General features: G+C 72.8%; 86 protein-coding genes, 3 tRNA genes and 2 pseudogenes. 46 read left to right on the plus strand and 45 right to left on the minus strand.

What is annotated here, in order from left to right; genetic code table 11:
• Positions 1 to 142 precede the first annotated feature (142 nt).
• The 6 genes from MRBLMG1_RS17370 to MRBLMG1_RS17395 all read right to left on the minus strand — a co-directional run bounded on the left by MRBLMG1_RS17370 (position 143) and on the right by MRBLMG1_RS17395 (position 7,293).
• Positions 143 to 904 carry an SDR family NAD(P)-dependent oxidoreductase gene (locus MRBLMG1_RS17370; RefSeq protein ID WP_367824928.1) on the minus strand — a complete coding sequence of 254 codons (762 nt, stop codon included), beginning with the start codon at positions 902 to 904 and terminating at the stop codon, positions 143 to 145.
• 23 nt (positions 905 to 927) lie between these two features.
• A complete protein-coding gene (locus tag MRBLMG1_RS17375; protein ID WP_367824929.1) occupies positions 928 to 2,427 on the minus strand; it encodes an MFS transporter in 1,500 nt (499 codons plus the stop codon).
• Positions 2,428 to 2,535: 108 nt separating this feature from the next.
• Positions 2,536 to 3,120 (minus strand): TetR/AcrR family transcriptional regulator, encoded by a 585-nt coding sequence (locus MRBLMG1_RS17380; protein ID WP_367824930.1) that lies wholly within the window; start codon positions 3,118 to 3,120, stop codon positions 2,536 to 2,538.
• Positions 3,121 to 3,180: 60 nt separating this feature from the next.
• Positions 3,181 to 3,543, minus strand: a complete 363-nt coding sequence (gene nirD, locus MRBLMG1_RS17385; protein ID WP_367824931.1) for a nitrite reductase small subunit NirD — start codon at positions 3,541 to 3,543, stop codon at positions 3,181 to 3,183.
• Entirely contained in the window at positions 3,543 to 6,101 is a 2,559-nt protein-coding gene (gene nirB, locus MRBLMG1_RS17390) for a nitrite reductase large subunit NirB (RefSeq protein WP_414721597.1), read from the minus strand. Before nirB ends, nirD begins: the two co-directional genes overlap by 1 nt.
• 1 nt (position 6,102) lies before the next feature.
• Complete coding sequence (locus tag MRBLMG1_RS17395) at positions 6,103 to 7,293, minus strand: NAD(P)/FAD-dependent oxidoreductase (protein WP_367824932.1); 1,191 nt, start codon at positions 7,291 to 7,293, stop codon at positions 6,103 to 6,105.
• Between the two features lie 196 nt (positions 7,294 to 7,489).
• On the opposite strand from MRBLMG1_RS17395, the gene MRBLMG1_RS17400 reads away from it, so the two are divergent.
• From MRBLMG1_RS17400 to MRBLMG1_RS17410, 3 genes are read left to right on the plus strand one after another with little or no spacing between them, the layout of a single operon-like run.
• Complete coding sequence (locus MRBLMG1_RS17400; RefSeq protein ID WP_414721598.1) at positions 7,490 to 8,971, plus strand: ferredoxin reductase family protein; 1,482 nt, start codon at positions 7,490 to 7,492, stop codon at positions 8,969 to 8,971.
• On the plus strand, positions 8,964 to 9,143 hold the full coding sequence (locus MRBLMG1_RS17405; RefSeq protein WP_367824934.1) for a hypothetical protein: 180 nt from the start codon (positions 8,964 to 8,966) through the stop codon (positions 9,141 to 9,143). Before MRBLMG1_RS17400 ends, MRBLMG1_RS17405 begins: the two co-directional genes overlap by 8 nt.
• A gap of 46 nt (positions 9,144 to 9,189) precedes the next feature.
• Positions 9,190 to 9,975, plus strand: coding sequence for a sulfite exporter TauE/SafE family protein (locus MRBLMG1_RS17410; RefSeq protein ID WP_367824935.1), 786 nt, complete (start codon positions 9,190 to 9,192; stop codon positions 9,973 to 9,975).
• A gap of 21 nt (positions 9,976 to 9,996) precedes the next feature.
• Here MRBLMG1_RS17410 and MRBLMG1_RS17415 read toward each other — a convergent pair whose 3' ends face one another.
• From MRBLMG1_RS17415 to MRBLMG1_RS17425, 3 genes are all read right to left on the minus strand, one after another.
• The gene (locus MRBLMG1_RS17415) at positions 9,997 to 10,614 is read right to left on the minus strand and encodes a class F sortase (protein ID WP_367824936.1); all 618 of its coding nucleotides are present in this window, start codon (positions 10,612 to 10,614) and stop codon (positions 9,997 to 9,999) included.
• Positions 10,615 to 10,701: 87 nt separating this feature from the next.
• On the minus strand, positions 10,702 to 11,214 hold the full coding sequence (locus MRBLMG1_RS17420) for a hypothetical protein (protein ID WP_367824937.1): 513 nt from the start codon (positions 11,212 to 11,214) through the stop codon (positions 10,702 to 10,704).
• Positions 11,215 to 11,401: 187 nt separating this feature from the next.
• Positions 11,402 to 12,220, minus strand: coding sequence for an aminotransferase class IV (locus MRBLMG1_RS17425; protein ID WP_367824938.1), 819 nt, complete (start codon positions 12,218 to 12,220; stop codon positions 11,402 to 11,404).
• A 204-nt stretch (positions 12,221 to 12,424) separates the two neighbouring features.
• Between MRBLMG1_RS17425 and MRBLMG1_RS17430 the strand changes: the two genes are divergently transcribed.
• From MRBLMG1_RS17430 to MRBLMG1_RS17440, 3 genes and pseudogenes are all read left to right on the plus strand, one after another.
• Positions 12,425 to 13,039, plus strand: a complete 615-nt coding sequence (locus tag MRBLMG1_RS17430) for an NADPH-dependent FMN reductase (RefSeq protein ID WP_367824939.1) — start codon at positions 12,425 to 12,427, stop codon at positions 13,037 to 13,039.
• A gap of 300 nt (positions 13,040 to 13,339) precedes the next feature.
• Positions 13,340 to 13,648, plus strand: a pseudogene (cutA, locus tag MRBLMG1_RS17435) (divalent-cation tolerance protein CutA); the annotation flags it as partial.
• Positions 13,649 to 13,708: 60 nt separating this feature from the next.
• Positions 13,709 to 14,065, plus strand: a pseudogene (locus tag MRBLMG1_RS17440) (gamma-glutamylcyclotransferase family protein); the annotation flags it as partial.
• A 103-nt stretch (positions 14,066 to 14,168) separates the two neighbouring features.
• On the opposite strand, the gene MRBLMG1_RS17445 reads toward MRBLMG1_RS17440, so the two are convergent.
• The 3 genes from MRBLMG1_RS17445 to MRBLMG1_RS17455 all read right to left on the minus strand — a co-directional run bounded on the left by MRBLMG1_RS17445 (position 14,169) and on the right by MRBLMG1_RS17455 (position 17,797).
• A complete protein-coding gene (locus tag MRBLMG1_RS17445; RefSeq protein ID WP_367824940.1) occupies positions 14,169 to 16,274 on the minus strand; it encodes a molybdopterin oxidoreductase family protein in 2,106 nt (701 codons plus the stop codon).
• A 72-nt stretch (positions 16,275 to 16,346) separates the two neighbouring features.
• Positions 16,347 to 17,036 carry a SanA/YdcF family protein gene (locus MRBLMG1_RS17450; RefSeq protein ID WP_367824941.1) on the minus strand — a complete coding sequence of 230 codons (690 nt, stop codon included), beginning with the start codon at positions 17,034 to 17,036 and terminating at the stop codon, positions 16,347 to 16,349.
• Between the two features lie 38 nt (positions 17,037 to 17,074).
• On the minus strand, positions 17,075 to 17,797 hold the full coding sequence (locus MRBLMG1_RS17455; protein ID WP_367824942.1) for an aquaporin: 723 nt from the start codon (positions 17,795 to 17,797) through the stop codon (positions 17,075 to 17,077).
• Positions 17,798 to 17,872: 75 nt separating this feature from the next.
• Here MRBLMG1_RS17455 and MRBLMG1_RS17460 point away from each other — a divergent pair, with 75 nt between their 5' ends.
• A complete protein-coding gene (locus MRBLMG1_RS17460) occupies positions 17,873 to 18,574 on the plus strand; it encodes a hypothetical protein (protein WP_367824944.1) in 702 nt (233 codons plus the stop codon).
• Between the two features lie 62 nt (positions 18,575 to 18,636).
• Here MRBLMG1_RS17460 and MRBLMG1_RS17465 read toward each other — a convergent pair whose 3' ends face one another.
• Positions 18,637 to 19,470, minus strand: a complete 834-nt coding sequence (locus MRBLMG1_RS17465) for a class II glutamine amidotransferase (protein WP_367824946.1) — start codon at positions 19,468 to 19,470, stop codon at positions 18,637 to 18,639.
• A gap of 204 nt (positions 19,471 to 19,674) precedes the next feature.
• Here MRBLMG1_RS17465 and MRBLMG1_RS17470 point away from each other — a divergent pair, with 204 nt between their 5' ends.
• The 6 genes from MRBLMG1_RS17470 (at position 19,675) to MRBLMG1_RS17495 (ending at position 26,420) form a co-directional block, all read left to right on the plus strand.
• Entirely contained in the window at positions 19,675 to 19,851 is a 177-nt protein-coding gene (locus MRBLMG1_RS17470) for a hypothetical protein (protein ID WP_367824947.1), read from the plus strand.
• On the plus strand, positions 19,848 to 20,651 hold the full coding sequence (locus MRBLMG1_RS17475) for a sirohydrochlorin chelatase (protein WP_367824949.1): 804 nt from the start codon (positions 19,848 to 19,850) through the stop codon (positions 20,649 to 20,651). The genes MRBLMG1_RS17470 and MRBLMG1_RS17475 overlap by 4 nt, the downstream gene beginning before the upstream one ends.
• Positions 20,652 to 20,686: 35 nt before the next feature.
• Positions 20,687 to 22,006, plus strand: a complete 1,320-nt coding sequence (locus MRBLMG1_RS17480; protein ID WP_367824950.1) for a deoxyguanosinetriphosphate triphosphohydrolase — start codon at positions 20,687 to 20,689, stop codon at positions 22,004 to 22,006.
• 117 nt (positions 22,007 to 22,123) lie between these two features.
• Positions 22,124 to 23,383, plus strand: a complete 1,260-nt coding sequence (locus MRBLMG1_RS17485; RefSeq protein ID WP_367824952.1) for an NAD(P)/FAD-dependent oxidoreductase — start codon at positions 22,124 to 22,126, stop codon at positions 23,381 to 23,383.
• A 29-nt stretch (positions 23,384 to 23,412) separates the two neighbouring features.
• Positions 23,413 to 25,302, plus strand: coding sequence for a DNA primase (gene dnaG, locus MRBLMG1_RS17490; RefSeq protein WP_367824954.1), 1,890 nt, complete (start codon positions 23,413 to 23,415; stop codon positions 25,300 to 25,302).
• Positions 25,303 to 25,415: 113 nt separating this feature from the next.
• Entirely contained in the window at positions 25,416 to 26,420 is a 1,005-nt protein-coding gene (locus tag MRBLMG1_RS17495) for an RNA polymerase sigma factor (protein ID WP_414721599.1), read from the plus strand.
• A gap of 116 nt (positions 26,421 to 26,536) precedes the next feature.
• Here MRBLMG1_RS17495 and MRBLMG1_RS17500 read toward each other — a convergent pair whose 3' ends face one another.
• The 4 genes from MRBLMG1_RS17500 to MRBLMG1_RS17515 all read right to left on the minus strand — a co-directional run bounded on the left by MRBLMG1_RS17500 (position 26,537) and on the right by MRBLMG1_RS17515 (position 32,145).
• A complete protein-coding gene (locus tag MRBLMG1_RS17500) occupies positions 26,537 to 28,462 on the minus strand; it encodes an ABC transporter ATP-binding protein (protein WP_367824956.1) in 1,926 nt (641 codons plus the stop codon).
• Positions 28,462 to 30,195, minus strand: coding sequence for an ABC transporter ATP-binding protein (locus MRBLMG1_RS17505; protein ID WP_367824957.1), 1,734 nt, complete (start codon positions 30,193 to 30,195; stop codon positions 28,462 to 28,464). Before MRBLMG1_RS17505 ends, MRBLMG1_RS17500 begins: the two co-directional genes overlap by 1 nt.
• A gap of 148 nt (positions 30,196 to 30,343) precedes the next feature.
• Positions 30,344 to 31,783, minus strand: coding sequence for an FGGY family carbohydrate kinase (locus tag MRBLMG1_RS17510; protein WP_367824958.1), 1,440 nt, complete (start codon positions 31,781 to 31,783; stop codon positions 30,344 to 30,346).
• A 50-nt stretch (positions 31,784 to 31,833) separates the two neighbouring features.
• A complete protein-coding gene (locus MRBLMG1_RS17515; RefSeq protein ID WP_367824959.1) occupies positions 31,834 to 32,145 on the minus strand; it encodes a YtxH domain-containing protein in 312 nt (103 codons plus the stop codon).
• A 136-nt stretch (positions 32,146 to 32,281) separates the two neighbouring features.
• Here MRBLMG1_RS17515 and MRBLMG1_RS17520 point away from each other — a divergent pair.
• From MRBLMG1_RS17520 to MRBLMG1_RS17530, 3 genes are all read left to right on the plus strand, one after another.
• Positions 32,282 to 32,354 (plus strand) — tRNA-Asn (locus MRBLMG1_RS17520).
• Positions 32,355 to 32,359: 5 nt separating this feature from the next.
• Positions 32,360 to 32,435 (plus strand) — tRNA-Asn (locus tag MRBLMG1_RS17525).
• A gap of 162 nt (positions 32,436 to 32,597) precedes the next feature.
• Positions 32,598 to 32,674, plus strand: a tRNA-Ile gene (locus MRBLMG1_RS17530).
• Positions 32,675 to 33,085: 411 nt separating this feature from the next.
• Here MRBLMG1_RS17530 and MRBLMG1_RS17535 read toward each other — a convergent pair.
• Positions 33,086 to 35,641: a GH32 C-terminal domain-containing protein gene (locus MRBLMG1_RS17535; protein ID WP_367824961.1), complete on the minus strand. Its 2,556-nt coding sequence runs from the start codon at positions 35,639 to 35,641 to the stop codon at positions 33,086 to 33,088.
• A 222-nt stretch (positions 35,642 to 35,863) separates the two neighbouring features.
• The gene (locus tag MRBLMG1_RS17540) at positions 35,864 to 36,859 is read right to left on the minus strand and encodes a carbohydrate kinase family protein (RefSeq protein WP_367824963.1); all 996 of its coding nucleotides are present in this window, start codon (positions 36,857 to 36,859) and stop codon (positions 35,864 to 35,866) included.
• A 243-nt stretch (positions 36,860 to 37,102) separates the two neighbouring features.
• On the opposite strand from MRBLMG1_RS17540, the gene MRBLMG1_RS17545 reads away from it, so the two are divergent.
• From MRBLMG1_RS17545 to MRBLMG1_RS17560, 4 genes are all read left to right on the plus strand, one after another.
• Complete coding sequence (locus MRBLMG1_RS17545; RefSeq protein WP_367824964.1) at positions 37,103 to 38,116, plus strand: sugar ABC transporter substrate-binding protein; 1,014 nt, start codon at positions 37,103 to 37,105, stop codon at positions 38,114 to 38,116.
• Between the two features lie 116 nt (positions 38,117 to 38,232).
• Positions 38,233 to 39,228, plus strand: a complete 996-nt coding sequence (locus MRBLMG1_RS17550) for an ABC transporter permease (protein ID WP_367824965.1) — start codon at positions 38,233 to 38,235, stop codon at positions 39,226 to 39,228.
• Positions 39,225 to 40,058 (plus strand): ATP-binding cassette domain-containing protein, encoded by an 834-nt coding sequence (locus tag MRBLMG1_RS17555; protein WP_367824966.1) that lies wholly within the window; start codon positions 39,225 to 39,227, stop codon positions 40,056 to 40,058. Before MRBLMG1_RS17550 ends, MRBLMG1_RS17555 begins: the two co-directional genes overlap by 4 nt.
• A gap of 110 nt (positions 40,059 to 40,168) precedes the next feature.
• On the plus strand, positions 40,169 to 41,212 hold the full coding sequence (locus MRBLMG1_RS17560; RefSeq protein ID WP_367824967.1) for a LacI family DNA-binding transcriptional regulator: 1,044 nt from the start codon (positions 40,169 to 40,171) through the stop codon (positions 41,210 to 41,212).
• Positions 41,213 to 41,556: 344 nt separating this feature from the next.
• On the opposite strand, the gene MRBLMG1_RS17565 is transcribed toward MRBLMG1_RS17560, so the two are convergent.
• Both MRBLMG1_RS17565 and MRBLMG1_RS17570 read right to left on the minus strand, forming a co-directional pair.
• On the minus strand, positions 41,557 to 42,072 hold the full coding sequence (locus tag MRBLMG1_RS17565; RefSeq protein ID WP_367824968.1) for a gamma carbonic anhydrase family protein: 516 nt from the start codon (positions 42,070 to 42,072) through the stop codon (positions 41,557 to 41,559).
• Between the two features lie 94 nt (positions 42,073 to 42,166).
• On the minus strand, positions 42,167 to 42,907 hold the full coding sequence (locus MRBLMG1_RS17570) for an SCO6745 family protein (RefSeq protein ID WP_367824970.1): 741 nt from the start codon (positions 42,905 to 42,907) through the stop codon (positions 42,167 to 42,169).
• Positions 42,908 to 42,986: 79 nt separating this feature from the next.
• Between MRBLMG1_RS17570 and MRBLMG1_RS17575 the strand changes: the two genes are divergently transcribed.
• The 11 genes from MRBLMG1_RS17575 to MRBLMG1_RS17625 all read left to right on the plus strand — a co-directional run bounded on the left by MRBLMG1_RS17575 (position 42,987) and on the right by MRBLMG1_RS17625 (position 54,915).
• Positions 42,987 to 43,916 (plus strand): LysR substrate-binding domain-containing protein, encoded by a 930-nt coding sequence (locus MRBLMG1_RS17575; RefSeq protein ID WP_367824971.1) that lies wholly within the window; start codon positions 42,987 to 42,989, stop codon positions 43,914 to 43,916.
• A gap of 412 nt (positions 43,917 to 44,328) precedes the next feature.
• Positions 44,329 to 44,772, plus strand: coding sequence for a hypothetical protein (locus tag MRBLMG1_RS17580; protein ID WP_367824973.1), 444 nt, complete (start codon positions 44,329 to 44,331; stop codon positions 44,770 to 44,772).
• 77 nt (positions 44,773 to 44,849) lie between these two features.
• On the plus strand, positions 44,850 to 45,761 hold the full coding sequence (locus MRBLMG1_RS17585) for a hypothetical protein (RefSeq protein WP_367824974.1): 912 nt from the start codon (positions 44,850 to 44,852) through the stop codon (positions 45,759 to 45,761).
• A 24-nt stretch (positions 45,762 to 45,785) separates the two neighbouring features.
• Positions 45,786 to 47,366: a peptidoglycan-binding protein gene (locus MRBLMG1_RS17590; RefSeq protein ID WP_367824975.1), complete on the plus strand. Its 1,581-nt coding sequence runs from the start codon at positions 45,786 to 45,788 to the stop codon at positions 47,364 to 47,366.
• The gene (locus MRBLMG1_RS17595; RefSeq protein WP_367824976.1) at positions 47,363 to 48,070 is read left to right on the plus strand and encodes an ABC transporter ATP-binding protein; all 708 of its coding nucleotides are present in this window, start codon (positions 47,363 to 47,365) and stop codon (positions 48,068 to 48,070) included. The genes MRBLMG1_RS17590 and MRBLMG1_RS17595 overlap by 4 nt, the downstream gene beginning before the upstream one ends.
• Entirely contained in the window at positions 48,064 to 49,329 is a 1,266-nt protein-coding gene (locus MRBLMG1_RS17600; RefSeq protein WP_367824977.1) for an ABC transporter permease, read from the plus strand. Before MRBLMG1_RS17595 ends, MRBLMG1_RS17600 begins: the two co-directional genes overlap by 7 nt.
• A gap of 113 nt (positions 49,330 to 49,442) precedes the next feature.
• Complete coding sequence (locus MRBLMG1_RS17605) at positions 49,443 to 49,598, plus strand: hypothetical protein (protein WP_367824978.1); 156 nt, start codon at positions 49,443 to 49,445, stop codon at positions 49,596 to 49,598.
• Between the two features lie 151 nt (positions 49,599 to 49,749).
• Positions 49,750 to 51,078 (plus strand): ATP-grasp domain-containing protein, encoded by a 1,329-nt coding sequence (locus tag MRBLMG1_RS17610; RefSeq protein WP_367824979.1) that lies wholly within the window; start codon positions 49,750 to 49,752, stop codon positions 51,076 to 51,078.
• Positions 51,075 to 52,202, plus strand: a complete 1,128-nt coding sequence (locus MRBLMG1_RS17615) for a GNAT family N-acetyltransferase (protein ID WP_367824980.1) — start codon at positions 51,075 to 51,077, stop codon at positions 52,200 to 52,202. The genes MRBLMG1_RS17610 and MRBLMG1_RS17615 overlap by 4 nt, the downstream gene beginning before the upstream one ends.
• Entirely contained in the window at positions 52,199 to 53,899 is a 1,701-nt protein-coding gene (locus MRBLMG1_RS17620) for an ABC transporter substrate-binding protein (RefSeq protein WP_367824981.1), read from the plus strand. The genes MRBLMG1_RS17615 and MRBLMG1_RS17620 overlap by 4 nt, the downstream gene beginning before the upstream one ends.
• Entirely contained in the window at positions 53,896 to 54,915 is a 1,020-nt protein-coding gene (locus tag MRBLMG1_RS17625) for a GNAT family N-acetyltransferase (protein ID WP_367824982.1), read from the plus strand. The genes MRBLMG1_RS17620 and MRBLMG1_RS17625 overlap by 4 nt, the downstream gene beginning before the upstream one ends.
• Here MRBLMG1_RS17625 and MRBLMG1_RS17630 read toward each other — a convergent pair.
• Genes MRBLMG1_RS17630 through MRBLMG1_RS17645 form a run of 4 tightly spaced genes read right to left on the minus strand, consistent with a single transcriptional unit; the run spans position 54,867 to position 58,597 of the window.
• Entirely contained in the window at positions 54,867 to 55,844 is a 978-nt protein-coding gene (locus MRBLMG1_RS17630) for an EamA family transporter (RefSeq protein WP_367824983.1), read from the minus strand. The two genes, MRBLMG1_RS17625 and MRBLMG1_RS17630, sit on opposite strands and share 49 nt — an antisense overlap.
• Complete coding sequence (locus MRBLMG1_RS17635) at positions 55,841 to 57,169, minus strand: serine hydrolase (RefSeq protein ID WP_367824984.1); 1,329 nt, start codon at positions 57,167 to 57,169, stop codon at positions 55,841 to 55,843. Before MRBLMG1_RS17635 ends, MRBLMG1_RS17630 begins: the two co-directional genes overlap by 4 nt.
• A gap of 58 nt (positions 57,170 to 57,227) precedes the next feature.
• Positions 57,228 to 57,443, minus strand: coding sequence for a ferredoxin (locus tag MRBLMG1_RS17640; RefSeq protein ID WP_414721600.1), 216 nt, complete (start codon positions 57,441 to 57,443; stop codon positions 57,228 to 57,230).
• The gene (locus MRBLMG1_RS17645) at positions 57,440 to 58,597 is read right to left on the minus strand and encodes a cytochrome P450 (RefSeq protein WP_367824985.1); all 1,158 of its coding nucleotides are present in this window, start codon (positions 58,595 to 58,597) and stop codon (positions 57,440 to 57,442) included. The genes MRBLMG1_RS17640 and MRBLMG1_RS17645 overlap by 4 nt, the downstream gene beginning before the upstream one ends.
• Positions 58,598 to 58,882: 285 nt before the next feature.
• On the opposite strand from MRBLMG1_RS17645, the gene MRBLMG1_RS17650 reads away from it, so the two are divergent.
• Positions 58,883 to 59,623: an SDR family NAD(P)-dependent oxidoreductase gene (locus tag MRBLMG1_RS17650; RefSeq protein ID WP_367824986.1), complete on the plus strand. Its 741-nt coding sequence runs from the start codon at positions 58,883 to 58,885 to the stop codon at positions 59,621 to 59,623.
• A gap of 145 nt (positions 59,624 to 59,768) precedes the next feature.
• Positions 59,769 to 61,190 carry a LysR family transcriptional regulator gene (locus MRBLMG1_RS17655; RefSeq protein WP_367824987.1) on the plus strand — a complete coding sequence of 474 codons (1,422 nt, stop codon included), beginning with the start codon at positions 59,769 to 59,771 and terminating at the stop codon, positions 61,188 to 61,190.
• 57 nt (positions 61,191 to 61,247) lie between these two features.
• Here MRBLMG1_RS17655 and MRBLMG1_RS17660 read toward each other — a convergent pair whose 3' ends face one another.
• From MRBLMG1_RS17660 to MRBLMG1_RS17685, 6 genes are all read right to left on the minus strand, one after another.
• Positions 61,248 to 62,924 carry an ABC transporter substrate-binding protein gene (locus MRBLMG1_RS17660; RefSeq protein WP_367824988.1) on the minus strand — a complete coding sequence of 559 codons (1,677 nt, stop codon included), beginning with the start codon at positions 62,922 to 62,924 and terminating at the stop codon, positions 61,248 to 61,250.
• Between the two features lie 211 nt (positions 62,925 to 63,135).
• Entirely contained in the window at positions 63,136 to 64,317 is a 1,182-nt protein-coding gene (argJ, locus tag MRBLMG1_RS17665; protein WP_367824989.1) for a bifunctional glutamate N-acetyltransferase/amino-acid acetyltransferase ArgJ, read from the minus strand.
• A 147-nt stretch (positions 64,318 to 64,464) separates the two neighbouring features.
• The gene (gene cs1, locus MRBLMG1_RS17670; protein WP_367824990.1) at positions 64,465 to 65,442 is read right to left on the minus strand and encodes a clavaminate synthase Cs1; all 978 of its coding nucleotides are present in this window, start codon (positions 65,440 to 65,442) and stop codon (positions 64,465 to 64,467) included.
• Positions 65,443 to 65,458: 16 nt separating this feature from the next.
• On the minus strand, positions 65,459 to 66,400 hold the full coding sequence (speB, locus tag MRBLMG1_RS17675) for an agmatinase (RefSeq protein WP_367824991.1): 942 nt from the start codon (positions 66,398 to 66,400) through the stop codon (positions 65,459 to 65,461).
• Positions 66,401 to 66,463: 63 nt separating this feature from the next.
• A complete protein-coding gene (locus MRBLMG1_RS17680; protein ID WP_367824992.1) occupies positions 66,464 to 67,996 on the minus strand; it encodes an asparagine synthase-related protein in 1,533 nt (510 codons plus the stop codon).
• A gap of 2 nt (positions 67,997 to 67,998) precedes the next feature.
• A complete protein-coding gene (locus tag MRBLMG1_RS17685; protein ID WP_367824993.1) occupies positions 67,999 to 69,720 on the minus strand; it encodes a thiamine pyrophosphate-binding protein in 1,722 nt (573 codons plus the stop codon).
• Between the two features lie 536 nt (positions 69,721 to 70,256).
• Between MRBLMG1_RS17685 and MRBLMG1_RS17690 the strand changes: the two genes are divergently transcribed.
• The 4 genes from MRBLMG1_RS17690 to MRBLMG1_RS17705 all read left to right on the plus strand — a co-directional run bounded on the left by MRBLMG1_RS17690 (position 70,257) and on the right by MRBLMG1_RS17705 (position 74,684).
• The gene (locus tag MRBLMG1_RS17690; RefSeq protein ID WP_367824995.1) at positions 70,257 to 71,828 is read left to right on the plus strand and encodes a penicillin-binding transpeptidase domain-containing protein; all 1,572 of its coding nucleotides are present in this window, start codon (positions 70,257 to 70,259) and stop codon (positions 71,826 to 71,828) included.
• 191 nt (positions 71,829 to 72,019) lie between these two features.
• Positions 72,020 to 72,811 carry an AfsR/SARP family transcriptional regulator gene (locus MRBLMG1_RS17695; protein ID WP_367824996.1) on the plus strand — a complete coding sequence of 264 codons (792 nt, stop codon included), beginning with the start codon at positions 72,020 to 72,022 and terminating at the stop codon, positions 72,809 to 72,811.
• A gap of 187 nt (positions 72,812 to 72,998) precedes the next feature.
• Complete coding sequence (locus tag MRBLMG1_RS17700) at positions 72,999 to 73,991, plus strand: MBL fold metallo-hydrolase (RefSeq protein WP_367824997.1); 993 nt, start codon at positions 72,999 to 73,001, stop codon at positions 73,989 to 73,991.
• A 96-nt stretch (positions 73,992 to 74,087) separates the two neighbouring features.
• Positions 74,088 to 74,684 (plus strand): BLIP family protein, encoded by a 597-nt coding sequence (locus MRBLMG1_RS17705; protein WP_367824998.1) that lies wholly within the window; start codon positions 74,088 to 74,090, stop codon positions 74,682 to 74,684.
• Positions 74,685 to 74,757: 73 nt separating this feature from the next.
• Here MRBLMG1_RS17705 and MRBLMG1_RS17710 read toward each other — a convergent pair whose 3' ends face one another.
• The 5 genes from MRBLMG1_RS17710 to MRBLMG1_RS17730 all read right to left on the minus strand — a co-directional run bounded on the left by MRBLMG1_RS17710 (position 74,758) and on the right by MRBLMG1_RS17730 (position 81,519).
• A complete protein-coding gene (locus MRBLMG1_RS17710; protein WP_367824999.1) occupies positions 74,758 to 76,812 on the minus strand; it encodes a phosphocholine-specific phospholipase C in 2,055 nt (684 codons plus the stop codon).
• Between the two features lie 261 nt (positions 76,813 to 77,073).
• On the minus strand, positions 77,074 to 78,897 hold the full coding sequence (locus tag MRBLMG1_RS17715) for an aKG-HExxH-type peptide beta-hydroxylase (RefSeq protein WP_367825000.1): 1,824 nt from the start codon (positions 78,895 to 78,897) through the stop codon (positions 77,074 to 77,076).
• A gap of 21 nt (positions 78,898 to 78,918) precedes the next feature.
• The gene (locus tag MRBLMG1_RS17720) at positions 78,919 to 79,107 is read right to left on the minus strand and encodes a hypothetical protein (RefSeq protein ID WP_367825001.1); all 189 of its coding nucleotides are present in this window, start codon (positions 79,105 to 79,107) and stop codon (positions 78,919 to 78,921) included.
• A gap of 100 nt (positions 79,108 to 79,207) precedes the next feature.
• A complete protein-coding gene (locus MRBLMG1_RS17725) occupies positions 79,208 to 80,296 on the minus strand; it encodes an effector-associated domain 2-containing protein (RefSeq protein WP_367825003.1) in 1,089 nt (362 codons plus the stop codon).
• Positions 80,293 to 81,519, minus strand: coding sequence for a hypothetical protein (locus MRBLMG1_RS17730; RefSeq protein ID WP_367825004.1), 1,227 nt, complete (start codon positions 81,517 to 81,519; stop codon positions 80,293 to 80,295). The genes MRBLMG1_RS17725 and MRBLMG1_RS17730 overlap by 4 nt, the downstream gene beginning before the upstream one ends.
• A gap of 124 nt (positions 81,520 to 81,643) precedes the next feature.
• Between MRBLMG1_RS17730 and MRBLMG1_RS17735 the strand changes: the two genes are divergently transcribed.
• Complete coding sequence (locus MRBLMG1_RS17735; RefSeq protein ID WP_367825005.1) at positions 81,644 to 82,987, plus strand: cation:proton antiporter; 1,344 nt, start codon at positions 81,644 to 81,646, stop codon at positions 82,985 to 82,987.
• Between the two features lie 86 nt (positions 82,988 to 83,073).
• On the opposite strand, the gene fxsT is transcribed toward MRBLMG1_RS17735, so the two are convergent.
• The 4 genes from fxsT to MRBLMG1_RS17755 all read right to left on the minus strand — a co-directional run bounded on the left by fxsT (position 83,074) and on the right by MRBLMG1_RS17755 (position 90,710).
• Positions 83,074 to 87,522 carry an FxSxx-COOH system tetratricopeptide repeat protein gene (gene fxsT, locus MRBLMG1_RS17740; RefSeq protein WP_367825006.1) on the minus strand — a complete coding sequence of 1,483 codons (4,449 nt, stop codon included), beginning with the start codon at positions 87,520 to 87,522 and terminating at the stop codon, positions 83,074 to 83,076.
• On the minus strand, positions 87,522 to 88,616 hold the full coding sequence (locus tag MRBLMG1_RS17745; RefSeq protein WP_367825007.1) for an AAA family ATPase: 1,095 nt from the start codon (positions 88,614 to 88,616) through the stop codon (positions 87,522 to 87,524). The genes fxsT and MRBLMG1_RS17745 overlap by 1 nt, the downstream gene beginning before the upstream one ends.
• The gene (locus tag MRBLMG1_RS17750; protein ID WP_367825023.1) at positions 88,613 to 90,070 is read right to left on the minus strand and encodes an effector-associated domain 2-containing protein; all 1,458 of its coding nucleotides are present in this window, start codon (positions 90,068 to 90,070) and stop codon (positions 88,613 to 88,615) included. Before MRBLMG1_RS17750 ends, MRBLMG1_RS17745 begins: the two co-directional genes overlap by 4 nt.
• Before the next feature lie 223 nt (positions 90,071 to 90,293).
• Positions 90,294 to 90,710 carry an organic hydroperoxide resistance protein gene (locus MRBLMG1_RS17755; RefSeq protein WP_367825009.1) on the minus strand — a complete coding sequence of 139 codons (417 nt, stop codon included), beginning with the start codon at positions 90,708 to 90,710 and terminating at the stop codon, positions 90,294 to 90,296.
• Positions 90,711 to 90,845: 135 nt separating this feature from the next.
• Between MRBLMG1_RS17755 and MRBLMG1_RS17760 the strand changes: the two genes are divergently transcribed.
• The 4 genes from MRBLMG1_RS17760 (at position 90,846) to MRBLMG1_RS17775 (ending at position 96,965) form a co-directional block, all read left to right on the plus strand.
• Positions 90,846 to 91,328: a MarR family winged helix-turn-helix transcriptional regulator gene (locus MRBLMG1_RS17760; protein ID WP_367825010.1), complete on the plus strand. Its 483-nt coding sequence runs from the start codon at positions 90,846 to 90,848 to the stop codon at positions 91,326 to 91,328.
• Between the two features lie 95 nt (positions 91,329 to 91,423).
• Positions 91,424 to 91,870 carry a GNAT family N-acetyltransferase gene (locus MRBLMG1_RS17765; RefSeq protein ID WP_367825011.1) on the plus strand — a complete coding sequence of 149 codons (447 nt, stop codon included), beginning with the start codon at positions 91,424 to 91,426 and terminating at the stop codon, positions 91,868 to 91,870.
• Positions 91,867 to 93,129 carry an MFS transporter gene (locus MRBLMG1_RS17770; protein ID WP_367825013.1) on the plus strand — a complete coding sequence of 421 codons (1,263 nt, stop codon included), beginning with the start codon at positions 91,867 to 91,869 and terminating at the stop codon, positions 93,127 to 93,129. Before MRBLMG1_RS17765 ends, MRBLMG1_RS17770 begins: the two co-directional genes overlap by 4 nt.
• A 152-nt stretch (positions 93,130 to 93,281) precedes the next feature.
• Positions 93,282 to 96,965 (plus strand): S8 family serine peptidase, encoded by a 3,684-nt coding sequence (locus MRBLMG1_RS17775; RefSeq protein ID WP_367825014.1) that lies wholly within the window; start codon positions 93,282 to 93,284, stop codon positions 96,963 to 96,965.
• Positions 96,966 to 97,101: 136 nt separating this feature from the next.
• Here MRBLMG1_RS17775 and MRBLMG1_RS17780 read toward each other — a convergent pair whose 3' ends face one another.
• The 4 genes from MRBLMG1_RS17780 to MRBLMG1_RS17795 all read right to left on the minus strand — a co-directional run bounded on the left by MRBLMG1_RS17780 (position 97,102) and on the right by MRBLMG1_RS17795 (position 103,577).
• Positions 97,102 to 98,622 (minus strand): acyl-CoA synthetase, encoded by a 1,521-nt coding sequence (locus tag MRBLMG1_RS17780; RefSeq protein WP_367825015.1) that lies wholly within the window; start codon positions 98,620 to 98,622, stop codon positions 97,102 to 97,104.
• Between the two features lie 723 nt (positions 98,623 to 99,345).
• Complete coding sequence (locus MRBLMG1_RS17785; protein WP_367825024.1) at positions 99,346 to 100,530, minus strand: nitrate/nitrite transporter; 1,185 nt, start codon at positions 100,528 to 100,530, stop codon at positions 99,346 to 99,348.
• A 232-nt stretch (positions 100,531 to 100,762) separates the two neighbouring features.
• The gene (locus MRBLMG1_RS17790) at positions 100,763 to 102,463 is read right to left on the minus strand and encodes a GAF domain-containing protein (RefSeq protein WP_367825016.1); all 1,701 of its coding nucleotides are present in this window, start codon (positions 102,461 to 102,463) and stop codon (positions 100,763 to 100,765) included.
• 52 nt (positions 102,464 to 102,515) lie between these two features.
• On the minus strand, positions 102,516 to 103,577 hold the full coding sequence (locus MRBLMG1_RS17795; RefSeq protein ID WP_367825017.1) for a rod shape-determining protein: 1,062 nt from the start codon (positions 103,575 to 103,577) through the stop codon (positions 102,516 to 102,518).
• A 469-nt stretch (positions 103,578 to 104,046) separates the two neighbouring features.
• Here MRBLMG1_RS17795 and MRBLMG1_RS37455 point away from each other — a divergent pair, with 469 nt between their 5' ends.
• Positions 104,047 to 105,141, plus strand: coding sequence for an SCO2400 family protein (locus MRBLMG1_RS37455; RefSeq protein WP_422664611.1), 1,095 nt, complete (start codon positions 104,047 to 104,049; stop codon positions 105,139 to 105,141).
• A gap of 17 nt (positions 105,142 to 105,158) precedes the next feature.
• Here MRBLMG1_RS37455 and MRBLMG1_RS17800 read toward each other — a convergent pair whose 3' ends face one another.
• Positions 105,159 to 105,593, minus strand: coding sequence for a MarR family winged helix-turn-helix transcriptional regulator (locus tag MRBLMG1_RS17800; protein WP_367825018.1), 435 nt, complete (start codon positions 105,591 to 105,593; stop codon positions 105,159 to 105,161).
• A 105-nt stretch (positions 105,594 to 105,698) separates the two neighbouring features.
• Here MRBLMG1_RS17800 and MRBLMG1_RS17805 point away from each other — a divergent pair, with 105 nt between their 5' ends.
• The 3 genes from MRBLMG1_RS17805 to MRBLMG1_RS17815 form a co-directional block, all read left to right on the plus strand.
• On the plus strand, positions 105,699 to 106,718 hold the full coding sequence (locus tag MRBLMG1_RS17805) for an NADP-dependent oxidoreductase (protein WP_367825019.1): 1,020 nt from the start codon (positions 105,699 to 105,701) through the stop codon (positions 106,716 to 106,718).
• A 64-nt stretch (positions 106,719 to 106,782) separates the two neighbouring features.
• Complete coding sequence (locus tag MRBLMG1_RS17810; RefSeq protein ID WP_189504394.1) at positions 106,783 to 107,205, plus strand: organic hydroperoxide resistance protein; 423 nt, start codon at positions 106,783 to 106,785, stop codon at positions 107,203 to 107,205.
• A 185-nt stretch (positions 107,206 to 107,390) separates the two neighbouring features.
• On the plus strand, positions 107,391 to 108,449 hold a 1,059-nt coding region (locus tag MRBLMG1_RS17815; protein WP_414721601.1), incomplete at its 3' end, for a serine/threonine-protein kinase.

Consider the following 108,449-nt stretch of genomic DNA (forward strand, 5'->3'; position numbering starts at 1 on the left):
GTTCCTGCCAGAGAGTCATCGATCCTCACGTAAAGTGCTGTTGCGAGGGTCTTGAGGTTTGTCGTCACAAACGAACCAACGAGACCCTCGCTTCATGCGCCCGCAGACTTCGGACTTATTCGTCTAGGGGCCATCTTGCCGATCAGGCCGAGACGCCGCCGTCGATGACCAGGTCCGTGCCGACGGCGGAGGCCGCGTCGTCGGAGGCGAGGTACAGGACCGCCGCCGCCACCTCGGCGGCGGACGAGATGCGGCCGAGCGGCGACTGCTCCTTCATGCGGACCTCCCGCTCGGCCTCGGACTCGCCGGGCAGCAGCGACATCGTGGACTCCGAGGCGCCGGGGCTGACCGCGTTGATCCGGACGCCGTCGGCGATGTGGTCCAGGGCGGCGGCCCGGGTGATCGCGGAGACGGCCGCCTTGGAGACCTGGTAGCCGAAGACGCCGGGGATCCGGACGTGCGGGCCCAGGTTGGACGCGATGTTCACGATCGCCCCGCCGCCGTGCGCCCGCATGTGCGCCACCTCGGCCTGGAGGGCGTGCAGCACCCCCGTCACGTTGATGTCGAGCAGCGTCCTCCAGTCCTCCAGCGGGAAGTCCGCGGCGCTGTGCCCGCCTAGGAAGACGCCCGCGTTGTTCACGGCGACGTCGAGGCCGCCGAAGAGCTCGACCGTGCGGCGGACGAGGTCGCGGGTCGACGCGGCGTCGGCCACGTCGGCGGTGACCGCGGCCGCGGTCCCCCCGGCGGCCTCGATGAGGGCGACCGTGCCGTCGAGGGGCCCGGCCGTACGGCCGGCGACGACGACCTTCGCGCCCTCGGCGGCGAAGGCGAGCGCGATGGCCCGGCCGAGCCCGGAACCGGCGCCGGTGACGAGGGCGGTGCGGCCGGTGAAGCGTGCGGACATGAGTGACTCCCCTGTGGATGCGGTTACTTGACGTGGTGCGTGCGAGCGGCGAGGGCGGTGGGGGCGGCCAGGGCCGCGAAGAGGACGGCCGCGGCCGCCGGCGACACCGCGTCGCCGCCGAGGGTGAGCAGGGCGGCGAAGACCACGGTCGGCCCGAGCTCCATCGCCGTGTTCAGGACGCCGCCGGCGAGCCCCGCGCGGTGCGCCGGAACCCCCTCGGTGGCGAGGACCGCGGCGCCCGCGAAGGACAGCGCGCCGCCGGCCGGGAGCAGGAGCAGGCCGGGCAGCAGCCCGTACGCGTACGGCACGGAGGTGTCGAAGCCGGTCGCGGCGAGCAGTCCGAGCCCGGCGCCGGCCGTGCCGAGTCCGGCACCGGTCACCCGCCCGGGGCCGTGGCGCCGGATCAGCGGGCCCGCGAGTCGGCCCGCGCCGAGCAGCGCGGCCGCGAAGGGCGTGAAGGCGGCGGAGGTGAGCAGGGCGGACCAGCCGCGCTGCTGCTGGAGCGCGAGCGAGAGGAGGACGAACACGGTGGCCGTCCCGGCCGCCGTGAGCCCGATCGCCGCGAGGCCCAGGGCGCGGCGCCCGTCGCGCAGGAAGTCCGGCGGCAGCAGGGGGTCGGCGGTCCGCCGCTCGACGGCCGCGAAGGCGGCGAGCAGGACGAGCCCGGCGAGCAGCGGCCCGAGGACCCGGGCGGATCCCCAGGGGTGGGCGTCGGTCAGCACCAGCCCGTAACTGGCGAGCGTGATCCCGGCGGTGGCGAGCAGCGCCCCGGGCAGGTCGAGGGACCGGCCCGCGCCGGGCGGGGTGGCGGGCAGCACGCGCGGGGCGAGGAGAAGGGCGGCGAGGGCGACGGCGACGGGGACCGCGAAGGTGCCGCGCCAGGAGGCGGCGGCCGCGATCACCCCGGAGAGGAGGTTCCCGGCGGTGGCGCCGAGGACGGAGAGGCCGCCCCAGGTGGCCATCGCCCTTCCGTACGCGGCCGGTTCGGGGAAGAGCGCCCGCAGGACCGCCATCGCGGCCGGGGCGACCAGGGCCGCGCCGACGCCCTGTCCGAACCGGGCGGCGAGCAGTGCCTCGTAGCCGGGGGCGAGCGGGGCGGCGGCGGAGGCCGCGCCGAAGAGCAGCAGTCCGGCGGTGAGGGTCCGGCGTCCGCCGAAGCGGTCGGCGAGCCGGCCGCCCAGGAGGAGCAGCCCGGCGAAGGTGAGTCCGTACGCGGCGCTCAGCAGGATCAGTTCGGCGCGGTCGAGCCGGAACTCGGCGCCGATGCGGGGGAGGGGCACGGCGAGGGAGGCGAGGGTGAAGATGAGCGTCATCTGCACGCCGCCGAGGAGCCGGAAGCCGGTGCGGGCGGCCCGGTCGGACGGGCCTCCCCGGGCCGCCCGGTCGGACGGGCCACCCCCGGCCGCCCGGTCGGGCGGGCCTCCCGACGGGCCGCCCCGGGCCGCCCGGTCGGACGGGCCTCCCTGATCGGCCCCGTCGGACGGGCCACCCCGTGCCGCCCGTACCCCTGCCGTCGTCCTCATGTCCGCGCCCCCCGTGTTGAACTTGACCGTACGTTCCAATATGAGCGCCGAAGAAAAGGCGCCCGTGGGGGGCGCCCCGTTCCTCGGTCCAGCAGGCCCGGTGCCTGTTCAGTCCAGCAGGCCCAGTGCCTGTTCCGCCGCGTCCCTGACCCGGCCCGGGTCGCTCGACGCCTTGCCGACCACTCGGATGCCCTGCAGCAGCACGAGCAGCATCCGGGCGAGGGCCCGCGGGTCGCGGTCGGCCGGGAGCTCGCCCCCGGCGCGGGCCCGGGTGAGCGCCGCGTGCAGAAGCGTCTCCATCTGCTCCCAGCTGAGCTCGACCCGGCGGGCGACGACCGTGTCGTGCGGCCCCAGTTCCGCCGCCGAGTTGGTGACGAAACAGCCGTTCAGGCGCTCGTCGTCGGCCGCCGCCTCGGCGGCGAAGCGGCGGACGAGCGCGCGCACGGCCGGCAGGGCCGGACCCGGCGCGGACAACTCCTCGACGATCTGCGGGTCCCGCGTCTCCAGGTACCGGTCCATCGTCCTCAGGTACAGCTGGTGCTTGTTCCCGAAGGTCGCGTAGATGCTCGCGCGGCCGATCCCCAGGTGCTCCACGAGGTCCGACATCGTCGTCGCCTCGTAGCCGCGCGCCCAGAACAGTTCGAGGGCTGCCTGGAGCGCGGCGTCCGGATCGAATTCCCTGGTCCTGGCCACGAGACGACCGTAAGGCTTTCCGGAACGATCGGTCAAGGTTTTCTGGAACGATCGGTCAAGCTAGATCGAGCGGACCGGGTAGACCGCCACCACGACCTCGTCGTCGTCCAGGCAGCGGCCCGTCTCCAGGTCGAAGCGCTGCTTCAGAAGCGGCGAGGCCACGAACGGCCGACCGTCCGCCGAGCCCACGAGCCCCCGAGACAGCACCTGCGCCCCGGTGAACGGATCGCGGTTGTCGATCGCGTACGCCCGCCCCGCCCGGTCGCGGAACACCGCGGCCTGCCGGCCGTCCGGGAGCAGCGCCGCCATGCCCCGGCCCGGGGTCAGCCGGGCCTCCTCGCAGACCGCCATCCAGGCGTCGGGAGAGGGGGAGAGTTCGAGCATCGTCGTGGCGACCGCGGAGTGTTCGGTGAGAGTCGTCATCAGGAGGAAGCCCCTTCCAGCGTGGTGATCGTCGGTCCGAGCGTCAGGATCGTGAGGTCCGGCTTGATCTGGTCGCGCTCCGGCACGAACCGGACCGAGGGGTCCGGGGCGTCCGGGGCGTTCACGAAGGAGACGAAGCGCCGCAGCCGGTCCGGGTCGTCCAGGGTCTGCGCCCACTCGTCCTGGTAGTCCTCGACGTGCGCCGCCATCAGCGCCTCCAGCTCGTCGCAGAGGCCGAGCGAGTCGTGCACCACCACGTCCTTGAGGTGGTCGAGCCCGCCCTCCAGGCGCTCCAGCCAGGTCGACGTCCGCTCAAGGCGGTCCGCCGTCCGGATGTAGAACATCAGGAAACGGTCGATGAGCCGGACCAGTTCGGCGTCCGACAGGTCCTGGGCGAGCAGGTCCGCGTGGCGCGGGGTCGCACCGCCGTTCCCGCCGACGTACAGGTTCCAGCCGTTCGCCGTCGCGATGACGCCGAAGTCCTTCGACTGGGCCTCCGCGCACTCGCGGGCGCAGCCGGAGACCGCCGACTTGAGCTTGTGCGGGGCGCGCAGGCCCCGGTAGCGCAGCTCCAGCTGGATCGCCGTCTTCACCGAGTCCTGGACGCCGTAGCGGCACCAGGTCTGCCCGACGCAGGACTTCACCGTGCGCAGCGACTTGCCGTACGCGTGCCCCGACTCGAAGCCCGCGTCCACGAGGCGCGTCCAGATCGACGGGAGCTGGTCCACCCGCGCGCCGAAGAGGTCGATCCGCTGGCCGCCGGTGATCTTCGTGTAGAGCCCGAAGTCCCGTGCCACCTCGCCGATCACGATCAGCTTCTCCGGGGTGATCTCACCGCCGGGGATGCGCGGCACGACCGAGTACGAGCCGTTGCGCTGCAAGTTCGCGAGGAAGTGGTCGTTGGTGTCCTGGAGGGAGGCCTGCTCGCCGTCCAGGATGTAGCCGCCGATGCCGAGCGTGGGGGCGAGGGAGGCCAGGATCGAGCCGACGGTCGGCTTGCAGACCTCGCAGCCCTCCCCGCCCTTCGCCTCGTCCCGTCCGTGCGAGTCGAGCAGCGCCGCGAAGGACGTCACGCGCAGGGTGCGGGCGATCTCGTACAGCTCGCTGCGGGTGTACGAGAAGCAGCCGCAGAGCCCCTTGTCCTCGGCCGTCGGCAGCAGCTTCTCGATCACCTTCACGCAACTGCCGCAGCCCGTACCGGCCTTGGTGCACTTCTTCACCTCGGGCAGCGAGGAGCACTGGCCGATCGCGTGCTTCGTGACGTTGTGGCAGGAGCAGATCACCGCGTCGTCCGGCAGCGCCGACGGGCCGAGCGCCACCGGCGCGCCCGCGCCCGCCGGGAGCACCAGCTGCTCGGGGGAGACGGGCGGCACCGTGCCCGTGAGCGGCCGGAGCAGCCCGTACTGCTCGGCGTCGCCGACCAGGACACCGCCGAGCAGCACGCCCTCGCCGGAGATCACCAGCTTCTTGTAGACGCCCGAGCGGGAGTCCGAGTAGACGACGTCGAGGCAGCCCTCGGCCGTGCCGTGCGCGTCGCCGAACGAGGCCACGTCCACCCCGAGCAGCTTCAGCTTCGTCGACATGTCGGCGCCGGTGAAGCCGTCCACCGTCTCGTCGGCGATCGCCGAGGCCGCCGTCTGCGCCATCTCGTAACCCGGCGCCACCAGGCCGTACACCCGGCCGTCCGAGGCGAGGGCGCACTCGCCGATCGCGAAGACCGCCGGGTCGGACGTGCGGCACAGCTCGTCGACCGCGATGCCGCCGCGCTCGCCGACCGTGAGGCCGCAGTCGCGGGCCAGCTGGTCGCGGGGCCGGACGCCCGCCGAGAACACCACCATGTCCGCGGCCAGTTCGGAGCCGTCCGAGAGCTTCATCCCGGTCACGGTGCCGTCGGCCGTCACGACCTCCTGCGTGCCCGTCCCCGTGTGCACGGTCAGGCCCATCTTCTCGATGGTGCGGAGCAGGGCCGCGCCGCCGCCCTCGTCGACCTGCACCGGCATCAGCCGCGGCGCGAACTCCACGACGTGCGTGTCGAGTCCGAGGCCCTTCAGCGCGCCCGCCGCCTCCAGGCCGAGCAGACCGCCGCCGACGACCGCGCCGGTCGTCGCCGTCTTCGCGTACTCCTCGATCGCGAGCAGGTCCTCGATCGTGCGGTAGACGAAGCAGCCGCGGGCGTCCTTGCCGGGGACCGGGGGGACGAAGGGGTACGAGCCGGTGGCCAGCACCAGCGAGTCGTACGCGAAGACCTGCCCGGAGCGGGCGGTGACCGTACGGGCCTCCCGGTCCACCGACTCGGCCGGGTCGCCCACGTACAGCTCGATGCCGTGCTTCTCCATGAAGCCGGCCTCGACCATCGACAGGTCGTCGGCCGTCCTGCCCGAGAAGTACGAGGTCAGCTGCACGCGGTCGTACGCGGGACGCGGCTCCTCGCAGAGGACCACGATCCGGGCCCGCTCGGTGACGCCACGGTCGGCGAGGGCCTCCAGGAACCGCTGGCCGACCATTCCGTGGCCGACCAGGACGATCGTCGGGGTGTGCGCGGTCATGTCAGCGCTCATGTCAGGAGCCTCCGTCGTGGGTGAGCAGGTGGAGCAGGGGGGCGTCGGGAAGGGCTTCGTCGCCCTCCCACGCCTGGGCGAGCGAGCCGACCGCGGCCAGATCGCCGAGGAGGACGCCCCCGACGAGCCGGTCACCGCGGACGACGACCTTGCGGTAGGCGCTGCGCGTAGCGTCGGTCAGCTGGACGACGTCGTCGCCCGGCCGGGCCGTGGCCTCGCCGAACGCGGCGAGGTCGAGCGGCTGAGCACCGCCGAGGGTGAGACGGGTCAGGGCGCGGGTGCCGGTGTAGCGGGCGCCCGAGGGCTCGGCCGTGAGCAGGTCGGCCAGCACGTCGGCCTGTTCGATCGCCGGGCCGGCGAGGCCGTAGCTCCGGCCCATGTGCTCCGCGCAGTCCCCGATCGCGTGGATGTACGGATCGGACGTGCGGAGCTCGTCGTCGACGACGACGCCGGTGGCGACGTCGAGTCCCGCGTCGCGGGCGAGGGCGACGCGGGGCCGCACCCCGCAGGCGAGGACGACGACCTGGGCGTCGAGGACGAAGCCGTCGGCGAGCTCGACGGCCGTGACGGCCCCGTCGCGCTGCCGCAGGCCGCTCACACGGCACTCGGTGTGCACCTCGACGCCGAGGGACTCGACGTGTTCGCGGAGCAGGGCCGAGGCGTGGGCGTCGAGTTGGCGCTCCATCAGGCGCTCGCCCTGCTGGGTCAGGACCACCTCCGCGCCGAGCGCGGCGAGGGCGCGGGCCGCCGAGACGCCGAGGAGGCCGCCGCCGATGACCACCGCCCGCACCCCCGGCCGGACGACGGAGCGCAGCTCCAGGCAGTCGTCGAGGGTACGGAACGGGTGGACGCCCTCCGGCAGGGCCGCCCCGCGCAGGCCGCGCAGCGGCGGCAGCACCGGGTTGGAGCCGATGGCGAGGACCAGCCGGTCGTAGCCGACGAGGGAGCCGTCCGCGCACTCCACCGTCCGGGCCACCCGGTCGATCCGTACCGCCCGCACCCCGAGCCGGGCCGGCTCGCGGGCGTCGGGCAGGGCGATGACCTCGGGGGCGTACCGCCCGGCGAGGACATCGGCGAGCAGCACCCTGTTGTACGGTGCGTGCGGCTCCTCGCCGAGGAGGGTGACGGGCAGGCGCTGGGCGAGCCGGGCGCCCGCCGTTCCGCCCCCGACCACCACGATCCGTGTACTCATACCGGAAGGGTGCGCGGCCGGTGTTACCCGGCGGGATCCCGACTGTTTCCCGTACGGAACGCTGATCTCCGCCCCCGCGCCGGTGCGCTGTGAGGGCCCCGGAGGATTAACCGGCGTTCAGCCTCGACTCAAGCCGGCCTTAAGGATCGGGGGGAGCGGACCGAGCCGCGGGTTCCCGTATACGGGCGCACCTAGGGTGCCGGATGTGACCACCGAGGCCAGCCCCCATCCCCTCTACGTGCCCCTCCGCGCCGAGCCGTCCCCCGCACCGGTGGCCGCCCCGGGACCGGAGCCGATCCGGGTGCCGACACCCGCCCCGGCCGCACGCCCCGCCCCCGCTCCCGCCGCGCGCCCCGCCCCCGGTCCGGCGCCGCGGCTCGCCCCCGAGCGGCTGCGGACCGGGATCGTCGGCGGGGCGGGGGCCCTCGGCCTGCTGTGGGGAGTCCAGGCCCGGCCGTCCGCCCGGCTCGACGCGTTCTTCGCGACCGGCGCCCACCTCACCGGTCTCCTCGCCGGCTACGGCGTCCTCGTCCTCCTCCTGCTCATGGCCCGGGTCCCGGCCGTCGAGCACGGCGTCGGCGCCGACCGCCTCGCCCGCTGGCACGCGCTCGGCGGCCGGTACGTCCTCGGCCTGATCGGCGCCCACGCGCTCCTCGCGCTCTGCGGATACGCCGTGCACACCCGTACCGACCTCGTCACCGCCACCGGAGACCTCCTCTCCTACGGGGCCCTCGCCGCCGCCACCGCGGGCACCGCCCTGTTCGTCGCCGTCGGCGTCACCTCCGCCCGGGCCGTACGGAGCAGGGTCGGGCACGAGACCTGGCGGGCGATCCACCTGGGCGCCCTCCTCGCCGCCGCCCTCGGCTTCGTCCACCAGCTCGCCGGACCCGACCTCGCCGGCGGCCTCCTCACCCGCTGGCTGTGGTCGATGGCCCACGCCACCGTCGCCGTGCTCCTCCTCTGGTACCGGCTCGTCGTCCCCGTACGGGCCGCGCTCCGCCACGAACTGCGGGTCGTCGAGGTCCGCGACGAGGGACCCGGAGTCGTCTCCGTCCTCGTCCGGGGCAGGGGAGTGGCCCGGTTGTGCGCCGAACCCGGCCAGTTCTTCCGCTGGCGCTTCCTGCGGCGCGGCCTCTGGGCGACGGCCCTCCCCTTCTCCCTGTCCGCCCCCGTCCGGGACGACACCCTGCGCATCACCGTCAAGGCGCTCGGCGACCACACCCGCCGCATCCGCCGGCTCCGCCCCGGCACCCGCGTCCTCGCCGCCGGCCCGTTCGGCGCGCTCACCGCCCACCGCCGCACCCGCCGCAAGGTCCTGCTGCTCGCCGGCGGCGTCGGCATCACCCCGCTGCGCGCCCTCTTCGAGACGCTCCCCGGCGGGCCCGGCGACGTCACTCTCCTCTACCGCGCCTCCGACGAGGCCGGCCTCGTCCTGCGGGCCGAGCTGGAGGCCATCGCCCGCGGACGGCAGGCGGCCCTGCACTTCCTGCTAGGCCCCTCGGACGGCGCCTTCGACCCCCTCGCGCCCCGCGCGCTGCGCGACCTCGTACCCGAGCTCGCCGCCCACGACGTGTACCTGTGCGGCCCGCCCGGGATGGCCAGGGCCGCGACCGACTCCCTGATCCGGGCCGGCGTACCGGCCTCCCGCATCCACAGCGAGGACTTCGACCATGGCTAGACACAGCGCGCCGCGCCCCTCCGCCGAGCTCGCGCGCCGCCGGCTCGCCGCGGCCCTCCTGGGCGCCGGAGCACTCGCCGCGACCCTGCTCACGGCGGTCGTCACGCCGGCCGCGCCGCCGGCCCCCGACCGGGAGCCGGGCACGGCAACCTCAGAGCTAGCTCAACGATGAGGTGATCCATGGACGGGGCAACGATCTGCTCCGTAGGGTCACGCCCATGCCCGAGATATCGCTGACCGCCCTTGTCCTGCTCTGCCTCGCCGCGCTCGTGGCGGGCTGGATCGACGCCGTGGTGGGCGGCGGCGGGCTGCTCCAGCTGCCGGCCCTGCTGCTCGGCCTTCCGCACGTCCCGGCCGCGCACATCCTCGGCACCAACAAGGCCGTCTCGATCGTCGGCACCACCGGGGCCGCCGTCACCTACCTCCGCAAGGCGCCCGTCCAGGTGGGGACGGCGGTGCGGATCGGACTCGCGGCGCTGGTCGGCTCCATGTGCGGCGCGTTCTTCGCGGCCGGCATCAGCAGCGAGGTCCTGCGCCCGGTGATCATGGTGGTGCTGCTCGCGGTCGCGGCGTTCGTGATGCTGCGGCCGTCCTTCGGCGTGAAGCCCGACGGGGAGGACCGGGTGCCGCTGACCCGGGCCAGGATCGTCACCGCGATCGTGGTCGTAGGCGGCGGCATCGGCTTCTACGACGGCCTGTTCGGCCCCGGCACCGGCACCTTCCTCGTCCTCGCGCTCACCGCCGTGCTCCACCTGGACCTGGTGACGGCCTCCGCCAATGCCAAGATCGTCAACGTCTGCACCAACGCGGGCGCGCTCGCCATGTTCGCCTACCAGGGCACGGTGTACTGGCAGCTCGCCGCCGTCATGGCGGTCTTCAACCTGGCGGGCGGCATGCTCGGGGCCCGGATGGCGCTGAGCAAGGGCGCCGAGTTCGTCCGCGGCGTGCTGATCGTCGTGGTCTTCTCGCTGGTCGCGAAGCTCGCCTTCGACCAGTGGGCGTGACCCGGCCCGTCCGGTGGCCCGCTACCTGACGCCGATGAGGTGGCCGAAGGCGACGACGTTGCCCTGGTAGCCGTTCTTCCTGGAGAAGCCGCCCCCGCAGGTGATCACCCGGATCTCGGCCCGGTCGGCCTCGTCGTACACCTTCCGGTCCGGGAAGTCCTCGTTGCCGTACACCTCGACCGCGTCGACCGTGAAGACGGCGGTACGCCCGTCCTGCCGGTCCACCTCGATCCGGTGCCCCTTCTTCAGCGCGCCCAGCGTGTAGAACACGGCGGGACCGTCGGCGTTGTCGACGTGGCCCGCGACGATCGCCGTGCCCTTCGCCCCGGGCGGGGTGCCGTCCCCGTACCAGCCGGCCATGTTCCGGTTCCCGGCCGGCGGCACGTCGAGCGCGCCGTTCGCACCGAGGCCCAGCCGCATCATCGGGGTGTCCACGTCGGTCTCCGGGATCCGCAGCCGGACCGGTGCCGACGGCGGCAGCGGATCGGCGGCCGCGTCCGTGTGCACGCTCGGCCCGGCGGCGAAGGCCTGGGCGGCGGACGGCACGGGCGGGGTGACGACCTCCGAGCCGTTCTGGACGAGCCAGAGGCCGACGCAGGCGGCGACGGCTATGCCCCAGCCCTTGCTCCTGTTGCTCACCTGGGTTCCCTCGGTCGGTTCACGGATGTGGCCCTGCCCCCGCCGTACCGTCTCCGGCACGCGGCGGGGGCAGGACAGGCGGTCGTCTCAGTGCCCCTGCGCGCCGCTCGCCCGGCGACGCAGGAGCCAGACACCGCCGACGGCAGCCGCGGCCAGCACCGCCGCGCCCGCCGTGATCTGGGCGGTGTCGGGGCCCACACTGCCCCCGACACCGGTCTGTACGTGCCCGCTCGGACTCCGGTGCTTCACGTTCATCTCGCCCCGGGCGGTCCTGCCGTTGTCGCAGGCCACGCTGATCCAGTGCGTACCGGGCTGGGCGTGCTCCGGCACGTGGAACTGCCCGACCACGACCTCCTTGTGCGTGCTCGGATTCAGCTGGAACTCACCCGCGCCCAGCGAGTTCGCGTCCCCGACCCCGTGCCCGTTCTTGCCGCAGGCGACGGTGTTGACGGTGACGGTGGTGCCGGGCGACGCGGACGACGGGAAGATCTCCAGCGACTCGGAGTTCTCGTTGTTCGCGTACGCCCCCGGGGCGGCGAACGCCCCGAGCGCGACGACCGTCAGCGCGGTACCGGTGAACAGGCGGGCAGTGGTGCGCATGGGGATCCTCCGGGGCGCGCGAGCGGTCATGCCGGGCGGTCCTCCCGGGAGGGACACCCGGAATCGACCTTCTGAGACCGAGATAAAGGCCGCGCCACGCCCCGCGCCTGCTGATGGTGCATCAGGATTGCGCCGTCCGATACGGAGTGTCGACTGGATTCCCGTCGTTTGCGCAGGTCAGAGTGGGTTAATGGGCGTCGTCGGACACTCCGTGCCGAACGGGTGACGCGGGGTGCGGCGGGCCTCCGAGCGCCTCCCCCTCCACCGACTCGTAGGCCGCGTGCACCCGCTTCATCAGGTCCTCGTCCACGGCGAAGGCGATCCCGTCGATCGCGGTGACGGCGGCGATCGTCCTGGAGTTGGTCACGAAGGCGGCGCGGTAGCCGGGGAGGTCCGTGAGGGCCACCGGGCGGCGGACCGACTCCAGGCGGGGTTCGAGGAGGGTCATCGTGATGCCCTCCAGGCACGGCGCCGAGGGCCACACCACCGAAGTCCCGTCCCAGAAGGCGATGTTGGTCACGGCTCCTTCGGCGATGTCGCCGTAGGAGTTCGTCAGGAGGGCCGAGTCGTATCCGGCCCGGCGGGCCGCCCTGCCGTGGTAGTCCTGGCCGAAGCCGCCGAGGTGCTTGACGTGCGGCGCGGGGCGCCAGTAGTCGACGCTCATGAGGCGCTCCGGGGCGCCGAGGCCGTCGGGGGCCGGTTCGCGGACGGTCACCACGATGCGGGGGCCGTCGTAGACGTACACCCGCGCCGAGGCGTCCCGCCGCCCCGAGGCCGCCACGGCTCCGGCGAGCAGGGCCCGGACCCGGTCGTGGTCCAGGGGCGCGCCGAAGAGCTCGCGGGTCGACCGGTCGAGCCGCTCCAGGTGCAGGCCGAGGCCCTTCACGAGCCCGTCGCGCACCTGCATCGCCGTGAAGTGGCCGTAGGCGCTCATGAGGGTGGCGAGGAGGCCCGGGTCGGCCGCCGGGACGCCGTCGATCTCGATGTACGCGGGAGGTGTGGTCATGCCCTCACCGTACGGGCCGGGAAACGGCCCTCGGGAGGTCGCGGGAGCGGCCCCGGGGCCGCGGGAGCGGGCCCCCGGGCGGCGCGGGAGCGGTCCTCGGGGCGGCGCGGGAGCGGTCCTCGGGGCGGCGCCGGGGCGGGTTCCCGGAAGACCCTCGGGGCGACGCTTGACCTCAACCATGCTTGAGGTACCACGATCATCCGCATGGACCTCACGAACTCCACCTCGCCCGCCGCCCCTTCGGCCCCCCTGCACCTCGCCCTGATCGTCGCGAGCGACCGCGAAGGCCGCTTCGGTCCGGTCGTCGCCGACTGGTTCCGCTCCCGGATCGCCGAACGCGAGGACTTCGCCGTCACCGTCGTCGACCTCGCCGAGGTCGACCTCCCGACCTCCCTCTCCCACGACCCGTCGCCGGCCGTCCGGGCCGAACTCGCCAAGATCTCCCCGGTCCTGGCCGACGCCGACGCCTTCGTCGTCCTCACCCCCGAGTACAACCACTCCTTCCCCGCGTCCCTCAAGAACCTCATCGACCGGCACTACACCGAGTGGCAGGCCAAGCCCGTCGGCTTCGTCTCCTACGGCGGCATCTCCGGCGGCCTGCGCGCCGTCGAGCAACTCCGGCAGGTCTTCGCCGAGATGCACGCCGTCACCGTCCGCGACACCGTCTCCTTCCACCACGCCCACGGGCAGTTCGACGAGAACGGCCGCCACAAGGACCCGGCCGCCGCCGAGGGCGCGGCCAAGGTGCTCCTCGACCAGCTCGGCTGGTGGGGACGCGCCCTGAAGGACGCCAAGTCCGTCCGCCCGTACGGCTCCTGAGGGCCGCGCCCCGCCACGGAGCCCGGCGGGCCCTCCAGGACACCAGGCCCTTCGGCGGCGCCCTCGCCGACGGCGTCGCGTACGGGGCGCCCGGCGAGGTGCCGCGGGAGCGGATCTCCGGGCCGCGCGGGCCGCGCACGCCGGCCGGCTCGTGCGCACCCCGCCCGGGGCGGCGAATCCGTCCGCGGCGAGGCCGGGGGCCTCGGCGGCGGCGGTGGACGGCCGCCGCGGGGGACGCCCCGCGGCGTGTGCCGCGTACGCCCGGCTGCACGCGGCACAGTTCGCCCCTACGGTGGAAGCGTGATCGTCACCGTCCGCACCACCACCGACGCGCGCGACAAGGCCGACGCCCTGGCGCGCGGCGCCGTCGAGGCCCGGCTCGCCGCCTGCGCGCAGATCTCGGGGCCCGTCACCTCCGTCTACCACTGGCAGGGCGCGATCGAGACCACCGAGGAGTGGGAGGTCGTCCTCAAGACCACCGAGGCCCGCTACCCGGCCCTGGAGGCGCACCTCATCGCCGCGCACGACTACGAGACGCCCGAGATCGTCGCCACCCGGGTGACCCGGGTCAGCGAGGACTACGCCCGCTGGGTCGAGCGGGAGACCGCGGCGGCCCCGTCGGTCGAAGGCCTCGTGCCGACCAACGACGAGCGGCCGTTCTTCGTCTACGGGACGCTGCGCCCGGGCGCGTACAACCACGACCGGTTCCTCGCCGGCCGGATCGGCACCGAGGCGGACGCCGTGCTGCACGGGGCGGTCCTGCACGACGGGCCCGGCTACCCGTACGTCGTCCCGGCGGAAGGGGGACAGGTGGTCGGCACCCTGCTCACCCCCGCGCCCGGCGCCTACGGCGAGCTGTTCGGCCTGCTCGACCGCCTGGAGCTGCCCGTCGGGTACGAGCGGGTGGCCATGGACGTCCTACGGGTACGGGACGCGGCGCGGGTGTCCGCCTGGGTGTTCCTCGCGGCCCCCGACGCGCCCCTCGGCCCGGTCATCGAGAGCGGCGACTGGTTCAGCAAGCCGTAGGGACGTGTCCGAGGCGGCGACCGGTTCGGCAAGACGTGGCGGCGTGCCGGGGGCGGCGACCGGTTCGGCGAGACGTGGCGACGTGCCCGGGGCGGCGACCGGTTCAGCCGGCCGGGGCGTCCCCGGGGCCGGCCGGCTCCAGACGGACCGCGCACACCTTGAACTCGGGCATCCGGGAGACCGGGTCGAGCGCCGGGTTCACCAGGGTGTTCGCGCGCCCCTCCCCGTACCAGTGGAACGGCATGAAGACGGTGTCCGGCCGGATGGACGAGGTGATCCGGGCGGGCGCGACGGCCCGGCCGCGCCGCGAGACCACCGCGAGCCGCTCGCCCTCGGCGACCCCGAGCCGCTCGGCGAGCCGCGGGTGGAGCTCCACGAAGGGGCCGGGCGCCGCCGCGTTCAGCTCGTCGACCCGCCGGGTCTGCGCCCCCGACTGGTACTGGGACACGACCCGCCCGGTGGTCAGGACGACCGGGTAGTCGGCGTCCGTCTCCTCGGCCGCCGCCCGGTGCACGACCGGCACGAACCGGGCCCGCCCGTCGGGCGTCGCGAACCGGTCGAGGAACAGCCGGGGCGTGCCCGCGTGCCCGGGGCCGGGGCAGGGCCAGAACACGCCCTGCTCCTCCTCGATGCGGCGGTAGCTGATGCCCGCGTAGTCGGCGGGCCCGCCCGCCGAGGCGCGGCGCAGCTCGTCGAAGACCTCCTCCGGGTCCACCGGGAAGCCCTTCTCCCAGCCGAGCAGCCCGGCCAGCGCGTGCAGGACCTCCAGGTCGCTGCGCACACCCGCCGGCGCGGTCAGCGCGCGGCGGCGCAGCAGCACCCGGCCCTCCAGGTTCGTCATGGTGCCGGTCTCCTCCGCCCACTGCGTCACGGGCAGGACGACGTCGGCGAGTGCGGCGGTCTCGGAGAGCACCACGTCCGCGACGGCGAGGAAGTCCAGCGACCGCAGCCGCCCCTCGACGTGCGCGGCGTGCGGCGCGGACACCACCGGGTTGGAGCCCATGAGCAGCAGCGCCTTCACGTCGCCGCCGAGCGCGTCGAGGAGCTCGTACGCGCTCCGCCCGGGCCCCGGCAGCGACTCCGGCGGCACGCCCCAGACGCCGGCGACGTGCGCGCGGGCGGCCGGGTCGTCGAGCTTGCGGTAGCCGGGCAGCTGGTCGGCCTTCTGGCCGTGCTCGCGGCCGCCCTGGCCGTTGCCCTGGCCGGTGAGGCAGCCGTAACCGCTCAGCGGCCGGCCCGCCTTGCCGGTGGCCAGGCAGAGGTTGATCCAGGCGCCCACGGTGTCGGTGCCCTTGGACTGCTGCTCGGGGCCGCGCGCGGTCAGCACCATGCCGGTCCCGGCGTCGCAGAACATCGCGACCGCCTCCCGCAGCTGCGGCACGGACACCCCGGTGATCCGCTCGACCTGCTCGGGCCAGTGCGACATGGCCCCGGCGCGGGCCGCCGCCCAGCCGTCGGTGCGCTCTCCGACGAACTCCTCGTCGACCCGGCCCTCGGCCACCACGAGGTGGAGCATGCCGAGGGCGAGCGCGAGGTCCGTGCCGGGGCGCGGCGCCAGGTGCAGGTCGGCCTGCTCGGCGGTGCGGGTGCGGCGCGGGTCGACGACGATCAGCTTGCCGCCGTTCTCCCTCAGCTCGGTGAGGTAGCGCAGCGCGGGCGGCATCGTCTCGGCGAGGTTGGAGCCGACGAGGATCACACAGCCCGTCTTCGGGATGTCCTCCAGGGGGAAGGGGAGCCCCCGGTCGAGGCCGAAGGCCCGCTGGTGCGCGGCGGCCGCCGACGACATGCAGAAGCGGCCGTTGTAGTCGATCTGCGAGGTGCCGAGGACGAGCCGGGCGAACTTGCCCAGCGTGTACGCCTTCTCGTTGGTGAGGCCGCCGCCGCCGAAGACCCCCACGGCGTCGGGGCCGTGGTCGGCGCGGGTCCTGGACAGCCCCTCGGCGACGGCGGAGAGGGCCTCCTCCCAGGTCGCGGGCCGCAGGGCCCCCGAGTCAGGGCATCGGACCAGGGGCTCGGTGAGCCTGACCCGGGAGGAGAGTACGGAGGGGGCGGTGCGGCCCTTGCCGCACAGCGCGCCCCGGTTGACGGGGAAGTCGGTCCGCTCGACCACCTCGGCGGGCAGCTCCGGGGCGCCGGTGGGGCGGAGCGACATGCCGCACTGCAGGGCGCAGTAGGGGCAGTGGGTGGGAACCGCGGTGGCGTCGGACATGCGGCCAGCATGCGTCCGCGGTGTTACGCCGGGCCGCGCCGCGTATTACGGGCGCGGGGCTCTCCGCTCAGCTCACGGCAGGTCGCGAGGTGAGGAGAGGGCCTCGGTGACACCGTCCTCCCGCGGCCCGAGGAAGTGCGGGTCCGGGCGCAGGCCGGCGTCGAGCGCCGCCTTGCCCGCCGCGAACAGCTCCCGCGTGGTGCCGTAGTACCAGGTGCGGTCGTGGGGCTCGGCGACCCCCACGCCGTACGCGTCCAGGCCCGCCCGGCCGCACAGCGCGACGGCCCGCTTGATGTGGAAGTCCTGCGTCACGAGCACCGCCCGGTCCACGCCGAACACCTTCCGGGCCCGCACGCACGAGTCCCAGGTGTCGAAGCCCGCGTAGTCGCTCACGATCCGGCCGTCCGGCACCCCGCGCGCGGTGAGGTACGCCCGCATCGCGCTCGGCTCGTCGTACGCGGTCCTGCTGTTGTCACCGGTGACCAGCAGCACCCGCACCTTGCCCGTCCGGTACAGCTCGGCGGCCGTGTCGAGCCGGTGCGCGAGGTACGGCGTGGGCCGCCCGTTCCACAGCCCGGCGCCGAACACGACGGCGACGTCCCGGGCCGGCACGTCGGCGGTCGTACGCAGCTTCCCGGCGGCGGCGGTGTGCATCCAGGTGACGGGGGCGAGCGCGAGCACCGCTCCCAGCATCACGGCCTGGACGGTACGGCGGCGGGCCCGGGTCGTGCGGGGGATCAGCCGGGTGAGCCGTGCCGGCATGCGGGAACCTCCGTGGGGTGCGGATCGGTGAGGGACTGTCACCCCGTCCGACGCGCCTCGGCGGTGTTCGGTTCGCCGGCGGCCCGGGGTGTTCCGTACAACACACCGGCCAGGAGCAGGCCGAGCAGCATCCCGCAGAGCTGGGCGGCGGCGAAGGCGGGCACGGACGCGGGGGCGATGCCGGTGAAGGAGTCGGAGAACGCGCGGCCGACCGTGGCCGCCGGGTTGGCGAACGACCCGGACGAGGTGAACCAGATCGCCGCCCCGATGTACCCCGCGACGGCGATCGGGGCGAGGCCGGGACGGCCGATGCGGCGCAGCCCCTGCACGACGAGGACGAGGCCCGCGGTGGCGACGGCCTCCCCGAGGAGCAGGTGCGGCGCCGACCGCGGCTCGCTCGCCCAGCCGCCCGGCGCCCGCCCGAACATGGCCTCGGCGAGCAGCGCGCCCGCGACGGCCCCGGTGAGCTGGGCGGCGATGTAGGCGAGGGCCTCGCGCCCGCCCCGCTCGTGGCGCCGCGACCACCACTCCGAGAGCGTCACGACCGGATTGAAGTGCGCCCCGGACAGCGGGCCGATCAGCGCGATCAGCAGGCCGAGGCCGACGGCGGACGCGGCGGCGTTGGCCAGCAGCCGGACGCCGATGTCCTGGCTCAGGGTGTCGGCGCGGATGCCGGAGCCGACGATCACGGCGACGAGGGCGGCGGTGCCGATGAACTCGGCGGCGGCGCGCCGGGGGAGTGTGGGCGAGGACATTCTCATAGTGGAAAAGATATTCCGTGATTCGGAACGAAAAAAGAGGGGAGGGGAAGGTGTGCGGGCCCGTACCATCCGCCCATGATCACCAACGACGTCCTCGGGGACGCGGTCCGCAACAACGCCGAGTGGTGCCAGGCCATGTGCCACGCCCACGGCCTCACCGGCACCTTCGCCCCCCGCGCCTGGACCAGCGGCCGCCGCACCCCGCTCTACTACCCCGACGCGGTCACCCTGACCGACGACGCCGGGGTCGAGGACGTCCTCCCCGGCATCGACCGCACCACCCCCGGAGCCTCCGTCAAGGACAGCTTCGCCCGCCTCGACCTCGCCGCCGAAGGCTTCCGCCTCCTCTTCGAGGCCCAGTGGATCCACCGGCCCGCCGGCCCCTCCGACCTCCCGCCCACGGCCGGCCGCCGCCGCGTCGGCACCCCGGAGGAACTCGCCGCCTGGGCCCTGGCCTGGAGCGACGGCGACGCCGACGAGGCGGCGCTCTTCCGCCCCGCACTCCTCGACGACCCGGCCACCGTCGTCGTCGGCGGGTACGCGGCCGACGGCCGGATCCTCGGCGGCGCCGTCCTCAGCGTCGGCGACCGCGTCACCGGCGTGTCCAACCTCTTCACCACCGGCGACACCGACCCGTCCTACGCCTGGTCCGCCGCCCTCGCCGCCGCCCCCGCCGACCGCCCCGTCGTCGGCTACGAGTCCGGCGACGACCTCACCGCCGCCCTCGCGGCCGGCTTCACCGCGACCGGACCCCTCCGCGTCTGGCTGGACGCGTAGCGAGGGTCTCGTCGATCACGGCGGGCTCCGGCGGGGGCGTCACGGCGGGCTCCCGCGGGGCGTCACGCCGCGGCGGGCGCGAACCGGTGAAGCTCGTCGTTCCCCGGCTGGACGACGCCGTAGCTGTTCTCCGGCACCTCGTTCCACGCTCCGGGCAGGTCGCCGAGGGGCTCGGAGACGATGAGCCGGGTGTCCCCGGACACGTGCTGCAGGAAGCCGAGGTCCGGATGGAGCCGGCGCAGGGCGTCCACCCGGCTGCTGTAGAACAGCGAACGGGACGCACGCGCACTGGAGTAGCGGAAGGCCCAGACACGGTCGCCGTCGGTGAGGGCGAGCGTCATCTGGAGCGGGTGCTCCACCCCGTGCTCACGACCGACCCGCTCCACGACGCCCGCCATCGCGGCGACGGCGGCGGGCGGGTCCTGGTCGAGCCCGAACGTGAGGGCCAGGTAGAACATCACCTCGGAGTCCGTGGTCCCCTCGATGTCGGCGTACAGCCCGGGGTCGACGAGCAGCGCGAGGTCACGGCGTATGAGGCGGAACCCGTCGATGGCGCCGTTGTGCATGAACATCCAGCGGCCGTGCCGGAACGGGTGGCAGTTCGACTGCTGCACCGCCGTCCCGGTCGACGCCCGGATGTGGGCGAAGAACAGCGGGGACCGGACGTGGTCCGCCAGCTCCCGCAGGTTGCGGTTGTTCCAGGCGGGGCCGACGTCCCTCAGCAGCGCGGGCGTCTCGTTGTGCGCCGAGTACCAGCCGACGCCGAACCCGTCGCCGTTGGTGGTCTCCACACCGAGTTTGGAGTGCAGGCTCTGGTCGATCAGGGAGTGCGCCGGCTTGTACAGGATGGTGTCGAGCAGCACGGGCGTGCCCCAGTACGCGAGCCACCGGCACATACGCGATCACCTGGGTCCCTGCCGGATCCGCGGGCACTGTCGCGCCCCGTCCGGCCCTCCCATTCTCGGCGCCCTCCCCGCCGGGTGCCACACCGGAGCGCCCGTGCGGCCCGGCAGGCCCGGCCCGGCGCGCGTGAGGGGGGCGGCAAGGACACGTCACGCGCCCGAAACGGCGAGGCAACGCGCCCCCGTCAGGATCGGCGCATGACGGAGCCGGACAGCGCGTTCGCCGACGCCGCCGGACTGCTCGGCACGATCGCCGGACAGCTCGCGGCGCAATTGGCCGAGGTGCGTCCGTACGACCGCCGGCAGCGGAAACACGAGCAGGACGAGCAGCACCGGTCCCACGAGAGCACGACGAGGAGGCACGCCCGCCCATGAACGCCCCCACCCTCGCCGGACAGAGCCGCACCGCGCCCGCCCCGGCCGCACCCGCCCCCACCCTCCTCGCCGTCGGCCACGGCAGCCGCGACCCCCGGGCCCGGGCCACGCTGAGCAGCCTCCTCGACCGGGTCCACGAACTGCGGCCGGGCCTCGACGTGCGGCTCGCCCACATCGAGCTGAACGCGCCCCTGCTCGACGACACCCTGGCCCGGCTCGCGGCGGAAGGCCGGGACGCCGTCCTCGTCCCGCTGCTCTTCGCCCCGGGCCACCACGTCACCCACGACCTGCCGGCCGCCGTCGCCGCCGTGCCCGCGCTCCGGGCGCGGGTGGCCGAGCCGCTCGGCGCCCACCCGCTGCTGGTCGAGGCGCTGGCGGGCCGGCTCGCCGAGGCGGGCTGGGCACCCGAGGACGGTAACTCCGGCGCCACCGGGGTCGTCCTCGCCTCCGCCGGCTCCCGCGACCCCCGGTCCGGGGCCGAGATCCGCCGGATCGCCGCCCTGCTCGGCGAGCGCCTCGGCGGCGTCCCGGTCGTCCCCGCGTACGCCTCCGCCGCCGCGCCCACCGTTCCCGAGGCCGTACGGGCCCTGACCGCCCGGGGCCGGAACCGCGTCGCGGTCGCCTCCTGCTTCACCGCGCCCGGCCTCTTCGCCACCCGGGCCGCCGCCCACGCCCCGTGGATCGCGGCGGACCCGCTCGGCGCGCACCCGGCCCTCGCCCGGCTCGTCCTGCACCGCTACGACCGGGCCCGCACGGCCGCCCCCACCACCACCCCCGCGCGGGAACTCGCCGCCATCTGAGCGCTTCTGTCGGTCCCTCCGGTTACCGTCGACGCATGGAAGGCATCACGGACACCTCAGGACAGGACATCACCACCGACACCCCCGGCTACGACTCCGCCGCGACCGACCGCTGGGCGGCGGAGCCCGACAAACGCCCCGGCCGCACCGCCTTCCAGCGCGACCGGGCCCGCGTCCTGCACTCCGCCGCGCTGCGCAGACTCGCGGGGAAGACCCAGGTCGTCACGCCCGGCACCCGCAGCCACGCCTGGGACGCCAGCCCCCGCACCCGGCTGACCCACTCCCTGGAGTGCGCGCAGGTGGGCCGGGAACTGGGCGCCGCACTCGGCTGCGACCCCGACCTCGTCGAGGCCGCCTGCCTCTCCCACGACATGGGCCACCCGCCGTTCGGGCACAACGGCGAGCAGGCGCTCAACGACGTCGCGAAGGACTGCGGCGGCTTCGAGGGGAACGCGCAGTCGCTGCGCCTGCTCACCCGCATCGAGCCGAAGCGGTTCGTCAAGGACGCCGACGGGGACCTGGTCAGCGTCGGCCTCAACCTCACCCGCGCCGCGCTCGACGCGGCCACCAAGTACCCGTGGGCGCGCGGCGGGCACCCCGAGGACCCCGGTTCACCGAAGTTCGGGGTGTACGAGGACGACCTGCCCGTCTTCGCGTGGATCCGGCAGGGCGCGCCGGCCCACCGGAAGTGCTTCGAGGCGCAGGTCATGGACTGGTCCGACGACGTGGCGTACTCGGTCCACGACTTCGAGGACGGTCTGCACGCGGGCCACGTCGACCCGAACCTGCTGCTCGCCGAGCCCGAGCGCGCCGACGTCTTCGCCGTCGCCATCGGCCGCTACGTACCGGAGGACACCGATCCGCAGGAGCTCGCGGACGCCCTCGACCGGCTGGTCGACCAGGAGTGGTGGCCGCACGGCTACGACGGCTCGGCCGTCGCCCAGGCCCGCCTGAAGGACGCCACCAGCCAGCTGATCGGCCGGTTCTGCCTCGCGGCGGAGGGCGCCACCCGCGAGCGGTACGGATCCGGCCGCCTCACCCGTTACGCCGCGGAGCTCGTGGTCCCGCGCGAGGCGCGCAACGAGTGCGCGGTCCTCAAGGCCGTCGCCGACCGGTACGTGATGCAGCGGGCCGAGCAGGAGGCACTCCGCGCCGACCAGCGGATCGTCGTCGCGGAACTCGCCGAGGCCCTCGTCGCCCGCGCTCCCGACGGTCTCGAACCGCAGTTCCGCGCGGCGTTCGACGCCGCCCGCGACGACCGGGCACGCAAGCGCGTCATCATCGACCAGATCGCCAACCTGACCGACGCCTCCGCCCGCGCCCAGCACGCCCGCTTCCGCCGCCACCTCGGGTAGGTCCTCTTCCCTCCCCCTCCTCCGTGCGGGACGCTCGCATGCACGCCCCGAGCCGGAACGGCCCGACGAACGCCGGGGGGCGTAGGTTGGAAGCGGTCGCAAAGAGGAGGAAAAGACGTGGTCGACGCAGATCAGACCTTTGTCATCGTCGGCGGGGGCCTGGCAGGGGCCAAAGCGGCGGAGACCTTGCGTGCCGAGGGGTTCAACGGCCGGGTGATCCTCATCGGAGACGAACGCGACCACCCCTACGAGCGCCCACCCCTGTCCAAGGGCTACCTCACCGGCGCCAAGGAGCGCGACAGCGCCTTCGTGCACGAGGCCGCCTGGTACGCGGCGAACGACATCGAGCTGCGCCTCGGGCAGTCCGTCACCGCCGTCGACCGCGAGGACCGCACCGTGCGCCTCGGCGACGGCACCGTCATCCGCTACGACAAGCTGCTGCTCGCCACCGGCGCCGAACCGCGCCGCCTCGACGTCCCCGGCACCGAGCTGGCCGGCGTCCACCACCTGCGCCGCCTCGCCCACGCCGACCGGCTCCGCCAGGTCCTCGCCGGCCTCGGCCGGGACAACGGCCACCTGGTGATCGCCGGCGGCGGCTGGATCGGCCTGGAGGTCGCGTCGGCGGCCCGGGGCTACGGCGCCGAGGTCACCGTCGTCGAGGCCGACCCGACCCCGCTCCACCGGGTGCTCGGCCCCGAGCTCGGCCAGCTCTTCGCCGACCTGCACACCGACCACGGCGTCCGCTTCCACTTCGGCGCCCGGCTCACCGAGATCGTCGGCCAGGACGGCATGGTCCTCGCCGTCCGCACCGACGACGGCGAGGAGCACCCGGCGCACGCCGTGCTCGCCGCGATCGGCGCCGCGCCCCGCACCGCCCTCGCCGAGAACTCCGGGCTCGCCCTCGTCGACCGCGCCGACGGCGGCGGCATCGCCGTCGACGAGTCGCTGCGCACCTCCGACCCCGACATCTACGCGGCCGGGGACGTGGCCGCCGCCCTCCACCCGCGCCTGCACACCCGGCTCCGCGTCGAGCACTGGTCCAACGCCCTCAACGGCGGCCCGGCCGCCGCCCGCGCCATGCTCGGGCAGCACGTCTCCTATGACCGGGTGCCCTACTTCTTCACCGACCAGTACGACCTGGGCATGGAGTACTCGGGCTGGGCGCCCCCCGGCTCGTACGACCAGGTCGTGGTGCGCGGCGACACCGGGAAGCGCGAGTTCATCGCCTTCTGGCTCAAGGAGGGCCGGGTCCTCGCCGGCATGAACGTGAATGTGTGGGACGTCACAGAGCCGATCCAGCAGCTCATCCGGTCCCGTACGGCCGTGGACCCGGACGCCCTCGCCGACCCCTCCGTACCCCTGGAGAGCCTGATCTGATCACCTCCGCCCCCACGTAGACTTCATGCGTGGCAGGCAGGATCAACGATGACGACGTGAAGGCGGTACGGGACGCGGTCCCGATCGACGCCGTCGTGTCCGAGTACCTCCAGCTGCGCAACGCGGGCGGCGGGAACCTCAAGGGCCTCTGCCCCTTCCACGACGAGAAGTCGCCCTCCTTCCAGGTCAGCCCCAGCAAGGGACTCTTCCACTGCTTCGGCTGCCAGGAGGGCGGCGACACCATCGCCTTCGTGATGAAGATCGACCACCTCTCCTTCTCGGAGACGGTCGAGCGCCTCGCCGCCAAGGCGGGCATCACCCTGCGGTACGAAGAGGGCGGCTACAACCCCGGCCACCAGCGCGGCGAGCGCATCCGCCTGGTCGAGGCGCACAAGGTCGCCGCCCAGTTCTACGTCGACCAACTCGGCTCCGCCGAAGCCGAGATCGGCCGGAAGTTCCTCGCCGAGCGCGGCTTCGACCAGGCCGCCGCCGAGCACTTCGGCGTCGGCTACTCCCCGGCCGGCTGGGACCACCTCACCCGCTTCCTGCGCGGCAAGGGCTTCTCCGACAAGGAGTTGATCGTCTCCGGCCTGTCCCAGGACGGCCGCCGCGGCCCCATCGACCGCTTCCGCGGCCGCCTCATGTGGCCGATCAGGGACGTCGGCGGCGAGGTCGTCGGCTTCGGCGCGCGCAAGCTCCGCGACGACGACAACGGCCCCAAGTACCTCAACACGCCCGAGACGCCGATCTACAAGAAGTCCCAGGTGCTCTACGGCATCGACCTGGCCAAGAAGGACATCGCCAAGGTCAGCCGGGCCGTCGTCGTCGAGGGCTACACCGACGTCATGGCCTGCCACCTCGCCGGCGTCACCACCGCCATCGCCACCTGCGGCACCGCCTTCGGCGGCGACCACATCAAGATCCTCCGCCGGCTCCTCATGGACAACGGCTCGGCCCGCGTCATCTTCACCTTCGACGGCGACTCCGCCGGCCAGAAGGCCGCCCTGCGCGCCTTCGAGGACGACCAGAAGTTCGCCGCCGAGACGTACATCGCCATCGCCCCCGACGGCATGGACCCCTGCGACCTGCGCCTCGCCAAGGGCGACGAGGCCGTCGCCGACCTCGTCCAGCCCCGCACCCCGCTCTTCGAGTTCGCGCTCCGCCAGATCGTGAAGCGGTACGACCTGGAGACCCCGGCCGGCCGCGCCGCCGCCCTCGACGAGGCCGCGCCCGTCGTCGCCCGGATCAAGAACATCGGCGCCCAGCACGAGGTCGCCGTCCAGCTCGCCGGCATGCTCGGCATCCTCGACACCCAGTTCGTCGTCAAGCGGGTGGCCCAGCTCGCCCGCTGGGCCCGCGACCGCGGCGGCAAGGGCCCCGCGCAGCCCGCCCCGCAGCGCGGCTACGACACCCCGGCCCCGCCGACCGCCTCCTCCGGGCCCGCGCTCAACCTGCGCAGCCCCGCCCACCGCACCGAGCGCGAACTCCTCAAGCTCGCCCTCCAGCGCCCCGAACTGGTCTCCCCGGCCTTCGACGCGTACGGCATCGACGAGTTCACCGCCCCGCCGTACGCCGCGGTCCGCCAGTGCGTCCAGGACGCGGGCGGCGCCACCGGCGCACCCTCCGACTACCTCGACACCGTCCGCGAGGCCGCGCCCAACGACACCGTCCGCGCCCTCGTCACCGAACTCGCCGTCGAGACGATCTTCGCCAAGAACGTCGACGAGGCCTACGCCGGCGACCAGCTCGTCACGGTCCGGCTCCGCGCCGTCGACCGCCGCATCCGCGACGTCCAGGGCACCCTCGCCCGGCTCGGCGCGAACGGCGACCCGGAGCAGCTCGCGGCCGTCCAGAACGAACTGTGGGTGCTCACCCAGTACGGGCAGTCCCTCCGGAACAACGGCGCCGCCGCACTCTGACCCACGGTCACGGAACGGACTCAAAAAGTCACCGCACGCCCCTCGTGGCGGCGATGTGTCGTACCCCACACTGGGTGACGGAGCCGTTCCGCCCCACCTGGAGGTCGCCCGCCGTGCAGACCGAGATCCAGACCACCGAACCGGACGAGCAGGCCGAACGCCCCGAGGTCCCGGTCCAGCGGCGCAGAACCGACCTCGGCGGCAACGGCCCCTCCTCCGACCTCTTCCGCCAGTACCTCCGCGAGATCGGCCGCATCCCGCTGCTCACCGCCGAGGAGGAGGTCGAGCTCGCCCGGCGGGTCGAGGCGGGGCTCTTCGCCGAGGAGAAACTCGCCAACGCCCCCGATCTGGACACCCGGTTGGCCGGTGATCTCGACCGGATCGTCGTCCTCGGCCGGATCGCCAAGCGCAAGCTGATCGAAGCCAACCTCCGCCTCGTCGTCTCCGTCGCCAAGCGGTACGTGGGCCGGGGCCTCACCATGCTCGACCTCGTCCAGGAGGGGAACCTCGGCCTCATCAGGGCCGTGGAGAAGTTCGACTACGCGCGCGGCTACAAGTTCTCCACGTACGCCACCTGGTGGATCCGCCAGGCCATGTCCCGGGCCCTCGCCGACCAGGCCCGGACCATCCGCGTCCCCGTGCACGTCGTCGAACTCATCAACCGGGTCATCCGCGTCCAGCGCCGCATGCTCCAGGAGCGCGGCTACGAACCCACCGCCGAGGAGGTCGCCGCCCAGCTCGACCTGGCCCCCGAACGGGTCGGCGAGGTCCTCCGCCTCGCCCAGGAACCGGTCTCCCTGCACGCCCCCGTCGGCGAGGAGGACGACGTCGCCCTCGGCGACCTCATCGAGGACGGCGACGCCGCCTCACCCGTCGAGTCCGCCGCCTTCCTGCTGCTCCGCCGCCACCTGGAGGACGTCCTCTCCACCCTCGGCGAACGCGAACGCAAGGTCGTCCAGCTCCGCTACGGCCTCGACGACGGCCGGCCCCGCACCCTGGAGGAGATAGGGCGCATCTTCGGCGTGACGCGCGAACGCATCCGCCAGATCGAGTCCAAGACCCTCACCAAACTCCGGGACCACGCCTACGCGGACCAACTGCGCGGCTACCTGGACTAACGCGGCTACCTGGACTGAAGGGCGTCCTGCCGATCATGCCGGGCTCGCGCCCCGCTCGGGAATTCCCCGTGGCGTGACCCGTGCCGCGCGTCATGCGGCACGGGTCACCTGCCGGGTCAGTCGACCTCGGCGACCGCCTGCGCGAACTGCGCGGCGTACAGCCGGGCGTAGGCCCCGGCGGACGCCAACAGCTCCTCGTGGGTGCCCTGTTCGACGATCGAGCCGTTCTCCATCACCAGGATCACGTCCGCGTCCCGGATCGTCGAGAGCCGGTGGGCGATGACGAACGAGGTGCGGCCGTGGGCGAGTCGGGCCATCGCCTTCTGGATGAGCACCTCGGTGCGGGTGTCCACGGAGCTGGTGGCCTCGTCGAGGACGAGTATCACCGGGTCGGACAGGAACGCCCGGGCGATGGTGATCAGCTGCTTCTCGCCCGCGCTGACCCCCGCCCCGTCGTCGTCGATGACCGTGTCGTAGCCGTCGGGCAGGGTGCGGACGAACCGGTCGGCGTGAGCGGCCCGCGCGGCCTGCTCGATCTCCTCCCGCGACACCTTCCGGGTGGCGCCGTACGCGATGTTCTCCGCGATGGTGCCGCCGAAGAGCCAGGTGTCCTGGAGGACCATGCCGATGCCGGCCCGCAGGTCCTCGCGGGTCATCCGGGCGATGTCCACCCCGTCGAGGGTGATGCGGCCGCCGGTGACCTCGTAGAACCGCATGAGCAGGTTCACCAGGGTCGTCTTGCCGGCACCGGTCGGGCCGACGATGGCGACGGTCTGGCCCGGCTCCACGGTGAGCGACAGGTCCTCGATGAGCGGCTTGTCGGCCTCGTAGCGGAAGGCCACGTCCTCCAGGGCGACCTTGCCCTTGAGGTCCGCCGGCCGCTCGCTCTTCGGCGCGTCCGGCTCCTGCTCCTCGGCGTCGAGCAGCTCGAAGATCCGCTCGGCCGAGGCGACGCCCGACTGCACCAGGTTCGCCATCGACGCGACCTGCGTCAGCGGCATCGAGAACTGGCGCGAGTACTGGATGAAGGCCTGCACGTCACCGATGGAGAGCGAGCCGGTCGCCACCTTCAGGCCGCCGACGACGGCCACCAGGACGTAGTTGAGGTTCGAGACGAAGAACATCACCGGCTGCATCACGCCGCTGTTGAACTGCGCCTTGAACCCGGCCTCGTACAGGGCCTCGTTCTGCTCGCGGAAGTCCCGCGCGGACTCGTCCTGCCGCCCGAAGACCTTCACCAGGGTGTGCCCGCTGTACATCTCCTCCACATGGGCGTTGAGCGTGCCCGTGGACTTCCACTGCTGGACGAAGTGCGGCTGCGACCGCTTGCCGATCTTCGCCGCGACGAACACCGACACGGGCACCGTCACCAGCGCCACCAGGGCGAGCAGCGGCGAGATCCAGAACATCATGCCGATCACGCCGACGATGGTGAGCAGCGAGTTGATCAGCTGGCCCATCGACTGCTGGAGCGTCTGCGAGATGTTGTCGATGTCGTTGGTCGCCCGGGACAGCACCTCGCCCCGCTTCGCCTTGTCGAAGTACGACAGGGGGAGGCGCGCCAGCTTCGTCTGGACGTCCTCCCGCATCCGGTAGACCGTCCGGTTGATCACCTTGATCGACATGCGGGTGGAGACCAGCATGAGCAGGCCGGCCGCCACGTACACGCCGAGGACCACGAGCAGCACCTGGCCGATCGCGGTGAAGTCCATGCCCTGGCCCGGCGTGAAGTCGACCCCGGACAGCATGTCCGCCATGCCGTCGTCGCCCGAGGCGCGCAGGTTCGCGATCGCCTCGGCCTTCGTGCCGCTCTCGATCTGCCGCCCGACGACGCCCGCGAAGACGAGGTCGGTCGCCTTGCCGAGGATCTTCGGGCCGACCACGGAGGCCGCCACCGACAGCACGCCGGCGAAGAGCATCACCCACAGGGCGCCGCGCTCCGGCGCCAGCTGCCGCAGCAGCCGCTTGCCCGAGCCCTTGAAGTCCATCGACCGCTGGTCGGGGCCGCCACCGGCCATCATGCGTCCACCTGGACCGGCCATCAGGCTGCCTCCGCCTCGGTCAGCTGGGAGAGCACGATCTCCCGGTACGTCTCGTTGTCCGCCATCAGCTCCTGGTGCCGTCCGGTGCCGACCACGCGGCCCTCGTCGAGGACGACGATCCGGTCGGCCTCCCGGATGGTGGAGACGCGTTGCGCGACGATCACCACGGTCGAGTCGGCCGTCTCGCGGGCCAGCGCCGCCCGGAGCAGGGCGTCCGTCTCGTAGTCGAGTGCCGAGAACGAGTCGTCGAAGAGGTAGATCTCCGGCCGCTGCACCAGCGTCCGCGCGATGGCGATCCGCTGCCGCTGCCCGCCGGACACGTTGGTGCCGCCCTGCGCGATCGGGGCGTTGAGCCCGGCCTCCAGCTTCCGGACGAAGTCCGCGGCCTGGGCGACCTCCAGGGCGTGCCAGAGCTCCTCGTCGGTCGCGTCGGGCTTCCCGTACCGCAGGTTGGTCGCCACGGTCCCGGAGAAGAGGTACGGCTTCTGCGGGACGAGTCCCACCGTCCTCGCCATCAGCTTCGGGTCGAGCTTCCGGACGTCGACGCCGTCGACGAGGACCTCGCCGCCGGTGGCGTCGAAGAGGCGGGGCACGAGCCCGAGGAGGGTCGACTTCCCGCTGCCGGTGGAGCCGATGATCGCGGTGGTCTCGCCGGGCCGGGCGACGAGCCGGACGTCCTTGAGGACCGGCTCCTCCGCACCCGGGTACCGGAAGTCCGCGCTCCGGACCTCCAGGTGCCCGCGGCGGTCGAGGGTCGTCACCGGCTCGGCCGGCGGCACGACGCTGGACTCGGTCGCCAGGACCTCCTCGATGCGCTCCGCGCACACCTCGGCCCGCGGCACCATCATGAACATGAAGGTGGCCATCATGACGGCCATCACGATCTGCATCAGATAGGCGAGGAAGGCGGTCAGCGCGCCGATCTCCATCCCGCCGCTGTCGATGCGGTGCGCGCCGAACCAGACGACGGCCACGCTGGAGACGTTCACGACGGTCATCACGACCGGGAACATCAGCGCCATCAGCCGGCCGGTGGCCATCGACACGTCCGTCAGTTCCGCGTTGGCCCCGCGGAACCGCTCCTCCTCGTATGCGTCCTTCACGAAGGCCCGGATCACGCGGTTGCCGGTGATCTGCTCGCGCAGCACCCGGTTCACCGTGTCGAGACGCACCTGCATCGTCCGGAACAGCGGCCGCATCCGCCGCACGATCAGCGAGACGGAGACGGCGAGGACCGGCACCACCGCGAGCAGGACGCCCGACAGCGGCACGTCCTGGCCGAGCGCCATCACGATGCCGCCGACGCACATGATCGGCGCGGAGACCATCAGGGTGAACGCCATCAGGACCAGCATCTGGACCTGCTGCACGTCGTTGGTCGTACGGGTGATCAGCGAGGGCGCGCCGAAGTGGCCGAGCTCCCGCGCGGAGAACGACTGGACGCGGTCGAAGACCGCGCCGCGGATGTCGCGGCCGAGCGCGGACGCCGTCCGGGCGCCGTGGAACACGGCCCCGATGTTGCACACGACCTGCACCACGGACACGCCGATCATCAGCGCGCCGGCCCGCAGGATGTAGCCGGTGTCCCCGTTGACGACACCGTTGTCGATGATGTCGGCGTTCAGGGTCGGCAGGTAGAGGCTCGCGCAGGTCTGGAGGAACTGGAGCAGGACGAGCAGCGCGATGGGTTTTCGGTAGGGCCGCAAATGGGTTCGGAGAAGTCTTATGAGCACGGCTCCACTATCGCCCGCGCCCCCGGGACGTTACGACTCGGTTTGGCGCGTGTCCGGGGGTGCGCGGCGAACCCTGGCGAAGACTTTACGAACCGTGAGCGGACCGGGGGGTGTCCGGGGCGTACGGGGAGCGTGCCCGGGGGGCCGCCTAGCCGGCGAACGCGCCCGGGTGGACCTGCTCCCGCGTCGCCACGTACTGCTGCCGCACCGCCTGGCCCGCCGGGAGCTCGTCGCCCGGCTCCAGGATCTGCGCGGCCGCGCCCTGCCAGGCCGGGGGAGTGGACGGCGACAGCGTGCCGCGGGCCGCGCCGAGCGCCCAGGCGGCCTGGCGGGCCGCGCCGAGGGCGGCGTAGTCGGCCGGCTGGGGGACGACGACCTGGGCGCCGAACAGCGCGGGCGCGAGCGCCTGCACGGCCGGCAGGGCTGCCGCGGCGCCGAGCAGGAAGATCCGCCGCACCTCGACGCCCCGCCCGCGCAGCACGTCCAGGGCGTCACCGAGCGCGCAGAGCATCCCCTCGAACGCCGCCCGCGCCAGGTGCTCGGGCTTCATCGACTCGCGCCGCAGCCCGCTGAGCGTGCCCGCGGCGTGCGGCAGGCTCGGCGTCCGCTCGCCCTCCAGATACGGCAGCAGGACGAGCCCGTACGCACCCGGGGTCGACTTCAGGGCGAGCGCGGAGAGCTCTTCGAGGGATTCGACGCCCAGCATCTCGGCGGTGCCGCGCAGCGCCCGCACCGCGTTGGAGGTGTGGACGACGGGCAGGTGCATGCCGGTGGCGTCGGCGAACGAGGTGATCATGCCGTTCGGGTCGGCCAGGGCCTCGTGGTGCACGGCCATCACCGAGCCGGACGCGCCGAGCGAGACCACCGCGTCGCCGTGCCCCAGGCCGAGGCCCAGGGCGGCGGCCATCGTCTCGCCCGTCCCGGCGGAGATCAGCAGGCCCTCGGGGGTGGTGCCGGCCGCCTCGGCCGGGCCGAGCACCTCGGGCAGCATCGCCTGGTGACCGAGCGCCAGTTCCACCAGGTCGGGGCGGTAGGCGCCGGTGCGGGCCGACCAGTAGCCGGTGCCGGACGCGGCGCCGCGGTCCGTGGTGCGGCGGGCGGGCCGGCCGAGGAGCTGCCAGACCAGCCAGTCGTGGGGCTGGAGGATCATCGCGACCCGGCGGGCGTGGTCGGGCTCGGTGCGGGCCAGCCAGCGGAGCTTCGCGACCGCCTGCCCGGGGCCGGGCACGGAGCCGACGGCCTCGGCCCACGCCTGACGCCCGCCGAGCGACTCGACGAGGTCGGCCGCGGCGATCTGGGCCCGCTTGTCGTTGCGGACGAGCGCGGGCCGCACCAGGCCGCCCTGCGCGTCGAGCGGCACGAGCCCGTGCTGCTGCGCCGAGACGCCGATGGCCTCCACGCCCTCCAGGATCCCGCCGGTGGCGGCCTCCCCGAGCGAGAGCAGCCACGACTGCGGATCGACGTCGACGGCCTTCGGTTCGCCGGGATGCGCGGCGTACCCCTGCCGCAGTACGGCACCCGTGTCCGCGTCACAGACGACGATGCGTGTGAACTCAGCAGAGCTGTCCAGTCCGGCGACTATCCCCATGGCACTTGATTCTGCCGCACGCGGGGCCGGTACGGGTGCCCCGGTGGCGTTCAGGTGTTGCTGGTGCCCCAGTCCTCCTCGTCGACCTTGCCGTTCGCCCGGCCCCGGCCGCGCAGCGCGTGCACCCGGTCGGTCACGGCGGAGGGCAGCCGGTCGCCCACGGTGTCGCCCACGAGGTGCGCCGCCTTCCCCGCGGCCTGGCGTCCGGTCTGCGCGGCGGACTCGGCGGCGTTGCGCACGGCCGGGTTCTGCGCGAAGTCCTGCGCCGACTTCTTCATCTGCTCGTAGCGCTCGCGCCCTGCCCGCGTCCCCACCACGTAACCGAGGGCCAGTCCCACGACGAACGTCAGCTTGTACCGCACGGCAGCGATCCTTCCCTGGAGGCTCTGGGGATACCGATTGGCGGAGCACCCCCCTGCTTGCGCTAATGTATGTCTCGCAGCGAGCGAGTGCCCGCCCGGTTCGGCCGGAATGGTTACGCTCGGTGCGACGCAGCAATCCCCTGTAGCTCAATTGGCAGAGCAGCCGGCTGTTAACCGGCAGGTTACTGGTTCGAGTCCAGTCGGGGGAGCGCGATCCCCTGTAGCTCAATTGGCAGAGCATTCGGCTGTTAACCGGAGGGTTACTGGTTCGAGTCCAGTCGGGGGAGCCACACGGAAGAGGACCCTTCGGGGTCCTTTTTCGCGTCTCCGGGAACCATGCCCGGTCACATGCGGTCTTCATGGTCAGCAGAGCCGATCTTCCGGAGCAGGAGATCGTATGAGCGGCTATGCTGCGGCAGACGGCGCGCACACATGTACGCGCCTCACCGTTCGGGGCGGTAGCTCAGCCGGTTAGAGCAGCGGACTCATAATCCGTCGGCCGTGGGTTCGAGTCCCACCCGCCCCACCAAAGAAAAACGTTCTCACCTGCGAAAACGCCCCGGGTGGGGTGCTTGCGCGTGCGGCGACCGCCTCGCAGCGGTGCGGTGAAACCGGCGCCCCTGGCCTGCCTCGCCGGGCCCCGACCTTCTTGACCTGGAGTTTCAGGCGGAGGGTGGTGCGGAACCACGACGATGATCCCACGGCGATCCCACGGCTCCGGCGTGTGACACGCCGCACACCGCACCGAATATGTGCTCTCTTGCCGACACCTCATCGGTCTGGTGGCCGGAAATCGTCGCTAGGGACGCCAGGGGGCTGGATTCCTTGGTGTACACCTCGAACGTCAGGTTCCCGGGTTCTTCACGGACGCGCGCGGTACGGAGGCGGGTTGCCGGGTCGGCACCACGCCTCCGCACCGTCAACGGAACCGCTCCGGTGGTCAGTCGCGGTACGACCGCACCTGCCAGACCTTGGCACCGACGAGGCGGCCGGAGCCGCCTTCGGCGAAGAGCTGGATGCCGTCGCTGTCCGGGCTGGGGAAGATCTGGTCCGTGATCACGGCCTCGCCGTCGCCGCCGAACACCTCGACCGAGGACCGGTCGACCAGGATCCGGAGCTCGACCTTGCCGTCCCTGGCCGCCAACGGTGCGCGCTGGACGCCGGGGAAGTCGCCGTGGAAATCCACCGCGCCCGAACGCGTCCGGTCGACGTACAGCTCCCGCGTCTTCCTGTCGTAGCCGATGACGGTCTCCTGGCCTTCGCCCGTGCGCACCTTGAACCCGAAACGCTCGGCGTCGTCGAGGGCGAACGTGGCCCGGATGTCGAGTGCCTCACCGTCGGCCCGGCCCGCTGCCAGTGGCACGGAGCCCTCCGCGATCCTGATGTCGCGCACGCCGACCGACGGGCCGTGGAGCGACTCCACGGTGGAAACGGGCCGCTGCGTCAGCCGGATCCGGCCGCCCGTGGTGCGCAGCGCCATCTCGCGCGGGATGCTCTGCGCGCCGCGCCAGGGGGAGGTCGGGATGTTGTTGCCGTATTGCCAGTTGTTCATCCAGCCGATCATGCGGCGCTTGCCGTCCGGGACGTCCTCCCAGGAGACGGCGGCGTAGTAGTCCTTGCCGTGGTCGACCCAGTCGGCCCGCTGGAGGGCCGGGACGGCCGGCTGGTCGGCGGCGACGAAGTGGTCGGCCAGGATGTGGCCCCAGCCGGCCGTGTTCCTGTCGACGATCTGGAGGGTGGCCTGCTTGCCCTGGTGGGCGCGGAGGTCGAAGGAGGCCCAGTCCAGGCTTCCGCTGTCCGCTCCGGTCGCGCTGTGGACGATCGTGCCGTCGATGAGGAGATTGACCGTGGTCTCCGTCGAGCGGGGGCGTGCCGGGGTGTCGGACAGCATGACCTGGTCGAGCAGGACGTGCCCCCAGCCGCCGGTGTTCTCGTCGACGACCTCGATGTGCGCGGTGCGGCCGGCGAGGTCGCCGAGGTCCCAGGAGACCCAGTTGAGCGACTCCGAGTCGGTGCCGGTGGCACTGCGCACCGTCCTGCCCTCGACGACGAGCCGGACGGCGGTGGGCGCGTCGGATCCGGAGGGGTGGTTTCCGCCGCCGATGAGGAGGTTGAGGTGCTTCGTGGTGAGGGTGAACTCGGGCGAGGTGAGGGTGCCCGTGGTCGCGTCGCCGCCCAGGAAGGTGTTCACCAGGCCGTCGCCCTCGTGTCCGGACACCTGGTGTTGGCCGGGGAGGGTGCCGGGTGCGGGCCTGTCGCCGAAGGCGGTGCCCGTGGCCGTCCAGGAGCCGTAGCCGTCCTGCTCGAAGTCGGCGAGGACTTCCCCCGCGGGGGCGGGGGAGTCGCCCGTCACGGAGCCGGGGACGTGGGGGTGACGGCCGCCGGCCACCTTGAAGTTGACATACGGGCTGGTGACGGTGAAGGGCGGTGAGGTGAGGGTGCCGGTCTCGTGGTCGCCGCTGTGGAAGCTGTCGACGAGTCCCTTGCCCTCGGAGCCGCTCGTGCCCGACGTCCCGGGCGCGGGAGCGGGGACGGGACCGTCGCCGAAGGCGGTGCCGGTCGTCTGCCAGGCGCCGTAGTCGGGCCCCTCGAAGTCCTGGACCACGACTCCGGGAGGCGGCGTGTAGGAGCCGTCATGGTCGGGCGTGAACCGCTTGCCGTCGAAGTCGCCCACGAAGTACTGGGCGGCCGAACCTCCCGCGATGCCACCGGGGTTGATGTTGACGACGAGCACCCATTTGACGCGCTTGGGGTCGCCGTCGACGGGCAGCGGGAACAGGTCCGGGCACTCCCAGACGCCGCCCACCGCGTTCTGCGGGCCGAAGTCGCTCAGATGGGTCCAGCTCTTGAGGTCCTTGGAGGAGTAGAACCGGACCTTGTGTTCGGTGGACAGCGACACGGTCATCAGCCAGCTCTTGGTGGGCGCGTACCACTGGACCTTGGGGTCGCGGAACTCCTTGGACCCGATGTCGAGCACCGGGTTTCCGGAGTACTTGGTCCAGGTGCGGCCGCTGTCGGTGCTGTACGCCAGGGACTGGGCCTGCTTGCCACCGTCCTTGTAGTGACTGGTGTAGACGGCCACCATCGCGGGGTTCTCCTTGGTCCCGAACCCCGTGGTGTTGTCGTGATCGACGACCGCGCTGCCGGAGAAGACCATCTCCTCGTCGTCGTGCGGGATGGCGAGGGGGAGTTCCTGCCAGTGCACCAGGTCCTTGCTGACAGCGTGGCCCCAGGACATGTCGCCCCAGGTGTTGCCGCTCGGGTTGTACTGGTAGAAGAGGTGGTACTCGCCCTTGAACCAGACGAGTCCGTTGGGGTCGTTCATCCAGTTCTTCGCGGGACTGAAGTGGAACTGGGGGCGGTACGTCTCCGTGTACGGCCGACTGTCCTCCGCCGACGCCTGCGGGGCGACGGCGGTGACGGTGAGCGCGCAGGTCGCGGCCGCGGCGGCGACGAGGCGCAAGGGGACACGGCGGCGTGCGGGGACTCGGCTCATGGTTTCTCCTGCACTGTGGGAGGCGGCGTCGTGCCCGCGTCCGCTGCGGTGGAACGACGCCGGGGGATTCGCAGTGCCGGGCGGTGGGGCGGCCCGGGAAACGGATGTCATCGATGACATATGACAGCGATGACATCCGTTGGGGAGTGATGATGGGCGGGCTCGGCGCGGTGCGTCAATGGCCTGGGCCGAGTTCGTTCGGGCGCCGGTCAAGCCGCCCGCTCAACCGACGGTTCCGCCGGCCATGCGCCTGGCGACACGTGCGGTCGTGGGTACTGGCAGCCGCAACTGGCCGGCCCAGGGCGGGTTGGGCCCGACGACACCGCAGGTCAGTGCCGCCACTTGGGCGGCGAAGTCGCAGGCGTCGAAGACGTCGTCGATCCGCAGGTCCGTCAGCCGGCCACCGAGGAGCCCCTCGGCGCCGAGATGGTGCAGGAGGCCGGCGGTGAAGGAGTCGCCCGCGCCGACGGTGTCGACCACGTCGGTCGGGGGCGCCGGTACGGCGGTCCGCTCGCCGTCCAGCGAGGCAACCGCGCCGCGCTCCCCCCGGGTGATCACGACGAGGGGGACGCCCGCCGCATGCCAGGCGTCGCAGGCTCGCTCGATCGTGAAGCCGGGGAGCAGCAGTTCCAGGTCGTCCTCGCTCAGCCGGAGGATGTCGGCGAGCGCGCACCAGCGCGGCAGGCGCTCGCGGTAGACCCCCAACCCCACGAGCAGCGGCCGGACGTTGGGGTCGATGGAGATCGTGGCCGTGGCGGAGGCGCGGGCGAGGAAGTCCTCCACGGCCGTGTCGCCGGGCTCGCGTACCAGGGCCAGGGAGCCCGAGTGCAGGCAGGCCGTATGGGCGAGGTCCGTCGCGGCGAGTTCGCTCGCCGTCCACTGCCAGTCGGCGGTTCCCTGGGCATGGAAGGAGTACTCGGCCCGGCCCTGGGCGTCGAGTTCGGCGACGGCCAGGGTGCTGGGCTCGGCCGCGCGCACGGCAGCCGAGAGATCGACACCCGAGGCCTCCAGGTGGCCGCGGAACAGCCGGCCGAAGACGTCGTCGGACAGGCGCGCCAGGAAGCGGGCGGGCGTGCCCAGCCGGGCGAGCGCCACAGCGGTGTTCGCCGGACCGCCGCCCGGCAGGACCCGCAGGCCAAGCTCGCCCGGCGTGGTGGCGGGCATGGTGAAGGCGTCCGCGACGCATTCTCCGAGGACGGTGACCAGGGGCAGGCTCATGGCTCGGTCTCTCCAAGGTGGGCAGCACGAGAGGCTGCGTGTACGGGGTCCTTGAGGAAGCTCACGGAGAGCGCTGCTCTCGATGTGAGGTGGTGCGGGCGGGCGGCGTTGCCGATTTGTGACGGCGCGAAGGCATTGACGTTTCCGGGTGATGGAGTTCATCATCCTCCGCAAGCAGTGTCAACGATGACATGTGTCAACGCTGACACCACCTCCCCGCCCTCGTCCCGCAGGAGATCAGACATGCTTCGCAGAAACCGCACCCTTCGCGTCTCCACCGGTTTCACCGTTCTCGCCGCCGCCTCGGCGCTGACCCTGACGGCCTGCGGCTCCGGTGCGCAGGGAGCGTCCGGTGGCGGAGGAACCAAGGTCGGGCTGATCACCAAGACCGACACGAACCCGTTCTTCGTGAAGATGAAGGAGGGCGCCGAGCAGGCCGCGAAGGACAACGGCGTCGAACTCGTCAGCGCGGCCGGGAAGTTCGACGGCGACAACGCGGGTCAGGTCACCGCGATCGAGAACATGGTCAACTCCGGTGTGAAGGGCATCCTCATCACGCCCAACGACTCCAAGGCGATCGTCCCCGCCCTCGACAAGGCACGCGCCAAGGGCGTCCTGGTCGTCGCGCTCGACAGTCCGACCGATCCGCAGGACGCCACCGACGCCCTCTTCGCCACCGACAACGTCAAGGCGGGCGAGCTGATCGGCCGGTACGCCAAGGCCGCCATGGCCGGCAAGGAGGCGAAGATCGCCACCCTGGACCTCGCGCCCGGCGTCGCGGTGGGCGTGCAGCGCCACCAGGGCTTCCTCAAGGGCTTCGGCGTCGCGGAGGGCGACCCGTCGATCGTGTGCATGCAGGACACCGGCGGCGACCAGGCCAAGGGCCAGACAGCAATGGAGAACTGCCTCCAGAAGTTCCCGGACGTCAACGTCGTCTACACGATCAACGAGCCGGCCGCGCTGGGCGCTTACACCGCGCTCAAGGCGAAGGGCCTGGAGAAGAAGGTGCTGGTCGTCTCCGTCGACGGCGGCTGCACCGGCACGAAGGCCGTCAAGGAAGGCAAGATCGCGGCGACCTCGCAGCAGTACCCCCTCGAAATGGCGTCCCAGGGCGTCAAGGCGGTCTCCGACTACGCCAAGGACGGCAAGAAGGCCTCCGGCTACACCGACACCGGCGTCACGCTGATCACCGACGCGGCCAAGCCGGGTGTCGACGCCAAGGACACCGCGTACGGCCTGGAGAAGTGCTGGGGCTGAACCCCGACGTCAAGGCGCGCCGCGGAACCCGAACGCCTCCTACGGCGGACAGCCCTGCGGCTCGTATCCCCTGACGCCCCCCGCTCCGCCGACCATCGACACCGGCAAGGACCACCATGACTGCCACAACCGTGCCCTACGACCAGCTGAAAGGACCGACCAAGGTCCGCCGGCTGCTCGCCACACCCACCACAGGCCCGCTCGTCGCCCTGCTGCTGGCGTGCGTCTTCTTCTCCCTGACGACCGAGCAGTTCCTCTCCGGCGGCAACTTCTCGCTGATCGTCCAGCAGGTCATGGTCGTGGGCACGCTGGCCATCGGCCAGACCCTGATCATCCTCACCGCCGGCATCGACCTCTCGTGTGGCGCCGTCATGGCGTTCGGCAGCATCGTCATCGCCAAGGCGGCTGCCGAGGGCGGCCTGCCACCACTCGTCGCGATCGCTCTCGGCCTCGCCGTCTGCGCGGTCTTCGGCCTGGTCAACGGCCTGCTGGTGCAACTGATCCCGCTCCCCCCGTTCATCGTGACCCTCGGCATGCTGAACGTGGCGTTCGCCCTGACCCACATCTACTCGGCCGAGCAGACGATCACCGACCTCCCGGCGCCGTTGACCGCCCTCGGCGAGACGTTCCCCCTGGGCAACACCGACATCACCTACGGCTCGCTCGTGACGATCGCCCTGTTCCTGCTCTTCGCCTACGCGCTGAGCGGCACGTCCTGGGGCCGGCACGTGTACGCGCTCGGCAACAGTCCCGAGGCCGCGCGGCTCAACGGCATCCGCACCTCCCGGCTCACGATCGGCCTCTACACCCTTGCCGGAGTCGTCTATGGGATCGCCGCACTGCTCCTGATCTCCCGCACCGGCGTCGGCGACCCGCAGGCCGGCCAGACCGACAACCTGGACAGCATCACCGCCGTCGTTCTCGGCGGCACCAGCCTCTTCGGCGGCCGGGGCGCCGTCCTCGGCACCTTCATCGGCGTCCTCATCGTCGGCGTGTTCCGCAACGGCCTCCAGCTGATGGGCGTCGCCTCCATCTACCAGACCCTGATCACCGGCGTGCTGGTGATCCTGGCCGTGACCGTCGACCAGATCTCCCGGAGGAAGGCACGATGAGCACTGCCCATGTCACTCCCGTGCTCCAGGCCCGTGGCCTGGTCAAGCGGTACGGCCATGTCACCGCCATCGACGGCGCCGATTTCGACCTGCTGCCCGGCGAGGTCCTCGCCGTCATCGGCGACAACGGCGCCGGGAAGACGAGCCTGATCAAAGCCCTCACTGGTGCTCTTACCCCCGACGAAGGCGAGATCCGGCTGAACGGCGAACCCATCAGGTTCACCGGGCCGCAGAACGCCCGGCAGCACGGTATCGAGACCGTCTACCAGGACCTGGCCGTCGCCGCTTCCATGGACATCGCCTCCAACATGTTCCTCGGGCGCGAACTGCGCAGGCCGGGCTTCCTCGGCAGCGCGTTGCGCATGCTCGACAAGAAGCGCATGCGCCAGGAGGCGGCGGCCCACATGGCCGACCTCAAGATCGGACTGCGGTCCTTGACTCAGCCGGTGGAGACACTCTCGGGCGGTCAGCGCCAGGCCGTGGCGGTCGCGCGATCCGTCGCCTGGGCCAAGAGCGTCGTCGTGATGGACGAGCCCACCGCCGCATTGGGCGTCAAGGAGTCGGGGCAGGTCCTCGACCTGATCCGCCGGGTCCGCGACAAGGGCATGCCCGTCGTCCTGATCAGCCACAACATGCCGCACGTCTTCGAGATCGCCGACCGCATCCACATCCACCGGCTCGGCCGTCGCGAGGCGCTGATCAAGCCGTCCGACCATTCCATGGCGGAGGTCGTCGCGATCATGACGGGGGCGCTCAGGGTGAGCGACGATGGAGGTACGGTCGTTGCCGACGCGGATGCCGCCGAGGCGGCAGGCGTGTCCGCCCACTGAGTTGCCGCAGGGGCAACGGCGCGCAGACCGCAGGGTCGCCGCACAGTCAGGACAGCGGGCCCGGCCCCGGGCAGGGGCCGGGCCCGCCGAACGCACAGGAACGGTGGTACATGCCCGCGAACCGTCGCCCCACGCTGGCCGATGTCGCCAAGGAAGTGGGCGTCAGCGCCAAGACGGTGTCGCGGGTGCTCAACGAGGACGGACCGAGTTCCCCGCAGACCCGCGAGCGCGTGCTCGCCGCAGTCGCGAAACTCGGCTTCCAGCCGAACCTGATGGCCCGTAACATCCGGGTCGGGGGCCCCGACACCACCGTCGGCCTGGTCGTGCCCGACCTCGGCAACCCGTTCTTCGGAACCGTAGCCGGCGGCATCGAGGACCTCGTCCGCAGTCGGGGGCTCACCCTGCTCATGGGCTCGTCGGCCGAAGACCCGGACAGGGAACGGGCGTTGATCCGGACCTTCCTCGCCCGGCGCGTCAGCATGCTGATGGTCGTCCCCGCCTTCGGAGCCGACCACAGCGATCTCAAGGCGCCACGCGCGGCCGGTCTGCCCGTCGTGTTCCTCGACCGGCCGGGAGTCGGACTGTCCGCCGACTGCGTCGTCAGCTCCAACCAGGCCGGCGTCCACGAGGGCATCTCCCACCTCATCGCGCGCGGCCACCGCCGTATCGGCTTCATCGGAGACCTTCCCGCCAAGCTCTACACCCGGCGCGAGCGCCTCGCCGGCTACCGCGAGGCCCTCGCCGCGGCCGGCCTGCCCTACGACCGGACCCTGGTGACCGGCGCCCACAGCCAGGATGAGGCCGCCGCCGAGACCACCGCACTGCTCGGCCTGCCGAACCCGCCCACCGCCCTCTTCGCGGCGAACAACATCATGGCCTTCGGAGTCATCGCCCAGCTCACCCGCGCCGGGCGCAAGGACATCGCCCTGGTCACCTTCGACGACCTCCCGCTCGCCGACGTCCTCGAACCGGCCCTGACCGTCGTGGCCCAGGACCCGGCGGCCATCGGCCGGGCGGCGGCCAGGACCGCCCTCGCCCGCCTCGACGGCGACCGTACCCGCGCCCGGACCATCACGGTCCCCACCCGTTTGGTGGTCCGCGGCTCCAGCGAACTGCTTCCGCGCCCCGCCGGGCAGGTACCGGCAGGGAGCTGAGTACCACCTCCGTGGCACCGCTATCGGGGCACTCTCCGGCAGGGAAGAGGTGCGGGCGTCACCCGGCCCACCGGAACCGGCTACCTCGCGGCACACACGCACCAGTACGGCACCGGCAAGCTCCCCGTCGAACTGGCCGACGGACGCACCTTCACCCTCGACCTGGACGAGCTGCCCCGGCCCGAACCGGAGACCGGCGCACGCTGACGAGCCGGCTTCGGGTGGCGGGGAGCCGAGCGAACCCGACGCGGAGCAGGTGGTGATGGTTCTGTTCGCGGGCATCCGGCAGGTCGATTCCCGCAGCGGCGGTGTGGCGCCGCCGCGCACCGTGCGTATGTGCGGGCTCAGATCTGTTGGTCGTTGCTGTGGCGGCCGAGGGCGTGGCCGAATCGTTCGGAGATGGCCGGCATGAGGCTCTCGCCGTCGGCGGGGCGGTCCAGGCCGAAGACGTAGCCGGGGAAGTCAAGGTCCTTCTGCACCGCCCAGATCCCGTCGTGGTCCTCCGGCGGAAGGATGCGCACCGGGTCGCCGACGGCGACCCAGCCGATCGGCACCGTCGAGTCGGCGGGCAGCACGGTGCGCAGATGCACGATGCCGTTGATCCGCACCTCGGAGCGGGTCCCGATCCGTGCTCCGTTGAAGACGCGGCTGCCGGTGGCCAGGAAGACCTCGTCCTCGACTCGGCAGCCGGTCAGGTAGGAGGCGGGGCCCACGAGGACCTGCCGTCCCAGGACCAGCGGATCCCTTCGGGTACCGCGCAGGACCGCGTTCTCCATCACGATGCTGCCCTCGCCCAGCTCCACCGGCCCGCCCTCGGCGGTGAGCACCGCACCGAACAGCACCCGGCAACCGGCGCTCACGCGCACGTCTCCGCACAGTGTGGCGGTCGGAGCTACATAAGCCGTGGGGTGGACGGTCGGCGAACCACCTTCATGAGTCATGAGCATGGCCACATCATCCCCTGCTCGTCGAACCGGTCAACTCGGCTACAAGCTGGGCGAATTCGGCACGTTGTCGGTCGGTCAGTGCAGCGTACAGCGGCGCCTGCAGCTCGTCGGTGAGCTGCTCGGCGCGCTGCCATCGGGGAGTCAGGTCTGCGGCAGCGGGGAGCGGCTCCTGCCAGCCGTAGTGGGTCGCCTGTGCGACGCCGAGGTTGACGACCATGGCCTCTCGGGCACTCAGCCCGCACAGGCGCACCGCTGCCAGATGGCAGGCGCCGCGGTGTTCCCGCAACACGTGGATGCGCTGCATCGCCGCCCCGACCGGGTCGTCGCCGGGTAGGGGCTGCGCGCGCCAGCCGGCGAACAGAGGCAGTGCGTCGGCGTCGGCGGCGTCGATCAGCTGCTGTGCCAGCCGGTTGAAGTGCTCCACGTCGGCGTCGGTGGGGATAGCGGCGCGCCCCCATGTCCGGACGGCCTGTGCGTAGCAGGCGGCGGCTTCGTCCGGCGGCATCACGGACCGGCCGGCCCGCCAGCCGGCGGTGACCAGCTCGGGGCCGAGGAAGCCCTGTACGGCTTGGACCACGGAAGCGGGCGCCTCGCCGAGCACCCCGAACCGGCCGCGGCAGTAGAAGCCGCGCCCCGGAGCGAACCCGGCGCGCAGGCCGATGGCGGCGGTCGCGTCGTCGGACATGAACTCGTCGCCGAAGTCGTGGATGGGCCGGGAAACCGCGGCGATGCAGTCGAAGATCTCCATGCGCTGAAGGTCGCTCACCTCGACTCGACAGGTCAAGAGGATGATTTCTGAGGGAACCCTTTAGGTAATCTATCGAGTCATGCTGGATATCCGCCGACTGCACATGCTCAAGACCGTCGCCGCCCGCGGCTCCATCACCGCGGCCGCCCAGTCCCTGGCACTGTCCGCCGGTGCCGTGTCCCAGCAGCTGGCCGCACTGCGGCACGACGTGGGGGTCGATCTCCTGCGCCCCGACGGGCGAACCGTCGCGCTCACGGAGGCGGGCCGCGTCCTCCTCGAACACGCCGACCGGATCCTCGCCGCCATGGAGGAAGCCGAGTGCGCCGTCGCGGCGGTCAAGGGCACGGTCGGCGCCACCGCCACGCTCGCCGCGCTGCCGTCGACCGTCGCCAGGATCGTGGCCCCCGCCCTGACCGCGCTGGGTGCCGACCATCCGCAGCTCGCCGTGACCTGTCTCGTCACCGACCAGGCGCAACTGCGGGAACTCACGCTCGGAACCGTCGACGTGGTGCTGGGACAGCGCTACCACCACCTGCCGGAGACCGCACACCGGGGCGTCGAGGTCTCGCCGCTGCTCGACGATCCGCTGCTCGTCGTCACCGCCGCCACCGGACCCGGACCCGGATCCGACGACCGCCCCGTGGCCCTGCGCGAACTGGCCACCCGCAACCTCGTCGTGCCACCGGCCACCACGGACTGCGGACAGGCCATCCTGCATGCCTGCCGCCAGGCCGGCTTCACCCCCACGACGCGCTACGTCACCGCCGACATCGCCGCCCAGCTCGCCCTCGCACGAGCCGGCCTCGCCACCGCGCTCGTCCCGCGGACGGCCATCGACCCGGCCACACCAGGAATCCGCACGGCGCCCGTCGAGGACCACCCGATCCTGCGCCTCCTGTTCGCCGCGACCCGTCACACCGAGGCGACCAGTCCGACGACCGCGGCCGTCATCGCCGCACTGCGCACAGCAGCGCGACAGGATCGCACCACGCACCTCCCGCCGGCCTGAACGTCGTCCTGGAAGGGCGGGAGCCATCCGGAGCTCCGGCATGTCACCGAGGAAGCCCGGATCCACACTCCGTCGGACCGCTACGCAACGTGACCGCGAGCCTTGCGTGAACACGGGGTGGGCTACGCCACCTTCCGGCGCCGTGAGGCGCCTTCCTCGACGACCCGCCCGGAGCGGAGGTCGTGCGGGGGGCTGGTTGATCCGTCGAAGGGCCTTGGTGGATCGACAGAAGATCGACGGGTGGCGGTCAAGATCGTTTCCAATGCGGTGAAGATCGGTTAGCCTTCGAGTCGCATCTGACGTGCACACAACAGGCACGTCGGCGGGGGATGCGATGTGGCGCCGCATTGCGCATATCCCTTGCCATTCGTCCGCCTTTCTTCAGGCGTGGATCGAAAACGAGGGAACACCCATGATTCGACGTACTTCGGCGCTGCTGCTCGCCGCGTCACTGGTCGGTGCGGGAGTCGTCGCGGCCGCGCCCGCGCAGGCGGCCGACTGCACCCCCGACAACGCCTGTCTCTACTCGGACTCCGACTTCGGCGGGTACAAGCGGGACGACTACAGCTCCCGTACCAACTGGGCGAACATCTACTACCCCGGCACCACCAACATTCCGCTCTATGCGGGTGACAACTACATCTTCAATGTCAGCTCCATCGACAACTGGGACACGGACACCAGGATCTCGGTGTACTACAACTCCGCGCACTGGGGCCCCTGCTTCAAGATCGCGGCCTACGGATACGTGTCCAACATGGCCTACATCACGCTCAGCAACGGCAAGCAGGCCAACGACGTGATGAACTCGCACCTCTTCGGCGACAACTGCTCGGGGACTGTGTACAACTTCTGATCGCCGGCCCATGACTGCGTGGGGGCGGAGGCCGATTCCGCCCCCACGCGCACCTTCACTCTCTCCAGGGGATCCTTTTGCGTTACACGCGTCTCGTCATCGCCGCCGGAGTCGGCACGCTGCTGCTCACCGGGTGTGCGGAGGGCGGCCGGGAAGGCGCGAACACGGCTGCCGCCCACGGCGGTTCGGCGGCCCGGGAGGTCGTCACGGAGGCCGACATCGTCCTCCCGGTGTCCGCCTACTTCTTCACCCCCGAGCAGCAGGCGCTGGTGGACACCGCGCACTCCACTCTGGCTTCCGACTGCATGAAGCGGTTCGGGTTCGACTGGCCGGTCACGAAGGCCGAGCCCGTCAAGGTCGTCAGCCGCCGGTACGGCGTGGTCAGCGAGAAGGTCGCTGCCGAACGCGGCTATCACATGATTCCATCGGCGGGCGGCGACGAGCACGCCGAAGGCGCGGTATCGGGCGCGGCCAAGCTTCCGCCCGCGGCGTACATGGTCTACGGCGCCAAGGGTGGCAAAGCGGGCTCGGGCGGAATTTACCAGGGCAAGGACATTCCCGAGGGCGGCTGTATCGGAGAGGCCGGTCGCAAGCTGGGGCTCGACAAGGTGCAGAACCCCGCAAAGGGAAAGATCGGACTGCTCAGCATCGACTTCTCCTCCTACGGGCAGGCCCAGAAGATGCCGGAATTCATCAAGTCGCAGGGCGCGTGGGCGTCCTGCATGAAGAAGGCCGGATACCAGTACACCGGTTTCCTCCAGTCCGCCGAGAAGTTCGCGCTCCAGGGGAATTCCGCGTCGCCACAGGAGAAGGCCGTGGCCAAGGCCGATGTGAAGTGCAAGCAGGAGACGAAGCTCGCCACCGTGCTGCTCCGCCTCGAATCGCAGATCCAGAACGACTACATCGAGCGGAACGCCGCCGGTTTCGCCGAGATCAAGAAGGACCAGGACGCGGTCGTGAAGTCGGCCTACGAGGCATTGGCGAACTGAATGCGGAACGACGAGAAGCCCCCCGTGGCCGCGGTCGAGACGGTCGGCGGCAGCGGTGGTGACGGTATGCGGGTCAGGCGCCGTTGGGTCGTCCTGATCGCGGTGGGCGCGGTCGCGCTCACCGGGGCGGGCTTCGGCGCCTCCCTGCTGATCAAGTCGCCCGCCCAGGCGGCGGCGGACTCCCGGCCGCCCGCACCGTCGGTCATCACCGCGCCGGTCGAGTACCGGACGCTGGCCTCTTCGGTGATCCTCCGCGGCACGGTGGTCGCCGGCCAGAGCGTCGAGATCACCCCGGGCGCCGTGGCGGACGGGGGAAGTCCCACGGTCTCCAAGCTGCCGCTGAAGGCGGGGGACGAGGTGCGTGCGGGTCGACTGCTGGTCGAGATATCCGGCCGTCCGGTGATCGCTCTCCAGGGGGCTGTTCCGCTCTACCGCGATCTGAAGCCCGGCGCTCAGGGCAGTGACGTGGGCCGGCTCCAGGACGCGTTGCAGCGGCTCGGTCATTCCACCTCTCCCGATGTCCGGGGGCGGTTCGGGGAGGGCACGAAGACAGCGGTCACCGCGCTGTACGAAGGGCTCGGGTACGAACCCGTTCCGGTCGGCGGGGCCGAGGGCCCGGCCACTGTGGCCGCGGCCGAAGCACTGGTGACGGCGGCCGAACGGGCCCTGGACGATGCCGAGGACGCCCTGAAGACCGCAGAGGCCGGCTCCGACTCCGACTCCCGCTCCGGCGCCGACTCCCGCTCCGGTTCCGATGGTTCCGGAAGGGGCGCGGGCAAGGCGGCCGATCCGACCGCGGGGGCGGCCGGTTCGCCTGCGGGAACGGTCGGCTCGACCACCGGAACGGACGGCGATGGCCGAGATCGGGCGGTCATGCGCAAGGCTGTCGTGCGTGCGCGGGAGGACCTGGCCACCGCGCGCGAAGGGCTCGTCGCCGCGCGGGCGGCTGCGGGACCGATGGTCCCGTCCGGTGAGGTCGCGTTCCTGGAGAGCTTCCCGGCACGGGTGCAGGATCTTCCCGTCCGCCTGGGCGCGCGGGTGCAGGGAACCGTGATGACCGTCGCCGCGGGCCCCCTGGTGGTGCACGGCTATGTGCCTGACCATCAGAAGGGCCTGATCGGGGCGGGTCAGAAGGCGGAGATCCTCTCCGAGCTCGACGGCGCGACCGCCCAGGCTTCCGTGCGGTCCATCGCCACTACCCGTACGACGCCGCGTCCCGCCGGCGACGGGCAGGACGGGCAGGACGGACAGCCGGCCGGCGGGCAGGCGGAGGGCGACGGCTATCTGATGATTCTGGCGCCGGGCCGGCCGTTGGAGGCCGCGTGGACCGGGCAGAACGTCCGTCTGACCGTCCTGGCCGCCACGACCGGCGGCAAGGTCCTGGTCGTCCCGGTCACAGCGGTGTCGGCCGGCGCCGACGGCTCCACCGCGGTCACCGTCCTCGAGGACGACGGCAGGCAGCGCCGGGTCCGGGTGAAGCCCGGCACCACCGGCGACGGCAACGTCGAGGTCGTCCCCCTGGACGGCGGCGCCCTCGGCGAAGGCGACCGCGTGGTGACCGGCGTCCGAGCCGACGCCGCTGCTGTGCAGGGAGGAATCGGATGACCGAGTCTCCGTCCGGGCCGCCCGTCATCGAGTTCCGGCAGGTCGGCCTCACCTATCCGGGCCCGCCGCCCGTGGAGGCGTTCCGCCCCAGCGATCTCACCGTTGACCGGGGCGAGTTCATCACCGTCGTCGGCCCCTCCGGATCGGGCAAGTCCACCTTCCTGAACATCGCCGGACTCCTCGACACCCCCACCGCGGGCAGCTTCCTTCTCGACGGCATCGACACCGGCCGCCTCAAGGACACCGAGCGCACCACACTGCGCGGTCGCCGCATCGGGTTCGTCTTCCAGGCCTTCCACCTGATGCCGCACCGCAGCGCCCGCGAGAACGTCGAACTCGCCATGGTCTACGGCGGCGCCCCGCGCCGCGAACGCCCCCTGCGGGCCCGCGAGGCACTCGACCGCGTCGGCCTCGGCCACCGCACCGACGCACTGCCCACCCGCATGTCCGGCGGCGAACGCCAACGCGTGGCCATCGCCCGCGCCCTGGTCGCCCGCCCCTCGCTGCTCCTGTGCGACGAGCCGACGGGAAACCTCGACACCGGCAACGCCGACGCGGTGCTCGGCCTCCTTGAGGCCCTCAACGCCGAAGGCATCACCATCGTCCTCATCACCCACGACCCGGCCGTGGCCGCCCGCGGCCGACGGACGGTCACCATCCGCGACGGCATCCTGAGCGAGAACGACCGGGCACGCGCATGCTGACCCGCACCGCCACGGCACCGCACGCCGCCCTCCCGCCCGGAACCGGGCACTCCACCTTCGCGGCGCGCGACCTGCTGACCGAGGCCCTGGTCGGGATGCTGCAACGGCCCGCCCGCTCCGCGCTCACCATGCTCGGCACCGTCCTGGGCGTCGGCGCGTTCGTCGCCGTACTCGGCCTCACCGCCACCGCCTCCTCGCAGATCGACGCCCGCTTCAACGTGCTCTCCGCGACCGAGGTGACCCTCCAGGACATCGCCCGCGAACACGACGAGTTCGCCGACCCGGCCTTCCCCGACGACGCCACCGACCGCGTCGAGCGGCTCAACGGCGTGCGCCACGCCGGCGTCCTGTGGACCGTGCAACCCCGGCACGGCGCCGCCGAACTCTCCGTCACCGCCGCCCCCGTCGGCGACACCCGAGGGGGAGAAGCCCTCGACGTGGTGGCCGCCGCACCCGGCGCCCTGCGCGCCGCCGAACCCCGCATCTCCCAAGGCAGGCTGTACGACGACTTCCACGCCGACACCCGCCAACACGTCACCGTCATCAGCTCCGGCATCGCCGCACGCCTGGGCATCACCACCCTGGAGACCAGACCCGCGATCCTCATCGGCGGACAGCCCTTCACCGTCACCGGCATCATCGAAGACACCCAACGCCAACCCGACATCCTCCTCTCCGTCCTCGTACCGCCCACCACCGCGACCGAACTCTGGGGACGCCCCGCCCAAGGCGCCAGAATGCTCATCGCCACCGACCTCGGCGCCGCCCGTCAAGTAGCCGGGGAGGCCCCCACCGCCCTGCGCCCCGACCACCCCGAGTACGTGAAGGCGATTCCGCCGCCCGACCCCAAGGGCCTACGGACCTCGGTGACCTCCGACCTCGAACAGCTCTTTCTCCTCCTCGCCGCGGTATGCCTGGTCATCGGAGCCATCGGCATCGCCAACACCACCCTGGTAGCCGTCCTGGAACGCACCGGCGAAATCGGCCTACGCCGCGCCCTCGGAGCGCAGAAGCGCCACGTCACCGCCCAATTCCTCGCGGAGTCGGGCACGTTGGGCGCGCTCGGCGGACTCATCGGCACGGCGCTCGGCACACTGGCCGTCCTGGCGGTCGCGCTCCTCAGGGACTGGACCCCGGTCATGCACCCCCTGATCCTCGCCACCGCCCCCCTCATCGGTCTCGCGACCGGGGTCGTGGCCGGGATCTACCCCGCCCGCCGCGCATCCTCCGTACAACCCGCCGAAGCCCTTCGCGGCTGATCCGCACTGCCGGCCGAAGCCTTTCGCGGTCGCCCCGCCCGGTCCGGCGATTGCCCTTCCGCGGCTGACCCGCCCCGCCCGGCGGAGTCCCGGGCGCGCCGGTGGGCTTGCACATGCAGCAGGCGGCCCGGGTCTCCGACCAGTGCGCCTTCTTCCTCGCGGAGCAGGCGACACCGGGCGTGATCGTCGAACACGGCCCCACGGAGGCGATGTTCTCCAGCCCCCGTGACACCCGCACCGCCGACTACGTGGAGGGCCGCTTCGGCTGAGCGGCGCCGCGCCGCTTCCTATGCGCCTTGCCCGCCCCCTATGCACTCCTCCGCCGCATCCGTGACCCCCGGCGCACCGGCGCGGTCCACTGAGTCCAGTCGAGCGACTGCAGCTCGGACGACTGCACTGCGGAATCACGGAGGCGGTTCGATGACCACACCCCTGGCCGACTATGCGAAGTTCGCGGGCAAGCGCATCGCGATCGTCGAGCACATGCAGAACCACCCCTTCGTCCTGGGACTGCACCAGGCGAGGGAGCACGGTCTGGAGGTGTGGCTGCTCACCGGGGACCGGAACTGGTACACCCACGGCCACGACTGGGACACCCACCCGCTGGGCGCGGCCGTCGACCGGGTGATCGACGTCGACACCACCGACCTCGACGCCGTACTCGCCGTCGTCACCGGCGACGACGGCCACCCCCTCGTCGACGGCCTCACCTCGTTCTCCGACTACCACACGGTCCTCGCGGCGCAGGCGGCCCGGCGGCTCGGCCTGCCCGGCCCCGACCCCGCCGCGGTGGAGACCGCCAACGTGAAGGACCGGCTGCGGGTCGCGCTCGGGGACGTGCCGTACAACATCCCGCACATGCTGGTCGCCGACCGGGACCGGCTCCCCGAGGCGGCCCGGCGGCTCGGTTTCCCGATGATCGCCAAGCCGCCCGCCGAGGCCATCAGCTACGGCGTCCGCCGGGTCGACGACATGGCGCAGCTCACCGAGGCCTTCGAGGAGCTGTCCGCGGTGCGGGAGAGCCTGCGCGGCCAGCCGCGCTCCGGCGAGGTGCTCCTGGAGACCTACGTCGAGGGCGTCGAGGTCAGCGTCGAGACGATGACCGTGGACGGCCGCACCCACGTCTTCGGCGTCACCTCCAAGGACCTGTTCGGCGACCCGGCGTACATCGAGTGCGGGCACACCTTCCCGGTGCCGCTGCCCGACGAGGAACGCGACGCGCTGTACTCCGTCGTCATCAGGACCCTGGAGGCCATCGGCTACGACCACGGGCCCTGCCACACCGAGGTGCGGCGCACCGAGTCCGGCTGGCGCGTCATCGAGGCCAACCCGCGCACCCCGTCGAGCTGCATGACCATGCTGGTCACCGACGTCACCGGGCGCAGCCCCATCCTGGACGCCTGGCTCCTCACGATCGGCGAGGTCCCGCCGATCGAACCCGTCGTCCACAACGGCGGGGCCGCCGTGCGGATGATCTACCCCCAGCGGCGCGGCACCCTCGTGCGCGTCGACGGCGTCGAGGCCGCCTCCGCGGTCCCCGGCGTGCAGGTGCTGCTGCACGTGGAGAAGGGCGACCACCTGCTCCAGCGCATGGACAACTCCTCCTGCGTCGGCTTCACCTACTGCGCGGGCCCCGACCGCCTGGAGGCCCAGGCCCTCGCCGACAAGGCCGCCGGCTACCTCGACTTCGTGGTCGAGGAGGACGGGCCCGACGGGGCGGCCGGCCCGGCCGGAGCCGAGCGCCCGTGAGCGGCGACGCGCCGGTGGCGGGACCGGCCGCGGTGGAGCACGTGCCGGGCGCGGCCGCCCTGGAGGGGGCGGGCTGGGCCGACCTGGCCGGTCCCGAGGACTTCTTCCAGACCCCGCGCTGGCTCGCGGTGCAGGAGCGCAACGCGGGCACCACCATGGACTTCCTGGTACGCCGCAGGGCCGGCCGGCCCGTGGCGGCCCTGGTGACCGCCTGGGCCGACGACACGGTGCCCTGGCTCCTCGCGCGCCCCGACGCGATGCTGGAGCGGGCCGTAAGGGAGGAGGACCCCGAGGCGCTGGAACGGCTCCGCGACACGGCGGACCAGGACCCGGCGTCCCTGCTGCCGTCCCTCGTGTGCGGCGGCCGCCATCTGGGCCGCACCCGGCCGCTGATGGGCGCCGACGCCCGGCCGGAGGACATGGCGGCCCTGGTCGCGGAGGCCGAGGAGCTGGCGCTGGAGCGGGGCGCGGCCACCGTCTGCTTCCCGCACGTCGACGAGCGGGACACCGGCCTGATGGACCTCCTCGACCGGCGCGGCTACCGCTCCCACCCGTCGGCGCACTACGCGTGGCTGCCCGTCCCCCCGGGCGGCTGGGACCAGTTCCTCGCGGAGATGACCCCGCACCGGCGGCGCCGCGTCCGGCTGGAGCGCCGGGCCCTCGACGAGGCGAAGATCGACGTCCGCATCGAGCCGATCACCCCCGAACTGGCGCCCCGGCTCGGCGAACTCGACTGCAACCTGCTGCGCAAGTACGGCAACCCGGCCACCCCCGAGTACTCGGCGGGCCTGATCCGCTGGATCGGCGAGGTCATGGGCGACGACGCGATGGTCTCCGTCGCCCGCAAGGACGGCGTGCCCATCGGCTTCGGCATGGTGCTGCGCAACCGGGCCCGCGGCGGCGAGGAGTGGTTCGGCCACCGCGCCGGCTTCGACTACGAGGCCCAGGGCAAACTGCCCCTCTACTACGACGTCCTGTACTACCGCGTCCTGGAGGCCGCGGCGGAACAGGGCGTGTCCGTCCTGCACGCCGGCATCGGCAGCGTGGAGGCCAAACTCGCCCGGGGCTGCCTCGCCGCCCGGGAGCACTCCTTCCTCCTCCGGCTCGAAAGGACACCGCGATGAGCGTCCCCGCACGCGCCGGAGCCGGCTGGGACACCGGCGTCGGAGCCCTGGTCAACCCCTCGGACCGGCGGGGCGGAACCCTCCGGCTCGCCTCCTCCGCCGACGTCGACTCGCTCGACCCGGCCCGCACCTACTACGTGTGGGTGTGGCTGCTCCAGCGGATGCTCAACCGCACCCTCATGGCCTACCCGACCGACCCGGGGCCCGCCGGGCTCGTCCCCGTCCCCGACCTCGCCGAGGGCCCGGGGCAGGTCGGCGACGGCGGCCGCACCTGGACGTACCGGCTGCGCCCCGGCCTGCGCTACGACGACGGCACCCCGATCACCGCCGGCGACGTGCGCCACGCCGTGCAGCGGATCTTCGCCCAGGACGTGCTGCCCGGCGGCCCCACCTATCTGATCCCGCTCCTCGACGACCCGGACCGGCCCTACCCCGGGCCGTACCGCACGGACCGGCCGCTGGCGTCCGTCCAGCTCCCCGACGACCGCACGATCGTCTTCCGGCTGAGCCGGCCCTTCTCCGACTTCGACCACCTGATGGCCCAGCCGTGCACCGCACCGGTGCCGCCGGCCGCCGACACCGGCGCCGACTACGGAACGGACCCGCGCTCCAGCGGCCCGTACCGCGTCGCCGAGCACCGGCCCGGGAAGCACCTGTGGCTGGAGCGCAACCCGTACTGGGACCGGGACACGGATCCGCTGCGGCCCGCGCTGCCGGACCGGGTGGAGCTGGCCATCGGCCTGGACGTCGACGAACTCGACGCCCGGCTGATCGCCGGCGAGTTCGACATCAACCTGGAGGGCCGCGGGCTCCAGCACGCGGCCCAGGGCCGGGTGACGGCCGACGACGTGCTGCGCTCGCACATCGACAACCCCCGGACGAGCTTCCTGCACTTCGTCGCCGTCCAGCCGCACATCCCGCCCTTCGGCGACGTCCACGCCCGCCGGGCCGTGCACTACGCCGCGGACAAGATCCTCCTCCAGGAGGCCCGCGGCGGCCCCGTCACCGGCGGCGACCTGACCACCGCCCTGTTCCCGCCGCGGCTGCCCGCGCACCAGGACCTCGACCCGTACCCCACCGGTCCCGACCTGCGCGGCGACCTGGCGGCGGCCCGGGCCGAACTGGCGGCGGCCGGGCTCCCGGACGGCTTCGAGGCGGTGATCGGCACCCAGCGCGGCAAGTTCCGGCTGGTCGCCGACGCGCTCGCCGAGTCGGTGGCCCGCGTCGGCATCCGGCTCACCGTCAAGGAACTCGACGTGGCCACGTACTTCAGCCTCGGGGCCGGGCATCCCGGCACCGTACGCCGGCACGGTCTCGGCCTCATCGTCACCGACTGGGGGGCCGACTTCCCCACCGAGTACGGCTTCCTCGCCCCGCTCGTGGACGGCCGACAGATCCGCCGCAACGGCGGGAACTGGAACCTCCCCGAACTCGACGACCCCGTGATCAACGGCCTGATCGACGAGACCCTCCACAGCACCGATCCCGACGAACGCGTTTCGCGCTGGCGGGCCGTGGAACGACGGGTGATGGAACACGCCGTGCTCCTGCCCCTCGTGCACGACAAGACCCTGCACTTCCGCAACCCCTGGGTCACCAACGTCTACGTCCACCCGGCCTTCGGCCTCTACGACGTCCAGGCGATGGGACTCGCCACGGACGCGCCGTCCGCACCGACCCGGAAGGACCCCGCATGAACGACGCCCCCCGCGACCTGGAGTTCGTACCGCTCGAAGCGGACGACGACGAGACAGTGGGGCAGTGGCTCGACCTCATGGCCGTGGCGACCGCCGCCGGCCCGCGTTCCGCACCCCCGTGCAACGTCGACCTGGTCGGGTCGCTGAGGTTCGCCCCGCCCGCCACCGTCCTCGACGACTGGGTGGTGCGCGACGCCGGCCGGGTGGTCGGCTCGCTGCGGCTCGCGCTGCCCGACGGGGCGGCGTCCGCGCGGGTCGACCAGCTGCTCGTCCACCCCGGGCTGCGCCGCGGCGGCATAGGCCGGGCGCTGCACGACCACGCGCTGTCCCTGGCCCACAAGCACGGACGGAGCTCGCTCACCGCGACCGTCGTCGAGAGCCTGCCCGCCGGCCCGCCGCAGGACCCGGCGCCCGCCGCCTTCGCGGCGGCGATGGGCGCCCGCCGGGCCGGGACCCCGGCGGGCGTGCACCAGTGGCTCGACCTGGACCGGCACGATCCGCTGGCCGGCGGGGTGCCCGCCACGCCCGCCGGGTACTCCCTCGTCACCTGGGGCACCGTCACCCCCGACGAGTACGCCGTACCCGTCTCGCGGCTCGAACTGTCCCTGGGCGACGCGCCCGCGGACCCGGCCCAGGAGGACGTCCGCGCCAGCTACGCCCGGCAGTTCGAGACCATGCGGGTCGGCCGGGGCCGGCGGGCCCACCACACCGGGGTGGTCCACCGGGCGACCGGCACCCTCGCCGGCTACACCAGCGTGTCCAAGACCACCGGCAACCCCTCGTACGCCCTCCAGGGCATGACGGTGGTACACCGCGACCACCGCGGCCACCGCCTCGGCCTGCTCCTCAAACTGGCCAACCTGGCGTCCGTCCTGCGGAACGAACCCGGGGTGCGGCTGATCGAGACGGCGAACGCCGAGGACAACCACCCGGTGATCGCGCTCAACGAGGCCATGGGCTTCGAGCCCTACGACCGCTGGGTGTTCTGGACCCGCGACGTCGGTTCGTCGGACTGATCCGGCCCTGCCGGGGCCGGCGGCCCCGGCAGACCGCGGCCCGTCCCGCCCGCCGCTCCGGCGGGCGTCCGGCCCCGCGTGGTGCCCACCAGCACACCGACGACGACCGTGGCGCTGGACACCGCCGACCAGGCGGTGAGGCGCTCGTCGAGGAAGACCCACGCCACCGCGACGGCGACGACCGGCACCAGCATCGAGAACGGTGCGACCGTCCCCGCCTCGTACCGCTTGAGCAGGGTCGTCCAGATGCCGGAGCCGACGACCGTGCCCGCCAGCGACGTGTACAGCAGCGCCACCAGACCGGCCGCCCCCGCGGGGCCGAACGACTCGCCGAGCGCCCGCCAGCCCGTGGCCGGGCCCTCCAGGAGCGCGGAGAGGGCGAGCAGCGGCACCGGCGGCACGACGGACATCCACAGCGCGAAGCGCAGCGGATGGTCCGGCCGGGCCTGCCGGCTCGCGACGTTGCCCATCGCCCAGCCCAGTGCCGCGAGCAGCGTCAGCAGCAGCGGCAACAGCGCGGCGCCCCGGGCCCGTTCCACCGCTATCGCCGTCATGCCGAGCACGGCCAGCGCGATCCCCACCAGCTGCCGCCGGCTGATCCGCTCCCCGAACAGCAGGCCGAGCAGCATGGTGAACGGCGCCGACGCCTGCACCACCACCGACGCCTGCCCGGACGGCATGCCGAGGTCGATGGCGAGGAAGAGCAGCGCGAACTGCACGACGCCGAAGCCCAGCCCGTAGATCACCAGCCAACGGGCCGCCACCTTGGGGCGCGGCACGAACAGCACCACGGGCACGGCCAGCACGAGGAACCGCATCGCGGAGAGGAACACCGGCGGGAAGTGGTCGAGCCCGATCCGCACGGCCAGGAAGTTCAGCCCCCACAGCACGGCGACGAGCACGGCGAGCAGCCGGTCCCTGACGCTCACCGGGCGGGGCTTCCGGCGGAGGGACGCGGTCCTTCGGGGCCCGCCGCGAGCAGCCCGGACTCGATGATCCGGCGGCCGACCCCGCGCAGGAACACCCCGTCGCCGATGGGCTTCTGCTCGGCCGCCGCCTGCCGCAGCACCAGTGCCCAGGCAGCACCCGAGGGGTCCTGGACCAGCCAGCAGAACGTCATCACGCCCGGGCTCGAACCCGCCTTGAAGTAGACCCGGGACCACCGCTCCCGGTCGACGGGCACCCCCGGGTAGGCGGTGAGGATCTCCTCCACGACGCCGGTGGAGTCCCGCTCGCTGTCCTGCCGCAGCCCGTCGAGGACCCGCAGCACGTCGTGGGCGTCCATGTGCCAGTCCAGCCCCAGCTGGTGCACGGTCTCGCCGAGATCGCCGATGCGCACCGTGATCGGCCCGGCGACCTCGTCGAGCAGCGCCCGGCGCCCCGCCTCGTCCCGCCGCGTCCACTCCGCGCGCCGCTCCGGATCGCCCCAGCCCAGTTCGAAGACCTCGTGACTGGTCAGGAACGGGCGCATCAGGGACGGGTCGTGGTGCCCGGCCGGGCCCAGGGCCCGCTCCACCGCGTCCCGGCCGAGCAGGTCCATCACCAGGTCGGCGGCCGTGTTGTCACTGAGCACGATCATCTTGTGCGCCGTCTCGCGCACCGACACCCGCGTCCCGTCCGCCAGTTCCTGCATGTCGCCGGTGGGCAGGCTGCGCAGCTCCGGCGTCAGCGTGACCTCGTCGTCCCAGCCCACCCGGCCCTCGTCGATCGCCGCGAGGAGCGCCCGCAGCACGAACAGCTTGTACACCGACCCGGTGGGCATCGGCCGGCCGGCGGCCGACTCGTGCAGGACGACCGGGCCCCCGGGGTCGAGCCGCGCGGCGAGCACGGAGTGCTCCACACCGGGGGTGCGCAGCAGGTCCTCCACGTCGTCCCAGGAGCCGACCTCCGGGATCACCGTCTCGGGCTGGAAGGTGAGGAGGCGCAGCAGACCGCTGGAGTCCAGGGTCAGCGACAGGAGGTGCCGCGTCCCGCCCCCGCCCAGCGCCACCCAGCCCTTGTGGGCCACCGGCTCGTACGCCTCGATCGTGAACGGTCCCTTCTCCCGCCACTCCCGGAGCCGCTGGGTGAAGCCCCCGCCGAGCCCGAACGGGAAGGAGGGCACGAAGCGCCCGGTGAGGGCGTCCTCGGTGGCGAGACCGGGTGCCGTGAGCAGCTCCACGGCCCAGCGGGCCGCCGCGCCCATGGGCGAGTCGTCGGCGGCGAGCACCGCCTCGGCGGCGGACGGGACGGAACCGGCAGCGTCGTTCATCATCGCTCCTTGTCGGCCGCTGTGCGGGGGACGGACGTGCGGGGGCGCCGAGGGGGCCCGCTCAGGCCTCGGTGACCGTGATGGCCGCGCACGGACACAGGTCGGCGCACAGCCGGGCCGCCTCGTGCAGCTCGGGCGGGGGAGTGGCGTCCAGCAGGACCACGGTCCCGGTGTCCGGGTCCTGGTCGAAGATCTCCGGCGCGCCCGCGGCGCACCGGCCCATGGCGCAGCACGCGTCGGTGTCGACCGTGACGGTGAGCCGGTCCACGGCGCTCACCAGGTCACGGGCAGGGCGCCGAGGCCGTAACTCGACACCTCGTGACGGAAGTCCAGCTCGTCGAACGGGACGGCCAGCCGGGCGCCGGGCATCCAGCGCAGCACCGCGGCGAGGATCTCCTCCAGTTCGACCCGGGCCAGCCACTGGCCCAGGCACTGGTGCATGCCGTGGCCGAAGGCCAGGTGCCGACGGGCGTCGCGGTGCGGGTCGAGGCGGTCGGGATCGGGGAACACCCGCTCGTCCCTGTTGCCCGCGGACAGCGAAAGCACCACGCCCTCACCGGCCCTGATCAGGACGTCGTCGAGCTGTACGTCCTCGATCGCCGCCCGGGCCAGGCCGTTCTGCACGATGGAGTGGAAGCGGAGCAGCTCGTCGACCGCCTGCGGCAGCAGCTCCGCGTCCTCGGCCAGGGCGTCCGCGAGATGCGGGTCGGTCAGCAGGCTCAGCAGGCTCAGGCTGGCCTGGCTGGTCGTCGTGCCGTGGCCCGCCACCAGCAGCAGCCGGCACATCGGGACCAGTTCCTCCACGGTCAGACGCCCCGGGCGGACCTGGTCGAGCACCAGCCGGCTGATCAGGTCGGAGCCGGGATCCGCCAGCCGCTCCTCCACCAGCTCGCGCAGGTACCCGTCCAGCTCGTCCCGGGCCTTCCCGACCTCGTCGGGCGTGTAGCCGCGGTCGATGAGGACCGCGCTGCGGGTCTCGATGAACTCCCGGCGGTCGTCGCCGGCCCCGAACAGCAGGGTGATGACGCGGGACGGCACCGGGATGGTCAGTCCCTGCACCAGGTCGACGGGCCGTTCCCCGGTCACCAGCTTCGCCAGCGTCTCGTCGAGGAGCTCCCGCACCGCCGGCCGCAGGGCCTCGGCCCGGCGGGCCAGGAAGTCGCGGGTGAGCATGGAACGCAGCCGGGAGTGCTCCGGGTCGTCCATGCGGATGAACGACGCGGACTTCGGGTTCGCCCGCACCAGCGGCGAGGTGCGGGTCAGCATGGGGAAGCCCGGCGCGCTGGTGACCGCGGTGAGGCGGCGGTCGCCGAGCAGCGCCCGTACACCGGCGTGCGAGGTCACCAGCCACACCTCGCTGCCGTCCCACAGGGTGACCCGGCTCGCGGCCCTCCCGGCCCGCAACTCGGCGAGCCGCGGCGGGGGATCCACCGGTGAGACGCGGGGCATCGGGTACGCCGACGCCTCCTGCCGCTGTCGAGGAGCCGTCTCGCTCATCATCCACCGCCCAATCGCCGTGCACGGAACGCCATGTCGTGCAGCCAATCTGCCGGAGCGGCGAAGGCAGTGCCCGGGCGCCTTCCGCCGGTCGCATAACCCGGCGGAAACAGTCATAACCAGGAACGTGATGAGGGGCCCGCCGTCCCCGTATTCTCCGGAAATCCGTACGCCGGAATTCCGTCGGCCGGGGCGGCGGCGACACCACAGGGAGACACGATGTCCGCACTGCAGGGGAAGGTCGCGCTCGTCACCGGGGCGAGCTCGGGAATCGGCGAGGCCACGGCCCGGATGCTGGCGGCCGAGGGCGCCGCCGTGGCCGTCGCCGCCCGCCGGGTCGAGCGACTGCGGGCGCTCGCCGACGAGTTGGCCGCCGCCGGGGCGAAGGTCCACGTCGTCGAGCTCGACGTCACCGACCCGGCGGCCGCACAGGAGGCGGTGCGCTCCACCGTCGAGGCGCTGGGCGGCCTCGACATCCTCGTCAACAACGCGGGCCTGATGCTGCTCGGGCCGATCGAGGGCGCCGACCTCACGGACTGGACCCGCATGATCGACACCAACGTCCTCGGCGTGCTGTACATGACCCGGGCCGCCCTGCCGCACCTGCTGGAGAGCCGGGGGATCATCGTGCAGATGTCCTCCATCGCGGGCCGCACGGTCGTCCGCAACGCCGGCGTCTACCAGGCCACCAAGTTCGCCGTCGGCGCCTTCAGCGAGACGCTGCGCCAGGAGGTCACCGAGCGCGGGGTGCGCGTGGTGCTCATCGAACCGGGCACCACCGACACCGAGTTGCGCACCCACATCACCCACGCGCCGACCAAGGCCGCCTTCGAGGAGCGGGTCGGCAGGATCCGCAGGCTGAGCGCCGACGACGTCGCCGAGGCGGTCCGCTACGCCGTGACCGCACCGCCGCACGCGACCGTCCAGGAGATCCTCGTCCGCCCCACCGACCAGGCCTGACGGCTATCGTCCCGGTCTCCGCGCGCTCTCGGCGCGCGGCGCCGAGGAGCGGCAGAAGAGGACCGCCTGCCATGATCGATTCCGCAATTCCAGAAAACCAACGGGCAATTCGGCGTTGATTCTTCGATGGAAAAAGGAATCGAAATTGTCACTCTTGGTGGAGTGGGAACCGGTCGCCGACGGGACGGAATGCCTGTCCGCCATCGGCCGGAACGACCTGTCCTTGCTGGCCGCGGTGGGACAGTACGGAGACATCGCGGAAGTGGCCCGGCGGGCGGGCGCGCGGCACGGCACCGTGGACCGCCGGCTCGACCGGCTCGACCGGGCCGTCGGCGCCCCGCTGACGCTGCGCGGCCCGCACACCGCGCGGCTGACGTCGGCGGGCTCCCGCCTGCTGGTCGCCGGACGCCGCTTCTTCCGCCGGATCGACCTCGCCGCGCGCACCCAGCTCCTCGGCCACCGCTCCGAGGCCGTCGACGCCCCCGAGGTGCTCTCCCTCGCCACCACGGCCCCGCTCCCCGAGGACGTGGTGGAGGACGCCGCGGCCACCCTCTGCCTGCTGCTCGCGGTCCGCCACGAGGAGCCCAACCAGGTCACCGCGCACCTCACGGACTACCTCGTCGACGCGGCGTACACCTGGACCACGGGCGACGCGCCCAGCCACTCGCCGGAGCGGCCGACGCGGACCCACGAGGTCCTCGACGACCCCCTGTGGGTCATCCTGCCCCGGGACCACCCGCTGGCCGCCAGGACCCGGATCTCGCTCGCCGACCTGCGGGACGAGACCTGGGTCTCCGAATCGGGGCCCGCGTCCGAGATCCTGGTGGCCCGGGCCTTCCAGGCGGCCGGCCTGCCGGCGCCCGCGCGGCTCCAGGTCGCCGACGCCTCGGTGGTGCGCGGCATCCTGAGCCGCGGTGACGCGATCGGACTGGGCTCGCCGGCGCATCCGGCCGCGCACGCGCCCTCGCTGGTGCGCCGCTCACTGGTGGAGCGCCCGCGCCGCACCGCGAGCCTGCTGGCCGACCCCACGGTCGTCCCGCCCGCGCTGGCCGCCCGGCTGGCCGCGCTGATCGCCCGCGGCCATCTGCGCCGCTTCGCGGCCGACCACGGCGACCTCCTCGACGAACCCTGGTGGACCCGGTGGCACGCCGAGCAGACCCGGCGGCACGCCGACCCCGCCGGGGCCGGCCCGGACCCCGACGCTCCGGCGATGCCGGCCGAGGGGCGCAAGCTCGACGTGGAGGACCTGCACCTGCTGCGGGCGGTGGCCCGGCACGGCAGCATCAACCGGGCGGCGGCCGTGCTGTCCATCAGCCAGTCCGCGCTGACCCGGCGCATCCACCGGCTGGAGCACGCGCTCGGCGCGCGCCTGCTGCTGCGCAGTCCCCGGGGCACCAGCCTCACCGGGCCGACCCGCCGGTTCCTGTCCCTCCTGGACGGGTACGAGGCCGACTTCCGGCAGGCGGCCGCCGCCTGCCGCTCCGCCGGGCGGGCCCAGCCGTCCGGCCCGTGGCCGACCGGTCACGCCGCCGCGGCCGCCGTACGCCTCTCGCGCGAGGCGGGCTGACCCGGCCGCCCCGCCCCGCGCACCCGGTGCGATGTGCGGGGCGGGCCGGGTCCGCGCTCAGCTCGCGCCGAGCGCCACGTAGTCGTACATCCCGAAGGAACCGGTGACGTAGACGTTGCGGGTGTCCGGGTGGCGGTAGAGCAGGGACCGCGGGTAGAGGTACGGGACGATCACCGCGTGCTCCATCGCCAGCCGGTCGATGCGGTGCCAGATCTCCGCGCGCCGCACGGGGTCGGCGGAGCGCGCGCCCTCGTCGAGCAGGGCGTTGATCTCGGGATCGTCCAGCTCGCCCATGTTCTGGTTGCCGCGCTCCTTGATCGCCCGGCCGTCGACGAGCTCCTTGAAGAAGCCGTACCCGTCGGGGAAGTCGGCGCCCCAGCCGAACATGATGATCCCGATGCCGTGCTCGCGCAGGTACGCGGGGCAGCCGCCGTAGAGGTCGAAGTAGTCGCCCGAGGGGAAGTCGACGACCTCGGCCTCGATGCCCACCCGGGCGAGGCCGGCCGACAGGGCCTCGGCCGCCCGGTACTCCTTCAGGCGGTCCTTGCGGGCCGCGATCCTGGTGCGGAAGCCGTCCGGGAGGCCGGCCGCCTCGAGTTCGGCGCGCGCGGCGTCCAGGTCGCCGGTGGCGTCGGGGCCGACGGGGTAGCGGTCGAACGGCTGGTACCCGTCGAGCGTCGGCGGCAGGAGGGTGGTCGCGACGTCGCCGCCGACCGGTCCGCCGTAGGCCAGCTGCATCGCTGCCTTGTCGGTGGCGAACTGCACGGCCCGCCGGCAGTGCACGTCGTCGAACGGCGCGATGTTGCTCGACAGGCAGTAGATCCAGGTGAAGCCGGTGAGCGGGTTGTCGGCGTTCGCGCGCAGCGCCGGGTCCGCGAGGATCCGCTCCTGCGTCGCGGGCTGCACCCCGAACCCGGCCAGGTCGACGTGCGCCTCCCCGGCGAGCAGCATGCGGTCGACCTCGTGCGGGTCCTTGCCGAGGTGGACCTCGACGCGCTCGGCCCGCCGGACGCGCACCGGGTCGGTGGACGGGTCCCAGTGCGGGTTGGGCTCCAGGACGGCGAGCCGCCCGCGGGTGTAGGAGGCGACCCGGTACGGGCCGGTCGCCACCGGTCCGAGCCGGTAGTCGGCGCCGGTGTCCCGGTGGCGCGGGACCGGCGTGGTGCTCGGCATGGTCGCGAGGAGGTCGAGACCGGCGAACGGTTCGAGGAGCCGGAAGACCAGGGTGCGGTCGTCGGGGGTCTCCAGGGTGACGGGGCCGTCCGTGTCCGGCTCCCGCCACGGGCCGCCGTAGTCGGTGCCGAGCAGGTGGCGGAAGTAGGTCGGCCCGGCGCCCAGCACGTCGGTGCCGTAATTGCTGCGCGCGATGGCGTACTTGACGTCGGCGGAGGTGACGGGCGTGCCGTCCTCGTACTTCAGTCCGGCGCGCAGCCGGTACGTCCACACCCGGCCGCCCTCGGAGGATTCGCCCAGCGCTTCGGCCAGGTCGGGCACGAGCCGCTGGCCGTCCTTGCCGGGGGCGGTGTCGAAGGTGACCAGGGTCCGGCCGACGAGCCGGAGGAAGTTCCACGTGTAGGCGTAGTAGGTGTTGCCGGGGTCGAGCGAGTCGAAGTCGTCCGTGCGGGCGAGCCGGAGCGTGCCGCCCGCCGTGCCGGTCGGAGCGACCACACCCCGCACGGCGGCGTCGAACCCCTCGTCCCCCTGGTCCACGGTCTCCGACCGAGTGGTCTCCATGATCCTCCAGCCTTCGTCGCGATGCCGTCCGCCCCATCCTGGGGGCGGCGGCGGGCGGGCGAGGAGGTGCGGCGGGCGGTACGCATAGCCCGGGGGCCGGTCGGCATATCCCGGCCTGACGCGGACCGGCCTGACGGGGACCGGCCCGGGGCGGGGCCGCGGCCACCGCCCCGGGCCGGCCGGGTCGGGTCAGGTGGGGATCAGGTGGGGATCAGGTGGTGTACTCCGAGTTGAGCCGCACGTACCCCTCGGTGAGGTCGCAGCCGTACACCGTGAAGGCCCCGTCGGCGATGCCCAGGTCGACGCCGATGATCACCTCGTCGCCCTTCAGGTGCTCGGCGACGGCGTCGCGCAGCGCGTCCTCGTCCCCGCTGCCCCGGGCGCTCGGCGGGTAGACCTCGACGTCCCCGAAGCGGACCGTGACCCGCTCCTGGTCGATGTCGGTGTCCTCGGAGCACTTGCCGATCGCCATCGTGACGCGGCCCCAGTTGGGGTCGCAGCCGTGCACGGCGGTCTTCACCAGCGGGGAGTTGACCACGGCCTTGCCGACGCGCTTGGCCTGGGCGTCGTCGCGGGCGCCGGTGACCTGGACCTCGATGAGCTTGCTCGCGCCCTCGCCGTCGCTCGCGATGTCCTTCACCAGGGCCAGCGCGACGGTGTGCAGCGCCTGCTCGAACTCCGTCGGATCCACCTCCCCGGCCAGCCCGTTGGCGAACAGCGCCGCCGTGTCGCTGGTGGAGGTGTCGGTGTCGATGCTGACCGCGTTGAAGGTCCGGTCCATCACCCGCCGGAAGATCCGGTCCTGCTCCTCGGGGTCGAGTCGGGCGTCCGTGGCGAAGAACGTCAGCAGCGTCGCCATGTCGGGCTCCATCATCCCGACGCCCTTGGCGATGCCCACGAGGGTGGCGTCACCGACCCGCACCGAGACCTCCTTGGGCCGGGTGTCGGTCGTCATGATGGCGCGGGCCGCCCGGTCGAAGCCGCCCTCGGGGAACGGCGTCGCGAGCGTCTTGAGGTGCTGCCTGATCGACTCCATCGGATACTGACGGCCGATCACCCCCGTGGAGGCGATGAGCAGTTCGCCCTCCGGCACGCCGAGGGTGCGCGCGACGGACTCGCGGACCTCGCGCGCGTTGGCCTCGCCCTCGCGGCCCGTGGCGACGTTGGCGTTGCGTGCGATGACCACGACCCCGTGGGCCCGGCCGCCGGCCGCGGCCTCGCGGCTCAGCACGACGCTCGGTCCGGCGAACCGGGAGCGGGTGAAGACCGCGCTCACCACGGCCGGGACGGTGGAGGCGAGCACGGTGAAGTCGTCCCGGCCGTCGTCGGCCAGTCCCACCGGTGCCGTGTGGGTGACGAATCCCCGCGGTGCGCGCGGTGTGGGCTCGGACATGAAGGCGTCTCCTGTCACGCGGATGGCGGGGCGACGGCGGTCTCCGTCGCCCCACCGCATCACTTCCAGGTTCTCAGCATATCTATGCGTACGATCGCGCCCCGGCACCGAAGAGGCGGCGGGGCGCGACCGGCGGTGCGGGAAGGGTCACCGGCGAGGCGTGAAGGAGACGACGTCGCCCGCGCGCTCACCACCGGAGAGCTGGCCGTTGCGCTCGGTGCGGATGTAGACGCGGTGCAGCCAGCGGTCCTCGCCGTCCCAGCGCGGGCTGAACGGCGTACGGGCGTGCGTGGTGCGGAAGTTGTCGATGATCAGCACGTCGCCCGGTTCGAGCTTGATCCCGGTCGTCACGTCGTCGAGGGCCTGCGACAGGGCGGCGACGGCCTCCTTGTCGGCCGGGTCCTCCGGCGCGAGCAGCTCACGGTCGTACCCGAGGAACGGGTCGCGCTCCTCGCCGTACAGCGGCTTGACCTCGGCGATGGCGCCCGGGTCCTCCTCGCCGCCGCGGAAGGCCACGTCGACGCAGCACGGCATCCGGCGGTCGAAGAGCCGCGCCCGCGTCCGCTCGTCGAGCAGCGGCAGCGCCTTGCGGACCGAACCGACCAGCGTCTCGGCCCGGCGCTCGTGGTCGGCCCGGGAGCAGGCGAGCATGACGTAGTTCGGCTGGAGGACGTGGTACGCCATCTCCGTGTGGAACTCCAGCGTGGTCTCGGAGGTCTCCGAGGACAGGTAGTGCGCGCCGGGCGACGGGTACACGTCGTGGTAGACCGTGCCGGAGCGCAGCTCCCGGTACCCGGTGTGCAGGCCGAGCCGGCGTCCGGTCAGGGCGAGCATCGCCTCCATGACGAACAGCGGGCGGTCCAGCGGGGCCGGGGTCGTGGTGGGCGTGTCGGGCAGTTCGGACGGGTCGACGGGCAGCCCGCGCAGCAGCAGGTAACCGTCCGTGTTGCCTTCGGCGTTGAACGAGTCGAGGGCGGCGGACAGCCCCTTGGGCAGGTCCTCGGCGAGTTCCCCCGCCTGGTCGAGGAAGTCGTACAGATCCGCGCGGGGGACCTGGGGGAGCCGCCCCGCGAGGCCCAGCAACTCCTCGCGGTAGGGCGCGCAGTCGATGATCGGAGAAGCCATGACGCCGTGTCTCCTTCTACTTCTGGATCCGATGGGCGCGGGCGTACTGGTAGAGCATTTCCGCGCCGATTTCCGTGGCGAGCACGGAGGTGATCCCGCCGTGGTCGTAGAGCGGGGACACCTCCATCACGTCGAAGCCGATCGGCTTGAGGTCCCCCACGCACCGCAGCAGCGCGAGGACCTCACGGGAGCTGAGGCCGCCCGGCGCGGGCGTGCCCGTCCCGGGGGCGAAGGCCGGATCGACCACGTCGACGTCGACGGACACGTAGACGGGCCGGCCCTTGATCCGCTCGCGGACGAGGTCGGCGGTGCCGCGTACGCCCAGGTCCGAGAACTCGTCGGCGGTCACCACGCGCACTCCGTTGTCGCGGGCGTAGTCGAGCGAGTCCGGCTTCGGGTTGTGCCCGCGGATGCCGATCTGGACCATGGCGTGCGGATCGACCAGCTTCTCGTCGATCCCGTGCCGGAACGGGGTGCCGTGGTGGTAGAGGCCGCCGTAGAAGGCGGGGTTGGTGTCGGAGTGCGCGTCCAGGTGCAGCACCGCCACCGGGCCGTGCTGCTCGGCGACCGCGCGCAGGGCGGCCACGGTCAGCGAGTGGTCGCCGCCCAGCATCAGGAAGGCCGCGTTGGCCTTCAGGAGGTGGGCCAGGTGCTTCTGCGCCGTGTCGATCGCGATGTTCATGTCGAACGGGGTCAGGTCCATGTCCCCGGCGTCGACGCAGTCGATCAGGTCGAAGGTGCCGGGGCCGCGGTCGATGCCGACCCCGTGGATGAGCCCCGACTCGTTGCGGATCGCCCGCGGGCCGAACCGGGCGCCCGGACGGTAGCTGGTGCCCCCGTCGTACGGGGCCCCGATCACCACGACGTCGCGGCCGCGGGGGTCCCGGTCGTGCGGCAGCCGCATGAACGTGGGTATCTGCGCGTAGCGGGGTGAGACGTGCGAGTCGATGCGCTCCACGGCTTCAGCAACCCTCCTGGAAGTCGACGACGGACGGGAACGGGTCCCGGTGGACCCGGGCGCTCATGCCGCCCCGCGGGCGAAGCGTTCGGCCACGGACCGCACCGTGTCGGCGGTGCTCACCTCGGAGGGGTGGCGGCCCGCCACCACGGTCAGGTCGAAGAGTTCGCGGACCACGTGCCGCTTGGCCTCCCGGACCGACCGCTCCGCGACCCCGTGCCCCGTCAGCAGCAGGGAGAACGACGACGTGGTGCCCGAGCCCTCGTGGACGCCGAGCTTGGGCCGCGTGACGGTCTCCTCGGGCAGCGCGTCGGCCAGGGCGGCGCGCAGCACCCACTTGTCGCGGCCGTACCGCCGCTTCAGCCCGGCCTCCAGGGAGACGAGCAGGTCGAGGACGTTCCGGTCCCAGTACGGGTGGGTGGTCCAGTGGCCGCCGAGCAGGGACAGCACCGGGGACATCTCGTTCAGGCCGTCGAAGGTGGCCATGTCGTACGCCACGGCCGTGTCGAGGTTCGGCAGCCGGTCCTCGCGGTGCATGCCCGCGAGCGGGATGTCCGCGCCGTATCCGGTGAGGATCCGGCGGGCCGGACCGCCGAGTTCGCGGTAGAGCGCGACCAGCGGCAGCAGGTACTCGATGATGTCCGGGTCCACCGACTCGGCGGCCCACACCGCGTACGGGAGCTGGGCCAGCAGGTCGGCGGTGGGCACGGTGATCTCGCGGTGCGCGGTGCCGAGGTGGTCGACGACGGCGCGGGCCTGGGCGAACTCGTCCGACGTGTCGGTGCCCATGGACACCGTGTCCAGCGCGCCGGCCGCCCGGTGCGCGCAGGCCGCGACGCCGGAGGAGTCGATGCCGCCGGAGAGCACCACCAGCGGGGTGTCGCCGGTGGGGACGCGGACCGCGACGGCCTCGTCGAGCGCGGCGCGGACGGCCGCCACCGCCTCGTCCTCGGGCACGATCCGGCGGGACAGCGGGGGCCGCCAGACGGGGTGGGCCTCGACCGTGCCGGACTCCAGGTCGGTGTCCCACACCGTGCCCGCCGGCACCTGGTAGACGTCCGGCAGGCCCGGCACGCGCCGCGCGTCCGCCAGCGGGAAGCCCCGCGGGTGGCGGTGCTGGGACAGGGTTTTGGCCTCGGTGGACGCGGTGACCTCGCCGGGCGTCACGCGCGCGTACAGCGGTATCGACCCCGCGTGGTCGGTGGCGAGCAGGACGCGGCGCCCGGTGGCGACCACGGCCGCGAAGCGCCCGTTGAGGAGCCGGAAGGCGTGCGGTCCGTAGTGGCGCAGCAGGTGCAGGAGCAGCTGCGCGTCGCTCTCCGGTTCGGGCCCCGGAGGCAGTACGGAGCGCAGGGCCTCGCGGTTGTAGAGCTCGCCGGCCAGCAGCACGGCGGTGTCCGCGTCCCGGGCCTGGGCGCCCTCGGGTGCGGTCTCGGGCCCGTGCACCAGGACCGCGGAGAGGTTCTGGTCGGGCAGGGACGTGTGGATGTCGGTAAGGCTGCCGTGGGCGGCGAATGCCGCGTGGGGCGCCCGGCCCCCGCCCGAACGGGCGGAGGCCAGGAACCCGTAGGCAGCCGGCAGCGCCGGTGCCTTCATGGTCAGATGCTCAGGGCGCCGAAGCCGCCCGGCTGGAAGTCGTAGGAGATGGGGACCTCGATCAGGAAGGGGCGGCCCAGCTCGGCGCCCTTGCGCAGGGCGGCGAGGAGTTCGTCGCGGTCCGTGGCCTTGGTCGCCTCGACGCCGTTGGCCTCGGCGAGGGCGACGAAGTCGACGCCGGTGAACTTCACCGCGGGGTCGTGGCTGCGGTGGTGGCCGATGTTCTGGTAGAGCTCGATGAGGCCGTTGGTGTCGTTGTTGACGACGACGGTCACGATCGGCAGGTTGAGGCGGGCGATGGTCTCCAGGTCGGCGCTGTTGGAGTGGAAGCCGCCGTCGCCGGCGATGAGGAAGGTGGGCTCGTCCGGGCGGGCCATCTGGGCGCCCATCGCGGCGGGGATGCCGTAGCCGAAGCTGGAGCAGCCGGCCGAGGTGAGGAAGCCGAAGGGCTGGTCGGCGCGGGCGAACAGCACGCCGTAGTGCCGGAAGAAGCCGATGTCGGAGACGATGGTGCCGCGGCCCTCGCCGGCGACCTCCGCCATGACCGTGTTCATCGAGTCCATGACCTGGTGGACGCGCATGCCGTCCTCGTAGGCCTCCGGGTCGGCGAGGAACTCCGCGATCCGGGCGCGCAGCGGGGCGATGTCGTGCCGGTCCTTGGCGGCGAGCTCGGCGGTCGAGGCGTCGAGGTGCTCGACGAACGCCAGCACGTCGGTGACGACGTCGACGGTCGGCCGGTACACGCGGGGGATCGGGTTGGCGGTGGGCGAGACGCGGACGGTCTTCTTCTCGGCGCCCTTCTGCCACATGGAGGGACGCAGGTCCTCGGCGTAGTCGTAGCCGAGGGTGAGGATGAGGTCCACGGGGGAGAACAGGGTGTCGAGGGCCGGGAAGTTGAGGATCCCGTCCATGTAGCCGGTGACGGCCCCGTAGTTCAGCTCGTGGCCGTGCGGCAGGACGCCCTTGGCGATGTACGTGGTGATGACGGGGACGTTCAGCCGCTCCGCGAGGGCGCGGATGGCGGGCACCGCGCCGGAGCGGATGGCGGCGGCGCCGACCACGAGGACCGGGTGCTCGGCGTCCGCGAGCAGCTCCGCGGCCTCCTCGGCGGCCTTCTCCCAGCCGTCCGCGACCGCGCCGATCGGCTTGACGGGGGTGCGGGCCGGCGGGTTCGGCGCGGAGGCGTCGATGCCCTCGCTGGAGCCCAGCAGGTCGACGGGGAGGGAGATGAAGGACGGACCCACCGGCTCGGTCATGGCGGCGGTCACCGCGGAGTCCACCAGGTCGGTGATCTCGTGGGGGCGCTGGAGCTCCACCGCGTACTTGGACATCGGGGCGATGATCGCCACCGAGTCCAGGCACTGGTGGGTGTCGTTCGGGAAGATGTCGTGGGACTCCGACTGGGCGGCCAGGGCGATCACCGGCGAGCGGTCCAGGACCGAGGTGGCGATGCCGGTGGACAGGTTCGTCATGCCCGGGCCGAGGGTGGCCCAGCAGGCCTGGGGGCGGCCGGTGATGCGGGCGAGGACGTCGGCGGCGACACCGGCGGTGAACTCGTGCCTGGTGAGGACGAAGTCGATCCCCTCGACCTCGTCGAAGAGGATCGACGCGGCCTCTCGGCCGACGACTCCGAACACCTTCTCCACACCGTGCTCGCGCAGCCGGGACAGGAGCGCGTGCGCGGCGGTCGGTTCGGTGCTGGGGCCGGTCGATACACGGGACATGGAGTCTCCAGAGTCGGTCGGATGGGCGATGCCGCCACCCTGATCGGGCCTCCTCTTCGTGTCCTCTTCCGGTCGTATCGCGGGGAGCGTCCGGAGAGCGGGAGAAGAAGGGGCGCGGTTCGGGCGGAGACGGGCCGTGGTGTCGGACGTCCGTGCGACCGGTTGCGATCCGGACAGTTCCCGCTCGCGGGAACCGGAGTTCGGAGAATATCTTCAGTGGACTAGTCCACTTGTGGATCTCCGGGATGCCCTCTTTCGTCGCCTCTCTTTGCTCCGTATTGCGGGGTCACCGACGGGTGGGGCCCGCGCTGTCCTCCTTTTTCCGCCGACTCGCCCAACACGCCTGTGGTTCCCCATTCTCGCGCCTTTCACGATTTCTTCACGTGGGCCGCTGTCCTGAAATGCTCGTGTGGGCGGTGGCGTAAAAGTCGGGTCCGCATAATCTCGACATCATGGCTAGCTATCGAAATCAGGACGGCTTACCCCGCACTCGCCGGGGACGCTCTCGTGGCTCTTCGGTCATCGCGACCTGTGTCGTGCTCGCCGCGGTCGCGGGAGTCGGTTACTGGGGATATTCCACTCTGTTCAAGGGCGCCTCGGGCGCCTCGGAGGACCCGAAGGTCGTGGCGGCGACGAAGGCGGTGACGGCCTTCCTCGACGCCTGGGAGGCGGGCGACGCCGGGCGCGCCGCGCGGGAGACGGACACCCCGGACGGCGCCGAGTCCCTGATCAAGTCCGTGATGACCAACCTGAAGCCCGCCACGACCCGGATCGACGCGGGCGAGGGCGAGCGGAAGGATGCGAAAGTACTTGTTCCGTTTACCGTGACGATGGACATACCCGGTGCCGGTGCCTATTCCTGGAAGTCGAAGGCCGACGTGGTCGAGACCGGCAAGGAGTGGAAGGTCGAATTCCGTACGGAGATGATCCACCCGGACATGGTTCCCGGGCAGACCCTCGCCCTCGACGCCCGCGACCGGGCCGCCGTCCTCGACGCCGAGGGCCGTGAGCTGAGGGCCGCCTCCCTCGTCGGCGCCGTCGACCCGCAGACCGGCAAGGGCGTCTCCGGCCTGGAGGCCCGCTACGACAAGCAGCTGACCGGCGGCTCGGGCCAGGGCAAGTCGGTCGTCGTGGTGGACCGCGCGTCCGGCCAGCCGGTCAAGACCCTCTCCGGCGGCGGGGAGGCCCAGGGCAAGCCGGTGCGCACGACCATCGACCCGAAGGTCCAGGAGGCCGCCGCGGCCGCCCTGGAGGGCGTCACCAAGAACGCGGCCGTCGTCGCGATCGACCCCACCAACGGCCACATCCTGGCCGCCGCGAACAAGCCCTCAGGGATGAACCGCGCCCTGGAGGGCCGCTACCCGCCCGGCTCGACCTTCAAGGTGGTCACCGCCGCCGCACTGCTCAAGCAGGGCATGAAACCCACGGACCGCGCCGACTGCCCCAAGTTCGCCAACGTCAACGGCCAGCGCTTCGAGAACCAGGACCAGTTCGTCCTGCCGGCCGGATCCACCTTCCGGGACAGCTTCGCCCACTCCTGCAACACCTTCTTCGTCGACTCCCGCGCCAAGCTGCCCCAGGCCGGCCTGCACGAGGCCGCCCAGGCCTTCGGTATCGGCGGCTCCTGGGACGTCGGCACCATCACCTACGACGGCAGCGTCCCGGTCTCCACCAGCGACAACGACAAGGCCGCGTCCACCATCGGACAGGCCAGGGTGCAGGCGTCCCCCCTCGTGATGGCCTCGATCGCCGCCACCGTGAAGGAGGGCGTCTTCAAGCAGCCCGTCCTCGTGCCGGACGCCGTGCGCAAGAAGTACGAGGCCCCCGCCCGCCTGGACCCCGGCGTCGTCGACTCCCTGCGGGGCATGATGCGGGCGACCGTCACCATCGGCGCCGGCAAGGCCCTCAGAGGCATCTCCGGCGAACCGCACGCCAAGACGGGCACCGCCGAGTTCGGCACCGAGACCCCGCCGCGCACCCACGCGTGGATGATCGGATACCAGGGCGACCGGAACCTCGCCTGGGCCGTTCTCCTTGAGGACGGCGGGTCGGGCGGCCGTGACGCGGGGCCCATTGCGGCCAAGTTCCTCAAGAATCTGACGGATTGACAGCCGAGGCCTTTGCGGTGAGTTTTCAGCCAGGCGCCGTTCCGCGCACTCACCGCGTTCTCCTCGATCGCCTAGGATCAGCGCGCGCACGTCAAAGGATTGGCAAGTACTGGCCACACGAAAACGCATCCAGCCACGCCCGCCCCATTCCGGCAGGGGCTTGGCTCGTCTTCGACGGGGGAAGTTAAGCCATGAGTACGTGGAATGAGGTGACGATCCGGCTTCTCGGGCCGGTGGCCCTCGTGCAGGAGGGTGAGCCGGTTCCCATGCAGGGGCAGCGGCAGCGGCGATTCCTCGCCGCCCTCGCCCTGCGGGCCGGACAGGTCGTCTCCAAAGAAGCGATCATCGAGGACTCCTGGGACGGCGAGCCCCCGCTCACCGTCACCGGGCAGCTGCAGACCTCGGCCTGGATGGTCCGCAAGGCCCTGACGCACGCCGGTCTCGCCCGCGACGTGATCCGTTCGCACGACCGCGGTTACGAACTGAGGGCGCCGCAGGAGTCCATCGACCTCTTCGTGTTCCGGGACGCGGTGCGGGCCGCCCGGGACCTGCACCAGCGCGGCAGGCACCAGGACGCCGCCGAACGGCTCGACGCGGTACTCGCCCTCTGGCGGGGCCCGGCCCTCGCCGACGTCACGTCGAGCCGGCTCCGCCTCAAGGCCGAGTCGCTCCAGGAGGAACGCACCGCGGCGGTCGAACTGCGCGCCCAGGCCGACCTCGGCCTCGGGTACTACACGGAAGCGATCAACCGCCTGTCCGGACTGGTCGACCACGACCCCTTCCGGGAGGACCTGTACGTCAAGCTCATGATGGCCTACTACGCGGAGGGCCGGCAGGCCGACGCCATCCAGGTCTTCCACCAGGCCAAGAAGATCCTGCGCGAGCAGATCGGGATCAACCCGGGCGTCCCCCTGACGAAGGTGATGCAGGCGATCCTGCGCCAGGACGAGCACTACCTGAAGGTCGGCTCCGGCAAGGGGTGACGGCCGCGCCCCACGGGCCCCCGCTCCTCGCCGCCGGCGGGGGACGGGGGCCCGTACGCGTGTTCCGGCGCCCCTCCGCGGGTCCCTCGTTCGGAGTACGGGGGTGACGTGAAAGGCACCGTACGTACCGAGACCTCCCGTATGGTCGCCCCATTCCAAGGGATCACGCACGGCAGGGGCGGCAACGTTGGCTGAACGACGGACGGTACTCAAGGGAGTTCTCGCGGCATCGGGCGCCGCCATCGCCGGGACGGGAACGTCCACCGCCGCACCGACGCCAGGACGCGGCGGCCCCTACTCCACCCCCGTCGAGCTGCGCTGGCTCGGCGTCGCCGGCTGGGAGATCGTCATCGACGGCGACCGCAGCATCGTCTTCGACCCGTACCTGAGCCGCATGCCCTGCCTCGGGCCCACCGGCCGACTGGACCCCGGACTGCCGCTGCGGAACGACCCGGCCGCCGTGGAGCGGGTGGCGGCGCACCACCTGGCCGGTGCGCCCGAGCTGATCCTGGTCAGCCACGGCCACTTCGACCACGTGGCGGACGTACCCCAGCTCCTCGGCCGCCCGGAGTGGCGGCGGTCCCGGATCCGCACGGTCTGCGACGAGACCGTCCGCCACCTCCTCACCGCCATGGGGACACCGCCCGCGCGCGTCGCCGACGTGATCCAGGTCAAGGGTGGCGAGTACCTGCAGTTCGACGGGTACACCGTGGAGGTCTTCCGCAGCCTGCACAGCCAACTGGCCGACCACGGCTCCTTCGCGCCCGGCCGCAGGGCCGCCCCGCCGCGCCGGCCGGCCGTCCTCGGGGACCTCGTCGAGGGCGACACGTTCGCCTACCAGGTGTCCGTCGACTCGGGCCCGAGGATCCTGCTCATGGGCGCCAGCAACTTCGTCGAGCGGGAGTTGAGCGGCATCCGACCGGACGTCGCCCTGGTGCCGATGAGTTCGCACGGCGCCGTGCACCGCTACGTGGAACGGCTGCTGCGCGCCACGGAGAACCCGCCGCTGCTGATCCCGACCCACCACGACGACCTGGTCGCACCGCTCGGCACGGCCGTGACCGCCCACGCCGAACGGACCTCTGCCGCCCAGCAGTTGTCCCGGCTGGCGCCGAGCGGCTGCCGCGTCCTCGACCCGGGGCCCCTGCGGCCCGTGGACCTCGGTACCGCGTTCGCCTGACCCCCGGCCCTCGGAGCCGGAAGAGATCATCCGGAGAGCGCCGTCGGAAAGGATGGCCGTGCATCCGGACAGATCAGGCAGGAAGGGCGTAAGGGTATGAGGAAGGCATGGCGCGCGGCGGTCACCTGGGTCGCGGCGGCTGCGGCGGTCACGGCCGGCGCCGGCGCGGCGCACGGCGCGCAGACGGGGGCGGACGCGGGCTTCAGCTTCACGGCCGAGAAGTACGCCGCGGTGCCGTTCGGCACGGACCGGGCCACGGTCTGGCAGATGGTCGTCGGGGCGGCGCAGTCGCCCCCGCCCGGCTCGGCGAGCGGCTGGTGCGAGAACAGCAGCATGACCATCCAGTGCTTCACCGCGAGCGGCGACTACGTGCCGTACGGGAACTTCAACTTCAACGCGGCCGGCACGCTGGTCTCGAAGCAGAACGAGTTCCTGTACAAGCCGGCGGCGCCGTCCATGACGCTCGCCAAGTACAACAAGGTCCAGCTGGGCATGACCGAGGCGCAGTTCTGGGCCGTCGTGCCCTCTGCCTCGTGCGTGGTCCGCGAGGAGGCGTACCCCAACTGGCCCGCCACGACGGGCCACAAGCTCGCCTACAAGTGCGACGCCTCGACGGGCCTGTTCCCGCCGGTCGCGTACTTCGACCTGACCGACGGCAAGGTCACGTACAAGTACCAGCGCGCCCTCACCTGACCGGAGGGCGGTGGCCGCACCGGGGCGGACGAGTGTGCGCGCACTCGTCCGCCCCGGTGGTGTGTCCGGTGCGTCAGTACGTGAGGATGCCCGGGTCCGTCACGCCCGCCGTGCCCGTTTCGACGTGGCCCGCCAGGCGGCGGAGGTAGTCGGTGGAGGCCGGGGAGGTGACGGTGACGTCGTACCAGCGGCCGGAGGAGGCGAGGGGCACGGTGTGGGTGACCGTGGCGCCCTTGGCGACGGTCAGCGTGACGGGGGTGCCGCCGTAGGCGCCGGTCACGGTCACCTGGGTGGTGGCGCCCGCGTTGGTGAAGGTGAGGGTGAGGTCGCCGGTGGTGCCGTCGTGGCGGGCGGCGACCTCGGGGACGGCGGTCTTGCCGGGGGAGCGGAAGCGGCGGAGGAAGCCGTTGGGGCCGTGGACGGTGAGGTCGGTGACGCCCTTGGAGTACTTGGTGTTCCAGGTGTCGGCGATCGACTTCCCGGCCTCCGTCGTGTACGTCCAGGGGGCGTCGGTGCGGTTCGCCGAGGTCACGTAGAACTGGGCGCCCGCGGCCGGGCCGCCGCTGAAGGCGAGGCGGAAGGTGCCGGCGGTGACGTCCGCGGTGCCGTCGACGTACGGGGCGTACTTCAGCGGCCGGGTGGGCTTGGCGCCCGGTTCCTGGCGGGGCATCGTGCCGACGGCCGGGGCGGTGGCCAGGAAGTCGGGGTGGCGGTTGCGGTCCGGCGGGTAGTAGCCGGCGGTCGGCGGGAGCGCGGCGGGCTGGGTCTGGGTGCGGGTGAAGTCGAAGGCGGTGGTCAGGTCGCCGCAGACGGCCCGTCGCCAGGGCGAGATCTGGGGCTCGCGCACCCCGAAGCGGCTCTCCATGAAGCGGATCACCGAGGTGTGGTCGAAGGTCTCGGAGCAGGTGTAGCCGCCGGTCGACCAGGGCGAGACGACGATCATCGGGACGCGGGGGCCGAGGCCGTACGGGCCGGCCGCGTACCCCGTCTTGCCGGGGAAGTAGTCGAGGCCGGTCGGGACGGTGGAGAGGCCCTGGGCGGCGGAGCCGGGGACGTACGGCGGGACGACGTGGTCGAAGAAGCCGTCGTTCTCGTCGTAGGTGATGAACAGGGCCGTACGGGCCCACACGTCCGGGTTCGAGGTCAGCGCGTCCAGGACCTGCGCGATGTACCAGGCGCCGTAGTTGGAGGGCCAGTTGGCGTGCTCCGAGAAGGCCTCGGGGGCGGCGATCCAGGAGACCTTCGGCAGCCGGCCGGCCTGGACGTCGGCGCGCAGGACGTCGAAGAAGCCCTCGCCGTTCTTGGCGTTCGTGCCGGTGCGGGCCTTGTCGTACAGCGGGTTGCCGGGCTGGGCGTTCCGGTAGTTGTTGAAGTACAGGAGGGAGTTGTCGCCGTAGTTGCCGCGGTAGGCGTCGTTGATCCAGCCCCAGGAGCCGGCGGCGTTCAGGCCGTCGCCGATGTCCTGGTAGACCTTCCAGGAGACCCCGGCCGCCTCCAGGCGCTCGGGGTAGGTGGTCCAGCCGTAGCCCGCCTCGGCGTTGTTGAGGACGGGGCCGCCGCCCGTGCCGTCGTTGCCGGTGTGACCGCTCCACAGGTAGTAGCGGTTGGGGTCGGTCGAGCCGATGAACGAGCAGTGGTACGCGTCGCAGATCGTGAAGGCGTCGGCGAGCGCGTAGTGGAAGGGGATGTCCTCACGGGTGAGGTACGCCATCGTGGCCTTGGTCTTGGCCGGGATCCAGTTGTCGTACTTGCCCTTGTTGAAGGCGCTCTGGCCGCCGGCCCAGTCGTGGTTGAGGCCCTGGAGGAACTCCATGCCGAGGTGGTCGCTCGTCGGCCGGAACGGCAGGGTCACCTTGTTGCCGTCCGACTGGTTCCAGACCGGCTTCCCGCTGGGCAGCGTGACGGGACGCGGGTCGCCGAAGCCCCGTACGCCCTTCATTGCACCGAAATAGTGGTCGAAGGAACGGTTCTCCTGCATCAGGACGACGATGTGCTCGACGTCCTGGATCGTGCCGGTGGAACCCTGCGCGGGTATGGAAGCGGCGCGCGCGATGCTCTCCGAGAGCATCGTGAACGCGGCGGCCCCGCCGGTCAGCTGCAGGAACCGGCGACGGTTGAGGTCGGCCATGGGGGGTTTCTCCTCCGGTGTGAGTACGGACGGTGCGGGTGCGGGCGCGGGTGCTGTGCGCCGACCGGGGGGACCGGCCGACGGGCGCCCCAAGGAGAGCGCCCGTGGACCACCTCCCGGCGGCCGTCCCATGACTGCCCGTCGTACGGTGGGCGAACCCCCCGTGCCCGAACGTGAAAACTCACAACCGAACGGTCCCGGCGGCCCGTTGACCCCCAAGGGGCTACGCGAACCAACAGAAACCGGCAGCGGGGCGCCGACTCACCCCGGTGGTCCGGCCGCCCTCCCCGCGGCGAGCCACCCGGCGACCCGCCGCGGGTCGACCGGCGTGCCCATGGCCCGGAGCTCGCGATGGACCGCCCGCAGCAGCTCCGGGCGCCTGAGCAGCGGGCGCGCGGCGGGATCACCCGACGCGAGGGCGAGGACCAGACCGGTCCACGCCTCGGGGCACTCGGGATCGTCCGCGAGAAGACCGGCGTACGCGCCCGGCGCCGCGGGATCCCCGGTGACGAGCGCGCGGTCCGCGGGGGACGGGGCGGGCCGTCCGCAGTCCGGCGCGGCGGCGAGGACCTGCCGGAGCAGCCGGGTCCGGGCATGGGGCCAGCGGGAGGCGAGATCGGGCACCACGGCGGAATCGGCGACCCGGCAGTCGGCCGCCGCCCCCGTGACGAAGGCCCTGGCCAGCGCGCGCACGTCGTCCGGGGCCGGAACCAGGTGCCGGATCCGCCAGCCGGTGCGGTGATCGGTGGCGGCGAACGCCGCCATGGCGTCGATGCCCGGCCGGACCCTGCCGTCGGCCGCCCACGCGGGCAGCCGGGCGGCCATGCCCCTCAGGAAGCGGCGCCCGTGGGCGGTCAGCGCCGGATCCGCGCCGAGCGTGTCGACGGCCTCCCGCGTCTGCCGGCGGCTGAGGGCGAACTCGAACTCGGCCGTCGCCCGCCCGGCTCGCGGCGCCCGGTCCAGATGGCGGCACCAGAAGTCGGTGATGCCGAGGAAGGCGTACGCGCCCTGCAGCAGCCCGCTCAGCGGGCGGGGGTCGTCCCGCCAGGGCGCGTGATGCCGCTCGACCCCGCCGTCCCGCTCCAGCGTCAGCAGGTGGAGCAGCGCACCCAGCTTGGTGTGCTGGAACTCGTGGACCAGGGTGACCGCCAGAGTGACCGGATCAGGCGGCAGCGAGGTCAGCAGACCGCCGAAGGCATCGCCGGAGGACGCGCTGAGGACCACCCCGCTCGACGACGGCGCGACCACCGTCAGGCTCCGTAACCCCTCCGCGAGCGCCGCCGCCGACTCCGGGTCGCTGTCCTCGAGGACCTCCAGCGCCAGGGCGAACCGCTCCTGCCAGCGGGCGGTCTCACCCGCGTCGAGGCGCTGCGGTGCCAGCGGCTCGCTCAGGTCCCGGTACGGGTCGATGTCGTCCAGCCACACGTCCCTGCGCCGCCCCGCCGCGTGCGCGTGCAACCGGCGCAGGCCCTGCCACCCGGGGGCGTCGCCGTCGGACGGCGCGGGCGGTTCGGGCGGTCCCACGCGCGCCCCGTGCGGGCCGATCCGCAACCGGCCCGCCTCCACGACGACCTCCGTCGTCGCCCAGTGCGGATGCCCCGGCAGGTGGGCGAGGCCGAGGGTGGGGAACATCGCGGTGCCGTCCCGCAGCGGCACGGTGGTGCGCAGCGGAAGCCCGGCGCGCAGCGCCGCGACGGCGCACACCGCGTGCAGATGGCCGAGATCGGTCCAGAGCGGCCCGTCGCCCCAGGCCGTGTGCCGCATCCGCCGCAGCCCGTGCCCGAGCCACACGCCGACCTGCGGATGCAGCAGCAACTCCCGGAAGTCGTCCGGGGCGTGCTCCTGGGCGGCCGTCAGGATGTCCCAGGCGCTGTCCACGGCCGGCAGCGGGCCGAGCGCACCCGGCGTGACCTCGACCGCGTCGAGCAGGGCGCGCAGCAGCAGAAGCCGTCTGCTGTACTCACCGGTCCGCAGGAAGCGGACCGTGTCGGGACCGCCCCGCCCCGCGGCCAGGGCGTCGAAGTGCGCCGAGGGAATGAGATGGTGCACGGTACGGGCGGGTTCGTGACGTCCGTCGGTCTGCACGGATCTCCTCCCGGGAATCCGTCAGTCGGCCCGCCCGGGCGGGCCGTCGCCGCTGCCGCTGGAGAAGTTGACCCGGGGACGCTCGACCTGACGCAGCAGCCGCTCCAGCGAGCGGGCGTGCAGCCCCGGGTCCTGCGACCGGAGTTCGGACAGCGGGACATCGTTGAGATCGACGAGCTCGGATCCCATGTGATCGTCGGACGTGTACATACGACATCCCCCTAGCACTGCCCTGAACCCCGTTGGCCTTCATGATGACGCAGGCAGGAGGGTTCGGGAAGGGCGTGATCAGCCGGTCGCTCCCGTCCGTTCACCCGGTCAGCCAGCGATCTGCCCAGTTCTTCAGATCGCGCTGCTCCAGGGAGCCCGGTTCGAGCAGCGCGACCGCCTCGACGAGGGCCGCGAGACCTCCGGGATGGCGACGGCAGGTGCGCACGATGCTGATGATGTCGGGCCGGGGCGCCCCCATCCGGGGGATGGAGCCGGCCAGGTCGGCGGGCAGCATCCCGAGCACCAGCTGGCGCTGGTCGCGGTCCGCCAGGCTGGGCCAGCCCGCGAGCAGACCGATGAGCTCGTTGAGTGCCGCGTCCGGCACCGGCTCCTCCAGGCGGCGGGTGGACGGGAACACGAGCCGGCGCTCGTCGCCCGCCCAGGACCGGTACCAGAGCGAGGTCGGCCGCTGCTCATGCCCGGTGAACCCGCCGACCACGGTGTCCGCGATCCCGCTCATGTCGGGCGGCCACGCGCCGCCGCCCGCCGCGGCCAGCGCGTCGAGCACCGCCCGGGAGAACGCCCCGGTCTGCCCCACGGGGTCGTTCACCGCCCGCTGACCCGGCCCGGAGGCCAGCAGGACGAACTGCTCCCGTCCGGGCAGCCGGTCGCCGCCCGAGGGGACCTCGGCGGGCAGGGTGCGGGCGAAGCCGAGGTCCTCGACGAAGGTCTGGCAGGAGTCCACCAGCCAGATCTGGCGCTGGAAACCGGGCAGCAGATCGGTCGTGCACGCGGTCAGCCAGGCGTCCAGGTCCAGGTTCCTGCGCTCGTCCGCCGAGGCGTCGGCGTAGAAGAGCCGGCGGTGCCCCTGCGGGTCGGTGACCCCGTGACCGCCCCAGAACACCCAGAGGAGGTCGCCTTCGAGGGCCGGCAGCCGCCGCGTCAGCACCTCCTGGACGGCCTCCCGCCCGGCGGGACCCTCGGCGACGTCGACCCGCGGTCCGCCCGCGCCGGGCAGCGGGGCGAGCAGCAGGGAGATGTGCGACGCGGGCACCCCGCATCCGCGCAGCCAGGCGGTGAAGCGGCGGGCGTCCGCGGCGGGTCCCGGCAGGTCCCAGGACGGGCCGGCGTCGTACCGCTCGGCACCGACGACGACGGCGTACGTGCGCTCGGGGCGCGCGGGGGTCACGGCAGCTCTCCCGCGAGGAGGCGGTACAGCTCCGGATTGCTCCAGTAGGCGCTGTGGGACAGCGGGAAGGGCTGCCGGCCGTCCAGGGCGACGTCGTCGACCCGCCCCGGGAAGACCCCGGCGCCGACATAGCCGAGCAGGTCCCGCCGGTCGTACACGTTCAGCCAGCGCGGCACGTGCGCCGGCAGCGGACTGCCGTGCTCCAGGCTGGGCAGCGCCCCCAGCTCGTACAGGAACGGCGCCTGCGAGCCGACGGTGACCAGGAGCGCGACCTCCGGCAGTTCCCGCTGCACCAGCAGGTCGAGCGAGGCGATGCCCCCGAGGCTGTGCGCGAGCAGCACGACCGGCGGCTCGGCGGCCCGCACCGCCGCCAGGACGGCCTCGCGGATCGCCTCGCCCCGGGACAGGTAGAGCAGCACGTCCCCGGCCGCCGGATGGGCCGCGTCGGTGAGCGCCGAACGCCGCTTCACCACCTGGGCCGACGCCATGCCGAGCGCCAGCCGCCCGGCCAGCCGCCCGACCTTCCTGGCCACCGGCCCCCGGTGCGTCCCCGTCCCCTCCCCGGCGGCCGGATCCCCGGGGAGCAGCGCCGTGATCCGGGCGACCGCCTCGTCCCGCGCGGTGCCGTCGAAGGCCGACGTCGATCCGTTCCGGTCCACCCGGCGGCGTACCGCCTCGGCGACGAACGCCCTGGCCAGCTCGGTCGTCGCGGCGCTCGCGTCGGGGGCGCGCAGGAACAGGCGGCCGTCGGGCGAGGTGAGGACGGCGGCCACGGCGGCGGCGAACTCCTCCCCGATCCCCGCGGCGTCCAGGAGCCGCCGCAGGTCGCCGTCCCCGGCCAGGGACAGCGCCGCCGACCGGAGCGCCTCGCCCGGCGGGAGGGCGCCCGGAGCCAGTTCCGCGCGCCCGGTGGACTCCGATGCGACCAGACGCAGTTCGAGGAGCGGGTCCACATAGAGGAGCCCCCAGAGCTCGACGTCCTCGTCGAGCTCCCCGGCCTCCGCGCCCGGGGCGCCCGCCTCGGCGACCCCGCGCCCCGTCCCGTACCCCGGCACGGAGACGCCGTTCGAACGGAGCGCCGCTCCGGCGCTTCCGCCCCAGTAGCAGGGCGCCACGGCGACGTCGGGCCGTAGCGGCCGCAATCCCTCCCTTACCCGCTCCAGGGAGGCCGTGTACGCCGGCTCGCGCACCCCCGTGCCGTGTACGAACAACACCGTCGTCACTGCTTGCCCCCCGTTCGTGACGCTACGCCAAATGGCTTTCACGATAGGGCACTTGCGGCCACAGCGGATACAATCCGTAGGGGCTGTGCCTCACTGTGCGGCACCTGCCGGAAGGGGAATGCCGGTGAGCTCGGAGTCCGTCGTCAGCCACGTCGTCGCGGCCCTCGCCGTGGTGATCGCGGCCTCGTACGCCCTGGGAGCGCTGGCCCGAAGACTCGGTCAACCCACCGTCGTCGGACAGCTCTTCGCGGGCATCGCGCTCGGCCCGAGCCTCCTCGGCCTGGTCCCCGGGCAGGTGTACGAGACGCTCTTCCCGGCGCAGATCCAGCCCATCCTGACCTCGCTGGCCCAAGTGGCGCTGGTGCTCTTCCTCTTCGTCGTCGGATACGAACTCGACCTGGGGATGCTGCGCGGCCAGCGCGCCGTGACCGCCGTCTCCCTGAGCGGCTTCGTCCTCCCCATGGCGATGGGCGCCGGGATCGTCCTGCTCCTCCCCGGAGCATTCGCCTCGGTCAACGGCGGGCACCCGATCGACACCACCTTCGTCCTCTACATGGCGATCGCCCTGTCCATCACGGCGGTTCCCGTGCTGGCCAGCATCATCAGGGACCAGGGCCTCGCCGGGACCAGGCCGGGCACCGTCGCCATGGCCTCCGCGGGGGTCATCGACGCCCTGAGCTGGCCCGTCCTGGCCGTCGTCCTGGTGGGCGGCGAGCACGGCTCGGTACGCGACTGGGTCCTCAAGGCCGGCCTGCTCGTCCTGTACGTCCTGGTGATGCTCTTCGGCGTACGGCCCGCGCTGGAGTGGTGGATGCGCCGACCGGGCCCCCAGGCCTCCGCCCGCCTCCCCGTCGCCGTCACCGTGGCACTGGCCTCGGCCTGGGCCACGAACGCGCTCGGGCTCCACGTGATCTTCGGCGCGCTGCTCGCCGGCGTCATCATGCCCCGCCTCCCCGACGGCTCCCCGGACGGCCGGCTCCTGCGCCCGCTCCAGGACATCGGCGGCCTGCTGCTTCCGGTGTTCTTCGCGGTCTCCGGGCTGGCGGTCAAGCTCGGCGGGCTGCGGTCGTCCGACCTCGTGCTGCTCGTGGTGATATGCGCCGCGGCGGTGGTGAGCAAGGTCGCCGCCGGCTCGCTCTCGGCCCGCGGCACCCGCCTTCCCTGGCGCGAGTCGCTGCTGATCGGCGTCCTGCTCAACACCCGAGGGCTCACCGAGCTCATCGTGCTCAACGTCGGCCTGCAGGCCGGCGTGATCGGCCCCCGGCTCTACGCGCTCCTCGTCGTGATGGCACTCGTGACCACGGCCGGTACCGGCCCGCTGATCGGACTCCTGCGCCGCCCCGCCGACGGCCCGCCCGCCGTCCCCGTCGACCTCGTCATCGGCACCGGCGAAACCCTCGAACCCCGCCCGGGACCCGACGCCGGACGCATGCCCACCGCCGACGCGGGCCCCGCCCCCCGGGCGTAACGGCCGCCGTACGACAGAGCCGGCCGGGTCCCAGGACCCGGCCGGCTCTCGTGCGTCTCCGTCCCGGCGGCGGGCCGGTCGCCTCCCTAGAAGGGCACGGGGGCGATGTCGACGTCCGCCCGCCGGCCGCTGGCGGAGGCCACGGTCGCCGGGTGGCCCTCACCGAGCTTCCGGCGGAAGCGCGCCAGGGTCTCGGTGTGCAGCGCCGTGGCCTCGGTGTCGCGGTTCATGGCGCGCAGGTCGAGGACGAGGTTGGTGGCGCAGGCCAGCGTGGTCGGGTGGTCCTCGCCGACGACCCGGGTCAGGGTCTCCAGGGTCTGCCGGTCCAGCTCCAGGGCCTCCGAGTGACGCCCCGCGTCGGCGTGGTGACTGGCCGATCCGATGGCCGTCGTCAGGGTGAGGATGTGCTCGTCGCCCAGCGAGTCGCGCAGACCCGGCAGCGCCGACGCGAGCTGCTCCCCGGCGGCGTCCTGGTCGCCCAGGTGGCGCAGGGTGATCGCCAGGTTGGTGCGGGCCGACAGGGTGTACGGGTGGGAGGCCCCGAGCTTCGCCGTGTAGCGCTCGACGGTCGCCTCGCCGAGCTCCCTGGAGCGCCTCAGCTGCCCGTCCTGCCGGAACTCGACGACCAGGTTGGCCGCGCAGGCGACGGCGTCCGGGTGGTCGGGGCCGTAGCGGTTCACGAACTTCGTCCACGCCGTCTCGCCGAGGGTCAGCGCCCCCTCGTGGTTGCCCGCGCGGCGGCGGCACACCGCGAGGACGCGGGCGCAGCCGAGGCTGACCGGGGTGTCCTCGCCGAAGACGGCGACGTAGCGCTCGTAGACCGCCTCCAGGTGGGCGGCGGCCTCCAGGTAGTCGCCGTCCTCACGGATGTCGATGGCCTGGCCGGTGCGGGTGTTCAGGGTGTCGAGGTGGTCCTCGCCCAGGTTGAGGGCGCGCAGCCGGGCCGTCTCCGTGTCGAGCGCGCGCGCCTCCCGGTACAGGCCCATCAGGCGCAGGCCGACGCCGAGGCTGTGGGCCGCGCGGAGGGTGGCCGGGTCGTCCTCGCCGAAGGTGCGCAGGGAGCGCTCGTACACCGACCGGTTGATCTCCAGGCCCCGGGCCATCTCGGCCCGCAGCCGCAGACCGCTGCACAGCTGGATGAGGGCGTCGAGGGTGCCCTCGTCCTCCTCGCCCGCCGTGCGGATGTAGATGTCGGCGGTGCGCTCCATCATCGCGGCGGCTTCCCGGTACTCGCCGAGCACGCGCAGGAGGAAGGCCAGCCACTTCGCCATCTCCAGCGTCTGCTGGTCCTCGGCGCCGAACTTCTCGGTCCAGATGTCCAGTGCCTCGCGGGCCATCGCCGCCGAGCTCTTGTGGTCGCCCCACACGTAGAGGAACTCCACCATGCCGCGGACCAGACCGCGCACCCAGGGCGACTCGCACTCCACGGCCCGGGACACCACCACGTGCGGCAGCAGCGCCTGGTAGCGGGGCCACAGCTCGCGCGAGCCGGGGCTGTTGGGGTTGGCGTCGGCGAGGAGCAGGTGCGCGCCGTGCCGCATGTCCGCCTGCTGCTGCGGGGACATGCGGTTGACCAGCACGGCCTGGACCAGGCGGTGCAGCTGGATGGTGTCGTGCCGGTGCTCGATGCGGGCCAGGGCGTAGACGTTGATCTCGCGGATCGCCCGGCCGAGCTTGATCGGATGGCGAAGGGCGTCGTCGAGCTCGGGGGCGATCGTGGTGCTCCGCGAGTTGTTGAACAGCGAGCGGGAGATCGGTTCGGGCGCGAAGAACGAGCAGACCTGGAGGAGTTGGAGGGCCGCGGGGTTGCGCTGTTCGAGCTGGCGCAGCGAGACGTCCCAGGCGGCGGCCACCGACATGGGGTAGTCCGGCGACGGGACGAGTTCGAGCATCAGCTCGGCGATCTTCTCGTTGATCAGCCGCAGGTACTCGGGCACGGCCATGCCGGTGACCGCCTGCCAGGCCGCCGCCTGCTCGATGGCGAGCGGCAGGTCGCCCAGGGCCTCGGCGAGCTTGTCGGCGTCGGTGTCGCTCAGGTCGCGGGCGCGCCGCCGGAGCAGCGCCTTGCTCTCCTCGCGGGTGAAGACGTCGACGGACAGCGTCCTGGCCACCCGGTCCCATTCCTGGTTCCGGGAGGTGATGAGGATCTTCCCCGTGCCGCCGGTCGGGAAGTAGGGGCGCACGGCCTCCACGTTCTCGGCGTTGTCGAACACCAGGAGCCACCGGGTGAACGGGTCGCCCCTGCGCAGCGCCTCACGGACGGCGGGGACGGCCCGGTTGGCCTCGTTGCTCACGTTCAGGCCCATCCGCTGGGCGAGTTCGGTGAGCGCGGTGAGGATCATCGTCGGCTGCTCGGAGGGGATCCACCAGACGACGTCGTAGTCGGCGGCGAACCGGTAGACGTACTCGATGGCGATCTGGGACTTTCCGACACCGCCCATGCCGTGCAGCGTGTGCGGCAGCACCGCCGAGGTGTCGCCGGTCAGCAACTGCTCGCGCACCTGCGCGAGGACGTCCTCGCGGCCGACGAAGTTGGGGTTGTTCGGCGGGATGTTGCCCCAGATGGCCGGGACGGCGGAGCGGGGCCGGTCCGGCTGCGGTGCGACCGGTCCGGGGATCGGCGTGCCCGTCGCCGGGGTCGCCGTTCCCGGCAGTCCGTCGGGACTCGGTGCGGGAATCGACGGGACCGCGGTGCCGTTCACGGCCCCTCCGTCCTCGCGCTGGTGCTGACTGGCAGTGGTGTCGGTCATGGAAGAGCCGCCCGTGTCGGAATTTTCATGGGTACTGCGGATATCGTGGACTAGTGCCGGTCTGTTCTGTATGTCCGACGCTCCCGACGAACTCCCTTCCAGGGCCGCGCTGATCCGGTGGGCCCGGAGCAGGTAGGGCCCGGACAGGGCGCGGAGGACGGCCAGCTCGACGCGGACGAACGGCAGGCTCTCCGCGGTCAGCGGCGGGTCGGGCACCTGTTCCGGGGCGAGCAGGGCTCCGTGCAGCCCGCGGGCCGCCTCGAACCGGTCGCCGTAGAAGTCGGACACCGAGCGCACGACGCGCGCGGTGTCCGCCCGCATCGCACTGGACAGCAGCGCCTCGCGCGCCCCGTCGACGAAGTCCAGCGGGGCCTCGGGTACGGAACCCGCCGGTTCGTCGGGCGGGCACTCCTCGACCAGGCCGCTGAGGAACAGCTCGGCCACATGGACCGGTTGGGCCTCGGGCACGAGCGTGCGCCGCACGTCCCGCACCAGGCGCGGTTCGAGGATCGCGGCGGCCAGATGGGTGGCCAGGCGGAAGGCGGTGGGGGTGGCGTGGCTGCGGAAGCGGCGGATGCGCTCCTGCACCGACGGCGCGGGAACGGCGTCCGGCGGCTCGGCGCCGTCCGCCTCGGACCGGTCGGGCGCGCCGAGCAGCAGGACGGAGGCGTCGACCCAGCCGGGCGCCTCACCGGCCACGAGCGCGGCCCACCGGCCCAGCCAGTCGGCCTCCAGCTCCAGGACCGGCACGGCCACCCTCCACGTGTCGGGCGGCGGGTCGAACGGGTCCCGCGCCTCCGGCGGGAAGGCCACGGACAGCGCGGCGTTGGACGCGCCCGCGCGCGGACTGCGCAACCGCACCCGCCAGGGCGTGAGTCCGGTGCGGTGCCAGTCCCGCTGGTTCAGCAGGTGCACCACCGCGGTCGGCCCGGCGGTCGACCACCGTTCGAGGGCCTTCAGGGCGACCCCGCTCTTCCAGGACGGTCCCAGGGCGTCGGTGAGGACGAGGACGATCCGGCGGCCGGTCCGGTCCACCAGCTCGGCGGGCACCGCGGCGCCGCCGTGGCCGGTGGCGGGGCCGCGCAGCACGGCCTCCTCACCGTCCGGGGTGTCGCGCACACCGAGCCGGCGGACCCGCACGTCCCGGAACGCCCCCAACTGCTCGACCAGACTGGTGAACTCGGCGATCGTCTGCTCCCAGATCGCCATGGTCGCGTGGTCGTCCACCACGAGCACGAGGTCGAAGCGGCGCTCGCCCGCGGGCCGGGTGTAGGGCATCCACAGGCCGTCCTCGGCGGCGTGTTCGGCCGTGGCCTCCTCGTCCAGCTCGATGTCGTACGCCGAGGGCGACAGCTGCTTCAGCGGCCGCAGCCGCCGGGCGATGCCCGGTGCGTCGTGCAGGTCCGGCAGCGCTTCGGCCTTGACGTTCCCTTCGTGGAGCTCCTGCGCGGACCCGAGGACGGTCCCCTGGGGCAGCGTCCGGAACGGCGCCCGGAGCCCGAGGGCCCGCGGGTGCGACCGCCGGGTGCCCTCCGGGGGCGGCGGCGGGGGGTGGTCGGCCTGGGAGGTCGGTGTTCCGTCGGGTGCCGTGTCCGGCACGGTGCCGGTCGGCGGGAGCAGTTCCATGAGGTCGGGCAGCGCGGAGAGGCCGGGCGGTGTCGCCGGCCGGGGCCGCGGCGGATCGGTGGACGGGGGCAGCCGGGCCGCGAGCGTCTGGTACGCGTGCAGCCACAGCGCCTCCGCCACCTCGAAGGCCTCGGGATACGAAGGGGAGTCGTCGTCCATCAGGGCGATCCCGAGAGCTCACGCCAGAGCGCGTCCAGCAGTTCGCTCCATGCCTCCTCGTCCTCCCGGACCCCCGCCGTCCGCAGGAAGACCGCGTTGAGGAGCTGGTCCGTGGCCAGCCCGCCGTTCTCCCTGCTGCGCTCCATGAACCGCCGGATCATGGCGTCGTGCCGTCCGCCCTGGTCCCGGAAGTGGGCGGCGATCATGGCGGCGAGCTGGTCCTCGCGGGGCGGGGAGACGTCCAGCCGGACGCAGCGGCGGAGGAAGGCCGGCGGGAACTGGCGCTCGCCGTTGCTGGTGATGACCACGAACGGGAAGGCCCGGCACCGGATGCGTCCGTCGGTCACGGTGACCCGCTGGTCCGGGTCGTCGGTGAACACCTCCGCCTGCCCCTCCTGGTGGCGGGCGCGGACCAGTTCGGGGATGTCGTACGCGCCGTTCTCCAGGACGTGCAGCAGGTCGCTCGGCAGGTCGATGTCGCTCTTGTCGAGCTCGTCGATGAGGAGGACGCGGGGCAGTTCGTACGGGAGCAGGGCGGTGCCCAGCGGGCCGAGCCGTACGAAGTCCCCGATCTTCGCCTGGCCTCCGGCGTCGTCGGGGTCCCCGTCCGCCGGGGGGAGGGCGGTGCGGCCGCGGCCGAGGGACGCCTGGGCGCGGCCGATGGCGTCGTACTCGTACAGACCGGAGCGCAGGGTGCTGCGGGAGGTGATGCCCCAGTGCAGGACGCGGCCGAGGCCCAGTTCCCGCGCGACGAGGTAGGCCAGGGTGGACTTGCCGATCCCCGGCCGGCCCGTGACGAGGAGGGGCCTGCGGAGCAGCAGGGCGGTGTTGATCATGTCGATGTCGTGCGGGTCCTGCCGGGGCGTGGCGCGGCCCACGGCGCCGAGCCGGCGATCGGTCTCGGCGCTCTCGGCCGGGACGGGCGGGAGTACCGGGCCGCCGTCGAAGTCCCGCCAGCCGGGCGGCGGCGGCAGGATGTCGCCGAGCCGGATGTCGGTCAGCGGCTGTCCGGTGCCGCGGTAGATCCACCAGCTGCGGCTGCTGACGTGCCCTCCGTTCCGGTTGCTCTCGACCGGATGTTGGACACCGCTCATGTTTCCCCCTCGTCGTCGTGTCCGCCGCGTACGTGTGCGGTGTCGTTCCCGGGCGATCCGGACCAGTCGACGATGCGGTTGGGGTCGTCGAAGAGGACGGCCAGATGGCGTCCCACGTGGACGTCCCGTTGGGCGGCCGCGGCGGTGGCCGCCTCGTTCCGCAGGCGCTGCACGCGCTGCGGCATCTCGATCGCCTTGCCCTTCATCAGCTTCTTGGCCCTGCGGCGGAAGTCGCCGGAGGGCCCCGGGCGGCGGTCCCATACGGCCATCGGCACTCCCGCGCGCAGGGCTGTCTCCAGTGAGGCCAGACTGCCGTCGGGGCCGGGCAGCGGGGGAGCGTTGAGGGCGACCGACACGAGTCGTTCGTCGGCGGTGAGTCTGCTGTTCCACTGGACGGGGTCGTGGCCGCGCCGACCCGCCGTGTCCCAGTGGCAGACGGTCTCGGAGGTGTCCAGCATCAGCTGCCAGCGGTTGTGCCACCGCCGGTGGAAGTGGGGTGCCCGCATGCGCTCCAGGCTGCGCAGCACGACCGGATAGCTCAGGCACAGGGCGGCGGCGAAGGCGGAGTCGGACGCCAGGGGCAGCCACTCCATGGGGCGGTTGAGCAGGTGCATGGGGAGGATGAACTCGAGGACCGGTTTGCCGGGGCGGCCGGCCCAGTCCTTCTCCGCCTGGAAGACGAGCCGTTCCACGGTGGCCTCGACCTCGTCCAAGGACACGACCTGGTCCTCTCCGCGCTGTGGCCGCCAGGGACCCGGACGTATCTGGCGCCAGTGGGAGAGCAGATACCGGTTCGGGTCCATTCCGTGTCTGTCCAACTGGACAACGAGACAGGCGGGAGCTGGTTGTGCCGCCGTGTCGTCGGAGGTGTCCGTGCGGACGGATTCGAGCTGGGGCGCGAGGCCGAGCTTGACCGCCTGGGCGTCGTTCCACTCGCGCAGACCGGTGGCGACCGGCCGGTGGACGTCGGATCCGTCGAGGGCCGCGGCCACGTGTTCGACCAGCACCATCAGGGGGAGCAGGCCGTCGGGGCGGGCGTTGACCCGGCTGAGGAGGTCGAAGGCCTCGCCGAGGGTCGAGACGGGGTGCCGCGGGAGGGGGAGGTCGCCGGCGGCCGCGTACAGCACCTCGTGCGCGTCGAGGTGCGGGACGCGGGCGAGCAGTGTGCGGGCCTCGCGTAACTCCGCTTCGGGGAGGACGGCGAGGACGGGCGGGGTGGTGACGAGCTGCCGGATCCTCTGCACGGGTGGGGAGCCGGGAGCGTAGACGGTCAGGGTGTCGAGGAGCTCGGGCAGTCCGCGTGGCTGCCGCAGGCACGCCTGGACGATCTCCAGCATGTCCGAACGCGTCCGGCCGTGCTGCCGGATGTTGGCCAGCTCGGGTAACCGGCTCGCGAGCATGCTGATCAGCAGGCCGCGCTCGTTCGGAGCGTCGAGGCCCGTCACCGCACACATCTGGTCCACCAGCTCATGCTCGAATCCCGGTGCATGAGCGCCATGGCTGCCATGGAACAAAAGCCCCCCCGTCACGGCTCCGATGTTCCCAACTCCTGATCGGACATGGGTAGTCCGGGCGCCGCCGCCCACGGTCCAGGGTATGCCGGGGGCCTGACGCGTCGCCACCCTGCGAGCCGGGTTCCTTGGTCATGTCGCGGCGGCGACGCGGGGGCCGGCCGGATTACTCGACGACGAGCTCGACCTCGATGTTGCCGCGGGTGGCCTTCGAGTACGGGCAGAAGGCGTGGGTCTTCTTCAGGAGGGCGAGGCCGGCCTCGCCCTGGAGGTGGTCGGGGAACTCGGCGCGCATCACGACCGCCAGGCCGAAGCCGCCGTCGGCGGGGTCCTTGCCGATGGAGACCTCGGCGGTGACGGAGGCCTCGGAGATGTCGATCCTCTCCTGGCGGGCGACGACGCCCATGGCGCTCGCGAAGCAGGCCGCGTACCCGGCGGCGAAGAGCTGCTCGGGGTTGGTGCCCTGACCGTTGCCGCCGAGGGCCTGCGGGTGGGCGAGGGGGAGGTCGATGTGGCCGTCGGAGCTGACGGCGCGGCCCTCGCGGCCGTTGGCGGTGGCGACGGCGGTGTAGATCGCGTCCATGGTTCTTCCGTCCTGTCCTGGGGGCGTGGCCCCGGTCCTGGGGGGTGGAGCTGGGGTGGTGCCCTCTATTGATAGCGCACTATTAAGTTGTGCACAACTTAATCGCGTGTGAGGGGTCTCGCGTATCCTGGAGGCATGGAGACGCTCGACACGGTCCCGGACGAGGACTTCCTCCGGCTCGACCACCAGATCTGCTTCTCGCTGCACGCGGCGACCCGCGCCTTCAACGGCGTCTACCGCGAGGCCCTCAAGGAGCTCGGGCTCACCTACCCCCAGTACCTCGTCATGCTCGTGCTCTGGGAGCACCGCGAGCTGCCCGTCAAGGGCATCGGCGAGCGGCTGCGGCTCGACTCCGGCACCCTGTCGCCGCTGCTCAAGCGCCTGGAGGCGGCCGGATACGTCGAGCGGCGCCGCAGCCCCCAGGACGAGCGGTCCGTCACCGTGCGCCTCACCGGCGACGGGGTCGCCCTGCGCGAGAAGGCCCTCGGCGTACCGCGGCGGATCGCCGCCGCCACCGGCCTGGACATCGCCGAGATCCGCGACCTGCGCGAGCGCCTCGACGCCCTGGCCGTCCGGCTCGACGCCGTCGACCCGGACGCCCTGGGCGCCTGCGGCTGAGCCCTGCCGGGCGGGCGGCCGGTGCTGCCCACAAGACGGCGGGGCTTCACCCAATTGTAAGGATCATCATCCAGCTGCGGTCCTATACTCGCCCCATGTCCGACATCACCATCCGGCGCGCCACCGCCGACGACTCCAAGCGGCTCACCCGGCTCGTCCGGGGCTCGCGCGCCTACCGCGGGGACTACGCCGCCATGGTCGACGGGTACCAGGTGGGCGGCGCGTACATCGAGCACCACCCCGTCTTCGTCGCCACCGACGGAACCGGCCTCGTCCTCGGGTTCTACGCGCTGCTCGTCGACGAGGCGGAGCTCGACCTCGCGTTCGTCGCGGACGCGGCCCAGGGGCTCGGGATCGGACGGCTGCTGATGGAGCACATGGCCGGGCAGGCGCGGGCCGCCGGGCTCGACGCCGTGCGGGTCGTGGCCCATCCGCCCGCCGAGGAGTTCTACCTGCGCACCGGGGCCGTCCGCACCGGAGCCGTGCCGCCCGCAGGACACATCCACTGGGAGCGTCCCGAGCTGCGGTACGACGTCGCGTGACCACCGCGGAGGAACAGAAGGAACAGCAGGAACGCCGCAGGGTCTTCGCCGATCTCACCCCGCTGCGGACCTCCGCCCACTACCGCCGCCTCTGGTGCGGCAGTACCGTCTCCTGGGTCGGGCAGGGCATGACGGCGCTCGCCGTCTCCCTCCAGGTGTACGACATCACCCGCTCGCCGTTCTCCGTCGGGCTCGTCGGCCTCTTCTCGCTCGTCCCGCTCGTCGTGTTCGGCCTCTACGGCGGGGCCATCGCCGACACCGTCGACCGCCGCAAGCTCGGCCTCGCCAGCGCCTGCGGATCGGCCGCCCTCTCGATCGCGCTCGCCGGAGCCGCCTTCGCGGGCTTCCACCGGGTGTGGTTCCTGTACGGGATCGTCGCCCTCCAGGCCGTGTGCGCCGCGCTCAACTCGCCCGCCCGCACCTCGATGATCCCCCGGCTCCTGCCCCCCGAGCAGCTGCGCGCCGCCAACGCGCTCAACTCGATGGTCATGACCTTCGGCACCCTCGTCGGCCCCAGCCTCGGCGGCCTGATCGTCGGACTCGCCGGCTACCAGACCGCGTACCTCGTCGACGCCGTCGCCTTCTCCGCGAGCCTGTACGCGATGTGGCGACTGCCGTCGATGCTGCCGGACCGCACCGGGAGCAAGCGGGCCTCGGTCCTCGACGGGCTGCGGTTCCTGGCCACCCGCCCCAACCTGCGCATGACGTTCTTCTCGGACTTCTGCGCGATGATCCTCGCCCACCCCCGCGCCCTGTTCCCCGCCGTCGCCGTCCTCTGGTACGGCGGCGACGCGAAGACCACCGGGCTCCTGGTCGCCGCACCCGCCTTCGGGGCACTCCTCGGCGGAGTCCTCTCCGGCTGGCAGAGCCGCATCCGCCACCACGGCCAGGCGATCCTGATCGCGGTGGCCTGCTGGGGCACCGCCATCGCCGTCTTCGGGCTGACCCGGAACCTCTGGCTCGGGGTGCTCCTGCTCGCCCTCGCCGGCTGCGCCGACACCGTCTCGATGATCTTCCGGAACACGATGATGCAGGTCGCGGCGCCGGACGAGATGCGCGGCCGGCTCCAGGGCGTCTTCATCGTGGTGGTCGCGGGCGGGCCCCGGCTCGGGGACTTCCTCGCCGGCTCCGTCGCCGACCTGACCTCCCCGGCGGTGGCCCTCACGGGCGGCGGAATCGCCTGCGTCCTCGCCATCGGCCTGCTCGCGCTGTACGGGCGCGGATTCCGCCGCTATGACGCCCTCGATCCGACTCCGTGACCAATCTCCCCGAACGCCCCTTACCCTCCTGGCGGTTGGCCGCCACGGCACATAACCGCCAGGAGTAGCCGGGGTCAACTCCCGCCCCACCGGCCAAGACTCCTCGCGGCACCCGGAACACCCCCGACCCCGGGTCCGCGAGGAGTACGACGATGACCACGCCCATCGCCAGAGGGAGGGCCGGGCTGCTCGCCGCGGGCGTCTCCCTCGTGATGCTCTCGGCCGGGCAGACCGCCGCCGCCGGGAACACCCCCTCAGCCGTGCCGGACACCTTCAAGGCGTCCGCGACGAGCAGCACCGTCACCCTGGTGACCGGAGACCGCGTCACCCTCACCGACCTCGGCGGCGGGCAGCGGACCGTCACCGTCGACCGGGCGAAGGGCGCCACCGGAGCCGTCCGCAGCCGGATCTCCGACGGCCGGGTCACGGTCGTCCCCGACGAGGCCCGCCCCTACCTGGCCTCCGGCGCGCTCGACCCGCGCCTCTTCGACGTCACCGGCCTCGTCGAGCAGGGCATCACCGGCGAACTGCCCCTCATCGTCACGTACGGCGCCGGGAAGGCCCGGAGCGCCGCCACCGCCGCCCCGCGCGGCGCCGAGACCGTCCGCGCCCTCCCGAGCATCGGCGGCGCCGCCGTCACCGCCACCGACCCCACCGCCTTCTGGCGCGGCTTCACCGCCCCCGCCGCCGCACGGGCCGCGGCCGCCCCCGCCAAGGTCTGGCTCGACGGCCGGGTCAAGGCCGCGATGGCCGAGTCCAACGCCCAGATCGGCACCCCGAAGGCCTGGGAGGCCGGGCTCACCGGCAAGGGCGTCAAGGTCGCCGTCCTCGACACCGGCGCCGACCTCGCGCACCCCGACCTCGTGGGCCGGATCGCCGAGACCAGGTCCTTCATCGAGGGCCAGGAGGTCGCCGACCGCGGCGGCCACGGCACCCACGTCGCCTCCACCATCGGCGGCAGCGGTGCCGGCTCCGACGGCAAGGAGAAGGGCGTCGCCCCCGGCGCCACCCTCGCGGTCGGCAAGGTCCTCAGCGACCAGGGCTTCGGCACCGAGTCGCAGATCATCGCCGGCATGGAATGGGCCGCCAAGGACGTCGACGCGAAGATCGTGTCGATGAGCCTCGGCTCCAGCGAACCCAGCGACGGCACCGACCCGATGGCCCAGGCGGTGAACACCCTCTCCGCCGAGACCGGCGCCCTCTTCGTCATCGCCGCCGGCAACTCCGGCGCCCCCGGCTCCATCGGCTCGCCCGGCGCAGCCGACGCCGCGCTCACCGTCGGCGCCGTCGACTCCGACGACCGCGCCGCCTACTTCACCAGCCAGGGCCCCCGCCACGGCGACCAGGCCCTCAAGCCCGACGTGTCGGCGCCCGGCGTGGACATCCTCGCCGCCCGCTCCCAGCTCGTCCCCGGCAGCGGCCTCTACACCTCCATGAGCGGTACGTCGATGGCGACCCCGCACGTCGCCGGCGTCGCCGCGCTGCTCGCCGAGAAGCACCCCGACTGGACCGGCGCCCGCCTCAAGGACGCGCTCATGTCCTCGTCGCAGACGCTCGACGCCGGCGCGTACGAACTCGGCGCCGGACGCGTCGACGTGGCCGCCGCCGTCACCGCGAACGTCACCGCCACCGGCTCCGCCGACCTCGGCTTCGTCTCCTGGCCCTACGCCGAGAACAAGCCGGTCGCCAAGACCGTCACGTACGCCAACTCCTCAGGCCAGCCGGTTGAGTTGAACCTCACCGTCGACGGCATGCCCCCCGGGGTCGCGACCCTCGCCGACACCTCCCTCACCGTCCCCGCCCACGGCTCCGCGAGCACCACCGTCACCGGCGACGGCACCGCCGCCCCCGTCGGCCGGTCCTCCGGCCGCGTCACCGCCACCGCCGGCGGCACCCCCGTCGCCCACACCGCGCTCGGCCTCACCAAGGAGGAGGAGCGCTACACGCTCACCGTCCACGTCAAGGACCGCGACGGCGCCCCCACCACCGCCCACCTGGGCCTGAAGGCGCTCGACGCGGACCAGGACCCCTTCCCGGCGGCCGTCGGCGAGTCCGGCACCGTACAGCTGCGGCTCAAGCCCGGCACGTACACCGTCGACAGCTTCCTCGACGTGCGCGGCTCCCACGGCGCGGACTCCCTCGGCCTCGGCTTCCTCGCCGCCCCCGAGGTCGTCCTCGACCGCGACCGCGCGATCACCCTCGACGGCCGGCAGCTGCGCGAGATCCGCGCCGAGGTCGAGAAGCGGACCGAGACCCGCCAGCTCCTGATGGAGTACGACCGCAAGGCCTACGGCAGCTCGTACACCGACGTCGTCCAGGTCCCGATGACCTACGACTCGCTGTTCGCCGCCCCCACCGCCCCCGTCGCGAACGGCACCTTCGAATACCGGACCGTCTGGCGCCTCGGCAAGCCGATGGTGGAGGCGAGCGTCGACGGCGTCCGCCTCTCCGGAGCCACCGCACAGGCCGGCGCGACCCTCCTCGAAGGCCGCCAACGCCTCGGCCTCGTCGACGCCGGGACCGGAACCCCCGCCGAGTACGCGGGCAAGGACGCCACCGGCAAGGCCGTCCTCGTCCGGCTCACCGACGGCGCCGACCCGAAGCAGCTCGCCCAGACCGCCCAGGACGCCGGCGCCAAGGCCCTGTTCGTCACCGACGACCGGCCGGGCCGCCTGATGCAGTGGTTCGGCACCGCCGACTACGAGGACCGGCCCCTCGCCGTCGCCACCGTCGACGCGGCCGACGCGAAGCGGCTCGCCGCCGGCGCCGCCCGCGGCCTGCGCCTCGACCTCACCGGCACCCGCTTCACCCCGTACACCTACGACCTCTCCGAGGGCCACCCCGGCGCCATCGGCAAGGACCTCGTCTTCCGCCCCCGCGAGGACGAACTCGCCACCCTCCACTCCACGTTCCGCATGCCGACCAAACGCCCCGAACTCGGCGGCGAGTTCCGCTACTCGCTCACCGACACCTTCCGGATCGGCTTCGGCTTCAAGGAGTGGATCGCCTTCCCCACCGAGCGCACCGAGTACGTGTCCACCGGCACCGGCCAGCGCTGGCACGAGTCCGTCGACCTCGGCGACTCCCTGGAGGAGCGCGGCGGCACCCCGTCCTACCGGGGCGGCAGCCGCGTGGACCTCGACTGGTTCGGGCCCGTCTGGCACCCCTGGCTCGGCACCGGACTCGGCTGGGGCCAGCAGCGCACCGGCAACGACCTCCGCTTCAACACCCCCGGCTGGGGCGACTCCGGCACCGACCACACCGGCTTCGGCAACGTCTGGGGCGACGACTCCATGACCCAGTACACCGAGGTGTACGTCAACGGCGTCCGCGTCGACCGCAAGAAGAGCTCCGGCGCCTACGCCTGGGACGCCCCGGCCGAGGAAGCCGCCTACAAGGTCGTCACCGACACCACCCTCGACCCGGCCCGCTGGCGCCTCGGCACCAAGGGCCACAGCGAGTGGACCTTCCGCTCCGCCGAGACCCCCGGTGACCGCGTCACCTACCTGCCCCTGCTCAACCTCGCCTTCGACGTGGACACCGACCTCCACGGCGACCTCCGCGCCGGCAGCCGCATCCCCATCGGCATCTCCGCCTCCTACGTGCGGGGCGCGGCCGCCACCGGCACCCTCACCACCGCCACCCTCGACGTCTCCTACGACGAGGGCACGACCTGGACGAAGATCCCCCTCAAGAAGTCCTCCCGCGCAGCTGGCTGGACCGGCGAACTCCACATCCCCTCCACCGCCCCCTCCGTCTCCCTCCGCGCCGGCGCCGCCGACGACCGCGGCGGCTCCGTCACCCAGGAACTGATCCGCGCGATCGGCGTGAAGTAGCCCCATGACAACGGGCCGGGCACCTTCCCTGCGGGGAGGGGGCCCGGCCTTGCGCGGTTCGTGGGCGCCCGGGGCTTCCGGGGTGGGACCCGGGCCTTCCCGCTCGGCGGGTACCAAAGGACCCGACCCCTGAGGCTCAACGGGTCCCAGGCAGCGCCTTCTTCAGGACCTTCCCCATGTCGTTGCGGGGCAGCGCGTCCAGATAGCGCACCACGCGAGGCCGCTTGTGCGGGGCGAGCAGCCCCGCCACGTGATCGGCGAGCTCGGCCTCCCCCGGCGGCTTCTCCCCGTCCCGCGGCACCACCCAGGCCACGATCCGCTCGCCCAGATCCGCGTCCGGCTCGCCCGTGACGGCCGCCTCCAGCACACCCGGGTGGTCGAGCAGCGCGTTCTCGATCTCACCGGCCCCGATCTTGTAGCCACCGCTCTTGATCAGGTCGGTCGCCTTCCGCCCCACCAGCCGGACCGCCCCGTCCGCCTCGCGCACCGCCATGTCCCCGGTCCGGAACCAGTCGCCGTCGAACGCCGCCGCCGTCGCCTCCGGCCGGCCCAGGTACCCCGAGAACAGGTTCGGCCCCCTCACCTGCACCTCCCCGACCGTCTCCCCGTCCAGCAGCCCCAGCACCGAACCGTCCTCGTCCACCAGCCGCAGATCCACCCCCGCCAACGGCACCCCGACCGTCCCCGGCCGCGGCTCGCCCCCCGGCAGCACACTGGTGTTCATCAGCGTCTCCGTCATCCCGTACCGCTCCACCACCACCCGCCCCGTCGCCGCCGCGATCCGCTCATGGTCGTGCACCGGCAGCGCCGCCGAACCGGACACGAGCAGCCGCGCCCCCGCCAGAGCCGCCACGAGCCCCGCGTCCCCGTCGAGCGCCTCCGCCAACCGGTGGTACATCGTCGGTACGCCGAACAGCACCGTCCCACCCCCCGCCCCCAGCTCCCGCGCCACGCCCTCCACCGAGAACGCGCCCAAGTGCCGTACCTCCCCACCCCTCCGCAACGGCCCCAACACACCGAGCACCAACCCATGCACATGGAACAACGGCAACCCGTGCACCACCACGTCCTCCGCCGTCCACCCCCACGCCTCCGCCAACGCGTCCAACGACGCGGCCACCGCCCGCCGCGACAACTCCACCCCCTTCGGCGGCCCCGTCGTACCCGACGTGTACACGACCAGGGCGGGGGACTCGGGGTCGTGGGCCTCGGACGGGGGAGGACTGGTGGGGTTGAGAGTGCCCGTGGGGTTGAGGGCGCCAGTGGGGTCGATGGGGTCGCCGGAGCCATCGGGGCCGCCTCGTCCGCCGAGCTCCACGTCGATCCGCTCGATGCCCGCCAGCCCGGCCGGCAGTTCGTCCGCCGGGCCCGCCAGGACCGCGCCGGGCGCGCTGTCCCCGACGATGTGCGCCAACTCCCGTTCGCCCGTCCGCGGATTGAGCGGCACGACGGGCACGCCCGCCGTCAGGGCCGCCACCACCGCCACCACCGTGTACGCACTCGGCGTCGCCCACACCGCGACCCGCTCCATCCCCCCGATCCGCGCCGCCGACGCCCCGGCGGCCCGCGCCAACTCGCCGTACGTCAAGCGGTCCGCGCCGAAGCGCACCGCGGGCCGGTCGTTCAGAGCCGTCAACGCCGGAAACAACGCGCTCACCGTTCACACTCCTCGCTCCACCAGGTCACCCCTACCACCCCATTCTGCCGCCCCACCCCCACCAGCCCCGGGCCTCCACCGTGACCGCCCCCCCTCCCCGGCCCACCCCGTTGTGGGCACTCGTCGGCCGGGAATCGATGCCCCCTCCCCGGGCCGCCCTCGTTGTGGGCACTCGTTCGCCGGGGTGGTGCCCACCTTCCCCGGCCCACCCCCGTTGTGGGCACAACGGACGACGCGCCCCCGCCCGCCCCGCTGCGGGCGCAACGGACGGTGCCCCACCCCGGCCACCCTCGTTGTGGGCAATCGTTCCGCTGGGGCGGAACGGGTGGGCACAACGGAACGGCGCCCCTTGCCGGGCCTAGGCTTCCGCGCCCGAACCCGCACCGGTCGCGCGGCGAACTATGGGTGCGGGCAGGTGCAGGGGGGCGAGGCGCCGCCAAGGGCGCCGTCCCGTGTGCCCACCCGTCCCGCCCCAGCGGGACGATTGCCCACACGGCGGTGGGGCGGGGCAGGGCCGGGCGGCGGCGGGCACGCGGGCGCAGCCCGCACGTGGCACGGGTGCGGACACGCGTGGCGCGGGTGTGGTGGCGGCGGCGGCCGGCGTGGAGGCGCGGGTGTGGTGGCGTCGGCCAGGGTGGAGGCGCGGGTGGTGGCGTCGGCCAGGGTGGAGGCGCGGGTGGCGGCGGCCGGGGCGGAGGCGCGGGCGGTGGTGGAGGCGTGGGGTCAGGGGTGGGTGGTGGTGAGGTGGGGGGATTGGGGGTCGGGGGCCGCGGCGCCGGGGCGGATGGTGCGCATGCGGCCGTAGGCGTAGACGCAGCCCGCGAGGGCGAGGTCGGAGAGGAGCATGAAGCCGATGGAGTAGGAGCCCTTGGCGCTGTAGATCGCGCCCATGACGAGCGGCGGGAGGAACCCGCCGAGGCCGCCCATCGCGCCGACGATGCCGGTGACGCTGCCGACCTTGGCTTGGGGGGTGACTTGGGAGACGAGGGCGAAGACGGAGCCGCTCGCGGTGCCGAGGCCGGCGGCCATGATGAGGAGGGCGGTGGTACCGCCGGGGTCGAGCGGCGGGTCGAAGGCCTGGACGATGGCGAGGAGGGCGACGACGCCGAGCGCGGCGGCGGTGACGAGCGCGGGGTGGATCCGGTCGGAGAGCCAGCCGCCGATGGGCCGGAAGACGACGGTGACGAGGGCGAACCCGGCGGCCTTGGTGCCCGCGTCGGTGGGGTCGAGCTCGTACCAGGTCTTGAGGTACGTGGGCAGGTAGACGCCGAACGCGACGATGCCGCCGAAGCCGATCGCGTACAGCGCCGAGAGCTCCCACGTCACCCGTAGCCGCCCGGCCGCGCCGAGGCGGCTCGCGAGGGAGGCGGTGGGCACAGGCCGGTCGGGCCGGTCGGTGATGAGGAAGGTGGCGAGCACGGCGTACACGGCGAGGGCGATGGCCACGACGATGAACGGCAGGTTCTCGCCGTGCTTCGCGATCCGGGGCGTGAAGTAGCCGGAGAGCGCGACGCCGCCCATGCCCATGCCGAACACCCCGAGGGCCAGTCCCCTTTTGGCGGGCGGGAACCAGGAGTTGACCAGCGGGATGCCGATGGCGAACGTCGTGCCGCCGAGGCCGAGCAGGAAGCCGACGACCAGCATCAGGCCGTAGCTGTCCGTGGCCACGATCAGGAGGAGCACGGGGATGATCGTCAGCGCCGAGACGAGCGGGAACATCGTCTTCGCGCCGTACCGGTCCGTCAGCGCGCCCGCCGGGACGCGCCCGACCGAGCCGACCAGGACGGGGATCGCGACGAGCAGCGACTGCTGGAACGAGCTGAGTTCGAGGCGGTCGCCGTACCAGCTGGCCAGGGGTGCGATCAGGTCCCACGCCCAGAACGTGAGCGCGAAGCCGATGGTGGCCATCACCAGGTTGCGGTAGGCCGCCGCGGTCGGGGGCTTGGTGTCGGTGTCCACACCCCCCAGTCAAGATCCCGACGGGAGGCGCGGCGCGCGGGACTGCTCCGTACGGGTGCCCGCGTCCGGGGACCCGGTACGGACTCCATGGCGCCGGTCGCCCGGCACTGGGAGCCGTACGTCTCCGACGGCCGCACTCCAGCCGTGTCACCCCGACCAGGGGGTCCGGACGACGGAACGCCTACGGCCACGTCACGGTCACCGGTGGCGTTCCGTCGTCCTCGACGCGGAGGTGGACGCCGTCGGGTCCGGCGGAGACGTCGACGGTGAGCGCGGTGACGTGGGGACGGCGGTGGGCGGCGGCGAGTGCGCCGCGCAGGGTGGCGAGGAGCCGGGCGGCCTGGTCGTCCTCGGTGAGGGTGTCGACGGCGCCGGAGAAGTGGACGGACGGCTGGAAGCCGAGGAGGGCGGCGGCGCCGCCGGTCTCGCGGAGGACGCGGCCGCGGAAGGACGCGGGCGCGTCGGCGGGGGGCTGCTGGAGGGCGAAGATGGTCGTACGCACTTCCTGGATCGTCGAGTCGAGCTCGTCGACGGCGCGGCCGAGCAGCTCGTTCTCGTCGGACGAGCCGGCGGCGCGGCGGCGGGTCGACTCCAGCATCATCTCGGTGGCGAACAGGCGCTGGACGACCAGGTCGTGGAGGTCCCGCGCGATCCGGTCCCGGTCCTCGTACACGGCGAGCCGTTCCCGGTCGTGGCGCGCGTCCGCGAGGACCAGGGCGAGCGCGGCCTGCGAGGCGAACTGGGAGGCGAGGAGCCGGTCCACGGCCGAGTACGGCGGGTCGCCGCGCCGCCGGGGCAGCGCGAGAGTGCCGATCAGCTTCCCGCCGCTCTGCAGCGGCAGCATCATCGACGGGCCGAAGCGGGTGCGGACGGCGGTCGTCATCCTGGGGTCGGTCGCGGAGTCCTCGACGAAGACGGCTTCCCCGCCGAGGAGCTGGACGAGCACGGGGGAGCCGGGCGCGATCGTCGTGCCGACCAGGTCGCCCGGGTCGTCGGTCGCGGAGGCGGCGACGATCTCCATCCCGCCCTCGGCGGTGGGCTGGAGGACCACCCCGGCCGAGGCGCCGGCGAGGAGGCGGGCCCGTTCGGCCACGGTCGTCAGGGCGTTCTCGGCGGACGCGCCGGTGAGCAGGGCCGTGGTCACGGCCGCGGCCCCCTCGATCCAGCGTTCCCGCTGCCGGGCCGTCTCGTACAGGCGGGCGTTGCCGATGGCGATGCCCGCCTGGGAGGCAAGGACCCGGAGCAGCGCGAGGTCCTCCTCGGTGAAGCCGCCCGGGCGCTTCTCGGTGAGGTACAGATTGCCGAAGACCTCGGTGTGGACCCGGATCGGGACGCCGAGGAAGGCGCGCGTCTCCGGATGGCCCTCCGGTACGCCCGCGGTACGCGGATCGGCCGTCAGGTCGTCGATCCGGAGCGACGACCGAGGGTCCCGCACGAGGGCGCCGAGGAGACCGGTGGGGTCGTCCGGGAGGCCGGTGCGGTCGTCGGGGGGCCCGGTGGGGTCGTCGGGGAGGCCGGTGCGGTCGTCCGTGAGCCCGGTGCGGTTGTCGGGGGGCCCGGTGCGGTCGTCCGTGAGCCCGGTGCGGTTGTCGGGGGGCCCGGTGGGGTCGTCGGGGATCAGGGCGATGCGCTGCCGGTCCTCGTCCGTCATGCCGGACGTGAAGAGTTCGGTGAGCCGGTGGCGCTCGGGGTCGACGACCCCGAGCGCCCCGTAGCGCGCCCCGGTCAGCTCGGTCGCGGAGTCCACGATGTGCTGGAGGGTGGTGCGCAGTTCGAGATCCGTGCCGACGCTGAGGACCGCTTCGAGCAGCAGGGGCAGGCGGGGCGTGTCGGTGCCGTCGTCGGTGTCCGCGGCCTCGGCGTCCTCGTCCATGATCGTCATGGTCTCATTGTCGTACGAATCAGGGGATTTGGCTGCTTTGCGTACGCCGGGCTCAGTCCTCGTCGTCCAGCGGGTTCCGCTCCGCCAGCGGGTCGAGGATCATCGGCTGGACCTTGCCCTCCAGCATCGCGCCGAGGCCCAGGACCGCGCAGACGTCCGGGCGTTCGGCGATGTGCACCGGCATCCCGGTCGCCTCGCGCAGCATCTGGTCCAGCCCCGGCAGCAGGGCGCTGCCGCCGACCATCATGATCCCGCGGTCCGCGAGGTCGGCCACCAGGTCCGGCGGGCAGTCCCGCAGCACCTTCCCGATGCCGTCGAGGACCGCCGTCAGCGGGGTGTGGATCGCCTCCCGCACGGCGGCCGTGTCGACGGTGACCGAACGGGCCAGGCCCGTGGCGACGTCCCGGCCGTGGATCTCGGTCACGGCCGGGCCCTCGGCCGTCAGGCCGTTCCCGCTCAGGGCGAGTTGCAGCGGCCGGACCGACTGGCTCGGCAGCATCAGCTCGTGGTGGTGGCGCAGGTGCTGGATGACGGCGTGGTCGATGGCGTCGCCGCCGACCGGCATCCGCTCGGCCGTCACGATCGCGCCGAGCGAGAGCACCGCGACCTGGGTCGTCGCCGCCCCGCACACCATGATCATGGTCGCCGTCGGCTGCTCGACCGGAAGGCCGCAGCCCACCGCCGCCGCGATCAGGGTGTCGACCAGTTCGACCCGGCGCGCCCCGAGACCGACGAGGGTCTCCACGGCGGCGCGCTGCGCCAGCGGGTCGCTGTCGTGCGGGGTGCACGCGGCCGCGCGCAGCCGGGGCTTGCGGCGCAGCTGCCGGCGCAGCTTCTCGCCGAGGAGATGGCGGAGCATCCGCTGCGCCATGTCGATGTCGACGACGGTGCCGCCCGACACCGGGCGGACGACCCGGATGTAGTCGGGGGTGCGGCCGGTCATCTTCTCCGCCAGCGCGCCGACGGCGATCAGCGCTCCGGTACGGGTGTTGACGGCGGCGACGCTCGGCTCGTCGACGACGAGTCCGGCGCCCTTGACGAAGACCCGGGTGCGGGCGGCACCCAGGTCGACGGCGACATGGCAACGACGCAGCTGCTCAAGGCTGACGGTCACGGCGGATCCTCCGGAGTGCGGTGCTGGCACGGGCGAGGTGGTTCGCGTTGCGCGTTCCTGTTCGCATCGTCCGGCCGTCCGGGCCCCGGCGCGCGCTGGGCTGCGCCGCCCGGGGCCCGCCGACGCCTGCGGGCCGGCCCGGGCGGAGGGGTCGGACGGCTCGCGGGTGGGGCGGGCGGATGGCCGGCCGGGCGCCTCCGTGCCGGGCCGACCGATCGACCGGACGCCTTCCGCGCCGGGCGGGCCGGGCCGCGCCGACCCGACGGGAAGCCCGCGTGGCCGACCGGTTCGGACACCCTCCGCGTGCGGCCGGTGACGGAGGTGGTGGGCCGGGCGCGGCGGGTCCGGAGGCGATCCTTCCCGAAGCGGGAGAATCGCGGCGCACCGCCGACGACCTGGGGTTTCCTCACAGGATCCTCACCTTGCCGCCTCGTTGTCACCGCACCGGGCCGCATAGCCTGCGGGCCCCATGGACTACTGCTACGCGTGCCGGCGGCATCTCAACGGGGCCCTCGCCTGTGCCGGGTGCGGGACTCCCGTCGAGCAACTGCGGTACCAGACCCCCCACATACCGGCCGACCCGCCGGCCCCCACACCGGTCCACACCCAGGACCCCGCCTACGGTGAGCCCCACCTCGCCTACGCCGAACCCCGGGCTGCCCACACCGAGCCCCACCTCGCCTACGCCGAACCCCGGCCTGCCTATACCGATCCCCACCTCGGCTACGCCGAGCCGGCCAGCACCTACGCCGAGCCGCGCGGAAGGTACCCCGAGCCGGACGGCGCCCGTGCCGAGCCGGACCGCGCGTACTCCGAGCCGGACCCTTCCGGTCGCGATCCCGATCCCGCGCCCGATCCCGCCCCCGAGCACGTCTACGAACTGGACGTCCTGGAGCCGCCGCGACCCTCCGCGGGTGGGCGGCGTGCCGCGCGCGGCGCCGGGCGGGAGCTCGCGGCGGCCCGGGGGCGTACGACCGCACGTCGGGGAAGGCGCTCCCGGTCGCGTGGGGCGCGCACGGTCCTGGTGAGTACGGTGGGCCTGGTCCTCGCGGCCGGAACGCTGAGCCTCGCGCGGCTGGCGCTGGAGGATCCGCCGGCGGACGGTGCCGCCACGGCGGTCGAGGAGTTGGACGTCACCGCGACGCCGCTCGCGCCCGAACCGCTGGACGACACGCAGCCGCCGGACGGCGTGGGTCCGTCCGCGGTCACCGACGCGCCGGCTTCCGGTCGGCCTCGCCAGGTGAGTGCGGGTACCGGCACGGGAAGTCGGCGGGGATCGGGTTCCGCGTCCGGGGCGGGTACGGGAGCGGCGTCCGGTACGGGGTCGGGGCCGGGTCCGGCCACGGGGCAGGGAGACGGCGGTGTCCCGGCGGAGCAGCCGACGGGCACGGGTTCGCCGTCCGCGCCCGCCGCGACGCCGTCGTCGACGGCGGGTACCCCGACTCCCACCGGCTCGGGAAGTCCCGGCGGGGCCACGCCCTCGACGACGGGGCCCACGCCGAGTGGCTCGCCGACGCCGAGCCCGACGCAGACCTGTACCCGTTTCCTCTGGTGGTGCGTGTAGGAGCCGGGGGTCGGGTCCTACGCGACGCCTTCGCCCAGCATGCGCCTGAGCAGGTCGCGGAGGAGGGTGCGCTCGGTCTCGGAGAGTTCGCCGAGGGGTTCGCGGGCGAAGCCGAGGGAGTCGCGTAGGCGGCGGGCGGTGTCGTGGCCCTCGGCGGTGGGGACGGCGAGTTTGACGCGGCGGTCGTCCGGGTCGGGGTGGCGTTCGACCAGGCCGCGGGCTTCGAGGCGGTCGACGATGCCGGTGATGTTGGAGGGCTCGCACTTCAGCTTCTGGGCGATGCGGCGCATGGGCAGCGGGTCGAGGGAGAGCAGGCCGAGGACGCGGGCCTGGGCGCCGGTGAGGGCGTGCTGCGCGGCCGCCTGCTCGTACTCCTCGTAGTAGCGCGCCACGACCGTGCCGATCAGCTCGACGACTTCGAGGGTGAGGGGGTCCGTGCGTGAGGTGGCCATGGGGCTCAGTCTACCCAGATACTTGACAACATGAAATATTCAGGCGCATGGTTGTTTGAGGTAGTAAACCTTTTGTGATCCAAAGCTTTTCTGGAGGCCGTGCTCATGTCCGTACTTCCCGCGTCCAGCCGTGAGTGGCACCTCGTCGCCCGTCCGCACGGCTGGCCCGTCCCCGCGGACTTCGCGCTGCGCGAGACCCCGGTCGCCGAGCCCGCCGAGGGCCGCATCCTCGTGCGCAACCTGCACTTCTCCGTCGACCCGTACATGCGCGGCCGGATGAACGACGTGAAGTCGTACATCCCGCCGTTCCAGCTGGACCACCCGATGGACGGCGGCGCGGTCGGCGAGGTCGTCGCCTCGAACGCCGAGGGCTTCGCCGTCGGCGACCACGTCCTGCACGGTCTCGGCTGGCGCGAGTACGCCGACGTCCCGGCCAAGGGCGCCACCAAGGTCGACCCGGCGCTCGCCCCCCTCTCCGCGTACCTGGGCGTGCTCGGCATGACCGGCCTCACGGCCTACGCCGGGCTCTTCGAGGTCGCCTCCTTCAAGGAGGGCGACGCCGTGTTCGTCTCCGGCGCGGCCGGGGCCGTCGGCAGCCAGGTCGGCCAGATGGCGAAGCTCCGGGGCGCCTCCCGCGTCATCGGCTCCGCCGGCTCCGACGAGAAGGTCAAGTTCCTCGTCGAGGAGCTCGGCTTCGACGCCGCCTTCAACTACAAGAACGGCCCGGTCAAGGACCAGCTGCGCGAGGCCGCCCCGGACGGCATCGACGTCTACTTCGACAACGTCGGCGGCGACCACCTCGAAGCCGCGATCTCCTCGCTCAACGTGCACGGCCGCGCCACCATCTGCGGCATGATCGCCCAGTACAACGACACCGAGCCGGTCGCGGGACCCCGCAACATGGCGATGATCATCGGCAAGCGGCTGCGGCTCCAGGGCGTCCTCGTCGGCGACCACTACGGCCTGCAGAACCAGTTCGTCCAGGAGGTCGGCGGCTGGCTCGCCTCCGGCGAGCTGAAGCACCGCGAGACCTTCGTCGAGGGCATCGAGAACGGCGTGGACGCCTTCCTCGGGCTCCTCCGCGGGGACAACACCGGAAAGATGATCGTCTCGGTGACCCGTTAGTCTTCCCTCAGCCGCCGCGATCGTGGGCGCGAGTCGCGGCGAACAGCAGAAGGAAGTACCCGGCATGTCCATCCAGCACACCGACGTCCTGTACACCGCCGTCGCCACCGCCGAGAACGGCCGTGACGGTCGGGTGGCCACGGACGACGGTCAGCTCGACGTCGTCGTCAACCCGCCCAAGGCCATGGGCGGCTCCGGCGCCGGCACCAACCCCGAGCAGCTCTTCGCGGCCGGCTACAGCGCCTGCTTCCAGGGCGCGCTGGGCGTCGTCGCCCGCAACGAGAACGCGGACGTCTCCGGCTCGACGGTCACCGCCGAGGTCGGCATCGGCAAGAACGACGACGGCTTCGGCATCATCGTCAAGATCTCGGCGACCATCCCCAACGTGGACGCCGAGACCGCCAAGAGCCTGATCGAGAAGGCCCACCAGGTCTGCCCGTACTCCAAGGCGACCCGCGGCAACATCACGGTCGAGCTCGCCGTCTGACCTACGGCGCCGCACACTGGGCGAGGGCCGCACCCCGACCGACCGGGGTGCGGCCCTCCCTGCTTTCCCGCCGTTCGGGGTGCGCCCCACGCCGCCTTCCCGCCGTTCGGGAGGCGCCCCTCGCCGTGTCCGGAGGCGCCGCGACTGCGGCATCATGTCCGTGTCCAGCGGACGGGGGAGGTCGAGTGTCGTCGCACAACGGGCCTGAGCAGGCCGGCCACGGGCTCATCGGCGGGCGGTACCGCCTGGGGGAGCGGCTCGGACAGGGCGGCATGGGCGTCGTCCGGCGGGCCACCGACGAGCTGCTCGGCCGCCAGGTCGCGGTCAAGGCGCTCGTGCTCGACGACGCGGCCGACCCGGCGGGCGCGCTGCGGGAGGCGCGGGTCGTCGCCCGGATCCGGCACCCCCACGTGATCGTCGTCCACGACGTCGTCGAGCACGAGGGCCGGCCCGCGCTGGTGATGGAGCTGGTCGAGGGCGGTTCGCTCGCCGACCGGCTGGCGGCCGGCCGCGTCCTGACCGTCCGGGAGACCGCCCTCCTCGGCCTCGACCTGCTCGACGCGCTCGGCGCCGCCCACGCCCTCGACGTGCTGCACCGGGACGTGAAACCGGCCAACGTCCTCCTGGAGAAGGGCAGCGGCCGGGCGGTCCTCACCGACTTCGGCATCGCCAGCCTCCCCGGCGCCACCACGCTCAGCGGCACCGGCGTCTTCGTCGGCACCCCCGAGTACACCGCGCCGGAGCGGATGCAGGGCGCCGCCGCCGGCCCGGCCTCCGACCTGTGGTCGCTCGGGGCGCTCCTCTGCGCGGCGGCCACGGGCACCTCGCCCTTCCGCCGCGACTCGATCGGCGCCGTCCTGCACGCCGTGGTGTACGAGGAGATCCGGCCGTCGGAGCGGATGGGACCGCTCGTCCCGGTCGTCCAGGGCCTCCTCGAACGCGACCCGGCCCTCCGTCTGGGCGCCGCCGACGCCCGCCGGATGCTCGCCGCCTGCGCGGCCGCCGACGACCCGGCCGACGCCCCGACCCCGGTCCGCCCCCCGACCGTACGACCCGAGGCCGCGACACCGGTCCCTCCTGCGACGGATCGGCCCGAGGCCGCGACGCCGGTCCGCCCGCCGGCCGCACGGCCCGAGGGGCCTCCGCCCGTCCATCCGCCGACGGCGCACGACCAGGGGCAGGACGCCACGCCGCGGCGGCCCTCGGGGCCGGAGGCGGTGGGGCGCCCCGACGGGCGTACGGAC

Origin of the sequence: Streptomyces sp. LMG1-1-1.1 (assembly GCF_040815545.1) — a bacterium.
Classification (GTDB): domain Bacteria; phylum Actinomycetota; class Actinomycetes; order Streptomycetales; family Streptomycetaceae; genus Streptomyces.

Bases quoted from the DNA above. Each gene is read 5' to 3' on its own strand.
- MRBLMG1_RS17370 (WP_367824928.1), bottom strand. From the start codon at position 904: ATGTCCGCACGCTTCACCGGCCGCACCGCCCTCGTCACCGGCGCCGGT.
- MRBLMG1_RS17375 (WP_367824929.1), bottom strand. From the start codon at position 2,427: ATGAGGACGACGGCAGGGGTACGGGCGGCACGGGGTGGCCCGTCCGAC.
- nirD (WP_367824931.1), bottom strand. From the start codon at position 3,543: ATGACGACTCTCACCGAACACTCCGCGGTCGCCACGACGATGCTCGAA.
- nirB (WP_414721597.1), bottom strand. From the start codon at position 6,101: ATGAGCGCTGACATGACCGCGCACACCCCGACGATCGTCCTGGTCGGC.
- MRBLMG1_RS17395 (WP_367824932.1), bottom strand. From the start codon at position 7,293: ATGAGTACACGGATCGTGGTGGTCGGGGGCGGAACGGCGGGCGCCCGG.
- MRBLMG1_RS17405 (WP_367824934.1), top strand. From the start codon at position 8,964: ATGGCTAGACACAGCGCGCCGCGCCCCTCCGCCGAGCTCGCGCGCCGC.
- MRBLMG1_RS17410 (WP_367824935.1), top strand. From the start codon at position 9,190: ATGCCCGAGATATCGCTGACCGCCCTTGTCCTGCTCTGCCTCGCCGCG.
- MRBLMG1_RS17420 (WP_367824937.1), bottom strand. From the start codon at position 11,214: ATGCGCACCACTGCCCGCCTGTTCACCGGTACCGCGCTGACGGTCGTC.
- MRBLMG1_RS17425 (WP_367824938.1), bottom strand. From the start codon at position 12,220: ATGACCACACCTCCCGCGTACATCGAGATCGACGGCGTCCCGGCGGCC.
- MRBLMG1_RS17430 (WP_367824939.1), top strand. From the start codon at position 12,425: ATGGACCTCACGAACTCCACCTCGCCCGCCGCCCCTTCGGCCCCCCTG.
- MRBLMG1_RS17445 (WP_367824940.1), bottom strand. From the start codon at position 16,274: ATGTCCGACGCCACCGCGGTTCCCACCCACTGCCCCTACTGCGCCCTG.
- MRBLMG1_RS17450 (WP_367824941.1), bottom strand. From the start codon at position 17,036: ATGCCGGCACGGCTCACCCGGCTGATCCCCCGCACGACCCGGGCCCGC.
- MRBLMG1_RS17455 (WP_367824942.1), bottom strand. From the start codon at position 17,797: ATGAGAATGTCCTCGCCCACACTCCCCCGGCGCGCCGCCGCCGAGTTC.
- MRBLMG1_RS17460 (WP_367824944.1), top strand. From the start codon at position 17,873: ATGATCACCAACGACGTCCTCGGGGACGCGGTCCGCAACAACGCCGAG.
- MRBLMG1_RS17465 (WP_367824946.1), bottom strand. From the start codon at position 19,470: ATGTGCCGGTGGCTCGCGTACTGGGGCACGCCCGTGCTGCTCGACACC.
- MRBLMG1_RS17470 (WP_367824947.1), top strand. From the start codon at position 19,675: ATGACGGAGCCGGACAGCGCGTTCGCCGACGCCGCCGGACTGCTCGGC.
- MRBLMG1_RS17475 (WP_367824949.1), top strand. From the start codon at position 19,848: ATGAACGCCCCCACCCTCGCCGGACAGAGCCGCACCGCGCCCGCCCCG.
- MRBLMG1_RS17480 (WP_367824950.1), top strand. From the start codon at position 20,687: ATGGAAGGCATCACGGACACCTCAGGACAGGACATCACCACCGACACC.
- MRBLMG1_RS17500 (WP_367824956.1), bottom strand. From the start codon at position 28,462: ATGGCCGGTCCAGGTGGACGCATGATGGCCGGTGGCGGCCCCGACCAG.
- MRBLMG1_RS17510 (WP_367824958.1), bottom strand. From the start codon at position 31,783: ATGGGGATAGTCGCCGGACTGGACAGCTCTGCTGAGTTCACACGCATC.
- MRBLMG1_RS17535 (WP_367824961.1), bottom strand. From the start codon at position 35,641: ATGAGCCGAGTCCCCGCACGCCGCCGTGTCCCCTTGCGCCTCGTCGCC.
- MRBLMG1_RS17540 (WP_367824963.1), bottom strand. From the start codon at position 36,859: ATGAGCCTGCCCCTGGTCACCGTCCTCGGAGAATGCGTCGCGGACGCC.
- MRBLMG1_RS17545 (WP_367824964.1), top strand. From the start codon at position 37,103: ATGCTTCGCAGAAACCGCACCCTTCGCGTCTCCACCGGTTTCACCGTT.
- MRBLMG1_RS17550 (WP_367824965.1), top strand. From the start codon at position 38,233: ATGACTGCCACAACCGTGCCCTACGACCAGCTGAAAGGACCGACCAAG.
- MRBLMG1_RS17555 (WP_367824966.1), top strand. From the start codon at position 39,225: ATGAGCACTGCCCATGTCACTCCCGTGCTCCAGGCCCGTGGCCTGGTC.
- MRBLMG1_RS17560 (WP_367824967.1), top strand. From the start codon at position 40,169: ATGCCCGCGAACCGTCGCCCCACGCTGGCCGATGTCGCCAAGGAAGTG.
- MRBLMG1_RS17570 (WP_367824970.1), bottom strand. From the start codon at position 42,907: ATGGAGATCTTCGACTGCATCGCCGCGGTTTCCCGGCCCATCCACGAC.
- MRBLMG1_RS17575 (WP_367824971.1), top strand. From the start codon at position 42,987: ATGCTGGATATCCGCCGACTGCACATGCTCAAGACCGTCGCCGCCCGC.
- MRBLMG1_RS17580 (WP_367824973.1), top strand. From the start codon at position 44,329: ATGATTCGACGTACTTCGGCGCTGCTGCTCGCCGCGTCACTGGTCGGT.
- MRBLMG1_RS17595 (WP_367824976.1), top strand. From the start codon at position 47,363: ATGACCGAGTCTCCGTCCGGGCCGCCCGTCATCGAGTTCCGGCAGGTC.
- MRBLMG1_RS17600 (WP_367824977.1), top strand. From the start codon at position 48,064: ATGCTGACCCGCACCGCCACGGCACCGCACGCCGCCCTCCCGCCCGGA.
- MRBLMG1_RS17605 (WP_367824978.1), top strand. From the start codon at position 49,443: ATGCAGCAGGCGGCCCGGGTCTCCGACCAGTGCGCCTTCTTCCTCGCG.
- MRBLMG1_RS17610 (WP_367824979.1), top strand. From the start codon at position 49,750: ATGACCACACCCCTGGCCGACTATGCGAAGTTCGCGGGCAAGCGCATC.
- MRBLMG1_RS17620 (WP_367824981.1), top strand. From the start codon at position 52,199: ATGAGCGTCCCCGCACGCGCCGGAGCCGGCTGGGACACCGGCGTCGGA.
- MRBLMG1_RS17625 (WP_367824982.1), top strand. From the start codon at position 53,896: ATGAACGACGCCCCCCGCGACCTGGAGTTCGTACCGCTCGAAGCGGAC.
- MRBLMG1_RS17635 (WP_367824984.1), bottom strand. From the start codon at position 57,169: ATGATGAACGACGCTGCCGGTTCCGTCCCGTCCGCCGCCGAGGCGGTG.
- MRBLMG1_RS17650 (WP_367824986.1), top strand. From the start codon at position 58,883: ATGTCCGCACTGCAGGGGAAGGTCGCGCTCGTCACCGGGGCGAGCTCG.
- MRBLMG1_RS17660 (WP_367824988.1), bottom strand. From the start codon at position 62,924: ATGGAGACCACTCGGTCGGAGACCGTGGACCAGGGGGACGAGGGGTTC.
- argJ (WP_367824989.1), bottom strand. From the start codon at position 64,317: ATGTCCGAGCCCACACCGCGCGCACCGCGGGGATTCGTCACCCACACG.
- cs1 (WP_367824990.1), bottom strand. From the start codon at position 65,442: ATGGCTTCTCCGATCATCGACTGCGCGCCCTACCGCGAGGAGTTGCTG.
- MRBLMG1_RS17680 (WP_367824992.1), bottom strand. From the start codon at position 67,996: ATGAAGGCACCGGCGCTGCCGGCTGCCTACGGGTTCCTGGCCTCCGCC.
- MRBLMG1_RS17685 (WP_367824993.1), bottom strand. From the start codon at position 69,720: ATGTCCCGTGTATCGACCGGCCCCAGCACCGAACCGACCGCCGCGCAC.
- MRBLMG1_RS17695 (WP_367824996.1), top strand. From the start codon at position 72,020: ATGAGTACGTGGAATGAGGTGACGATCCGGCTTCTCGGGCCGGTGGCC.
- MRBLMG1_RS17705 (WP_367824998.1), top strand. From the start codon at position 74,088: ATGAGGAAGGCATGGCGCGCGGCGGTCACCTGGGTCGCGGCGGCTGCG.
- MRBLMG1_RS17710 (WP_367824999.1), bottom strand. From the start codon at position 76,812: ATGGCCGACCTCAACCGTCGCCGGTTCCTGCAGCTGACCGGCGGGGCC.
- MRBLMG1_RS17720 (WP_367825001.1), bottom strand. From the start codon at position 79,107: ATGTACACGTCCGACGATCACATGGGATCCGAGCTCGTCGATCTCAAC.
- fxsT (WP_367825006.1), bottom strand. From the start codon at position 87,522: ATGGACGACGACTCCCCTTCGTATCCCGAGGCCTTCGAGGTGGCGGAG.
- MRBLMG1_RS17745 (WP_367825007.1), bottom strand. From the start codon at position 88,616: ATGAGCGGTGTCCAACATCCGGTCGAGAGCAACCGGAACGGAGGGCAC.
- MRBLMG1_RS17750 (WP_367825023.1), bottom strand. From the start codon at position 90,070: ATGTGTGCGGTGACGGGCCTCGACGCTCCGAACGAGCGCGGCCTGCTG.
- MRBLMG1_RS17755 (WP_367825009.1), bottom strand. From the start codon at position 90,710: ATGGACGCGATCTACACCGCCGTCGCCACCGCCAACGGCCGCGAGGGC.
- MRBLMG1_RS17760 (WP_367825010.1), top strand. From the start codon at position 90,846: ATGGAGACGCTCGACACGGTCCCGGACGAGGACTTCCTCCGGCTCGAC.
- MRBLMG1_RS17765 (WP_367825011.1), top strand. From the start codon at position 91,424: ATGTCCGACATCACCATCCGGCGCGCCACCGCCGACGACTCCAAGCGG.
- MRBLMG1_RS17775 (WP_367825014.1), top strand. From the start codon at position 93,282: ATGACCACGCCCATCGCCAGAGGGAGGGCCGGGCTGCTCGCCGCGGGC.
- MRBLMG1_RS17785 (WP_367825024.1), bottom strand. From the start codon at position 100,530: ATGGCCACCATCGGCTTCGCGCTCACGTTCTGGGCGTGGGACCTGATC.
- MRBLMG1_RS17790 (WP_367825016.1), bottom strand. From the start codon at position 102,463: ATGACGATCATGGACGAGGACGCCGAGGCCGCGGACACCGACGACGGC.
- MRBLMG1_RS37455 (WP_422664611.1), top strand. From the start codon at position 104,047: ATGGACTACTGCTACGCGTGCCGGCGGCATCTCAACGGGGCCCTCGCC.
- MRBLMG1_RS17800 (WP_367825018.1), bottom strand. From the start codon at position 105,593: ATGGCCACCTCACGCACGGACCCCCTCACCCTCGAAGTCGTCGAGCTG.
- MRBLMG1_RS17805 (WP_367825019.1), top strand. From the start codon at position 105,699: ATGTCCGTACTTCCCGCGTCCAGCCGTGAGTGGCACCTCGTCGCCCGT.
- MRBLMG1_RS17810 (WP_189504394.1), top strand. From the start codon at position 106,783: ATGTCCATCCAGCACACCGACGTCCTGTACACCGCCGTCGCCACCGCC.